Origin of the sequence: Paraburkholderia bryophila (assembly GCF_013409255.1) — a bacterium.
Taxonomy (GTDB): Bacteria; Pseudomonadota; Gammaproteobacteria; order Burkholderiales; family Burkholderiaceae; genus Paraburkholderia.
The window spans coordinates 1,724,950-1,840,292 of the sequence record NZ_JACCAS010000001.1; the positions used below are offsets into that span (position 1 = coordinate 1,724,950).

At 63.5% G+C, this 115,343-nt stretch carries 101 protein-coding genes and 2 tRNA genes (2 of these 103 only partly in view); 48 read left to right on the forward strand and 55 right to left on the reverse strand.

From position 1 onward, the window contains the following. From GGD40_RS07735 to GGD40_RS07755, 5 genes are all read left to right on the forward strand, one after another. Window positions 1–1,123, forward strand: partial view of an aminotransferase-like domain-containing protein gene (locus tag GGD40_RS07735; RefSeq protein WP_179706065.1) — the 3' portion only. Its footprint begins 74 nt before the window's first position; 1,123 of the gene's 1,197 nt are visible here — the last part of the coding sequence; the start codon falls outside the window, past its left edge; it ends in the stop codon at window positions 1,121–1,123. Between the two features lie 69 nt (window positions 1,124–1,192). Further along, window positions 1,193–1,657 carry a RidA family protein gene (locus tag GGD40_RS07740; protein WP_035552044.1) on the forward strand — a complete coding sequence of 155 codons (465 nt, stop codon included), beginning with the start codon at window positions 1,193–1,195 and terminating at the stop codon, window positions 1,655–1,657. A 151-nt stretch (window positions 1,658–1,808) separates the two neighbouring features. Next, the gene (locus tag GGD40_RS07745; RefSeq protein WP_179743278.1) at window positions 1,809–2,729 is read left to right on the forward strand and encodes a PhzF family phenazine biosynthesis protein; all 921 of its coding nucleotides are present in this window, start codon (window positions 1,809–1,811) and stop codon (window positions 2,727–2,729) included. Between the two features lie 485 nt (window positions 2,730–3,214). Further along, complete coding sequence (locus GGD40_RS07750; RefSeq protein WP_179743279.1) at window positions 3,215–5,581, forward strand: bifunctional diguanylate cyclase/phosphodiesterase; 2,367 nt, start codon at window positions 3,215–3,217, stop codon at window positions 5,579–5,581. 154 nt (window positions 5,582–5,735) lie between these two features. Further along, window positions 5,736–6,944 carry a chromate transporter gene (locus tag GGD40_RS07755; protein WP_179706069.1) on the forward strand — a complete coding sequence of 403 codons (1,209 nt, stop codon included), beginning with the start codon at window positions 5,736–5,738 and terminating at the stop codon, window positions 6,942–6,944. An 87-nt stretch (window positions 6,945–7,031) separates the two neighbouring features. Here the strand turns inward: GGD40_RS07755 and GGD40_RS07760 are convergent, their stop codons facing one another. From GGD40_RS07760 to GGD40_RS07780, 5 genes are all read right to left on the reverse strand, one after another. After that, window positions 7,032–7,490 (reverse strand): CopD family protein, encoded by a 459-nt coding sequence (locus tag GGD40_RS07760; RefSeq protein WP_179706071.1) that lies wholly within the window; start codon window positions 7,488–7,490, stop codon window positions 7,032–7,034. A gap of 173 nt (window positions 7,491–7,663) precedes the next feature. Then, the gene (parC, locus tag GGD40_RS07765; RefSeq protein ID WP_179743280.1) at window positions 7,664–9,988 is read right to left on the reverse strand and encodes a DNA topoisomerase IV subunit A; all 2,325 of its coding nucleotides are present in this window, start codon (window positions 9,986–9,988) and stop codon (window positions 7,664–7,666) included. A gap of 64 nt (window positions 9,989–10,052) precedes the next feature. Then, window positions 10,053–12,038 (reverse strand): DNA topoisomerase IV subunit B, encoded by a 1,986-nt coding sequence (gene parE / locus GGD40_RS07770; RefSeq protein ID WP_179706076.1) that lies wholly within the window; start codon window positions 12,036–12,038, stop codon window positions 10,053–10,055. A gap of 316 nt (window positions 12,039–12,354) precedes the next feature. Next, a complete protein-coding gene (locus GGD40_RS07775) occupies window positions 12,355–14,292 on the reverse strand; it encodes an ATP-binding cassette domain-containing protein (RefSeq protein WP_179743281.1) in 1,938 nt (645 codons plus the stop codon). 184 nt (window positions 14,293–14,476) lie between these two features. Then, on the reverse strand, window positions 14,477–14,878 hold the full coding sequence (locus tag GGD40_RS07780) for a DUF4399 domain-containing protein (RefSeq protein WP_179706080.1): 402 nt from the start codon (window positions 14,876–14,878) through the stop codon (window positions 14,477–14,479). Between the two features lie 330 nt (window positions 14,879–15,208). Here GGD40_RS07780 and GGD40_RS07785 point away from each other — a divergent pair, with 330 nt between their 5' ends. The 7 genes from GGD40_RS07785 to GGD40_RS07815 all read left to right on the forward strand — a co-directional run bounded on the left by GGD40_RS07785 (window position 15,209) and on the right by GGD40_RS07815 (window position 20,515). Continuing rightward, the gene (locus GGD40_RS07785; protein WP_035552069.1) at window positions 15,209–15,400 is read left to right on the forward strand and encodes a rubredoxin; all 192 of its coding nucleotides are present in this window, start codon (window positions 15,209–15,211) and stop codon (window positions 15,398–15,400) included. 312 nt (window positions 15,401–15,712) lie between these two features. Then, complete coding sequence (locus GGD40_RS07790; protein ID WP_179743282.1) at window positions 15,713–16,249, forward strand: PAAR domain-containing protein; 537 nt, start codon at window positions 15,713–15,715, stop codon at window positions 16,247–16,249. Beyond that, on the forward strand, window positions 16,246–16,959 hold the full coding sequence (locus GGD40_RS07795; RefSeq protein WP_179743283.1) for a VRR-NUC domain-containing protein: 714 nt from the start codon (window positions 16,246–16,248) through the stop codon (window positions 16,957–16,959). The genes GGD40_RS07790 and GGD40_RS07795 overlap by 4 nt, the downstream gene beginning before the upstream one ends. A 19-nt stretch (window positions 16,960–16,978) precedes the next feature. Continuing rightward, window positions 16,979–18,073 carry a type VI immunity family protein gene (locus GGD40_RS07800; RefSeq protein WP_179743284.1) on the forward strand — a complete coding sequence of 365 codons (1,095 nt, stop codon included), beginning with the start codon at window positions 16,979–16,981 and terminating at the stop codon, window positions 18,071–18,073. A 440-nt stretch (window positions 18,074–18,513) separates the two neighbouring features. Next, window positions 18,514–18,588 (forward strand) — tRNA-Arg (locus GGD40_RS07805). A 283-nt stretch (window positions 18,589–18,871) separates the two neighbouring features. Further along, complete coding sequence (locus tag GGD40_RS07810) at window positions 18,872–19,225, forward strand: YciI family protein (RefSeq protein ID WP_035552189.1); 354 nt, start codon at window positions 18,872–18,874, stop codon at window positions 19,223–19,225. Window positions 19,226–19,264: 39 nt separating this feature from the next. After that, window positions 19,265–20,515 (forward strand): RNA polymerase sigma factor, encoded by a 1,251-nt coding sequence (locus GGD40_RS07815; protein WP_179743285.1) that lies wholly within the window; start codon window positions 19,265–19,267, stop codon window positions 20,513–20,515. A gap of 108 nt (window positions 20,516–20,623) precedes the next feature. Here GGD40_RS07815 and modA read toward each other — a convergent pair whose 3' ends face one another. The 11 genes from modA to GGD40_RS07870 form a co-directional block, all read right to left on the reverse strand. Beyond that, the gene (gene modA, locus GGD40_RS07820; RefSeq protein ID WP_218900839.1) at window positions 20,624–21,466 is read right to left on the reverse strand and encodes a molybdate ABC transporter substrate-binding protein; all 843 of its coding nucleotides are present in this window, start codon (window positions 21,464–21,466) and stop codon (window positions 20,624–20,626) included. A 2-nt stretch (window positions 21,467–21,468) separates the two neighbouring features. Then, window positions 21,469–23,598: a TonB-dependent receptor gene (locus GGD40_RS07825; RefSeq protein ID WP_179743286.1), complete on the reverse strand. Its 2,130-nt coding sequence runs from the start codon at window positions 23,596–23,598 to the stop codon at window positions 21,469–21,471. Window positions 23,599–23,891: 293 nt separating this feature from the next. Further along, window positions 23,892–25,436 carry a sensor domain-containing diguanylate cyclase gene (locus tag GGD40_RS07830; RefSeq protein ID WP_179744899.1) on the reverse strand — a complete coding sequence of 515 codons (1,545 nt, stop codon included), beginning with the start codon at window positions 25,434–25,436 and terminating at the stop codon, window positions 23,892–23,894. A 199-nt stretch (window positions 25,437–25,635) separates the two neighbouring features. After that, window positions 25,636–26,601, reverse strand: a complete 966-nt coding sequence (locus tag GGD40_RS07835; protein WP_179743287.1) for an AraC family transcriptional regulator — start codon at window positions 26,599–26,601, stop codon at window positions 25,636–25,638. 67 nt (window positions 26,602–26,668) lie between these two features. Beyond that, complete coding sequence (locus GGD40_RS07840; RefSeq protein ID WP_179743288.1) at window positions 26,669–27,742, reverse strand: porin; 1,074 nt, start codon at window positions 27,740–27,742, stop codon at window positions 26,669–26,671. Window positions 27,743–27,873: 131 nt separating this feature from the next. Continuing rightward, window positions 27,874–28,200, reverse strand: coding sequence for a c-type cytochrome (locus tag GGD40_RS07845; RefSeq protein ID WP_179706100.1), 327 nt, complete (start codon window positions 28,198–28,200; stop codon window positions 27,874–27,876). A 59-nt stretch (window positions 28,201–28,259) separates the two neighbouring features. Then, complete coding sequence (locus GGD40_RS07850; protein ID WP_257030372.1) at window positions 28,260–30,485, reverse strand: xanthine dehydrogenase family protein molybdopterin-binding subunit; 2,226 nt, start codon at window positions 30,483–30,485, stop codon at window positions 28,260–28,262. After that, complete coding sequence (locus GGD40_RS07855) at window positions 30,466–30,909, reverse strand: (2Fe-2S)-binding protein (RefSeq protein ID WP_179743289.1); 444 nt, start codon at window positions 30,907–30,909, stop codon at window positions 30,466–30,468. The genes GGD40_RS07850 and GGD40_RS07855 overlap by 20 nt, the downstream gene beginning before the upstream one ends. 330 nt (window positions 30,910–31,239) lie before the next feature. Then, complete coding sequence (locus GGD40_RS07860; RefSeq protein WP_179743290.1) at window positions 31,240–31,947, reverse strand: glutathione S-transferase N-terminal domain-containing protein; 708 nt, start codon at window positions 31,945–31,947, stop codon at window positions 31,240–31,242. 296 nt (window positions 31,948–32,243) lie between these two features. Next, complete coding sequence (locus GGD40_RS07865; RefSeq protein WP_179706109.1) at window positions 32,244–32,465, reverse strand: hypothetical protein; 222 nt, start codon at window positions 32,463–32,465, stop codon at window positions 32,244–32,246. A gap of 198 nt (window positions 32,466–32,663) precedes the next feature. Beyond that, window positions 32,664–32,855 carry a CsbD family protein gene (locus GGD40_RS07870; protein WP_035552219.1) on the reverse strand — a complete coding sequence of 64 codons (192 nt, stop codon included), beginning with the start codon at window positions 32,853–32,855 and terminating at the stop codon, window positions 32,664–32,666. 174 nt (window positions 32,856–33,029) lie between these two features. Here GGD40_RS07870 and GGD40_RS07875 point away from each other — a divergent pair, with 174 nt between their 5' ends. The 5 genes from GGD40_RS07875 to GGD40_RS07895 all read left to right on the forward strand — a co-directional run bounded on the left by GGD40_RS07875 (window position 33,030) and on the right by GGD40_RS07895 (window position 37,704). Beyond that, the gene (locus GGD40_RS07875) at window positions 33,030–33,356 is read left to right on the forward strand and encodes a hypothetical protein (RefSeq protein WP_035552221.1); all 327 of its coding nucleotides are present in this window, start codon (window positions 33,030–33,032) and stop codon (window positions 33,354–33,356) included. A 304-nt stretch (window positions 33,357–33,660) separates the two neighbouring features. Continuing rightward, window positions 33,661–34,953 (forward strand): DNA (cytosine-5-)-methyltransferase, encoded by a 1,293-nt coding sequence (gene dcm, locus GGD40_RS07880; RefSeq protein WP_179706113.1) that lies wholly within the window; start codon window positions 33,661–33,663, stop codon window positions 34,951–34,953. A 51-nt stretch (window positions 34,954–35,004) separates the two neighbouring features. Next, complete coding sequence (locus GGD40_RS07885; RefSeq protein WP_179706115.1) at window positions 35,005–35,451, forward strand: very short patch repair endonuclease; 447 nt, start codon at window positions 35,005–35,007, stop codon at window positions 35,449–35,451. 172 nt (window positions 35,452–35,623) lie between these two features. Further along, window positions 35,624–36,127, forward strand: coding sequence for a YbhB/YbcL family Raf kinase inhibitor-like protein (locus GGD40_RS07890; protein ID WP_179743291.1), 504 nt, complete (start codon window positions 35,624–35,626; stop codon window positions 36,125–36,127). 137 nt (window positions 36,128–36,264) lie between these two features. After that, window positions 36,265–37,704, forward strand: a complete 1,440-nt coding sequence (locus tag GGD40_RS07895; protein ID WP_179743292.1) for an MFS transporter — start codon at window positions 36,265–36,267, stop codon at window positions 37,702–37,704. Window positions 37,705–37,856: 152 nt separating this feature from the next. Here GGD40_RS07895 and otsA read toward each other — a convergent pair whose 3' ends face one another. From otsA to GGD40_RS07925, 6 genes are all read right to left on the reverse strand, one after another. After that, window positions 37,857–39,290, reverse strand: a complete 1,434-nt coding sequence (otsA, locus tag GGD40_RS07900; protein WP_035552230.1) for an alpha,alpha-trehalose-phosphate synthase (UDP-forming) — start codon at window positions 39,288–39,290, stop codon at window positions 37,857–37,859. 227 nt (window positions 39,291–39,517) lie between these two features. Next, entirely contained in the window at window positions 39,518–39,763 is a 246-nt protein-coding gene (locus GGD40_RS07905; protein WP_179706121.1) for a hypothetical protein, read from the reverse strand. Window positions 39,764–39,915: 152 nt separating this feature from the next. Next, a complete protein-coding gene (locus GGD40_RS07910) occupies window positions 39,916–40,173 on the reverse strand; it encodes a hypothetical protein (protein ID WP_179743293.1) in 258 nt (85 codons plus the stop codon). Window positions 40,174–40,286: 113 nt separating this feature from the next. After that, window positions 40,287–41,687 carry a sigma-54-dependent transcriptional regulator gene (locus GGD40_RS07915; RefSeq protein ID WP_179743294.1) on the reverse strand — a complete coding sequence of 467 codons (1,401 nt, stop codon included), beginning with the start codon at window positions 41,685–41,687 and terminating at the stop codon, window positions 40,287–40,289. A 375-nt stretch (window positions 41,688–42,062) separates the two neighbouring features. Further along, entirely contained in the window at window positions 42,063–42,335 is a 273-nt protein-coding gene (locus GGD40_RS07920) for a hypothetical protein (protein ID WP_179706127.1), read from the reverse strand. A 46-nt stretch (window positions 42,336–42,381) separates the two neighbouring features. Beyond that, on the reverse strand, window positions 42,382–42,699 hold the full coding sequence (locus GGD40_RS07925) for a DUF883 family protein (RefSeq protein ID WP_179708806.1): 318 nt from the start codon (window positions 42,697–42,699) through the stop codon (window positions 42,382–42,384). Window positions 42,700–43,087: 388 nt separating this feature from the next. On the opposite strand from GGD40_RS07925, the gene GGD40_RS07930 reads away from it, so the two are divergent. From GGD40_RS07930 to GGD40_RS07940, 3 genes are all read left to right on the forward strand, one after another. After that, window positions 43,088–44,146, forward strand: coding sequence for a sigma-54 interaction domain-containing protein (locus tag GGD40_RS07930; protein ID WP_179706129.1), 1,059 nt, complete (start codon window positions 43,088–43,090; stop codon window positions 44,144–44,146). Between the two features lie 277 nt (window positions 44,147–44,423). Beyond that, on the forward strand, window positions 44,424–45,002 hold the full coding sequence (locus GGD40_RS07935) for a hypothetical protein (RefSeq protein ID WP_179706131.1): 579 nt from the start codon (window positions 44,424–44,426) through the stop codon (window positions 45,000–45,002). Then, entirely contained in the window at window positions 44,954–45,580 is a 627-nt protein-coding gene (locus GGD40_RS07940) for a hypothetical protein (protein WP_373565262.1), read from the forward strand. The genes GGD40_RS07935 and GGD40_RS07940 overlap by 49 nt, the downstream gene beginning before the upstream one ends. 186 nt (window positions 45,581–45,766) lie before the next feature. Here the strand turns inward: GGD40_RS07940 and GGD40_RS07945 are convergent, their stop codons facing one another. Continuing rightward, on the reverse strand, window positions 45,767–47,113 hold the full coding sequence (locus tag GGD40_RS07945; RefSeq protein ID WP_035552249.1) for an ABC transporter ATP-binding protein: 1,347 nt from the start codon (window positions 47,111–47,113) through the stop codon (window positions 45,767–45,769). Between the two features lie 19 nt (window positions 47,114–47,132). Then, window positions 47,133–48,884 carry an ABC transporter permease gene (locus GGD40_RS07950; protein ID WP_179743295.1) on the reverse strand — a complete coding sequence of 584 codons (1,752 nt, stop codon included), beginning with the start codon at window positions 48,882–48,884 and terminating at the stop codon, window positions 47,133–47,135. Between the two features lie 661 nt (window positions 48,885–49,545). Between GGD40_RS07950 and GGD40_RS07955 the strand changes: the two genes are divergently transcribed. Beyond that, window positions 49,546–51,237, forward strand: coding sequence for a sensor domain-containing diguanylate cyclase (locus tag GGD40_RS07955; RefSeq protein ID WP_179743296.1), 1,692 nt, complete (start codon window positions 49,546–49,548; stop codon window positions 51,235–51,237). Window positions 51,238–51,418: 181 nt separating this feature from the next. Next, window positions 51,419–51,685 carry a hypothetical protein gene (locus GGD40_RS07960; RefSeq protein ID WP_179743297.1) on the forward strand — a complete coding sequence of 89 codons (267 nt, stop codon included), beginning with the start codon at window positions 51,419–51,421 and terminating at the stop codon, window positions 51,683–51,685. A gap of 74 nt (window positions 51,686–51,759) precedes the next feature. Here the strand turns inward: GGD40_RS07960 and GGD40_RS07965 are convergent, their stop codons facing one another. Continuing rightward, window positions 51,760–53,076 carry an ATP-binding protein gene (locus GGD40_RS07965; RefSeq protein WP_179743298.1) on the reverse strand — a complete coding sequence of 439 codons (1,317 nt, stop codon included), beginning with the start codon at window positions 53,074–53,076 and terminating at the stop codon, window positions 51,760–51,762. Then, window positions 53,060–53,785, reverse strand: a complete 726-nt coding sequence (locus GGD40_RS07970) for a response regulator (RefSeq protein ID WP_179706142.1) — start codon at window positions 53,783–53,785, stop codon at window positions 53,060–53,062. The genes GGD40_RS07965 and GGD40_RS07970 overlap by 17 nt, the downstream gene beginning before the upstream one ends. A gap of 220 nt (window positions 53,786–54,005) precedes the next feature. Between GGD40_RS07970 and GGD40_RS07975 the strand changes: the two genes are divergently transcribed. After that, window positions 54,006–54,533 (forward strand): periplasmic heavy metal sensor, encoded by a 528-nt coding sequence (locus GGD40_RS07975; protein WP_179706144.1) that lies wholly within the window; start codon window positions 54,006–54,008, stop codon window positions 54,531–54,533. A 167-nt stretch (window positions 54,534–54,700) separates the two neighbouring features. Here GGD40_RS07975 and GGD40_RS07980 read toward each other — a convergent pair whose 3' ends face one another. Then, window positions 54,701–55,411 carry a pirin family protein gene (locus GGD40_RS07980; RefSeq protein WP_179743299.1) on the reverse strand — a complete coding sequence of 237 codons (711 nt, stop codon included), beginning with the start codon at window positions 55,409–55,411 and terminating at the stop codon, window positions 54,701–54,703. A 409-nt stretch (window positions 55,412–55,820) separates the two neighbouring features. Between GGD40_RS07980 and GGD40_RS07985 the strand changes: the two genes are divergently transcribed. From GGD40_RS07985 to GGD40_RS08005, 5 genes are all read left to right on the forward strand, one after another. Continuing rightward, window positions 55,821–56,597, forward strand: coding sequence for an ABC transporter substrate-binding protein (locus tag GGD40_RS07985; protein ID WP_179706148.1), 777 nt, complete (start codon window positions 55,821–55,823; stop codon window positions 56,595–56,597). Between the two features lie 253 nt (window positions 56,598–56,850). Then, window positions 56,851–57,540, forward strand: coding sequence for an ABC transporter permease (locus tag GGD40_RS07990; protein WP_179706150.1), 690 nt, complete (start codon window positions 56,851–56,853; stop codon window positions 57,538–57,540). Further along, a complete protein-coding gene (locus GGD40_RS07995) occupies window positions 57,537–58,250 on the forward strand; it encodes an ABC transporter permease (RefSeq protein ID WP_179706152.1) in 714 nt (237 codons plus the stop codon). The genes GGD40_RS07990 and GGD40_RS07995 overlap by 4 nt, the downstream gene beginning before the upstream one ends. Before the next feature lie 46 nt (window positions 58,251–58,296). Next, window positions 58,297–59,076 carry an ABC transporter ATP-binding protein gene (locus GGD40_RS08000; RefSeq protein WP_179706154.1) on the forward strand — a complete coding sequence of 260 codons (780 nt, stop codon included), beginning with the start codon at window positions 58,297–58,299 and terminating at the stop codon, window positions 59,074–59,076. Between the two features lie 588 nt (window positions 59,077–59,664). Then, window positions 59,665–60,774 carry a porin gene (locus tag GGD40_RS08005; RefSeq protein ID WP_179743300.1) on the forward strand — a complete coding sequence of 370 codons (1,110 nt, stop codon included), beginning with the start codon at window positions 59,665–59,667 and terminating at the stop codon, window positions 60,772–60,774. 207 nt (window positions 60,775–60,981) lie between these two features. On the opposite strand, the gene glnK is transcribed toward GGD40_RS08005, so the two are convergent. Together glnK and GGD40_RS08015 are read right to left on the reverse strand one after the other, a co-directional pair. Beyond that, window positions 60,982–61,320, reverse strand: a complete 339-nt coding sequence (glnK, locus tag GGD40_RS08010) for a P-II family nitrogen regulator (protein WP_179706158.1) — start codon at window positions 61,318–61,320, stop codon at window positions 60,982–60,984. Window positions 61,321–61,461: 141 nt separating this feature from the next. Then, complete coding sequence (locus tag GGD40_RS08015; protein WP_179743301.1) at window positions 61,462–63,162, reverse strand: NAD+ synthase; 1,701 nt, start codon at window positions 63,160–63,162, stop codon at window positions 61,462–61,464. 132 nt (window positions 63,163–63,294) lie between these two features. Between GGD40_RS08015 and GGD40_RS08020 the strand changes: the two genes are divergently transcribed. Together GGD40_RS08020 and GGD40_RS08025 are read left to right on the forward strand one after the other, a co-directional pair. Then, window positions 63,295–64,464, forward strand: a complete 1,170-nt coding sequence (locus tag GGD40_RS08020) for a GNAT family N-acetyltransferase (protein WP_179743302.1) — start codon at window positions 63,295–63,297, stop codon at window positions 64,462–64,464. Window positions 64,465–64,473: 9 nt separating this feature from the next. Continuing rightward, entirely contained in the window at window positions 64,474–64,797 is a 324-nt protein-coding gene (locus GGD40_RS08025; protein WP_179743303.1) for a GIY-YIG nuclease family protein, read from the forward strand. An 82-nt stretch (window positions 64,798–64,879) separates the two neighbouring features. Here the strand turns inward: GGD40_RS08025 and GGD40_RS08030 are convergent, their stop codons facing one another. Both GGD40_RS08030 and ppa read right to left on the reverse strand, forming a co-directional pair. Continuing rightward, on the reverse strand, window positions 64,880–66,994 hold the full coding sequence (locus GGD40_RS08030) for an FUSC family protein (RefSeq protein ID WP_179743304.1): 2,115 nt from the start codon (window positions 66,992–66,994) through the stop codon (window positions 64,880–64,882). Window positions 66,995–67,294: 300 nt separating this feature from the next. Next, complete coding sequence (gene ppa, locus GGD40_RS08035; protein WP_179743305.1) at window positions 67,295–67,822, reverse strand: inorganic diphosphatase; 528 nt, start codon at window positions 67,820–67,822, stop codon at window positions 67,295–67,297. A 288-nt stretch (window positions 67,823–68,110) separates the two neighbouring features. Between ppa and GGD40_RS08040 the strand changes: the two genes are divergently transcribed. The 3 genes from GGD40_RS08040 (at window position 68,111) to GGD40_RS08050 (ending at window position 71,888) form a co-directional block, all read left to right on the forward strand. Continuing rightward, window positions 68,111–69,550: an aldehyde dehydrogenase family protein gene (locus GGD40_RS08040; protein ID WP_179743306.1), complete on the forward strand. Its 1,440-nt coding sequence runs from the start codon at window positions 68,111–68,113 to the stop codon at window positions 69,548–69,550. A gap of 78 nt (window positions 69,551–69,628) precedes the next feature. Further along, a complete protein-coding gene (locus GGD40_RS08045; RefSeq protein WP_179743307.1) occupies window positions 69,629–70,387 on the forward strand; it encodes an SDR family oxidoreductase in 759 nt (252 codons plus the stop codon). A 181-nt stretch (window positions 70,388–70,568) separates the two neighbouring features. After that, entirely contained in the window at window positions 70,569–71,888 is a 1,320-nt protein-coding gene (locus tag GGD40_RS08050; RefSeq protein WP_179743308.1) for an MFS transporter, read from the forward strand. A gap of 196 nt (window positions 71,889–72,084) precedes the next feature. Here GGD40_RS08050 and GGD40_RS08055 read toward each other — a convergent pair whose 3' ends face one another. Genes GGD40_RS08055 through hemC form a run of 3 tightly spaced genes read right to left on the reverse strand, consistent with a single transcriptional unit; the run spans window position 72,085 to window position 76,375 of the window. After that, the gene (locus tag GGD40_RS08055) at window positions 72,085–73,275 is read right to left on the reverse strand and encodes a heme biosynthesis protein HemY (RefSeq protein ID WP_035552300.1); all 1,191 of its coding nucleotides are present in this window, start codon (window positions 73,273–73,275) and stop codon (window positions 72,085–72,087) included. A gap of 2 nt (window positions 73,276–73,277) precedes the next feature. Next, complete coding sequence (gene hemDX, locus GGD40_RS08060; RefSeq protein WP_179743309.1) at window positions 73,278–75,299, reverse strand: fused uroporphyrinogen-III synthase HemD/membrane protein HemX; 2,022 nt, start codon at window positions 75,297–75,299, stop codon at window positions 73,278–73,280. Further along, entirely contained in the window at window positions 75,299–76,375 is a 1,077-nt protein-coding gene (gene hemC / locus GGD40_RS08065) for a hydroxymethylbilane synthase (protein ID WP_257030374.1), read from the reverse strand. The genes hemDX and hemC overlap by 1 nt, the downstream gene beginning before the upstream one ends. A gap of 414 nt (window positions 76,376–76,789) precedes the next feature. On the opposite strand from hemC, the gene ppc reads away from it, so the two are divergent. Continuing rightward, on the forward strand, window positions 76,790–79,942 hold the full coding sequence (ppc, locus tag GGD40_RS08070) for a phosphoenolpyruvate carboxylase (protein WP_179743310.1): 3,153 nt from the start codon (window positions 76,790–76,792) through the stop codon (window positions 79,940–79,942). 134 nt (window positions 79,943–80,076) lie between these two features. On the opposite strand, the gene GGD40_RS08075 is transcribed toward ppc, so the two are convergent. Beyond that, window positions 80,077–80,829, reverse strand: coding sequence for a class I SAM-dependent methyltransferase (locus GGD40_RS08075; RefSeq protein WP_179706329.1), 753 nt, complete (start codon window positions 80,827–80,829; stop codon window positions 80,077–80,079). A gap of 191 nt (window positions 80,830–81,020) precedes the next feature. On the opposite strand from GGD40_RS08075, the gene GGD40_RS08080 reads away from it, so the two are divergent. Further along, the gene (locus GGD40_RS08080) at window positions 81,021–81,833 is read left to right on the forward strand and encodes a helix-turn-helix transcriptional regulator (RefSeq protein ID WP_035552313.1); all 813 of its coding nucleotides are present in this window, start codon (window positions 81,021–81,023) and stop codon (window positions 81,831–81,833) included. 225 nt (window positions 81,834–82,058) lie between these two features. Further along, entirely contained in the window at window positions 82,059–83,465 is a 1,407-nt protein-coding gene (gene argH, locus GGD40_RS08085) for an argininosuccinate lyase (protein ID WP_179743311.1), read from the forward strand. A gap of 290 nt (window positions 83,466–83,755) precedes the next feature. Here the strand turns inward: argH and GGD40_RS08090 are convergent, their stop codons facing one another. Next, window positions 83,756–84,061, reverse strand: a complete 306-nt coding sequence (locus GGD40_RS08090; RefSeq protein ID WP_179706333.1) for an NIPSNAP family protein — start codon at window positions 84,059–84,061, stop codon at window positions 83,756–83,758. Between the two features lie 338 nt (window positions 84,062–84,399). Between GGD40_RS08090 and GGD40_RS08095 the strand changes: the two genes are divergently transcribed. From GGD40_RS08095 to GGD40_RS08105, 3 genes are all read left to right on the forward strand, one after another. Beyond that, a complete protein-coding gene (locus GGD40_RS08095) occupies window positions 84,400–84,834 on the forward strand; it encodes an energy transducer TonB family protein (protein WP_179744902.1) in 435 nt (144 codons plus the stop codon). A gap of 265 nt (window positions 84,835–85,099) precedes the next feature. After that, complete coding sequence (locus GGD40_RS08100; RefSeq protein ID WP_179743312.1) at window positions 85,100–86,407, forward strand: MFS transporter; 1,308 nt, start codon at window positions 85,100–85,102, stop codon at window positions 86,405–86,407. A gap of 110 nt (window positions 86,408–86,517) precedes the next feature. Beyond that, complete coding sequence (locus tag GGD40_RS08105) at window positions 86,518–86,697, forward strand: hypothetical protein (protein ID WP_111930726.1); 180 nt, start codon at window positions 86,518–86,520, stop codon at window positions 86,695–86,697. Window positions 86,698–86,701: 4 nt separating this feature from the next. On the opposite strand, the gene GGD40_RS08110 is transcribed toward GGD40_RS08105, so the two are convergent. Both GGD40_RS08110 and waaC read right to left on the reverse strand, forming a co-directional pair. Beyond that, a complete protein-coding gene (locus tag GGD40_RS08110) occupies window positions 86,702–86,839 on the reverse strand; it encodes a hypothetical protein (protein ID WP_179706336.1) in 138 nt (45 codons plus the stop codon). A gap of 579 nt (window positions 86,840–87,418) precedes the next feature. Further along, window positions 87,419–88,423 carry a lipopolysaccharide heptosyltransferase I gene (gene waaC, locus GGD40_RS08115; protein ID WP_179744903.1) on the reverse strand — a complete coding sequence of 335 codons (1,005 nt, stop codon included), beginning with the start codon at window positions 88,421–88,423 and terminating at the stop codon, window positions 87,419–87,421. Window positions 88,424–88,649: 226 nt separating this feature from the next. Between waaC and GGD40_RS08120 the strand changes: the two genes are divergently transcribed. Next, complete coding sequence (locus tag GGD40_RS08120; protein ID WP_179743313.1) at window positions 88,650–90,113, forward strand: chloride channel protein; 1,464 nt, start codon at window positions 88,650–88,652, stop codon at window positions 90,111–90,113. 276 nt (window positions 90,114–90,389) lie between these two features. Here the strand turns inward: GGD40_RS08120 and GGD40_RS37335 are convergent, their stop codons facing one another. The 6 genes from GGD40_RS37335 to map form a co-directional block, all read right to left on the reverse strand. After that, window positions 90,390–90,701, reverse strand: coding sequence for a YXWGXW repeat-containing protein (locus tag GGD40_RS37335; protein ID WP_179706340.1), 312 nt, complete (start codon window positions 90,699–90,701; stop codon window positions 90,390–90,392). A gap of 295 nt (window positions 90,702–90,996) precedes the next feature. Further along, on the reverse strand, window positions 90,997–91,266 hold the full coding sequence (minE, locus tag GGD40_RS08130; RefSeq protein ID WP_035552338.1) for a cell division topological specificity factor MinE: 270 nt from the start codon (window positions 91,264–91,266) through the stop codon (window positions 90,997–90,999). Window positions 91,267–91,280: 14 nt separating this feature from the next. Next, on the reverse strand, window positions 91,281–92,096 hold the full coding sequence (gene minD, locus GGD40_RS08135; protein WP_035552341.1) for a septum site-determining protein MinD: 816 nt from the start codon (window positions 92,094–92,096) through the stop codon (window positions 91,281–91,283). 116 nt (window positions 92,097–92,212) lie between these two features. Then, window positions 92,213–93,052: a septum site-determining protein MinC gene (gene minC / locus GGD40_RS08140; protein WP_179743314.1), complete on the reverse strand. Its 840-nt coding sequence runs from the start codon at window positions 93,050–93,052 to the stop codon at window positions 92,213–92,215. A gap of 166 nt (window positions 93,053–93,218) precedes the next feature. After that, window positions 93,219–93,752: a GNAT family N-acetyltransferase gene (locus GGD40_RS08145; protein WP_179706344.1), complete on the reverse strand. Its 534-nt coding sequence runs from the start codon at window positions 93,750–93,752 to the stop codon at window positions 93,219–93,221. 197 nt (window positions 93,753–93,949) lie between these two features. Then, window positions 93,950–94,735, reverse strand: a complete 786-nt coding sequence (map, locus tag GGD40_RS08150) for a type I methionyl aminopeptidase (RefSeq protein ID WP_179743315.1) — start codon at window positions 94,733–94,735, stop codon at window positions 93,950–93,952. Between the two features lie 490 nt (window positions 94,736–95,225). Between map and GGD40_RS08155 the strand changes: the two genes are divergently transcribed. From GGD40_RS08155 to GGD40_RS08165, 3 genes are all read left to right on the forward strand, one after another. Further along, window positions 95,226–96,203 (forward strand): ferritin-like domain-containing protein, encoded by a 978-nt coding sequence (locus tag GGD40_RS08155; RefSeq protein ID WP_179743316.1) that lies wholly within the window; start codon window positions 95,226–95,228, stop codon window positions 96,201–96,203. 111 nt (window positions 96,204–96,314) lie between these two features. Then, the gene (locus GGD40_RS08160; RefSeq protein ID WP_179743317.1) at window positions 96,315–97,622 is read left to right on the forward strand and encodes an Nramp family divalent metal transporter; all 1,308 of its coding nucleotides are present in this window, start codon (window positions 96,315–96,317) and stop codon (window positions 97,620–97,622) included. A 112-nt stretch (window positions 97,623–97,734) separates the two neighbouring features. Next, the gene (locus tag GGD40_RS08165) at window positions 97,735–98,835 is read left to right on the forward strand and encodes an alpha/beta hydrolase (RefSeq protein WP_257030375.1); all 1,101 of its coding nucleotides are present in this window, start codon (window positions 97,735–97,737) and stop codon (window positions 98,833–98,835) included. 17 nt (window positions 98,836–98,852) lie between these two features. On the opposite strand, the gene GGD40_RS08170 is transcribed toward GGD40_RS08165, so the two are convergent. From GGD40_RS08170 to GGD40_RS08200, 7 genes are all read right to left on the reverse strand, one after another. Continuing rightward, on the reverse strand, window positions 98,853–99,374 hold the full coding sequence (locus GGD40_RS08170; protein WP_179743318.1) for a chalcone isomerase family protein: 522 nt from the start codon (window positions 99,372–99,374) through the stop codon (window positions 98,853–98,855). Between the two features lies 1 nt (window position 99,375). Next, window positions 99,376–100,587 carry an SAM-dependent methyltransferase gene (locus tag GGD40_RS08175; RefSeq protein WP_179743319.1) on the reverse strand — a complete coding sequence of 404 codons (1,212 nt, stop codon included), beginning with the start codon at window positions 100,585–100,587 and terminating at the stop codon, window positions 99,376–99,378. Between the two features lie 12 nt (window positions 100,588–100,599). Then, complete coding sequence (locus GGD40_RS08180; protein WP_179743320.1) at window positions 100,600–101,445, reverse strand: DUF1365 domain-containing protein; 846 nt, start codon at window positions 101,443–101,445, stop codon at window positions 100,600–100,602. Beyond that, window positions 101,442–102,743, reverse strand: a complete 1,302-nt coding sequence (locus GGD40_RS08185) for an NAD(P)/FAD-dependent oxidoreductase (RefSeq protein ID WP_179743321.1) — start codon at window positions 102,741–102,743, stop codon at window positions 101,442–101,444. The genes GGD40_RS08180 and GGD40_RS08185 overlap by 4 nt, the downstream gene beginning before the upstream one ends. A 247-nt stretch (window positions 102,744–102,990) precedes the next feature. After that, window positions 102,991–104,205, reverse strand: coding sequence for a transporter substrate-binding and LysM peptidoglycan-binding domain-containing protein (locus tag GGD40_RS08190; protein ID WP_179743322.1), 1,215 nt, complete (start codon window positions 104,203–104,205; stop codon window positions 102,991–102,993). Between the two features lie 48 nt (window positions 104,206–104,253). Next, window positions 104,254–105,012 (reverse strand): hypothetical protein, encoded by a 759-nt coding sequence (locus GGD40_RS08195; RefSeq protein ID WP_179706362.1) that lies wholly within the window; start codon window positions 105,010–105,012, stop codon window positions 104,254–104,256. Between the two features lie 354 nt (window positions 105,013–105,366). Further along, window positions 105,367–106,620 carry an NAD(P)/FAD-dependent oxidoreductase gene (locus tag GGD40_RS08200; protein ID WP_179706364.1) on the reverse strand — a complete coding sequence of 418 codons (1,254 nt, stop codon included), beginning with the start codon at window positions 106,618–106,620 and terminating at the stop codon, window positions 105,367–105,369. A gap of 550 nt (window positions 106,621–107,170) precedes the next feature. On the opposite strand from GGD40_RS08200, the gene GGD40_RS08205 reads away from it, so the two are divergent. From GGD40_RS08205 to GGD40_RS08220, 4 genes are all read left to right on the forward strand, one after another. Continuing rightward, entirely contained in the window at window positions 107,171–107,755 is a 585-nt protein-coding gene (locus GGD40_RS08205; protein ID WP_179743323.1) for a hypothetical protein, read from the forward strand. Between the two features lie 147 nt (window positions 107,756–107,902). Beyond that, the gene (locus GGD40_RS08210) at window positions 107,903–108,598 is read left to right on the forward strand and encodes a LuxR family transcriptional regulator (protein WP_179743324.1); all 696 of its coding nucleotides are present in this window, start codon (window positions 107,903–107,905) and stop codon (window positions 108,596–108,598) included. Next, window positions 108,559–109,854: an MFS transporter gene (locus GGD40_RS08215; protein ID WP_179743325.1), complete on the forward strand. Its 1,296-nt coding sequence runs from the start codon at window positions 108,559–108,561 to the stop codon at window positions 109,852–109,854. The genes GGD40_RS08210 and GGD40_RS08215 overlap by 40 nt, the downstream gene beginning before the upstream one ends. Window positions 109,855–109,915: 61 nt before the next feature. Continuing rightward, window positions 109,916–110,497 carry a thiamine phosphate synthase gene (locus GGD40_RS08220; RefSeq protein WP_373565264.1) on the forward strand — a complete coding sequence of 194 codons (582 nt, stop codon included), beginning with the start codon at window positions 109,916–109,918 and terminating at the stop codon, window positions 110,495–110,497. A gap of 99 nt (window positions 110,498–110,596) precedes the next feature. Here the strand turns inward: GGD40_RS08220 and GGD40_RS08225 are convergent. The 3 genes from GGD40_RS08225 to GGD40_RS08235 form a co-directional block, all read right to left on the reverse strand. After that, window positions 110,597–110,686 (reverse strand) — tRNA-Ser (locus tag GGD40_RS08225). A gap of 196 nt (window positions 110,687–110,882) precedes the next feature. Next, complete coding sequence (gene serS, locus GGD40_RS08230; RefSeq protein WP_179743327.1) at window positions 110,883–112,178, reverse strand: serine--tRNA ligase; 1,296 nt, start codon at window positions 112,176–112,178, stop codon at window positions 110,883–110,885. A gap of 111 nt (window positions 112,179–112,289) precedes the next feature. Further along, window positions 112,290–113,603, reverse strand: a complete 1,314-nt coding sequence (locus GGD40_RS08235) for a replication-associated recombination protein A (RefSeq protein WP_179743328.1) — start codon at window positions 113,601–113,603, stop codon at window positions 112,290–112,292. A 188-nt stretch (window positions 113,604–113,791) separates the two neighbouring features. Between GGD40_RS08235 and cytX the strand changes: the two genes are divergently transcribed. After that, a complete protein-coding gene (cytX, locus tag GGD40_RS08240; protein WP_179743329.1) occupies window positions 113,792–115,108 on the forward strand; it encodes a putative hydroxymethylpyrimidine transporter CytX in 1,317 nt (438 codons plus the stop codon). A gap of 105 nt (window positions 115,109–115,213) precedes the next feature. Here the strand turns inward: cytX and speB are convergent, their stop codons facing one another. Beyond that, window positions 115,214–115,343 carry the 3' portion of an agmatinase gene (speB, locus tag GGD40_RS08245; RefSeq protein ID WP_035552395.1) on the reverse strand. 860 nt of this gene lie beyond the right edge of the window, so 130 of the gene's 990 nt are visible here — the last part of the coding sequence; its start codon lies off the right edge, out of view; it ends in the stop codon at window positions 115,214–115,216.

Here is a 115,343-nt window from a genome sequence, read left to right on the forward strand (position 1 = left end):
TCGCGAGATTCTGAAAGTCACGGAACGGCCCGAAGTCATTTCGTTCGCGGGCGGCCTGCCCTCGCCGGCCACCTTCCCGGCTGAACGCATGCGCGAAGCATCGGACCGCATTCTGCGCGACTCGCCCGCCGCGGCGCTGCAGTACAGCGCGACCGAAGGCTATCTGCCGCTGCGCGAATGGGTTGCCAAGCGCTATTCGGTGAACGGTGCGCAGATCCGTCCCAGCCAGGTGCTGATCACCACCGGTTCGCAACAGGCGCTCGACCTGCTCGGCAAAGTGCTGATCTGTCCGGACAGCCCGGTGCTGGTCGAAACGCCCACGTACCTCGGCGCGCTGCAATCGTTCTCGATGTACGAGCCGCGCTACGTTCAAATGCCGACCGACGAGCAAGGCCTGATTCCCGAAGCCCTCACGCCCGAACTGACGGCCGGCGCGCGCCTGTTGTACGCGCAACCGAATTTCCAGAATCCGACCGGCCGACGTCTGCCGGTCGAGCGCCGCCGCGCGCTCGCCGAGTTCGCGAAGACCGCACCGTTCCCGGTGATCGAAGACGACCCGTACGGCGCGCTCGACTACGCCGGCGAGCCGTTGCCCACCATGCTCTCCATGGCGCCGGACCATATCGTCCACCTCGGTTCGTTCTCGAAGGTGCTGGCGCCGGGCCTGCGGGTCGGCTACATCATCGCGCCCGAAGAACTCATCTTCAAACTGGTGCAGGCCAAGCAGGCCACCGACTTGCACACGCCGAGCTTCACGCAGCGCATCGTGTACGAAGTGATCAAGGACGGCTTCCTCGACACGCACGTGCCGACCATTCGCGAGCTGTATCGCAATCAGTGCGAAGCCATGCTGGCCGCGCTCGAACGCTATATGCCCGAAGGCGTGAGCTGGAACCGTCCGGAAGGCGGCATGTTCGTGTGGGTCGATCTGCCCGCGCAGATCGACAGCATGAAACTGCTCGAAGAAGCCGTCGCGCAAAATGTCGCGTTCGTGCCGGGCGGACCGTTCTTCGCGAACGAGCCGCAACACAACACGCTGCGCCTGTCGTTCGTCACGGTGCCGCCGGCCAAGATCGACGAAGGCATGGCGCGTCTCGGCGCACTGATCCGCGCGAAGATTTAAACGCAGCCTGCTTGCGCGCATAGCGCCCAGCACGCATCCCCGAATTCCACCACTGACCAAGGACGCAACATGGCTCAAACCAATGTGTACGACAAGCTCAAGGAACTGGGTATCGAACTGCCGACCGCCGGTGCGCCGGCCGCCGCTTATGTGATGAGCGCGCAGAGCGGCAACACGGTGTACCTGTCGGGTCACATCGCGAAGAAAGACGGCAAGGTGTGGACCGGCAAGCTCGGCGCCAACCTCACGACGGAAGAAGGCAAGGCCGCGGCGCGTTCCATCGCTATCGACCTGCTCGCTACGCTGCACACGCACGTCGGCGATCTGAACCGCGTCACGCGTATCGTCAAGCTGATGAGCCTCGTCAACTCGACGCTCGAATTCACCGAACAGCATCTGGTCACCAACGGCGCGTCCGAACTGGTCGCCGACGTGTTCGGCGAGCGCGGCAAGCATGCGCGCTCGGCGTTCGGTGTCGCGCAGATTCCGCTCGGCGCGTGCGTCGAGATCGAGATGATTGCCGAAGTCGAGTAAGGCCGCGTAACGCTTTACCAATCAGAACGCGTCGCGAGGTGTCAGCACCTCGCGACGCGTTCTGCTTTTTGCGGCGAGGTGGCTCGTTGCGTCGGCACCGGATAGAATCCGCGAACCCGATTCAATCGCACGATTCGCCGGACCGCGCACGATGCTCGCCAACCCTGTTCGTTTCAAACAAGTCGACGTGTTCACGTCGGTGCCGTTCAAAGGCAATCCGCTTGCCGTGGTGTTCGATGCCGATACGCTCGATGCGGATCAGATGCAGGCAATCGCGCGCTGGACCAATCTGTCCGAAACCACCTTTCTGCTGAAGCCGACCGACCCGGCCGCCGACTATCGCGTGCGCATCTTCACGATCGAGGGCGAGTTGCCGTTCGCGGGTCACCCAACGCTCGGCACCGCGCATGCGCTGCTCGAAAGCGGCTATCAGCCGAAGCAGGCCGGCCGCCTCGTTCAGCAATGCGGCGTGGGTCTCGTCGAACTCAAGGCGTTGCCGGAAGCGGCTAGCGCAGACGGCACACCAAACACCGAACAACACGCGTGGGCTTTCGCCGCACCGCCCGCTCGCGTCACGCCGCTCGCCGCGGATCGCTATACCGAACTGTCTACGGCTTTGCGTAGCGACGCGATCGATTTCAGCGCCGTGCCCTGCGCGGTCGACAATGGTGCACCGTGGCTCGTGGTGCGCGTTAATTCGGCGCAAGACTGCCTCGCGCTCGACCCCGAAGCGGGCGCACTCGCCAAACTCGTGCAGTCGGTCGACGCCATTGGCCTCGCTGTCTACGGTCCGCATGAGGCCAACGGCCCGGCAACATTCGAAGTCCGCTGCCTGATGTCCGGCGATCGCTTCGGCACCGGTGAAGACCCGGTCACCGGCAGTGCCAATGCGGCGCTCGCCGGTTTGTTAAGCACGCAGCAGCGTCGCCCGGGCGAGCGCTACACGGCTCGTCAAGGCACCGCGATCGGTCGTGCAGGTCAGGTGTCGGTGCACTACGACGACGCACATGGCAAGACGTGGATCGGCGGCGCCTCGGTGACGATCGTCGACGGCACGTTCCGCTTGCCATGAACGGCACGCTCTTTGCCTTCACAACGCTGGCCAGCGTGTCCTTGTCCTCGCCACGCGATAACGGGCGCGATTTGCCGCACTCAGCCACGCCAAACCACAAAGCGCCGCAGACTTTGCCCAATTAATGCATTTTGCATTGCGAAAGGCCTGGCACACCTGAACGCCGCACCGCGACTCCCGATGAAACATTCGAAAACGACCACCGGGCCGCGGCCCCAGCACCGGCCGAAGCGGCCAGAAATTCAGCCGGGCTACGCCGTTTGCTGCGCCCGCGTATACCCGATGCGCGGCCCCTTCCTTAATGCAGTGGCATTAAGTAATATCGAAAGGTGCCTGATAACGTGCGGACGGTTGGGCACGACACCACGCTCCCTCCTCCTGCGCAGCAGTTCCGGCACCCTGGTCACGATGCAGCCAACCATGAAATCAGCGCAGTCGACGCTCGCTCGTTTGCAACCGGCCGGAACCCGCGCACGGACTCGCCGATGAGCAAGTCACGCTTCTCCGACCAGCGCGAAGCCCAACCCCGCCGCGACCCCGCCCAGTCGCGCCGTCGAGCCCTGCTCGCCATTCCGGCGCTCGGCGTGTTGGTGCTGATCCTGCTGTGGACCGTGATCTTCGCGCGTCTGTCGGTCGAGAAAGAAGCGACCAATCGCGAGGCCATGGCCTCTGCCGCGATACTCTCCGCGGCGCTGGAGCAGCACACGGTCAAGGCGATTCACCAGGTCGACCAGATCACCCGCTTCGTCAAATACGAGTTCGAGAAAACCCCGGGGCGTTTCGATCTCGCCAGCACGGTCGAAAAAGGCGTGGTGCAGAGCGAGACGCTGGTGCAGGTGTCGTTGATCGACGAACACGGCACGTTGATCGCCAATACTGCCGAACTCAATCCAAAACACATCGATCTGTCCGACCGCGAACACTTCAAGGTTCACGAACACGAGAACGACGACCAGTTGTATATCAGCAAGCCGGTGCTCGGCCGCGTGTCCGGCCACTGGACCTTGCAGATGACGCGGCGTCTGAATCATCCGGACGGCTCGTTTGCGGGCGTGGTGGTGGTGTCGGAAGATCCCAGCTACTTCACCAGCGACTTTTATAACAACGCAGCGATCGGCCGCGAAGGCGTGATCGCGGTGATCTCGGACAACGGCACCGTGCTCGCGCGGCGCACCGGCAGCGCCGACAGTGCCAACGGCACGTTCTCGGCGAGCGGCACCTACCCGACCTCGGAACACGTGTCGGGCACCTACATCGATTCGATCGACAACGTCACGCGCATCGTGTCGTACCGGCATATCGACGGCTATCCGCTCGGCGTGCTGGTGGGTCTGTCGCAAGCCGAGGAATTCGCCGACTACAACCACACGCGCAACGTCTATCTGCTGATGGCGGGCTTCATCTCGCTCGCCATGCTGAGTTTCTTCGCGGTGGCCACGGGCCTGATCGGCAAACTGCTCGGCCGCGAGCGCGAGATGACGCATCTGGTCGAATACGATCTGCTCACCGGCCTGCGCAATCGCTACGCGACGCTGCAGAGCCTGCGTCATGACGTCACGCAGCCGGCCAATCTCGGCCGCCTCGCGATTCTGTTTATCGACCTCGACAACTTCAAAACCGTCAACGACACGCTCGGCCACAACGCCGGCGACATCGTGCTGCAGATGACCGCGTCGCGCCTCGCCACCGCTGTCGGTGAGAGCGGCGCGTTGAGTCGCATCGGCGGCGACGAGTTCGTCGTCGTGCTCAAGGGCGACGACGTCGAGAAACAATCGGTGGCGCTCGCCGAAGCGGCGGCGGATGTGTTCGCCAAGCCGTTCGAAGTGCGCGGCAGTTCTTTCGTGCTGCATGCGAGTATCGGCATTGCGCTGTACTCGGTCGCGAACGAGAGCGAGATCGACCTGCTGAAAAAAGCCGACCTCGCGATGTACAGCGCCAAAGATGCCGGCAAGAACTGCTACCAGTTCTATTCGCCGCAACTGTCGCATCGCGCCGATCATTTGATGAAGTGGGAACAGCAGCTGCGCGTGGCGTTGACCGAAGGTCAACTGTTTCTCGCCTACCAGCCGAAGATCGACCTGACGCGCCGCTGCATCACCGGCTTCGAGGCGCTGGTGCGCTGGAACCATCCGCAGCATGGCTTGATTCCAGCGAACGAATTCATTCCGGTTGCCGAATCGACCGGCCTGATCGTGCCGATCGGCGACTTCGTGATCGAGACCGCCTGCCGGCAACTCGCGCTGTGGCAGCAACAGGGCTACGACACGCTGTCGCTCGCGGTGAACATCTCGGCGGTGCAGTTCTGGCGCGGCGATCTGTACGAAACCATCTCGCACGCCATCGAGGAAAGCGGCATCTCCGCGCGCCGCCTCGAACTCGAAATCACCGAAACGGCGATGATGGAATATCCCGAACTCGTCTCCGAGAAGATCTTCGCGTTGAAGCGTCTCGGTGTCCGCGTCGCGCTCGACGATTTCGGCACCGGCTATTCGTCGCTGTCCTATCTGAACCGGTTCTCGGTAGATACGCTGAAGGTGGACCGCTCGTTCATCCAGGCCATTCCCGGCGACCGCAGCGTCTGCGTAATGGTCACCGCGATCGTCAACCTCGCGCGCTCGCTTGGGCTCACCGTGGTGGTCGAAGGCACCGAGACCGAAGAGCAGATCGCGTGGCTCGCCGCGCTCGGCCATATCGAGGCGCAGGGCTTCCTGTTCTCGCGGCCCGTGCCGGTCGAGGCCATCCCCGCGCTGCTGGAACGCTTCGGCGTATGCGGCATGGCTGGCCGTCGCACCACGCATGAAGCGGACAGCGCCAACATCATCTCCAGCACGAGCGCCAGCACCAATCCCTGAGCCTGACGGAGCGCAACGGCCTCACCACGGCCGCGCAAAACCAGCTACATTCACGCAGTACCGCATCACAGCGCGATGCCCGCCACCGGCCGCGCCACCATATAACGATGATCCCGGAGGGTGGGCGCGCCGAGTGCCGGTCGCCCGCGGCGCCATGCAGACGATCACGAGCCAGGATGCCGCCCGACGAGGCGCACGAGAACCCCTATGGACGCTATTCCGGGTCGTATTCGGCCTGTCGGCGCTGTCATGGGGCGGCCTCGCGCTGATGGCGCAACTCGAAAACCACTACGTCGAACGCGAAGGGCGGCTGTCGCGCATCGCCTTCTCCGATCTGATCGCGCTTGCGTGGATGGTGCCCGGTCCCGTGGGCTGCAATGTCGCCGTGCAAGTGGGACACGCATTGCGCGGACGCGCCGGCGCATGGATCGCGGGCGTCGCCAGCGTGCTGCCCTTCTTCACGCTGATGACGCTGTTCGCGATCTTCTACCGCACACCGTTCGTACGCGCCGCCGCGTCGCAAACCTTGTTGAATCACTTCAGTGTCGTGCTGGCCACGTTGATCGCCGTCACCTGGTATAAGCAGGCGCGGGCGCTGCTGCGCGGCAAGCTCGAATGGCTCGCGGCGGTGCTCGGCTGCGTCGCGCTTTTCTATGCGCGCAGTCCCGCTGCTTATGTGGCGATGCTCGGTGCAGCCTTCGGCGCGGGCTGGGTGATCAGCCCGATTCGCAATACGCGGCTTGTCGTGTCGTTCGGACGCGGCGACCGGCGTCTGCTGATCGCGCTGTGCGTGCTGCTGGTGCTGTTCGCGGTGCCGTTGCCGACTCGCTATGAACTGGCGCTGCTGTGGCCGCGTCTGGCGGGCGCAGGGATGACCTTGTTCGGCGGCGGCTTCTCCGCTCTGCCGGTTTTGAAGACGCTGTTCGTCACCCCGGCGATCGGCGTATCGGACAATGATTTCACGTTGGCGTTTTCGTTGTCGCCGCTGTCGCCGGGTCCGCTGCTGAACGTGGTGCCGTTTTTCGGCTATCTGGTGGATGGCTGGCTGGGCGCGCTGATCGCCACGCTCGCGTTATTCGTGCCGTCGGGCTGCCTGGTCGTGCTGGCGCAGCGGCATCTGCATCAACTGAAGGCGAATCCGCGCTTCGAACACGGCATGCGGATGCTGCGCGCGGTGACCACCGCGTTTCTCGCAGTGGCGGTGCTGCGCATTGCCGGGCATGTGCCGTTCAAGCCGGCTTATCTGATTACCGTGCTGTTTTCCGGCATGTGCTTCGTGAAGCTGAAGGTGCCGGTCTACGTGGTGTATGGGACAGTGGCGGTGGTGTGCGGGTTGTGGCTGGCGTATGGGGCGCTGCCTTAGACCCGCTTGTCGTGTGACTCGTAGCGCCCTGGCTGCGCGGCAGCAATGCCACGCAGCGGTCCGGCTTCAGGCTTCAGGCCTGCAACATCAGAATCCGCGCGACAGCACGGCGACACCGATCGTCACCACGCCAAGCACGATATTGATCAGCACCAGCCGCCGGATCGTACCGACCGCTTGCGCGCCGTCCGGCCATTTCTGCGCCTGCACCGCACGCCGAATGCGCGGGAACACCGCGAACCGGATATGCCCGAAGATCAGCATCATCACGATGCCGAGACCGGCCATGGCATGCAACGGCCACATAGCGTGACCGCCGCCGAATTGCATCAGCAAGAATCCGCCGGTGATCAGAATCACCAGCACCGCCGCCGCGACCCAATTGAAGAAACGGCTAAACACGGATTCCCACAAGGGCAGGCGCAATTGCGGCGATAAATCGGCAATGGCCGGGCGCAGACAGAAATGCGCGAAGATCATCCCACCCACCCACACCGCGACTGCGAGCAGATGGAGAAAGAGTGCGAGTTCGATAGCTTTGTTCATGTTGTTTTCCTCTCCCGACGACGCCATGCCGCTTATGACGAATAATATTTGCGGCGGCTATTGAGCGCATTCGACCGCGCGCTGTGCGTGCAGTTCCTGACGCGTGAGGCTTTCCCCGCGGCGAGCGCCCCGCATGCTAGCAGAGGCTCGCCGTGCTCGACCGTCAAGCTTTGTTAAGCAGCCGACACTGGACGCATACCGTCGAGCTTCATCTTGCTCTCGGGCGTGCGTCCCTTGCGCGCCCGTTTGCCGACGTGCGGCGCGAGCGCGGCGGGGCCGAGCTTTTCTTCGTCGACGCGGCCACCGCGCCGCGTGCCGATCAGGATCACGCCCGCATGGTTGACGGACAGCGCCTGCACCAGCGTTTCGTTATCGTCGAGCCCCATCAGCGTGACGCCGCGGCCGCCACCCGACAGCGTCTTCATCTCGTCGAGACTGAACACCAGCAAACGCCCGCCCGACGACAAACACGCAATGTGCGTCGCATCCGGCAACATCGGCATCGGCACGAGCGGTGCGGCGCCGGCGTCGATCGTCATGAACGACTTGCCTGCCTTCACGCGGCTGACCATATCGCCGACCTTGGCGATAAAGCCGAAGCCGTTGCTCGATGCAAGCAGCAAGGCCTGATCCGCGGATGCCGCGTAGTAATGCATCAGATGGCTACCCGACTCGAGTTCGATCAGCGACGTGACCGGCACACCGTCGCCACGGCCGCCCGGCAGCAAGGCCACCGCGACTGAATAGACGCGGCCGTTGCTGCCCCACGCGACCAGCGTGTCCGGCGTGCGGCACTGGAACGCCGCGTAGAGGCCGTCGCCGGCCTTGAACGTGAAGCTCGCTGCATCGAGACCGTGTCCCTTCAGCGCTCGCACCCAGCCCTTCTGCGACACGACCAGCGTGACCGGTTCGTCGACCACCCGTGCTTCGAACGTGGCGCGTTTTTCCTGCTGGATCAGCGTGCGGCGCTCGTCGCCGTATTGCTTCGTGTCGCTCTCGATTTCCTTGATGAGCAGACGCTTCATGGCCGATTCGCTGCCGAGCAGCTCTTCGAGCTTGGCCTTTTCGTCGCGCAGTTCGGCCAGTTCCTTCTCGATCTTGATCTTCTCGAGTCGCGCCAACTGACGCAGCCGGATTTCGAGAATGTCTTCGGTCTGCCGGTCGGACAAGCCGAACGCGGCCATCAACGCGACCTTCGGTTCGTCCGCTTCGCGAATGATGCGGATGACTTCGTCGATATTCAGAAAGACGATCATCCGGCCTTCGAGAATATGAATCCGGTCGTTGACCTTCGACAGCCTATGACGCGTGCGACGCGTCACGGTCGCGAAGCGGAACGCGATCCACTCCTGCAGAATTTCGCGCACGCCCTTCTGACGCGGCCGGCCGTCGCCGCCCACCATCACCAGATTCAGCGACGCGTTCGATTCCAGGCTCGTATGCGCGAGCAGCGTGTTGACGAAATCGGTCTGGTCGATGCGGCTCGACTTCGGCTCGAACACGAGACGCACCGGCGCATCGCGGCCGGACTCGTCGCGCACCGCGTCGAGCAGCCCGAGCATGGTCTGCTTGGTCTGCAGTTGTTCGGGCGTGAGCGTCTTCTTGCCGAGCTTGATCTTCGGATTGGTCTGCTCTTCGATTTCCTCGAGCACCTTCTGCGCGGCCGTATTCGGCGGCAGTTCCGTGATCACCAGTTGCCACTGGCCGCGTGCGAGTTCTTCGATCTTCCAGCGCGCGCGTACCTTCAGACTGCCGCGGCCGGTTTCGTACGCCGCGGAGATTTCCGCTTCGCTCGAAATAATCTGGCCGCCGCCCGGGAAGTCCGGTCCCGGAATGTGTTGCATCAATTCGGCATGCGACAGGTTCGGGTTGCGGATCATCGCGACCGCGGCGCCTGCGACTTCGCGCAGGTTGTGCGACGGAATTTCCGTGGCCAGACCCACTGCGATGCCCGATGCGCCGTTGAGCAGCACGAACGGCAGACGCGCGGGCAGCAGCCTCGGCTCGTCGAACTCGCCGTCGTAGTTCTTCATGAAATCAACCGTGCCCTGGTCGATCTCGTCGAGCAGCAGCTTCGCGATCGGCGTCAGGCGCGCTTCGGTGTAGCGCATGGCCGCTGCGCCGTCGCCGTCGCGCGAACCGAAGTTGCCCTGGCCGTCGATCAGCGGGTAGCGCATCGAGAAGTCTTGCGCGAGACGCACCAGCGCGTCGTACGCCGACTGGTCGCCGTGCGGGTGGTACTTACCCAGCACGTCGCCGACCACGCGTGCGGACTTGACCGGCTTCGCGTTGTCGGACAGGCCCATGTCGTTCATCGCGAACAGGATGCGGCGCTGCACCGGCTTCTGGCCGTCGCACACGTCCGGCAGCGCGCGGCCCTTGACCACGCTCACCGCATACTCGAGGTACGCGCCTTCCGCGTAATTGCCGAGCGTCAGAAAGTCGCCCTCCGGGGGCGGCGGCGCGGTGAAAAGGTCGAGAGTGTTGTCGTCGTCCATCTAGATTCCGTATCCGTGTTTGGCTTGAAGTGAGTTCAGGGAGGTCGAGCGCGCTTCTACGCGCTCAGATGTCCGCTTCCACTTCGTTGCCCTTTTCTTCCAGCCAGCTACGGCGCGAAGCCGCTTCGCCCTTGCCCATCAGCATGGTCATGCGCGCTACCGTGGCGTCGTAGTCGAGTTCGCCGAGCGCGACCGGCGTCAGACGCCGCGTGTCGGGGTTCATCGTCGTATCCCACAACTGTTCCGCGCTCATTTCGCCGAGACCCTTGAAGCGGCTGATCGACCACTGCGTGTCGCGTACGCCGTCTTTACGGAGTTTGTCGAGGATCGCTTCGAGTTCGCCCGCGTCGAGCGCGTACAGCTTCTGCGCCGGCTTCTTGCCGCGCGCCGGTGCGTCGACCCGGAACAACGGCGGACGCGCGACGCACACATGCCCGCGCTCGATCAGTTGCGGGAAATGCTTGAAGAACAGCGTGAGCAGCAGCACCTGAATATGCGAACCGTCGACGTCAGCGTCCGACAGAATGCAAATCTTGCCGTAGCGCAGATTCGACAGATCGATCTTGTCGTCCGGGCTATGCGGATCGACGCCGATCGCCACCGAGATATCGTGCACTTCGTTATTGGCGAACAGCCGGTCGCGTTCGGTTTCCCACGTGTTCAGCACCTTGCCGCGCAACGGCAGGATCGCCTGATATTCCTTGTCGCGGCCCATCTTCGCCGAACCGCCCGCCGAGTCGCCCTCGACGAGGAACAGTTCGTTGCGGCCGATTTCCGTCGACTCGCAATCGGTCAGCTTGCCCGGCAACACCGCCACGCCCGAGCTCTTGCGCTTCTCGACCTTCTGGCCGGCACGCGTGCGCGCCTGCGCCTGCTTGATGACGAGGTCGGCGAGTTTCTTGCCGTGCTCGACGTGCTGATTCAGCCACAACTCCAGCGCCGGCCGCGTGAACGACGACACCAGCTTGACCGCGTCGCGGCTATTCAACCGTTCCTTGATCTGCCCTTGGAATTGCGGGTCGAGCACCTTGGCCGACAGCACGAACGAGACGCGCGCGAATACGTCTTCGGCGAGCAGCTTCACGCCCTTCGGCTGCAGATTGTGCATTTCGACGAAGCTCTTCACCGCCTGGAACAGACCGTCGCGCAAACCGGATTCGTGCGTGCCGCCCGCGGGCGTCGGAATCAGGTTCACGTACGACTCGCGCATCAGCGTGCCTTCTTCGCTCCACGCGACGACCCACGACGCGCCCTCGCCTTCCGCGAAGGTCTCTTCGCTCGTGCGCGAGTTGTCGACGAAACGCTCGCCCTCGAACAGCGGGATCAGCAGATCGCTGCCGTTCATGCCTTCGAGCAGATAGCCGCGCAGACCGTCTTCGTATTTCCAGGTTTGCTGTTCGCCGGTTTTCTCGTTGATCAGCGTGACTTCGACGCCCGGCAGCAGCACCGCTTTCGAGCGCAACAGACGTTGCAGTTCGCCGAGCGGCAGGTTCGGTGAGTCGAAGTATTTCGGATTGGCCCACGCGGTGACGCGCGTGCCGGACTTCTTGTCGCCCTTCACGGCGGAACGCACTTCGAGCTCTTTGGCGACGTCGCCATTGGCGAAGCTCAGATCGGCGACCTTGCCGTCGCGCCACACGGTGACGTCGAGGCGGTTGGACAGCGCATTGGTGACCGACACGCCGACGCCGTGCAGGCCGCCCGAGAACGTGTACGCGCCGCCGGCGGCTTTGTCGAACTTGCCGCCCGCGTGCAGGCGCGTGAAGACGATTTCGACGACCGGCACGCCTTCTTCCGGATGCAGGCCGAATGGAATGCCACGGCCGTCGTCTTCCACCGAGACCGAGTGGTCCGCGTGCAGCGTGACGGTGATTTGCCGGCCGTGGCCGCCGAGGGCCTCGTCCGACGCGTTGTCGATGACTTCCTGAATGATGTGCAGCGGATTTTCGGTGCGGGTGTACATCCCGGGCCGTTGCTTGACCGGCTCGAGGCCCTTCAACACCTTGATCGACGCTTCGCTATACGCGGCGTTTGGCTTTTTCGTAGACATGGTTGACTCGGGTGCGGCGGTTCATCGTTGCCCACAGTTCCTGTGGACAGGTCCGTGGACAATGCGTTGACTTTTCAAAAAAAGCGAAACGAAACAACGGGGTTAGGTATCGTGCCCGCCGTGCGGGCATGCCTATTCGCGAGGTATTTTACTGATTTCGAATCAGGCGGCAATTCACGACATGCCGGATTGGCCATCTGGACAAGGGGCGGTGTGGACGAAGACCCCGCCTTGATCTCGACGAGCGACGGCCAGCGGGCGCGCCGCGAAGCACAGCGCGCTGTCGCGCTGCGCTCACGGCCGCCGCTTGCGCGCATCACTTGCGGCGGTTTTCCAGTTCGTCCCAGCGTTCCAGCGCGACCAGCAGTTCTTCGTCGATCGCGGCATAGCGTTCAGTCAGGCGCGTGCCTTCCTGCGGGTCTTTGGCGAACACGGAGCCGTCTTCCAGTTGTGCGCCGATGGTCTTCTGCTCGGCTTCCAGCGCAGCGATCTTCGGCGGCAGCGCCTCCAGTTCGCGCTGTTCCTTGAAGGACAGCTTGGCCGCGCGCGGCGTTTTGAGGGCCGCCGCGTTGTCTTTGGCCGCTGCCGTGCCTTTACCTGCTTCCTTACCGGTTTCCTTCTGCGCGTCCTGCGCCATTTGCTGCGAGCGGTCGCGCTGAATCTGCCAGTCGGTAAAGCCGCCGACGTATTCGCGCCACTTGCCGCCGCCTTCCGCCGCGATCACCGAGGTCGCGACGTTATCCAGGAACGCGCGATCGTGGCTGACCAGCAGCACCGTGCCGTCGTATTCGGTGAGCAGTTCTTCGAGCAGTTCGAGCGTGGGAATGTCGAGGTCGTTGGTCGGTTCGTCGAGCACCAGCACGTTGGCCGGCCGCGCGAACAGACGCGCCAGCAGCAGACGGTTACGCTCGCCGCCCGACAGCGACTTGACCGGCGAACGCGCGCGTTCCGGCGCGAACAGGAAGTCGCCGAGATAGCTCATGACGTGCTTCTTCTGGCCGTTGACTTCGACCCATTCGCTGCCCGGGCTGATGGTGTCCGCGAGGCTCTTTTCCAGATCCAGTTGCGCGCGCATCTGGTCGAAATAGGCGACCTGCAGATTGGTGCCGACGCGCACCGTGCCTTCGTCCGGCGCCAGTTCGGCGAGGATCATCTTGAGCAGCGTGGTCTTGCCCGCGCCGTTCGGGCCGACAAAACCGATCTTGTCGCCGCGCATGACCGTGGCCGTGAAGTTGTCGACCACCGTGCGCGAACCGTAGCGCTTGGTCACGTCGGTCAATTCGGCGACGATCTTGCCGGACTTCTCGCCCTGGCCGACGTCGAGCCTGACGTTGCCCTGCACGTTGCGGCGTTCCGCGCGCTGATCACGCATCTCCACGAGCCGCGCGATCCGGCCGACGCTGCGCGTGCGGCGCGCCTCGACGCCTTTGCGGATCCATACTTCTTCCTGCGCGAGCAGCTTGTCGAACTTGGCCGCTTCGACCTGTTCGATTTCAAGTTGCTGCGCCTTGCGCGTCTGGTAAGCGGAGAAATTGCCCGGATACGACAGCAGACGCCCGCGATCCAGATCGACGATACGCGTGGCGACACGGTCGAGAAACGCGCGGTCGTGGGTAATGAAGAACAGGCCCGCGCGCAGCGAGACCAGCAGGTCTTCGAGCCAGCGAATGCCTTCGAAATCCAGGTGATTGGTCGGCTCGTCGAGCAGCAGCACGTCGGGCTGCACGACCAGCGCGCGCGCCAACGCCACGCGCTTTTGCATGCCGCCCGACAGCGAACCGACGCGCGCTTCGCCGTTCAGGCCGATCTGCTGCAACGTGGTGGCCACGCGGGTACTCCAGTTCCACGCGTCGACCGAGTCCAGCGACGATTGCAGCGTGTTCATGCGGTCCATCAGCGCATCGTGCTCCGCGCCTTCCGGCTCGTCGGCGAGCTGATTGGCGACCACGTCGTATTCGTCGAGCAGCGAACGGGCGTGCGCGAGGCCCGCGGCGACCGCCTCGAACACCGTGTCGTCCGTATCGAACTCGGGCTCCTGCGGCACGTAGACCGTGGTCAGATTCTGTTGACGCGTGACGAGGCCATCGTCAGGCTTGGTCAGATCCGCGACGATCTTCAGCAGCGACGACTTGCCCGCGCCGTTACGGCCGATCAGCCCAACGCGCTCGCCCGCTTCGAGAGAGAAATCCGCGTGATCGAGCAACGCGACGTGACCGAACGCGAGTTGCGCCCCGGTAATGGTGTAAAGCGACATGGAGAATTGGAGAAGACAGCGATGAGTCGGAACTGCCCATTGTACCGGGCGCGCGGGGCGGTGCCTGTATGGCGGAAGAGATAGGCTGTTTGGCGGGGTTGCGGAACGTGGAACCGCCGGGTGAGCGGCGTGAGCGGCCGGACAGGGCATGGGCGCCGAGCCGGCCGGCTCGTGCGGCGCGCGATTACTTCACGTGCACCGTGATGGTCTTGCTCAATTCCGGACCGTACGAACGATGCATGCCGTCGCCGAACTGCAGCGTCAGCGTGTGGTCGCCCGGCGGCAGCGTCAGATCGGTCTCGGTCTGGCCCTTGCCGAAGTGCAGCGACTTGTCGGTCGCAGGAATCACCTCGCCCTTGGGCAGCGGCTGACCGTCGATCAACAGATGATGATGGCCCGTGCCGTCAGTCATCGTGCCGGCCGGCGCGATCTTCATGCCGTCGACGGCGAACACTACGTGCACGGGATTGCTGACGGTCGCGCCGTCCGCCGGCTGCACGAACGACACGCTCGCCGCCTGCGCCACGCCCGACACGGCGAGCAATCCAGCCAGTGCCGCACCGGCCAACCATTTGTTTTTGAACATCGTTTTTCTCCTGTTGGAAACGAAAATGATGCGCGGGCCGGGTCGTCGAAAACGGCCTGACTGTGTGTGGCCGATCGTCGCAACGCGTGCCGGACGCCCGGCGCGGCTGTCCAAACGACAGGCTGCGGATCAGAGCATACACGCTGTGCGTGACGGGATTCGTGGGTCATTCGCCGGTCTGGTGCGGGTTGTCGTTGGCGCTTTGCGGCGCTGCAGCGTCGGTAGTTTTCGGTCGAATTGACAAATTCCGGTAGTATTGCGGCTCGCCGCCGTGCCTAAAAAAGGGGCAGACGGGCGGATCATTGCATTGAATAGAGAGAAGAGTACGTCGTGAGTGAAGTAATTGAAGTGACTGAATATAAGAGCTGGGTCTGCCTGATTTGCGGCTGGATCTACAACGAGGAAGAAGGTATTCCTGAAGAAGGCATCGAGCCAGGTACGCGCTTCGCCGCGATTCCGGAAGACTGGCGCTGCCCGCTTTGTGATGTGGGTAAGGCGGAGTTTGCGGTGGTGGAGTTTTGAGGTTTGCGTGAGTTTGCTCGTTGAGTGAGCTTTGAGTTTTGGCCTGGACACGCTGCGATAGTGGCGTGACGGCGCGGTGGTGCTGACGGTCCGGCAGGGGTTGCCCGCTGGGCCGTTTTGCGTTTTGGGGTGGGGTTTGGGCGGGCTGGCGTGGAAGGTGGACTCGCCCACTCCCTCATTGCCTGGGAAGGCCTTCGGTACGGAACATCACAAACTACAACAGTTCACCCTATCCACCTTGGCAGGATGATCATCCTCTGTTGGCCCATGCAACATTCCTCCGACAATTACTAGCAAAGAGGAATACGCGGAATGGGTTTTGCATTTATACGTGAGGGCGACACGACCTCGCACGGGGGGCGTGTACTCTCCTGCACGCCGAGTAACACGATGTATGGGAAGCCGCTCGCGCTTCTGGGCGACAAGGTGTCGTGCCCGAAATGTGGTGGCGTGTACCCGATCGTTTCGGCTAAGCAACTGGGCATGACCTTTGGCGGCCGCCCCGTTGCATCCGATGGCGACAAGACCGCTTGCGGAGCCGTACTCATCGCCACCCAATCCTCTGCCACAGCGACCCCGACCGGGGGTACCGGCGGATCTATCGGCAGCGGCAAAAGTGTTGTTTCACATGCCAACGATGGTCAACAGGATGGGCCGCACCGTGGTCGCTTTCAGGTGCTGGACGACATCACGAACCAACCCATCCCGAACCACCCCTACACGCTCACTTCCTCAACGGGACAGACGGTGCAGGGAACGACAGATACGAACGGCTACACCTCCTGGTTAGAAACTCATGAAGCATCGTCGCTGACTTTCGACCACGCCGGTTCGACGGTTGGCGCGTGACGGGCTATGCAAAAGGATCGGCGACCGGCTCCACTGCACCTAGCGAGGGACAAACCAACACGGCACGTTTGCGCCCAAACTCGATGGACCCGCAGGATCGCCAGGTGATCTGCTCCGCGATCTGCAAATGCAACGCGACGCCCAGCATCGGCGTCAAGGGTCAAACGCTGAAACAGCAATGTGTGAGCGGCCGGCTGAAAGCGATGGACACGCTGACTGACCATCAAAGCCCGTACAAGGCGGAGGTCAACTACGACATGAGCCAGGACCCGCCAGCGCCGATCATGGACGGTGGCATCGCCACGAAGTCGCACGACTACCTGCCAGGCTGGATCCAGAAGTATTGGCCTGGAGGGCTGGGCGGCTACACTCCCGGCGTGGGCAACATCCGGCGGCCCGACGTTGTGGTCGTCAAGGATCCCTCGCTGCCGCCGACTCAGGACAACCTGAAAAACGTGGTGGAGATCAAGTTCCCACCGGACACAGTTGATCTCAAACAGCAGGCTGCATACGAGGAAATCGCCGGTGAACCGAACAAGGTAGTCACCATGGGGCCGTCTGACTGTGGTTGCTCTGATGGGGATGAGCAGTCACAAAGCTCGACTTCCTCGTCGGCGGCAACTCAACTCGGCAAGCTGATCAGTCAAGGACTGAATAGCTACAGTCATGGTGGACTACCGCCCCCACCGATACCGCTGCCGCTGCCATGACCACAGAACGGACGAAACAATGAGTAACGAGCTTGAGCAATGGGCGCAGGATCCAACGAAGGCTGGAACCTTGCCTTACGCGGCCTTCGAGCCCAAGTATGCGCACGAAGGCGTCGGCGCTGCGGTGGTAGTTCGGGCCGCGCTGTATTTCAGGGGTGGCTACACGGCGGACAAACGGGAGTCGCTTTCGTGGGCGCTGGATGCCCACATCAAGTTGGCCAAACTAGCCTGTGGCGACGACCCAAACCCTCTTCGATGGCTGTGGTTCAACGGCAAGCCCGCGCTCCCGATCGCGAAGGCTCCCGCTCTGTCCGATCTCGCAACGCGCGTCGGCGATAACGAGGGATTCGACGCAATTTATGTGGGCGGCAAGACCGCACGCGAAGCGTCGTTCTACCAATTCAAGACGTTTTGCCTTGAACGGTTCCAGGCAGAACTTGGCACGCGAGGTCTGGACGTACTGGAATTCAGTCTGCCCGCCCCGTTTGTGCGCGCGAATCCGGAACCTTTCGTCAAGTTATTTGAGGAGAGCGCCGCTGTAGTCGACGCGGTTCATGGACACGCTGGTCTGGCGGTGAATCTATCCCCGACGGGGCGCAACGAAAACGAGAGCAGCGAGTATTTCATCGCGCAGCAGCTCGGCTCCGGCGTTGACGTTGGCGACCCAATCGCAATGAAAGTTCGGAAGCTCACCGATCGCATAAAGACCGTCGACTGGCTCACCTTGATCGACGACGGAATGCTGCATCGCGTGGGACACATCCCCGCGCTTCAATCGGAACTGCCCAAGGCCTGGTTCAGCCTGCAGCCGTGCAGCCAGGGTGCGCTGATCCGTGCGGGTGTTGTTCCGCAGGCTGGCGGCCCGCAAGAGGATGGGCAACCGGGCACACCGCCGCCAGCGTATGTTGTACTCAACGCAGCGCTGCGCAATGTCGTCGCGGAGAGCTTAGGCAGTCTGCAACGCGGCACCGTCAGCGGCGACGCGCCCGTGCACAACACAACGCCGAGCAGCGATGCGTGGCTTCGTCGTTTCGACGTGTCACCGGATGAGCTATTGCGCGCGAAGGCAGCCGTACTGGACACGACGAAGTTGCCGGGTTCAGGTGAAGCCTAAGGCATAGCAACCGCTGCAGACGACGCAGCGGCGACACGGGAATCACGCCGTATGGACGACGGCATCGGTTCGAAAAATCATGCGAATATTTTCTCGATCGCATCCGGTGCCGGGCGTCGCTCAAGCCTGCGCCGCACCTTTCGTTTTGAACGTTTTTGCTATACTCTGCCCTCGCTTATGTACTTGAGCACGCTGGCGACTGCCGACCAAGGGATAGAACCATGGTCTTTTCCGCTCAGAAGCTGTAGCAGTGCCAGATCGCCTTCGAGCGCTACAAGATCGACTCGTAGCAAAAGCGTAGCAAAGAGGGCGACAAGCCAAGATTCACAAGCTGTCACGGCGCTTCATTTAGGAAGAAGCAGAAATGCCGGAAACGCCACAGGGATAAGACCCAAGCCAATTTCAACAAGGCTCGCGTCATCCCGTTGCAAGTTATCCATCTCCCTGTAGTTCAATGGATAGAACAAGTGCCTCCTAAGCGCTAGATACAGGTTCGATTCCTGTCAGGGGGACCAACTAGCGTCCCAGCGTCACCCAAGTTTGCCTAAGAGAGCCCCGCATGCCTTGCGCTGCGGGGCTTTTTGTTGCCACTATTGCCAACATACAGTTGCCCAACCCAAGCAAGACGCTCCGGGTGGTACTGCTAGTCACATCACCGAACCCCCCCCAAAAAAACGCTCCCGCATCGACCCCACTATCAGAAAAACAGCAAAATGTCCAAATCCCGCAGGTTCAAGCGTCATTGTCCAGGCGGCGCAAATTGCCCGCCGACAACCCAACCCATGACGGAGATTCAAGATGCAATACATGTTGATGCTCTATGCGAATGAAGGCGGCTGGAACAGCCTGACGAAGACCGAGCAGGAACAGGGCGTGGCGGCCTACGCCGCATACACGGAGGCATTGAAAAAGGCAGGCGCACTCGTGGCCGGCGGCCGTCTGCAGCCAACCGCGACAGCAACAACCGTCCGTATCTCAGACGGCAAGTCGCAGGTGCTCGACGGACCCTACGTGGAGTCAAAAGAGCAACTGGGGGGCTACTACCTCATCGACGTGCCCAATCTCGATGCCGCCCTCTCGTGGGCATCACGCTGCCCGACCGCGAGTCACGGTGTGGTCGAGGTGCGGCCGCTTTGGCACGCTGCAGGCTGAGCCGAGCAATGACCCGCGTCTCAGGCAAGGCATGAACGCATGAACTTGCCCAACGACGCCATGAACGCGCGCGACACCGCAGACGCTGTCGCGCGCCGCAGCTTCGGCAAGCTCGTAGCCTTTCTCGCGGCACGTACGCGGGATGTGGCGGCAGCCGAAGATGCGCTATCGGAGGCATTCACCTCGGCGCTGGCCACGTGGCCGCACAACGGTTGTCCGTCGAACCCGGAAGCGTGGCTTCTCACCGTCGCGCGCCGCAAGATGATCGACCTCGCCAGGCGCCGCCGCACCGGCGAGGCGGCGGCCGTGCAATTGCTGCTCCTCGGACCGGAGTTCGACGACGGCGCGACGGACGCCGGCATCCCCGACGATCGTCTCCCACTGATGTTCGCCTGCACGCATCCGGCGATCGAAGCGGCCATCCGCGCACCGCTGATGCTGCAAGTGGTCCTCGGGCTCGACGCAAAGATGATCGCATCGGCGTTTCTCATGTCGCCGGCCGCCATGGGCAAGCGTCTCGTGCGAGCCAAAAACAAGATCCGCGAAGCCGGCATTGCGTTCAGCATCCCCGAGCGCGAGGAACTTGCCGGCCGGCTCGACGCTGTGCTCGACGCCATCTATGCCGCCTTTACGGAGGGCTGGACGGATCCGGGCGGCACCGATGTCGCGCGCCGCGACCTCACCGACGAAGCACTGTTTCTGGCCAGACTTGTGGCCGACCTGCTGCCGCGGGAACCGGAAACGCTAGGCCTGCTCGCCTGCATGCTGCATGCGCAGGCAAGGCGTCGCGCGCGACGCGGCGATGACGGCGAATACGTGCCGCTTGCCGAGCAGGACCCGGCGCTGTGGGACTGGCCGTTGATCGACGAGGCCGAAGCGCTGCTACGCCACGCAAGCGCGCTGGGTTCGATCGGGCGTTACCAGCTCGAAGGGGCGTTGCAGTCGGCGCATGTTCATCGGCGCCGTACCGGGCACGCCGACTGGGCCGCGGTGGTCCAGCTTTACGAGGCGCTCGCGCGGCTCACCGGCTCCCCGGTGGTCGCGATCAACCGGGCGCTCGCCGTCGCGGAGCTGCAGGGCGCGGACGCGGGCCTTATCGCGATGCAACAGGTAGCCGCCGACGCACGGCTCGCGCAATATCAACCGTACTGGGCGGCGCGCGCGGAACTGCTCGCGCGGACCGGCGCGCATCGCGAAGCGCGCGATGCCTACGACATGGCGATCGGCCTCGAACGCGATCCGGCGGTCCGCCGCTTCCTGCAGCGGCGCCAGGCCGGATTGGCCAACTGATCTGCTGTCGGCCGATGCGCCGCATACGTCCCGTTACCCCAAGGGCAACCGCGCTCAGTTCACTAACGTGATCGAACGTCCCGGCGACGAGCGCCGCATGCCTGTCCCCTACTGACGCGCAACAGGCGTGAACCCATACCGCGTCAACACGTCCTGCGCGGCGGGACTCATCAGATACAGCGCAAGCCGATACGCGGCATCGCGCGTGGCGGCGTTCTGCCGCGACTCAATAACGGTCATGCCATAGTCCGCTGCAATGGCCAGCTCAGCCGGCAGCTCGACCTGCGTCAGTGTCGTATCGGGCGTCGGTTCGTGCGAGCTGCAATAGCCGATGAAGACATCGATGCGTCGCGTCGTCATGAAGTATTTGACCGGATTCTGGCCGGCCGGCACCTGCGGCGCGACGGCACCGCCCACCAGTTGCTGCGCCTTCGCTTCGAGTGTTTGGGTCGCTCCCGGTCGAACGGTGCCGGCCTTCGCAAACAGCGCCCACGCGTAATCGCCGCCCGGATCCGACTTCGGCGTCGACGTGCCGATCTTGACGTTCGGATCGAGCAGCTTGTCGAGCAGGTTGCCGGTCGTCAGGCCAACGTCCGGGCGCGCCTCCACGCACAGCCGGTTTCTCGCGAAGACGACGGTGGGGGCCGCCTTGCCTTCCGCGCTGAGCTGTTGCGGATGCGCCATGTTTGCGGAAACGAAAATGTCCGCCTTGGCCGAGTGCTCGATCTTGTCGAGCAACATGCCGGCCGGCCCGCCGACGAGCTCGACCGGCTGACCGGTCTCGCTCGTGTATTGGCGCGTGATGGCGCCGAGCGCGCCACTCATGCTACCGGCCGTATAGATCGTGATGGCCGGCGCCGCGGGTGCCTGCTGCGCCGTGGCGAGGCCGGCGTTCATGGTCAGAACGGAGGGCAGCAGCGTCCGCAGCAGGATGGATTGCGATTTTTTCATGTTTAGAGGTCGATCTGGATTGACGCGCGAACGGTGCGCGGGGCGCCGAGTGTGGCGGTGCCGCTATCGCTGCCGGTGTAACCGCTCTGACCGGCCGGCGTGATGTTGGCCCAGTAGTGCCGGTTGGCGACGTTATCGACGCCGACCCGCAGCGTCACGGCTTTGGCGGCGATTTTCGTGCGATACCGCGCGCCGAGATTGAAGATCGTGTAACCGTCGGCGTAGTCGCTGTTCGAATAGTTGGCCGCGCGGCGACTCGCATAGTTCATGTCGACGTTGAAGCCGAGGCCGGCAACCGTGGGCACCGAGTAATCCACCAGGGCATCGAACACCACGCGCGACAGGCCGAGAATCTGCGTGCCATTGGTCGCTGCGACACCCGTGTTGTGCAAACGCGGATCCAGCAGCGAAAGTCCGGTGTAGATGTTGAGATCGCGGGTCACGGCGCCCGTCGCGGTCAGTTCGATCCCACGGTTGACCTGCTGGCCGCCTTCGGCGAAAACATTGTTCGATTCCACCAGCGCATACGGCCGTTCGATGCGATACAGCGCGGCGCCGAGCGTCGCGCCCGCAATGTCGACCTTGTAACCGAGCTCCCATTCCTTGCTTCGGTACGGCGCGAGGGAATTGCCCGCGTTGACCGTGCCCGACGGTGCGATATCGCCTTGCTGCAGGCTGTCCGCATACGTGAGGTAGGCGGTCATGTTCTCCTGCGGTTTGTACATCAGGCTAACCGTCGGACTGACGCCGTCGGCGGAATATTTGCTCGTGATCGTCCCTTTCGCGTTGTAGTTCTCGGCGTGGATCCAGCTTTGGCTGGCCGCGAGCAGCATCGACCAATGCTGGTTGAAACCGATCGTGTCGCCAACGTTGATCGATTGCTGGAACGTGCTGACGGAACGGTAGCGATTCGAGAAGTCAGGCAACGCCGGCTGGGCGAAACTCCCCGGATTGTTAAGGTTGCCGGTGCCGAGCGTGATGGCACCCGTTTGATAAGGCGTGTACCGATTCCAGTAAAAGCCCGTGGTGGAGACGAACACGTCGTGGGTCAGGCCGGCGAGCACGACATGGCCGTTCAACGCGATCGTATTGCTGATCACCTGGTCGAGACTGTACGTGGTCGTCGCCGTCGTTTCGGTGTAGGCGCCCTTGTTGTTGGTGAGCGTGAGCGTCGGCACGGTCGAAGCGCGGTCGTTCGTTTCGCGCTGCACGCCGGCGCTCAAGTGCCAGTCCGGATTGAAGTCGTGCTTCAGTGTGGCGCTCATCATGTTCGTGACGTTGTCGTCGCCGGCCCATGACTGGCCGTAGCCGACCGTCGCCGGGTTCGGCGCGGCGGGCAGCAACACGTTCTTCGCCAGGGCGAACGTCCCAGGGAAGCCGGTGTCCAGGTAATGGTAGGTGCTGAAGTTGGTTTCGAGCCGGGTGTCCGGCGTGAACCGGATATCGAAGGCCAGGCTCGCCAGGTCCCGGCGCAGACGGCTGCCCGAGACATAACCCTCGCCATTCTGGTTGAGCAGGTTGAGCCGGTAGCCGAAACGATCGTCGTTGCCGAAGTGCCCGCTTAGATCCGCGCGCTCGGTGAACAAAGCATTCGACTCGTAGCCGAACGTGAATTCGCGCAGCGGCTGGTCGGTCGGCCGCTTGAGCACGTAGTTGAACGTGCCGGCCGGGCTGGCCGGTCCGTAGAGCGCGCCGGCGAGGCCGCTCAGCACCTGGATACTGTCGAACTGCTCGATCGGGTAATCGGTCGTCGCGGCGATGTTCATGCCGTCGATACGCGTGTTCTGCACCACGCCGGCCTGCATGCCGCGTGTTTGAGGCCGGATATTCAGACCCTGCACCGAGGGGATGAAGCTGAACGCCTCCTGCACACTGCGCAGTTGCTGATTCTCAGCCAGCGACTTGGGGATGATGTTGATCGAATACGGCGTGTCGAGCAGATTTTTCTTGCCCAGCGGCCCGACGACCGCCTGATCGACCTGGTACGAAGGATAAGGAGTGGGCTTGATGCCGGTGATGACGATCGGGGTCAGTTGAGCGTCGGAATCCTGCGCATAGGCTGGGACGGTCGCGGCGACGCCTGCCGAGACGACGGCAAGCATGCGTAGGGTGCAGCGGGAGGGTGGTGTCATTGAAATTGCCGTTACGAAATATTGCGGTTCGCAATATTCCGCGAAATATAACGGGGTGCGCGAATTCTTGTAAGGGCTCAGGTGCAAATAGTTGAAATAGCATAAAAATTAAGCAAGCCGAGCCGCACGACGAGTTGCTGCTAGACGGTGCCGCCCGGAAGGAAGGTCAGCGCGCAGCGGAGAAGTACACGTGCGCGCGATGCAGCGGCGTGATGAGTCGCGTGCTGATGGGTAAGCCGGCGCGGCAGCTTTGGACGTTGATGAACGCGGGGCAGCATTGAGCCCGGCGGTGGTTAATCGCTCGCGGCTGAGCTTGAAATCCCCTTGGCGGCGAGTACCCGATTGCGTCCATTCATCTTTGCTTCATACAACGCCTTGTCCGCAACGAGGATCAGCTCCATAGGCTCACTCGCGCCCCTAGTCGGGACCCGAGCGGCTACCCCGGCGCTGATCGTGACAAAACCAGCGGGGCCGCCCGCATGTTCGATTTCCAGATCGCGAATAGCGCCGCAGATTTTGTCCGCGATCGCGGCGGCATGCGCCACGTCCGTGTTCGGCAGCAGCACCGCGATCTCGTCTCCGCCATAGCGGGCGGCAAGATCGCCAGGACGCCGGGCCGTCAGGTCCCGGATGACACGACTGATCGTTCGCAGACATTCATCGCCGGCTGCATGTCCGTAGATGTCGTTGTATTGCTTGAAGCAATCGACATCCATCATGATCAGTGCCAGCGCGCTCGCATGACGCGTGGCGCGGCTGAATTCGTTCTGCAGCGACACATCGAACTGGCGGCGGTTCGCCAGCCCCGTCAGGCCGTCCTGCATCGCGAGTCGTTCAAGAGTCTGATTCAGCTTTTCGAGGGAAGCGTGTGTCCTGGTCAGTTCCGCTTCGGCCTGGGTCCGCAGTTCGATCTGCCGGATCAGGTGCCAACCGAACAGTCCCACCACGAAGACAAGACACAGCACGCCAGCGGAATGCCAAAGCGTGTCGCGCCACCACTCATGCAAAATCTCGTCCTTGGATAAGGCTGCGGCCACAAAGACCGGATAATGCTGAAGAGCACGAAAACTGTTGAGCCGCGTGATGCCATCCTGCGCCGACCTGATGAAAGCCGTCCCGACGGGGCCTTGCGTCGTGTAGGAACTGTATAGCGCGGTTCCCTGCATGCTTTTGCCAATCAGTTTTGCATCGAACGGCCGGCGAATCAGCATCTCGCCGCTATTCAATACGAGGGCAACGGCTCCGGCGTTGCCGATCTGAAGACTGTCGTAGAACGTCTTGAAGAAATCAATATCGACGGTCGCCAGCACGACTCCGCCGAAACTACCGTCCGGCTTACTGATTCTTCTTGAAACGGGAATGACCCACTTGCCACTCGATCTACTGACGACCGGGACGCCAATGTGCGGTCCCGTATCAGTGGAATGTTGATGAAAGATAAAATATTCGCGATCGGCGTTATTGAATCGTTCAAGTGGGGTCGACGTGGAATTGACGATCCAGACGCCGTTTTCGTCATAGACGAACAGACCGGCGAGCTGGGGCAACTCCTGCCGGCGCGTCACCAGAATGTCGTGCAGTCGTCGAAGAGCGGCCGGGCTGGTCCCGTCGTGCTCCACGCGCTCGACGATGCCCAGCAACGCCGTGTCCGCTTCCTTGAAGGTGTCGTCCGCCTGCTGCGCCATGCCCCGCGAGAGATTCGAGGTAGCAACGTCCATTTCGCCCAATTGGACTGACCGCGCATTCCAGCTCCGCCAGCCATCGAGCGCGACAAGGGACAAACAGACAACCGCCACGAAAGCGATCGCCCGCCAGATGATGGATGGTCGATTCAGAATCAAACTAGTCTCCGCAGACAGCTTGTCAACAATTGGCGACGACGCAGGTCCTGAAGAAAAAATCACTCACGCTGCTGACGTATGCAGAGTATATCGACAACCCGGTGCATATCTTGACGGTCGAGGGTGCGAGCCCTCTGAGAAAAGCGATCGAGCGCGGTTTGGTTTCACGCTCAACCACCGACGCCGCATCGCACCCTCATCGACCACCACGCCGCTCCAGATCGAGTGGATCCGGCGCGGACATGACATACGCCCTGGGCGGCATCCCGGCCCAGCGCCGAAACGCGCGCGCAAAGGCCTTCTCGGACGTATAGCCGACACGCTCCGCCACCTCGATCAACCGACTGCGGCCACGCGTCAACTCGCCCGCCGCGAGATACATCCGGTAGGCCGTCAAATGCGCGATCGGCGTTTCGCCGACCAGCTCGAGAAAGCGCACGCTGAACCCCGAGCGCGACATACCGGCCGCCGTCGCGAGATTCGCCACCGTCCAAGCCTTCGCGGGCGTCCGATGGATCAGCGCCATCGCCTGACCGATCTGCGGATCGGCCATGCCGCGCAACCAGCCGGTATGCCCGCCGGTGCTGCTCGACAGGTGCGCGCGCAACAGATGAATGAACAGCACGTCGGCAAGACGCGCGGCGGCCATCGCCCAGCCGGGCTGCGCCTCCATCGATTCCTGAATGAAGCTGGTCAAGGTATTGGCAAGCCACGGCGCGATTGCGGCATCGCCGGAACGAATGTGAATCAGTGGCGGCAGCATGCCGAGAAAAGGATTGCGCATCGACTCGCGAAACACGACGATGCCCGTGTACAACTCGCTCAACGCGCCCTCGCCACCCGCCGAAAAAGCCAACGGCGTATCGAAGCGCGGCTCGATGCCCTGGCTCGCCATCAGTTCGTCGAACGGCACGGGCACTTCGTCGAGCGCCGAGCACATCACATGCTCGTGGCCGTGCGGCAGCAGCACGAAGTCGCCGGGTTCAACCCGCACGGGCTGCATCCCCTTGACGACGATATAGAACGGATTGCCCGAACAGGTGCGGAACGGCGCGCCGGCTACCGCGGGCTTGTTGAAGGCCCACGGCGCCGCCAGCGAGAATCTGCCGGTCACGACCGTATCAGCCCGCAAGTCGGACAGGACATCGCTCAGCAAATCCATCGGTTCGTCCCTCCCTTGCGGGCACCGCGTCGTCCGCATGCCGGCTGCACCCGCCGCTCGCCTCATGCTAGAAGCGCTGCTGGATGCCGACCATCACGCCGAGCTGATCGGCGCCGGTTTGCACGGTGCCGGCCGCAGCCACCGGCGCGGCGGCCTTCTGGCTGTTGAGCATATAACCGAGCGACGAATACACCGACGTGCGCTTCGACAGAAAGTAGGTCGCGCGCGCGATAAGCAGCGTCGAGTCGGATACGCTTCTAACGTTATATCGCACCATTTGCGTATCGAGTGAAAGCGCCGGTAGCGCGAAATAGTTCACCCCGACAAAAAACAGATCGGTCTGGCTGTGAACCGCCGCCGACGTGTTGCGCCGCTCCCAGCCGCCGCCGAGTTTCGCGGCGCCGTATTTGACGTAAGCGTCGACGATGGTCCGGGTATCGGTGTACGCGCTGTTCGTCAACGGCGCGGACGCACCGGTCCCGCCGCGCATCACGTCATACGAAGCCGCGATGCCGAAGTGCGCCGAATCGTAGGCGGCCAGCGCCGTGTACTGGCGGCAGGCAATGAAGTTGCCGGCCACCTGCCCCGCGCAATCGGTCGCGGACGGGCCCGCCGGTCCAGCGGCGTCGCGGCCGAAACTGTAGGTGCCGCCGAGCGTGAAGCCGCCGAATTTGCCGAGGTAGCCGATCGCATTGTCGCTACGCGCATTCGGCAAATAGGTGTCGAAGCTCGCCATCGAATGAATCGACGGGCCGATCACGTCCGCCTGCAGCAACGCGTAATACGACATGTTGATCTGGCGCCCCAGCGTCAGCGTGCCGTACGGGCTGCTGATGCCGACGTTCGCGGCACGGCCGAACAGACGGCCGCCGTAGTTCAGCGCGCCGGTGCCGGCGGCAAAACCGCTTTCCAACTGGAAGAACGCTTGCGTGCCGCCGCCCAGATCTTCAGCGCCGCGCAAGCCGAAGCGCGACGGCACTTCGCCGGTCAGCGCCGGCATGCCGACGACCGAGCCGCCGGTCGCCGCATGGTTGTAATACTGCACGCCGGTGTCGACGATTCCGTACAAGGTCACACTGCTCTGCGCATGAGCCAGACTCGCTACGCCGAGCAGACACGCTGCCGCAAGATAGTTTCTCATTTCCAAACCTCTTTTAAATTAGCCATCCGAATCATCAAGGCTGTTTGAACAGCTCTGGTACTGCCGATGATCCGTCGATTGAAACAGCCCGTTAGGCACGCCCGCGAGTTCGCGGGCGCGGCGCGGCGACCTCAGTGATCGGGCGCGCCCGCCAGCACCCAGTTGACGAGGAGCCGCGCGTCGGCGGCGTCGATCCGGTTGGGCGGCATCGGCACATTGCCCCACACGCCCGCGCTGCCCTGCTGCACATGCTTGACGAGCAACGCGGCGGCATTGCTCTGGCCGCTATAACGCGCGGCCACGTCGTGATAGGCGGGGCCGACGAGCTTCTTGTCCACCGCGTGACAACCGAGGCAGGCATGCTCGCCGGCCAGCGCCCGCGCGCGGGTGAAATCGGTGTCTGCGTGCGCGTGAACGGCAGCGCACGCGAATGCAACCAGCAAAGTGGTTCTTTTCATAAGGCCTTCTTCAACAAGTGGGGAAAACAGTCGACGGCAGCGCCCGGCTGCCTGGAAACTCAAACGTCGAAGCGCTGAGGCAGCGGCATCGAACGCAAGCGCTGTCCCATGGCGCGAAACAGCGCGGCGGCCACCGCCGGCGCAACCGGCGGCAACGCGACTTCGCCGCAACCTTGCGGCGCGCGATCGCTCGGCACGATCACGGTTTCCACCTTCGGCATCTCGGAGAGATTGAGCAGCGGATAGTCCGCGAAATTGCTTTGCACGACGGCGCCTTTCGCAAACGTGATTTCGCTCTTGAACGTGTTGGTGAGCGCGAAGCCGATGCCGCCTTCGATCGCTTCCTGAATCAGCATCGGATTGATCGGCCGGCCGCAGTCGACGGCGCACACCACACGCTCGACTTTCACCTGCCGGTGCACGAGACGCAGTTCGACGATCGTCGCGACATAGGTGGTAAATGCGCCGCCACGGCCGGTATAGAGGCAGAACGCCATACCGCGGTGCAAGCCGGGCGCGCTCTTGCCGAACCAGTCGGCTCGCGCCGCGGCATGGTCGAGTACCGCGACGCTCAGCGGGTCGTGCCGCAGCAGCGCGCGCCGGTAGCGCAGCGGATCGATTCCCGCTGTGTGCGCCAATTCGTCGATGAAACTCTCGAGAAAAAACACGCTCGACGTGCTGCCGACGCTGCGCATGAAACTGACCGGAATCGGCTGCGGCACGTGCAGCGAATCGACCAGCAGATTCGGCACGCCGTAGCAAAGATCGTAGATGCCGTCGAGCATGGTTTCATCCCAGCCGCCGGCTTTGTCGAAGAAGTCGGGTTTGATCGACTTGTACAGCGACTGGCCGACGACCCGCGCGTGCAGCGCCGTGGGCAAGCCATCCTTGCCCAGCACGGCGCGCATACGCGCCGACGCGCAAGGACGGTAGAAACCGTGTTGAATGTCGTCTTCGCGCGAACGGATCACCTTGACCGGACGCCCGACCGCTTTCGAGGCCACCGCCGCGTGCACGACGAAGTCGGGCACATACTTGCGGCCAAAACTGCCGCCGAGAAACGTGGTGTTGACGATCACTTTCGCCGCAGGCACTTTGAACATCGCGGCCATGGTCCAGCGCACCTTGTCCTGCCCCTGGATCGGCCCCCACACTTCGACCTCGCCGTCGCGCACGTGCACGGTCGCGTTGACCGGCTCCATGGTCGCGTGGACGAGATACGGCGTGTGATAGTCGGCTTGCACGACGACAGCCGAGCTCTGCCCGGCGTCCGCGAAGCGCGCTTGCGGATCGCCGAGACAGGTCGCGACGACCGTGTGCGCGGATTGCAGCGCGCCCTTGCGTTCGTCGAGAATCGTCGCGCTGTCGAACGGACCGCCCGCCGGCGTATCCCACTCCACCTGCGCGGCGTCGCATGCCAGCTTCGCCTGCCAATACGTATCGGCGACGACGATCAGCGCATCTTTCGCCAGCACCGTATCGACCACGCCCGGCATCTTTCGCACGGTGTCGGCATTGGTGACGCGCAGCGGTTTGCCGCCGAGCGTGGGCGCCATTTTGACGGCACCGGTCAGCATGCCGGGCACGTGAACGTCGAGTCCGAATTGTGCCGAGCCGTTGACCTTGGCGGGCGCATCGAGCTTGTGCAACGGCTGCCCGATCAGCGTATGCGCCGACGCGGGCTTGAGCCGGGGATGCGCAGGCAACGGGATCTTCACCGCCTCCGCCACCAGTTCGCCATAGCTCAACGCGCGGCCGCTCGGAATATGGATGACCTGACCGTTGGCGGCCGTGCATTGCGTGCCGCGCACCTTGAAGCGGCGCGCGCCGGCTTCGATGAACGCGGCCCGCGCCTGCGCGCCGGCAATCCGCAAGCGCTCGTAGAACATCGTCACCGACATCGAAGCGCCGACGAATTGCTGCGGCATCTCGTTGGCGGCATCGATCCGATAGGCGTCGCGGCCGGTCACGAAGGTCACCGTGACGTTGCGCCAGTCCGCATCCATTTCGTCGGCAAGCACTTGCGGCAAGCCGGTGTACACACCCTGCCCCACCTCCGCTTGCGACAGGCCGATCACCGTGTGGCCGCTCGCGTCGATACGCACCCAGTCGTTGATCTCATAACTGGGTGCGCCGCCTTCGCCGGCCCATGCGAGTTCGCTGAAGCTCAACGGCAGGACGAAACTGCCCGCGATCGCCAACCCGCTTTTCAGAAAAACGCGCCGGCTGGCCGAGGCCGCGACGCCCGGTGCGCCGCGCATCGCGTCAGTTCTCCGCGGCGACATGAATAGCCTCGCGGATGCGTTGATAGGTGGCGCAGCGGCACAGATTGGTGATCGCCTGATCGATCTGCGCGTCGGTCGGTTTGGGGGTTTGCGCGAGCAATGCGGCCGCGGCCATCACCATGCCGGATTGACAGTAGCCGCATTGCGGCACGTCCTTCGCGACCCAAGCGCGTTGCACGGGATGCGTGCCATCGGGCGACAGCGCCTCGATCGTGCGAATCGACTTACCCGCCACAGCGGAAACCGGCAGCACGCACGAGCGCACCGCGTCGCCTTCGAGATGCACCGTGCACGCGCCGCAAGCGCCGATCCCGCAGCCGTACTTCGTGCCGCACAGCATGGCGTGGTCTCGAATCACCCACAGCAGCGGCGTCTGCGCGTCGCCGTCGAAGGAAAACGGGCGGCCGTTGAGTTCAAATTGCATTGCGTGTCTCCCGGAATGCTGTCGTCTCGATACGAGCGCCGCGAATGCGGCGACATCGACGGGCAAATTCTCGATGCCGCAAAAATCAGCATCAATGACCGGGAAGCTATAAAAAGGCACCGATCGTCCAGCGCGCGAAAATAACGATGCGGCGGACGGACGAGGCTTGTGGAAAAGACCACGGATGAAACGTCGACGGCCAGGCGACGACGCGAGGTCAATTCGACAGGAGGGGAAGTTCGCGAGGGAGTAGAAAGTCCGCGCAGAACGCGCGAGACCGTGAGAGACCACGGCCGGACGCGCCTAACGCGCTCCGGCCGCCTAAAACCATTACGCAGGCCGCTTCGGAATATCCAGCCCCCGCACCACCGCCGGACGCGCGACAAACGCCGCCAGCACACGCTTCACATTCGCAAAGTCGTCGATGCCGACCAGATCGCCCGCTTCATAGAACCCAATCAGATTACGCACCCACGGGAAGGTGACGATATCGGCGATCGAATACGCGTCGCCGAGAATCCAGTCGCGTCCTTCGAGTTGCCGGTCCAGCACGCCGAGCAGCCGCTTCGATTCGGCGACGTAACGATCACGCGGACGCTTGTCCTCATACTCCTTGCCGGCGAACTTATGGAAGAAGCCGAGCTGCCCAAACATCGGCCCGATGCCGCCCATCTGGAACATCACCCACTGAATCGCTTCATAGCGACCGCCGATGTCCTCCGGAATCAACTTGCCGGCCTTGTCCGCGAGATAGATCAGAATCGCGCCGGATTCGAACAGCGCCAGCGGCCGGCCGCCGGGACCGTTCGGATCGATGATCGCCGGAATCTTGTTGTTCGGATTGAGCGACAGAAACTCGGGCGTCATCTGATCGTTCGTATCGAAGCGCACGAGATGCGGTTCATACGGCAAGCCGATCTCCTCGAGCATGATCGACACTTTGACGCCGTTGGGCGTCGGCAGCGAATAGAGCTGAATCCGATCCGGATGCTCGGCAGGCCATTTCTTCGTGATCGGAAAATCGGAGAGATCGGTCATGGGACGATGTAAGCCTTGTACGAGAGTTGAGCAACGCAGGAGAGCAAATCGAAGTCGCAAGTCAGTTCGAGTCAGTTCGAGTCAGTCCGAGCCTTGAAGACCGGCATCGAAATCTCAGCAACGCGAGACCGCGAGATTGCGCGACCGCCAAATATAAACCGACTCGGCGCAACGCGTGCGGAAGCGCTCAAGCGCTGCAGGTCTTCCGCGCAGCACCTATTGCTTAGCGTGATGGTCGGCGCAAAACCAGGCTTGTCACGCGAGCGGCAAAGCTCCGCTCGAGCGCGCGAGAAAGCTCACCACAAGTCCTTGGTCGCCGTGCCGGCGCGCAAGTTATAGCCTTCCCGCCACAACGCCGCGCCGACCGTCAGCAGCAACGTCTTCTGCTCACCGTCGAGTAGCTCCCATGCCGCGGCCAGCCACGAGGCGTAGCTCGCGCAGGTCTGCTCCAGATCGACCGGCGCTTTGCCTTCCAGGTACTGCCGTTCGAACGTCGAAAGCAATTTTTCGGGTGTCATGGGCGCGATCTCCGGGTTGGATCTCCCGAGTCTAATAGCGACACACCACACGCGACACACTCCCAAGCCTCACTGCGGGTTACTCCCAGGCGGAATCCGCCAGACGCCGCAAGCTGCGTACAGCCCGTCTGCAACCCGAAACGGAAAAGGCGCCGAAGCGCCTTTCCGATCCATCGACAATCAGCACAGCAAACCGGACTACGGCGCGTTGCGCTTTGCATTGTCCTTGGCGTCTTCCTTCGCATCGCCATAGGCCTTCTGCACCTTGCCCGCACCTTGTTGCAAGTCGCCCTTCAGTTCCTTGCCGGGGTTGTTCGTCGCCTTACCGACGGCTTCATTGACCTTCCCCTTGATCTGCTCGCCCACACCCTTCACCTGATCCTTGTTCATGATCGGCTCCTTTATCTCGAATGCCGGCGCGAGATTACGCCAGTATCCCTATCGAGCAACGGGTATGCCCGCCGCCGGGAACGCGCTTTTTCGGGCAACGCGCGACGCCCAAAAAATAATCGAAAAGGTCTAAAGATTCGCCCCAGCCTGCCGTAAAGCTGCGAAGGAGGTGCCATGGACCGCACATTCATCACGCTAACGGGTTCATCCCAGGCCGCGCTGGTCGACCGGGATATCGCGCACATTTCGCGCGCAATGCGGCTTTCTTTACACGGCGATCTCGGCGGTCCGATCCTGCCTCCCGCCTATTGGCGCCAGCGCTTGTACACGCTGCTCGACACCGGCTATCTCTCCCACGCGCAACTGTGCTCGGTGGACAGCCTGCTGCTCCAGCTCGATCAGTTCGCAGCCGAACCGCAACTGGCCTGGGACACGCTCACGCCAGCCGTCGCCGCTCTGTTCCCGCCGCCTTATCCCGTCGATAACAGCCGCCTCGTTTGAGGTTGAGCGCCGCCTCGTCTAAGTCTGAGCCCCGCTTGTATTTCAGCCCAGCCGGCCCTTCGCCCGCCGCCCCCTTCATCACGCCCGCCGATAAAAAAAGGCCGCGAACCGTGCCGCGGCCTCAACACGTCGCCACGCAGGGAGTTCGCGTCGCTTCGGTAGCGTACACGTCCAACCGTGACAGCCGCGTTTAGCCGATACGCATCGTCGACAGTCGAAATTTTCTGCCGCTCTGCGCCGAAAACAGGGAAAAAGGGACGACCTTAGGTCATAATGTCCGCAAAAATTCCCAGCAAGGACTTCCGTGACCCTCGCCGCACCGCTCGAACTGCTCCGACAGGCGCGCGCCCGCTTCACTCAACGCGAAATCGCCGCGCACGTCGGCAAAGACATCAAGACGGTGCGCCGCTGGGAAAAAGGCGCGACTCCGTGTCCTGCGATGCTGGAGCCGGCCTTGCGCGATCTGCTGCAAGGCAACGCGCGAGTCGACGGCGGTAACGCACGCAAAACCACCGGCGGTGCCCAGTTTCGCTTCGTCGATCTGTTTGCGGGTATCGGCGGCATTCGCATGGGTTTCGAAGCGCAAGGCGGCGAGTGCGTATTCACCAGCGAGTGGAACGACTTTTCCACCAAGACGTATCGCGAGAACTATCCGGACGGCGCCGAGCATGCGCTGATCGGCGACATCGTGTCGTTTCCGGCCGAAGACGTGCCGAGCCACGACGTGCTGCTCGGCGGCTTTCCCTGCCAGCCGTTTTCGATCGCCGGCGTCAGCAAGAAAAACGCCCTCGGGCGGCCGCACGGTTTCGAATGCACGACGCAAGGCACGCTCTTTTTCGACGTCGCGCGCATCATCGCGGCCAAGCGCCCCGCCGCGTTTCTGCTGGAGAACGTGAAGAACCTGCTGTCGCACGACAAAGGCCGCACGTTCGACGTGATCCTGCAAACCCTGCGCGACGAACTCGGCTACGAAGTGCATTACCGCGTGATCGACGGTCAGCATTTCACGCCGCAGCATCGGGAGCGGATCCTCATCGTCGGCTTTCGCGGCAAGACCTCGTTCTCGTGGGACGACCTGCGCCTGCCGGAACACGGCCCTCGGCTCGGCTCGATCCTGCATCGCACGGACGGCAGCGAACCGGTGCTGCCGTGGGACCACGACCGCTTCTTCGATCACGCCGCCAAACGCGTCCAGCCGAAGTACACGCTCACGTCGAACCTGTGGACCTACCTGCAGAACTACGCGGAAAAACACCGTGCGGCGGGTAATGGTTTCGGCTTCGGCATGGCGTATCCGGATAGCGTCACGCGTACGCTGTCGGCGCGCTATCACAAAGATGGCTCCGAGATCCTGGTCTATCAGGGCGAGTCGCTGCGGCCGCGCCGCCTCACTCCGCGCGAATGCGCACGGCTGATGGGCTTTCCCGACACCTTCCGAATCCCCGTCAGCGACACCCAGGCTTACCGGCAGTTCGGCAACAGCGTCGTCATGCCCGTCATGCGCGAAGTGGCGCGCATCATGCTGCCGCACGTGCAAACCCTGCTCGCCGAGGAGGCGCCCCGTGGTTCGAAGCAAGCCCTCTCGCTGTACGCCTGACCACTTGTTCGCGGCGCCCTGCGATGAAGACCGGCGCGGGCGCGTCTGAAGATGGTCGATATCGTCGATAGCGCGACCCGCAGCCGGATGATGTCCGGCATCCGCGGCCGCAATACGAAACCGGAAATCCTGATCCGCAGCCTGCTGCACCGGCAAGGCTTCCGCTTCCGTCTGGACGCGCGCGATCTGCCGGGACGTCCCGACATCGTGCTGCCGCGTTACCGCGCCGTGGTGCTGGTGCACGGCTGCTTCTGGCATGGCCACGACTGTCATCTTTTCAAATGGCCGCAAACCCGGCCGGAATTCTGGCGCGACAAGATCGGCCGCAATCGCAGCAACGACGACAAGGTGAGCGCGGCCTTGCTCGCCGACGGCTGGCGCGTCGCGGTGGTGTGGGAATGCGCATTGCGTGGCGCCAATCGCGATATCGCGGGCGTGCTGGAGCGGCTGGCGGCGTGGTTGAAGAGCGACGCGCCGAACTTTGAGGAACGCGGCTGAAAGCCGCTTGTAGTCTGGCGGACTGGAGCGAATCCCTGCGCTGCCGGTGATACACTCGATTGGCTAACCCGGGGACTCGTCGCACGTTGTTTCAGCGATTGCCGCAAGCGTCACGCGGCAACCAGAGCACCCACCCCGACTAGCGTAGAACCACTCACTAGGGAGACACATCATGGCTGATTTCCGTCTCTGGTCTGACGACTTCCCCACCAACGGCTTCATGCCGAAAGCTCACGAGTATCACGACAAAGCGTTCAGCGTGGACGGCGAAAACATCTCGCCCGTGTTGCACTGGGACGCACCGCCGGCCGACACCCAAAGCTTCGCGCTCACCGTTCACGATCCCGACGCGCCGACCGGCAGCGGCTTCTGGCATTGGGTCGTGGTGAACATTCCGGCCGACGCCCGCACGCTGCCGCGCGATGCCGGTAAAGCCGACGGCTCGCTGCTGCCGCAAGGCGCGCTGCAACTGCGCAACGACTACGGCACGGCCGGCTTCGGCGGCGCCGCGCCGCCGCGGGGCGACAGGGCGCATCGCTACATCTTCCGTCTGCACGCGCTGAAGGTGCCGCATCTGCCGATCGACGCGGAAACCACCAACGCCGTCGCGCGCTTCATGACGCATCTGAACGAACTCGACTCGACCACGCACACCGGTCTGTACGAACTGAAGTAACGCGACGAACGCGCGGCCGGCGTGCGCTTTGCGGCGCCGGTCGCGTACGTAGCGAATCGACACCGGCGTGTCCGGCACAGGCGGGCAACGCGGGTGGTCAGTCGCGTGCTCTGTCTCATCCCCCATTCGAACAATCGATGCACGCACAACCATCGCGCGAAGACGGCGCTCCGCCAGACGCAACGCCCGCTCCCACCCGACCGCTCTCCGACAGCACCGAACAAGGCCTGCCGATTCCGCAGCGCTACTGGGCGATGCTGGTGATCGCGCTCGCCCTGACACTGGCGGTGCTCGACAGCGCAATCGCCAACGTCGCGCTGCCGACGATCGCGCGCACGCTGCACGCCAGCGCGGCCAGCTCGATCTGGGTGGTCAACGCGTATCAGTTGGCCATCACCATTTCGCTGTTGCCGCTCGCGTCGCTCGGCGACCGGATCGGCTACCGGCGCATCTATCTGGGCGGGCTGATCCTGTTCACGATGGCGTCGTTCGGTTGCGCGTTGTCGACTTCGCTGAACACCCTCGCGCTCGCGCGCGTGGTCCAGGGTTTCGGCGCGGCCGGCGTGATGAGCGTGAATACCGCGCTGGTGCGCATGATCTATCCGCCCGCGCAACTCGGCCGCGGCGTCGCGATCAACGCGATGGTGGTCGCGGTGTCGTCCGCCATCGGACCGACCATCGCGTCCGGTGTGCTCGCCGTCGCGTCGTGGCCGTGGCTGTTCGCGATCAACGTGCCGATCGGCATCGCGGCGATCGTCGGCGGCTTCAAGGCGCTGCCGATGAACCCCGGCCACGAATCGCCCTACGACTACCTGAGCGCGGTGATGAACGCGTTCGTGTTCGGCCTGCTGATCTTCGCCGTCGACGGACTCGGCCACGGCGAACAACTCGGCTACGTGCTGCTCGAAGCGGTCGGCGCAGTGGTGATCGGCTACTTCTTCGTGCGTCGTCAATTGACGCAGTCGGCGCCGTTGTTGCCGATCGATCTATTGAAAATTCCCGTGTTCGCGCTGTCGATCGGCACGTCAGTCTGTTCGTTCTGCGCGCAGATGCTGGCCTTCGTGTCGCTGCCGTTTCTGCTGCAGGAGACCTTGGGTTTGTCGCAGGTGGAAACCGGTCTGCTGATGACGCCGTGGCCGGCGGTGATCATCATCGCCGCGCCGATTGCCGGCGTGCTGTCGGACAAGGTGTCGTCGGGCTGGCTGGGCGGCGTGGGGCTCGCCGCGATGACCGTCGGCCTGCTGCTGCTCGCCACGCTCGGCGCACATCCGGACGCCATGCAGATCGCGTGGCGCATGGCCTTGTGCGGCGCGGGCTTCGGCATTTTTCAGTCGCCGAACAATCGCACCATGTTGTCGGCCGCGCCGCGCGAGCGCAGCGGCGGCGCGAGCGGCATGCTGGGCACCGCGCGCCTGACCGGGCAGACGCTCGGCGCGGCGCTGGTCGCGTTGATCTTCGGCATTGCGCCGCAGAATGGGCCGACTGTCGCGCTGTATGTGGCCGCGGGTTTTTCGGCGGTCGCCGCCGTCGTGAGTACGTTGCGGGTCAGACAGCGGATGAGCGCGCAACCGGCGTGAGGTTCTTATCGGCGGGTTGAAGCCCGCTCGCAGTCGGCTCGCTAATGCCAATGCAGGAAGGGCGCGAATCGCAACATGCGATCCGCGCCCTTCCTGTTTTCGCCCGTCAATCTTTATCAGACGTGATCAGCCTGCGTGCCGTCATCCACCGGTCACGACGACGACGATGCCGTCACGTCAGCGAGCTTTACCGCTTTGGCCGTCACCGAAGAAGCGGTCGCGACATTGCGCAGATCGCCGAGGAACGTATCGCGCCACACGGAGAGATTGTTCTCGCGCATCGGCGCCATCATGTCGGCGTGACGCGCCTGGCGTTCGGCGAGCGGCATCGACAATGCGCGCTCCAAAGCCTCGGCCATTTGCGACAGATCGAACGGATTGACCACCAGCGCACCCGGCAACTGTTCCGCCGCCCCGGCGAATTGCGACAGCACCAGCACGCCCGGATCGGCCGGATCCTGCGACGCGACGTATTCCTTGGCGACGAGGTTCATCCCGTCGCGCAGCGGCGTCACATACCCCACCTGCGATTGCCGGAACAGCGCCATCAGCAGATTGCGTTCGTACTTGCGGTTCAGGTATTGGATCGGCGTCCAGTCGAGCTGCGCGAAGCGACCGTTGATGCGGCCGGCCTCGCCTTCCAGCGTCTGACGAATCCGCTGATAGGTGGCCACATCCGCGCGGGTCGGCGGCGCGATCTGCACCAGCGACACCCGGCCGTGCCAACCCGGCGCATTCAGCAGGAGACGCTCGAACGCCTGGAAGCGCTCCACCAGCCCCTTCGAATAATCGAGCCGGTCGACGCTCATGATCAGCTTGCGACCCCGCATGCCGTCGCGCAGGCTGCGCACCGGCTTGCGATCGGTGAACTGTTCGGCGGCCTTGGCGATCGCATCCGGATAGATACCGATCGGATACGCGCCCACTTTCAGGAAGCGGTTGTACGCGTGCACCATGCCGTCTTCGCTCGACGTGCCATGCTGACCGCGCTCAATGAAATCGACGAACGACTGACGATCCGCTTCCGTCTGGAAGCCGACCACGTCGTAGCTGCACATGGCCTTGACCAGTTCCTCGTGCGGCGGAATCGTGCGCAGCACCTCCGGCACCGGAAACGGAATATGCAGGAAAAAACCGATCGGATTCTTCACGCCCAGCTCGCGCAGACACCGCGCGAACGGCAGCAGGTGATAGTCGTGCACCCAGATGATGTCGTCGGGCTTGAGCAACTCCTTGAGTTGCTTCGCGAGCGTCGCGTTCACGCGCTGATAGCCCGCGTATTCCTGCCGGTCGTAGCGCGACAGGTCATTGCGATAGTGGAACGTCGGCCACAGCGTCGCGTTGGAAAAGCCGCGGTAGTACTGGTCATAGTCGCGCTTGGTCAGACCCACGGTCGCGTACGTCACATTGCCTTGCTTCTCGATCACGGGAGCGGACGGCTCCGCCACCGTCTCGCCGCTCCAGCCGAACCAGACTCCGCCGGTTTCCTTCAACGCGTCCAGCACGCCGATCGCCAGGCCACCCGCTGCGGGCCGGCCTTCCTGGGTCGGTGCAACACGATTCGATACCACGATCAGTCTGCTCATTGGTTAATGCTCCACCTGGTTCAGTTGCTTCGTTGTAGTCGGATATGTGCCAAAAAGGTGCATGCAAGTCGCGTGCCTTTTTATGAGATGTTGGAAATAAAAATGTATGCAAATGTGACGAACGAGCAGAAACGCGCAACGCCAGCGCGCCGCGAAGAAATTTTTTCTGCTTTGTATGAGGAAACAGGAAGCGCTGCTGTCGGCCGCCGACGCGGCCCGAACCCGCCCTACGCATCCTGCTCCGAGCCGAGATCGCGCTGATACTCCAGCCCTTCCTGACGCACGCCGCCCTGGTTGTGCTCGCCGTCCGGCGGGGCGTCGGGCGCGACGCGGTTCTGCGCGGCCGGATCGTGCGACGGCGGCGAATCGGCCGAACCATCGGCCAGATTATCGGGCGGACCGCTCTTGCTGGCGCCCGGCCGGGCATCGCGCTTCGTATGGCGCGCTGAGCGTCGCAGTGCTGGATGTCTCATGTTCGATGCCTCCAGGGGAAGCCCGCCGCCGGATAAGCGGCATCAATACAGTCTAGGGGTCACGACGGCAAATTGCCGGTAAAAGATTCGTCGGCTTTGTAACAAGTACATAAAATCACCGCGCCGAACTGTGGCGCAGCGCACCAAGCGTGTCAGAGTTGCATGCGCCGCGAATCGGACGGCGGCCGCGTACTGGCTTGTGGCGTTTGCGTGGGTTGAGGCGGCGGGTCGCCAATCGGCGGGCCAACCGGTTCGATGGGTTCGATGGCAGGCGGCGCCGGACTCGGAACCGTGTCGGGCTCGCCGGGCGTGGGCGGAGGAATCGGCGGCGCCGACGGCGGTTCGATCGGCTCGGGACGGTGAGCGTGCTTCGGCAGGGGAAGCGCGGGAGCGGCGGTGGTGTCCGGCATAGTGGTTATCCTCGTTTGCGTTCCGTTCGAATGGATCGCAGCAAGGCGTGTGCCGTCGTGGTGCCGTCAGCGGCGCACTCCCGTAGGCTGATGAATGAGCGTGGCGTCCGCGCTTAAGCGCCCGCGCCGCCCAGCGCGCGCGATTCATCGGCGGCGTCGCCGTCGTCCCGCGCATCATTGCCGTACTCCACCAGACGGTTGTACAGCGTCTTCAAGCTGATGCCGAGAATCTCGGCGGCACGCGTCTTCACCCCGCCACATTGCTCGAGCGTAGCCAGAATCAGTTGACGATCCGCTTCGGCGAGCGACGTCCCAAACGGAATCGTGATCGCCGTGCCGGCCGCGGGCTTCGACAGCGTGATCTGCAGCGGCACCGTCGCGGTACTGTCCGAATCCGTGCCCGACATGATGTGCGCGCGCTGCACGTAATTCTTCAACTCACGCACATTGCCCGGCCACGGATACGACATCAGCATTTCCTTCACGGCGGCGGGGAAATGCTTCTTCGTGGCATGGCGCTCGTTGAGTTCGTCGAGGAACGCCTGCGCGAGCAACTCGACGTCTTTGCCGCGATCGCGCAATGGCGGCAGGCTGATCGGAAACACGTTCAGCCGGTGATACAGGTCGAGCCGCAGCTTGCCTTCCAGCACGGCCTGCTCCGGATCGCGGTTGGTGGCCGCGATCAGCCGCACGTCGGTTTCGATTTCCTTGGTCGTGCCGACCCGCATGAACATGCCGGTTTCGAGCACGCGCAGCAGCTTCACCTGCAACTCGATCGGCATCTCGGTGATTTCGTCGAGGAACAGCGTGCCGCCGTTCGCGCGCTCGAAATAGCCCTTGTGCTGACGGTCCGCGCCGGTGAACGAGCCGCGTTCGTGGCCGAACATTTCCGACTCGATCAGATTCGGCGAGATCGCGCCGCAGTTGACCGCGAGGAACGCGTGTTTGCGGCGCAAGCTCAGTTGGTGCAGCGTCTGCGCGGCGACTTCCTTGCCGGTGCCCGATTCGCCCACCAGCATGACCGAGGCCGCCGTCGGCGCGACCCGGCCGATCTGGTCGTAGACCTCCTGCATGGCCGGCGAATTGCCGAGCATCAGGCCGAACCGGCCCATGCGGCGCAGCTCGCCTCGCAAGGTGCCGATTTCCGCTTTCAGGTCGCCGGCGCGCGGCAGGCGCGACAAAATCGCCTTCACGCGCTGCATGTTGATCGGCTTGACCAGATAGTCGGTGGCGCCCATTTTCAGCGCGTTCACCGCCGACTCGACCGTCGCGTGACCGGTAATCACGATCACTTCCACGCCGGAGCGCGGGTCCAGATCTTCGAACAGATCGACCCCGAGGCCGTCGGGCAGCTTCAAGTCCGTAAAGACGACGTCCGGCATCTGCCGGACCAGTTGAATGCGCGCTTCGCGCAAATCGCCCGCGGTGGCGGTGGTCAGACCGTCTTCCCCGATGATGGCGGAAAGCGCCTCGCGGGTACTCGCGTCGTCGTCGACAATCAGTACATGTGGCATCGCGTCTCGAAAGGCTGCAAGCGTGAGTGGAGAAACATGCTGGGACGCATGTCCAAAAGCGGCTCGGCGGCGCTGCGCCCGGCAGCGACGCAGAGTGCTGCGACGTAAGCACACGCTAACTTCGCACACTCTGCCAAACCGGCAACTTGATTCAATACTGCAACAATTGGCGGCAAAAGTACGGAAAAGCCGCTGTCATTGTTGTTGATTTACCCATTATAAAGCTTTATCGAGACAGTTTAGCAAGGCGCACCTTGCACCTCCAGGTTGCACCATCGGGCAAAACGGTGCGCCTCGTCATCTCGCTGGCAAGCACGCTAAGCCCGTCTTCGCCGCTATCGATCTCGCCCTGTCCCTGCCCCGGCGGCGCGCGGCCTAACTACGCGGAAACGGCCAGGCGGCGTCGTGACCGTTCGGATGCGCCGCGCCGTTGGTGCCATGCGCACCATGCGTGTCCGGATTGGCCGCCGCCACCGTGGCGGCCGGCGCAACCGGCGCCGCGACAGCGCCGCCCTCGCCTTCCCAGCGGCTCAACTCACGCGCCGCCGGCCCCTGCGCGGCGCGGTTGCGCTGCTGCACGTAGCGAACCGCGAGAAAGCCGCCGAGCGCCATCAGCGCGCCGAAGATACCGATCTTGGGTCGTCCCATCGTGAACTCCTTATGGTCTTAAAGCGAACAGATAGCGTGCCGCGCCTTAGCGTGCCGCCAGCACGCCCAGCACGAAGCCTACGCCTGCGGCAATGCCAATCGAGCGCCACGGGTTATGCCGCACGTAGCGTTCGGTTTTGACGGTCGCCGTGCGATAACGCCGCTGGGCGTTCTGCTGCGCGTCGCCGAGCGCGGACTGCAGCGTCTCGACATGGGTGCCGAGTTTGTCGCGCAGCGCATCGACGCCCTCGCCCGGTACATTGGCGGCAAGCCGCAGCATCTCTTCCGAGTCCTTCAGCAGCACCCGCAGATCGTCGACAATCTTCTGCCCGCCGAGTGCAAGCTGTTGCGTGGTGTCAGTCATCATTCACTCCTGGTCTGAGTTCGGCGTTGGCGTGGTGTTTCCCGCTGTTTCCCGCTGCTTCCCGCTGATTCCCGCGCCTGTGCGGGCTGGCGAACGGCCAGCGCCACGCTCGCCCTGCTTCAATGGATGGTGCAAAAGCACACGCGTGTCGGGTACTAAGCGCAAACGCCGTGCCCGGTAACTTTGCCTGTACACGATGCATGCGAATCCGCGTCAGGCACTTTCGACCGAGCGTGCGCAAAGTGTTTTCGGCGACCGTCACATCGTTTGCCGGAAGCGGCGTCGAAGTGGTTAAATCGACCTTTGTGAGATATTGGCCGTCGCGGCCGATCTCGTTTCAGGCCTGCGCGCCGCAACAACGCAACTCTTTGCACAGGACTCCCCGTTTATGGCGTCAATCGATCTGGACTCGCCCGTCTCCGCCGGCGGCAATACTTCGGCACAGGCGAAGCAGCGCGTCGCGGACGGCATCGCGGGACTCAAATCGTACGGGCTGTTATACGGCTCGTCGCCGGTCATGCTCGATCTGTACGAGCAGATCGAACGCGTGGCCGGCACCGACGCGACCGCGCTGATCATCGGCGAATCCGGCACCGGCAAGGAGCTGATCGCCCGCACGATTCACGATCAAAGCAGCCGCAAGGACATGCCCTTTGTCGCCGTGAACTGCGGCGCGATTCCCGACGAGCTCATCGAAGCCGAACTGTTCGGTCATGAAAAAGGCAGCTTCACCGGTGCGGTGCAGGGCCGCGTCGGCTATTTCGAACACGCGAACGGCGGCACGCTGTTCCTCGACGAAATTACCGAAATGGCGCCGGTGCGCCAGGTCAAACTGCTGCGCGCACTCGAGACCGGCACGTTCTTCCGCGTCGGCGGCAACGACCTGATCAGCGGCAACGTGCGCGTGATCGCCGCGACCAATCGCGATCCGGCCGTGGCCGTGAAAGAGAACGGGCTGCGCGAAGATCTGATGTACCGCCTCGCGGTTTTCCCGTTGCGCGCGCCGCCGTTGCGCGAGCGCGAGAGCGATCGCGAACTGCTCGCCCAGCACTTTCTCGCGCTGCTCAACCAGCAGGAGTCGGCCAGCAAAAGCTTCAGCAAACGCTCGCTCGAAACACTGCGCACCTGGTCGTGGCCGGGCAATGTGCGCGAGCTGAAAAACGCGGTGTATCGCGCGTTCATTCTCGCGGAGAAGACGGTCGAATTGCCGCATCCGCATCTCGCGTCGCGCGTGAAAAAACCGGTGACGCAGGGCGATGCGATGAGCGTGTGGATCGGTACACCGCTCGCGGACGCGCAAAAACAGATCATTCTCGGCACGCTCAAATATTGCGGCGGCGACAAACGACGTGCGGCGAAAGCGCTCGGCGTGAGTCTCAAAACGCTGTACAACCGCTTGAGCGCCTACGGCGACGAAGGCGGCGCGGACGACGAAGTCGAGCAGTAGAAAATTCCGCCACGCGGCTTCCCGGCACACTGACAAGCACGTCGATAATCCCTTCGCACCGCCAATCAAACGGGTAACTGTCAATCAGAAACCCGTTTGAATCGCACCACTTTTTGCAATTGCTTGCACTTTCCCACTGCCAATTACAAATGGCATCCTGCAAAATGCGGCAGCACGTAGTGCCGCGTAGTTGTCGCATTGGGATGACGTGCCGCTCGCTCACCCGGCGCTATTCACGCGTGAAACGAAAGGCACTTGCAGGAGCAGAGACAGGGAAATGCAAAAAAGTATGGTGTGGGCCGAATGGGTAAAACAGACGGCCGGGCGTGGACGTTCCAATGCAACCGCGGTCGTTGCGCTGGCCGTAGCGATCTCGTCGGCGTTGAGCGGCTGTAGTTCGCTGTACTCGGAAGGCGCCGTGGCCGGCGCCGGTATTGGGGGCGCCGCGCTCGCGGCCAAAGTCACCAGCAATGCGGCGGTCGCCACCGGCATCGGTCTCGGCGCGGTCGCCGCGGCCAGAGCCGGCGTGCAGTATTCGGAGCGCGTGGTCCACACGAATACGCAGGACGGCATCGCCAAAATCGCCGGACCGCTCGACGTCGGCGCGGTCGCGCCGTGGAGCGTGACCCACTCGTTCCCGATCGAAGACGACGAACACGGCCGCGTGACCGTCAGCCGAGCGATCAGCGCGGGCGCGCTCGACTGCAAGGAAATCGTCTTCTCGGTCGACACTGCCGCCACCAAGAATGTGCCGGCCAGCAGCGCGTTTTATGTCGCGTCGATCTGTCGCGACGGCGACAACTGGAAATGGGCGTCGGCCGAGCCGGCTACCGAACGCTGGGGTGCGCTGCAATGACGGCGGGCTCGTCTGCGGCTTCTTCAGCCGCCGCCGGGGGCACACGTCGCCCGTTGCGCGCCGTGCTCTCAGGTCACCCATTGCGGCTCGTGCTGGCCGGCGCAGTGTGCGTCGGCGCGGCGCTGTTGACGAGCGGCTGCTCGTCGGTCGGCGCGGCGAGCGGCGCGGCCGCCGGGGTCGCGTCGGGTCTGGTGACGTCGAACCCCGCGATCGGTATCGGCGTCGGCATCGCGGTGCAAGCCGCCACCGACGAAGCCGTCGGCCGCTATATGCGCAACATGCACGAAGACCAGCAGAACCTGATCGCCGCGCTCGCGGGGGCGATGCCGGTCGGCGAAACACGGCCGTGGGCGATCAAACACACGCTGCCCATCGAGAACGGCCACGGCCAGGTGCGCGTGACGCGCGCATTCGGCTCGGCGCTCGCGCTGTGCAAGGAGTTCGTGTTCTCGGTGCAGGACGGCGAGGGTGCCAAAGCGCACGAGGACTGGTATACGGCCAGCGCGTGTCAGCAGGATAAGGGCTGGAAGTGGGCGTCGGCGGAACCGGCGGTCGAGCGTTGGGGCAATCTGCAATAAGCCTTCGGGCTACGCAGTCGGCGCTACGCATTCAGCGGCAAGCCGTCGGCAACAAACGCGCGGCACCAGGCGCTTGGCGCCAGGCACGCCGCATCAAGCACACGGCAATAAAAAAACGGCAGGGTCTCCCCTGCCGTTTTTGCTTGCTGCGTCCTGGCGATTCGAACTGCGCCGCCTTAGCCGCGCTTAAGACTCCACGTCTTCCAGACTGAAGATTTCGGTCTGGTCGTTATACGAGAAGATCTCGCCATAACGGCCCCAGTTGATGACTGCGTCGAGCGTCTCTTCCGCCGCGCTGTCCGACAGAAAATCCTCCAGCTCCTGCTCGAAGCGCACCCGCGGCGCGCGATGCCCCGGCCGTTCGTTCAACACCTTCTTGATCCGCGCGGCGAGCGGCACGTGCCGCAACAGATGCTCGGCGAACATCATCTTCCGTTCCTGTGTACCGAACTCGGAGAACACCCGTGCCGGCGGCGTCAGGAAAATGTCGCCTTCGCGCACGTCGGCGAAACCGAGGTGTTGCAGCACTTCGGCCACCGGGAACAGATCGTCGACCTCCAGATGCAGTGAACGGGCGATTTCCGGCATGTCGGCGCGGCCGTGGTACGGCGCGGCAGCCAGCGTTTCGATCAAACCGGCCATCAGGTTGGTCGAAACGTGCGGCAGCCAGCTATGCAACTCGAGGCCCTTCTTGGTCTTTTCGTCGGTCTGACGCGCGGTCATCTTCGCGTAGATCTCGTCGACGAGGCGGCGGAACGCCGGATCCAGGCGGTTGCGCGGGTGCTTGAACGGCACCTTGATCTCGGCGATCACGCGGCCCGGATTCGACGACAGCACCAGAATCCGATCGCACATGAACACCGCTTCTTCGATGTTGTGCGTGACGATCAGCACCGCCTTGATCGGCATGCGGCCTTGCGTCCACAGATCGAGCAGGTCGGTACGCAGCGTTTCGGCGGTCAGCACGTCGAGCGCGGAGAAAGGCTCGTCCATCAGCAGCAGCGTGGGGTCGACCACCAGCGCGCGGGCAAAGCCGACGCGCTGACGCATGCCGCCCGACAACTCGCGCGGATAAGCGTTTTCGAAGCCGTCCAGACCGATCAGATCGATCGCGGCCAGCGCGCGGGTGCGCCGCTCGCTCGCGCCGACGCCTTGCGCCTCGAGACCCGCTTCCACGTTCTGCAGCACGGTCAGCCACGGGAACAGCGCGAAGGTCTGAAACACCATCGCAATGCCGCGCGCGGGACCGCTGAGCGGCTTGCCCAGATACGTGACTTCGCCGTCGGTCGGTTCGATCAAACCGGCGATGATGCGCAACAGCGTCGACTTGCCCGAGCCCGAACGGCCCAGCAACCCGACGATCTCGCCTTCGCGCAGCGACAGATTCGCGTCGTCGAGGACGAGCAGCTCGCCCTGCGACTTGTTGAACCCGCGGCACACGTCCTTGACGCGCAGGATCTCTTCGCCGAGGCGCGGCGGCATCGGCGGAGTCTGGATCGGCGCGGCGGTCATAGCAGCTTTAGGATTTTGCATCGCGTTTAGCCTTTATTACTTAATCGAGCCGGAGCTTGGCTTCGGCATAGGCGTACATCGGACGCCACAGCAGGCGGTTGAACAGAGTCACGAACAGGGACATCACGGCGATGCCCATAATGATCTTCGGATAGTCGCCGGCCGCCGTGGTTTGCGCGATGTAGGCGCCCAGGCCGTGCGCGGCGACCTTGGTGTCGCCCCACTGCACGAATTCCGCGACGATACTCGCATTCCACGCGCCGCCCGACGCGGTGATCGCACCGGTCACGTAGTACGGGAAGATGCCCGGCAGCATGATCTGACGCCACCATTGCCAGCCGCGAATCTGGAAGTTCTTGGCGGCTTCGCGGTAATCGTTCGGGTACGAACTGGCGCCGGCAATCACGTTGAACAGGATATACCACTGCGTGCCGAGCACGATCAGCGGCGACAGCCAGATGTCCGGGTTCAGGTGAAAGCGCACGATCACGATCACGAACACCGGGAACAGCAGGTTGGCCGGGAACGCGGCGAGGAACTGCGCAAGCGGCTGGATCTTCTCAGCCAGCGCCGGACGCAGTCCGATCAGAATCCCAATCGGCACCCAGATCACCGAGGCGATCGCGATCAGCAGAATCACCCGCAACAGCGTGATGAGCCCGAGGATAAACACGTGGCCGACCTCGTCGAGCGAGACGCCGGTACGCACGTAAGTGAACACGCGATACACCACGTACACCGTGGCGACCAGCACCAGCGCGGCCCAGAGCATGTCGCCGAAACGCGAACTCTTCTGGCTGCGCGGAATCGCGAAGCTCGGCGCACGGAACGCCGGCAGGCTGAAATTCACCCGCGCGGCTTTCGCGAACATCCAGCCGAGCGGCACCAGCAGACGGTGAATCAGATGCGTGCGGCGGATCAGGTCAAGCAGCCACGACTCCGGCGCGTCGCCCGAGCTGGTGTTTTCCATGCGGAACTTGTCGGCCCACGCGACCAGCGGACGGAACAGGAACTGGTCGTACGCGAGAATCACGACCGTCATGGCGAGAATCACCCAGCCGATCGCGTGCAGGTTTTTGTCGGAGATCGCCTGTGCGAGAAACGCGCCGATACCCGGCAGCGTGATCGTGTTATTGCCGACGGTGATCGCTTCCGAAGCGACCACGAAGAACCAGCCGCCCGACATCGACATCATCATGTTCCAGATGAGGCCGGGCATCGAGAACGGCACTTCGAGCTTCCAGAAGCGTTGCCACGAGGTCAGATGGAAGCCGCGCGACACTTCGTCCAGATCGCGCGGCACCGTGCGCAGCGACTGATAGAAGCTGAACGTCATGTTCCACGCCTGGCTCGTGAAGATCGCGAAGATCGCCGCCAGTTCGGCGCCGAGCACGCGGCCTGGAAACAGCGCGAGAAAGAAGGTGACCGTAAACGAAATGTAGCCCAGCACCGGCACCGACTGCAGGATGTCGAGAATCGGCACCAGCACCAGACCGGCGCGCCGGCTCTTGGCCGCCAGCGTGCCGTACACGAGCGTGAACAGCAGCGACGCGACCATCGCTGCGAGCATGCGCAACGTGGTGCGCATGGCATATTCAGGCAGGTTCGACGGGTCGAGCGAGATAGCCTGGGTCTTGAGCGTCGATATCGGCGCCAGCGTTTCGTGGAAACCGATCGCCGCCATCGCGATGATGCAGATGATCAGCGGAAACGCGACGAAGTCCCAGCGGTTGGGCAACACCCGCCATGCGGACGCATTGGCGGTGCGCTTCAGGTTGAAGCTGAAATCCATCAGAGACCCTCCCCGTTGATGAAAGCGAAACGTGCGAAGGAGGCCGAGGCAGGCGCGCGACGGTCTGAAGATCGGTCCGGAAAGCGGAAATCAGGCATGGCAAAAACGCGTGGGCGCGGTAAATCGTTAGCGTTGGAGACACGTGGGCCGGTGACGGCCGTGTCCGTGGACGAGCCGTCCCGGACCGCAACCATCGAGCCGGACTCCTGTCGCCGCAGGCGCCGCCCGAAGGCTGGCGGGCTTTCCTTGTTTTGGACGGCACGACACTACACCATCCTATGTTTCAGGCACAACCTTTCGCGCTAAATAGCAATATCTCGCTGCGAACGTCTGATTCAAGCCTGGCCGGGTTTCAAGTCGGGCTTAATCCAGTCGTCAGCTTCGCGTGCGGAAAACCCGCACGACCATCAAGAAACGGGCTGGACTGCCGTTATCAACCTGATCGCCGCGACACACCGTTTGCATTCCCGCAATAACGGTGGCGTCAGGCCCCATGACGGTTAAAATCAGGAGACGACGCACCGGCCGGAGCTCTGTCCGGCCACCACGCCGGGACACGGCAGCGGCGCATCGCAAGCCGCTTCCACGGAAGCCGAACAGCGCCAGCGCGCTGCCACGAACGAGCTAGTTGCATGTCACAGCCAGACGGATCAGAGGGTCGATGAACAGGACAACCTTGCGCCAGGCAACCGGACCGATCAGCTTCGCGCTGATCGTACTGGTTTGCTGGTTCGTGGCCGGCATGGTCGCGGACCGGATGGTACAGCAAGAGCTGGACGCGGCCCTGCACGCGCAGCGGCAGATGTCCACGTCGATCGTCGACAACATGGCGGAAGTGATTGCCAGCGACCTTGCGATGTCGCGGGCCATTCCCGCCACCATGGCCGAAATGGACGTCGTCCAGCACGCGCTGGTGCAATCCCAGAATTATGCCGCGAACGGCGCAGCGGCGGAACCCGCCCTGCACGCCGCACTGTTAAAAGACGCACGCATGAGCGCCGTGAGCGAGTTCCTGCACGACGCGCAAGGCTTCTCCGGGCTCGACCAGATCTGGCTCGTCAACGCCAACGGCATCTGCGTCGCCTCGAGCAACTCCATCAGCAATCCGCAGGCGGCGCAGCAGTCGTTCGTCGGGATCGACATGCGCGAGCGCGGCTATCTGGCCAACGCACTGCTTGGGGCTTTTGCCGAAGCCTATGGCGTCGGCCGGGCGAGCGGCGAGCCGGGCATCTTCATCGCCGCGCCGGTTTATGCCGATGGCCTGCTGGTCGGCGTGGTGGTCGCCAAGGTCGGGATCGCGCGGCTGCGCCACTGGGTCGCGCATGCCGGCACCTTCGTCGCCGATGAAAACGGCGTCATCATCATGGCGCACAACAGCGCGCTCGAAGGCCACGCGCTGCCGAATTCGCACGTCATGCAGATGAGCGACGCCGACCGCAGGATCGTCTACCGCCGCGAGGCATTCACCGATATCAGCATTCAGGTCGACGGCCAGGTGCGCGACCAGGCGCCGTGGGTGCCCGCGTCGATCGCCGGGCAGTTGTTCGGTATGAGCGAGCGGCCGGTGCCGTCCCTGTATCAGGCCCGCACCGGATTGAATTCGGGGCTCTCGGCGCATCTGGTCGATCCGCTGGCGGCCTGGCCCGAACTGTTGCGCAATCACAAGCGCGATCACTTACTGGTGTTCCTGACGCTGGCCGGCACAGTCGCGCTGGCTTGGGTGATCACCGTGTCGTATGTGCGCGAGCGGCGCCACCATCGCGCCACGCGCGACCTCGCCGAGCAGTTGCAGTCGGCCAATACGCTGCTGTCGGCCGAGGCGCGCCACGACGCGCTGACCGGGGCGCTGTCGCGGCGCTACTTCCTCGACCTGCTGCGCCACGAGATCGAGCGCGCGCATGCCAACAACGAGCCGCTGTGCATGGCGATCGCCGACCTCGATCACTTCAAGCAGATCAACGACCGCTTCGGCCACGCCGCCGGCGACCGCGCGCTCGAACATTTCGTCGACACCTGCCGCGCCGAACTACGCGGCTCCGATGCGATCGGCCGGCTGGGTGGCGAAGAGTTCGGCCTGCTGCTGCCGGCTACCGATCTGGCCGGCGGCCGTGAAGTGGTCGAGCGTTTGCGGTTGCGGCTAAAGGCCATACCTTCGCCGAAGTTGCCGGCTTCGGTGGGTTTGAGCGTGAGCATCGGCATTACCGAACTGTCGCCCGACGACCTGCCCGAGCGGATCATGAGCCGCGCGGACACCGCGCTCTACGCGGCCAAATCGGGCGGCCGCGATCGTACCGAAGCGTTGCCGCCCGACGACACCGCGCCGCCCACGCGTACCGTGGCCAACGTCTGGTGAGCATGGCGCCACGCTTGCCACCGTGGCTTCGCTGCACACGCTGCCGGCACGCGTAGCGAAGCGCGCCTCGATGCAGCGCCACTGACGCAACGCAAGTCCCTCGCTCGTGGCTCCCGTAATGAAGCAGGTATGATCGACCCTGATATCTAGGTTGCCGCTACCGCTTTAACGGGAGATTCGCATGAAGGGAAATTTGGTCATCGTCTGTCGGGATCAGGATGCGCACGCATTCGATCATCTGCTGGCTGAATACGGCGCGTTCCAGACGCGCCTGTCGTCGACCGCGTGGTATCTGAAGCTGGAGGTTGCGCCGGAACTGATTCAGGAGGAGATCCTGGCGCGGCTCGGCAAATACACCACGCACTATATTTTCGAAGCCGAAACGGTGACGTGGAATACGGTGGACAGCGACGCGGCCAATGCGCTGAACACGCTGTTCTCGGACTAGCGTGCTGGCTTGGCGTATTGAACTTGAGAACCAGAGAAGTGAGCGGCCGCGAATGAGCGGCCGCACGCAGCAAATTACCAGACGCTTTCCGAGATCGCCGCGATTCGCGGCACCGCCTCAAACGGGAAGCTCATCAACACGCGCAAACCACGGCCGCCGTGGTTGCCGAGCTCCCACTCCCCGCCTGCCCGCCGCACCAGCCGCTCGACGATCGCGAGCCCCAGCCCGCTATGACCGTTGCCGCCGCGTGCCGGATCGAGCCGCACGAACGGCCGGCTGGCATTGATCAGATCTTGCGCGGCGATACCGCCGCCGCTGTCGCTGACCGTCAGCGTATAGCCCTGCGCGGTGCGCGCGGTGGCGACGACGATCGGCGGCGCGCCATACGCGTGTGCGTTATCGAGCAGGTTCGACAGAATCCGGTCGAGCGTGGCGGCCGGCAGCAGGAACGCCGACCCCGCATGCAACTCGGTCTGCACGGCGGGCGTACCGCCGGCCACCGCGCGATAGCTGCGCACCACCCGCTCGCATTGCGCGTCGACTTCGACGGCTTCGCTGCGATCGGCGCCGTCGTGTGCGAACACCAGGAATTGCTCGACGATATGCGTCATCGAATCGACGTCGCGGACCACGCCGTCGCGCATCTTCACTTCTTCCATCATTTCGGCGCGCAGTCGCAGACGCGCCAGCGGCGTCTTGAGGTCGTGCGCGACGCCGGCCAGCATCACCGCGCGATCGTTTTCCGTACGCGCCACTTCCTGCACCATCTGATTGAAACCGTGAGTCAGTTGCCGCAACTCCCGCGGACCACGCTCCGGCACCGGCGGCACGGGCAAGCCGCGGCCGAAACGCGCCACGGCCTGAGCCAGCGAACGCAACGGACGTTGCAGTGCCCACGCGGCGAACAGCGCCGCCATCACGGCAAACGAGAAAATGATGGCGAGCCACAGCATGGTGCGGTCGAGCGAGCGCGGCGGACGCAACGGCTGCACCGGCACGACGATCCAGTTGGCGTCCGACGCGCCGCGCACCCACAGCGCGGGCGGCCGGCCCGGCTCGCCGACGCGCACCTGGGTGCCGGGCGGCATGCGGTCGCGCGCATCTTCGATAAAGCGTTCGAGCGGCGCCGGCAAGTTGGTTCGCTCCGCCGGCACGTCCGGGCTAGACGGGTCGACCAGCTTGACGCGGGACGGCAACGGCTGGTCCGGCGAATGCTCGACGTGCTGACGCACCGCGTCGACGAGGAACGTGGCTTCTTCCACCGCGTAGCGCGTTTGCAATTGGCTGCGCTCCAGGCGCATCAGCGCGAACCACGCGAAATGCGACAGGAGCAGAACCGCGACGACTAGCAGCGCCAGCCGTCCGAAGAGCGAATCAATGGGCCGGCGCATGCTGTTCGCCATCCGGCACGAACACGTAACCACGGCCGCGCACCGTTTGAATGAAGCGCGGCGTGGACGGATCGGTTTCGAGAATGCGACGCAGACGCCACACCTGCACGTCGATGCCACGGTCGGTGCCGTCGTATTCCGGACCGTGCAGCAGTTCGAGCAGGCGTTCGCGTGTCAGCGTGCGCATGGGGTGATTGACAAAAATCTTCAGCAGCGCGAATTCGCTGCCGGACAGCGTGAGCGGCTTGTCTTCCAGATTCAGCGTGCGCGACTGGAAGTCGAGCGTGAAGCGGCCGAAGTTGAACGGTTCGCGCTGTTCCGGCGCAGCCGCCGACGGCAACGTGCGCCGCCGCCGCAGCACGGCCTGCACGCGCGCCAGCAACTCGCGCGGGTTGAACGGCTTGCCGAGGTAGTCGTCGGCGCCGAGTTCCAGACCGACGATCCGGTCGACGTCGTCCGCACGCGCGGTGAGCATGATCACGGGAATGTCGTCGCCCGACGCGCGCAGCTTGCGCAGCGCCGTCAAACCGTCGACGCCCGGCATCATCAGATCGAGCACGATCAGGTCCGGACGCTCGCGTTCGAGCCTGCGCTCGAGCGAGCCCGCGTCGTGCAGCACCGAGACTTCGATGCCCTGACGGGCCAGATAGTCGCGCAGCAGATCACGCAATTCGACGTCGTCGTCGACAACCAGTATTTGAGTAGCCATGGGATGGAGTTTAACGCGCAGCTGAAAGGGTTTTCGTTTCCGGACGGCCTTCAAGGGTTACCGGTTGTTACGGTGAAAGCCACCCGTAATGACCCGTAATAGCCGAATCAAGCCACGTAACACAGCGCGCGACGCAGTTCTCTACGCTGTGTCTTACCGAATGCAGGCCGTCCACGTTTATCGGTTGCATCGTCGGCTATTCCATTACAAGGAGCCTTACATGTCCACCAAAAAGATGTCGCGCGTTCTCGCCGTTGCCGCCACTGCTCTCGCCATCGGCGCGGGCGCGGCCTATGCCGCCCAACCCGCCGGTCACGGCGGCCCCGGCGGCTGGCACGGCGGTTTCATGAAGCAACTCACGCAGTTGCACGACCAGTTGAAGCTCAACGCGGATCAGGAAAAGCAGTGGCAAGCCGCACTCAACACGATGAAGCAGAACCATGAGGCAATGCGCGCCAACCACGAGCAGATCAAGGATCAGTTCAAGGCCGCGCAGCAACAGCCGATCCTGGATCTGAACGCAATGTCCGCCGCGCATCAGCAGGTCGAGCAGAAAGACGCGCAACTGCGTCAGCAAACCTCCGACGCGTGGCTGTCGTTCTACAACGGCCTGAACGATCAGCAGAAGACCACCGTCAGCACGGCGCTGAAGCAGCGTTTTGCCAAGATGGAAGCGCGTCACGACAAGATGCGCGAGCGTTGGGAACATCACAAGGGCGCAGCGTCGGCGCCGGCTGCGAATCAGTAATGAGCCGCAGTGTAGGCGGAAGGTGGCGGCTGCGGCTGCCTTCCGGATGCAAAAACGCCACGGAAATTTTCCCGTGGCGTTTTTGTTTGGTGGGGCGCGCCGCCCTTCGGTTCAGGCGCGACGGCGTTCAAGCGCCCAACGAAGCAGACGCTCGAGCGCCAGACTCATCACCCGTTCAGCGGCCCGAGATCGAACAGCAGCACTTCAGCGTCTTCGCCCTTCTCCAGCGTCACCGTGTCGACCTCGCTGAGCTTGGCCGCGTCGCCCGCATGGAGCGCTTCGCCGTTCACCGTCAGCGCGCCGCGCGCTACATGCACATACGCGAGACGCCCCGCCGGCAACGTCAGCGTAGCGTGTTCCGCACCGTCGATCAGCGCCGCGTAGATCGAGGCGTCCGCGTGGATCGTCACCGAGCCGTCGCGGCCGTCGGGTGACGCGACGACGCGCAGACGGCCGCGCTTGTCGGCATCGACGAAACGTTTTTCCTCGTAGCTGGGGACGTCGCCCGTGCGTTGCGGAATCACCCAGATCTGCAACAGATGCGCCTCGTCCTCCGGCGACGCGTTGTACTCGCTGTGCTGCACGCCCGTGCCGGCGCTCATGCGCTGCACGTCGCCCGGACGGATGGTCGAGCCGTTGCCCATGCTGTCGCGGTGCGCCAGCGCGCCGTCCAGCACATACGTGACGATTTCCATATCGCGATGGCTATGCGTGCCGAAGCCCTGGCCACCGGCGATGCGGTCTTCGTTGATGACCCGCAACGGCCCGAAATGCACGTGTTGCGAATCGCGATAGTCGGCGAAAGAGAAGCTGTGATATGAGTCGAGCCAGCCGTGGTTGGCGTGGCCGCGTTCTTCGGAACGGCGGATCTCGATCATGGAAGGACTCCCGGTGAGTAATTGGCGATGCTCTCAATGTAGGGGCGCACGGCGCGCTACACAATCGGCACGGCCGCACCGGATCGTTCCACAAATCCATGCAATCGAAGCCCGCGGGGGCATGCGCCGCACTGGCGCCGCGTCCCTGTTCGGGTAAAATACCGCCCTTTTCAAGCCACGTGGGCGCCGAAGGCACGCCGGCCGGGCCTGACAGCCGGGTCGCAAGAACACGCCAACCCGCGCCACGCCGCAGCGGCTCTGCCGCCCCGTCTGAAAACGCAGCCCGCGAAGCGATCTCCGATCCCGCGCGGCGCGACAATTTTGACCGCCTAGAATAGCGACGGCCGGCCACGAGCCGGCGTTCGTCGAGATCGAAGCACCACGACGATCAGTTTGATCCAGGAGAAACATGAAGAAGTTCGCACTGTGCGTGGCGCTTGCGGTCATGGCCACCAGCGCGATGGCGAAGGAATGGAAGACCGTGCGCATCGGGGTCGACGCCAGCTATCCACCGTTCGAATCGGTGGCGCCGAGCGGCCAGGTCGTCGGCTTCGACGCCGATCTGACGCATGCGCTGTGCGCACGGATGAACGTCAAGTGCGTGTGGATCCAGCAAGATCTCGACGGCATCATTCCGGCGTTGAAGGGCAAGAAATACGATGCGATCGTGTCGTCGCTGACCGTCACGGACAAGCGTCGCGAGCAGATCGACTTCTCCGACAAGCTGTTCGACGCGCCGGCCCGGATGATCGCCAAAGCCGGCTCGCCGCTGCTGCCGACGCCCGAATCGCTGAAGGGCAAACGCATCGGCGTCGAACAGGGTTCGACTCAGGAAGCGTACGCCAAAGCGTGGTGGGAACCCAAAGGCGTGACCGTGGTGCCCTATCAGAACCAGGATCAGGTTTACGCCGACCTCGCGTCGGGCCGCCTCGACGCAACGCTGCAAGACGAAATCCAGGCCGACGCGGGCTTCCTCAAGACGCCGCGCGGCAAAGGCTTTGGCTGGGCCGGCCCGGACGTGAAGGACCCGAAGACGATCGGCGAAGGCACGGCCATCGGCCTGCGCAAGGAAGATACCGATCTGAAGGCGATGTTCAACAAGGCACTGGCGCAGGTTCACCAGGACGGCACGTTCAGGAAGCTGGAGAAGCAGTACTTCGACGTCGATATTTATCCTGGGCGCTGAGCTGGGCGCTTCGTAATACAGTCGGCAGTCGTCAAGCAGTAGAAGTCGCGTCACCCGCAGTAGCTTCACAGGCAGTGTCACCACGAGAGTCGAAAAGCGCGCTGCACGTCCGGCAACGGCCATGCAGTCATGATTTGCACAGCGGTGCGCTGTGCGCCGCCGGTCGCGGCGAGCCTCGGGCTCGCGGCAAACGCGGTGCGGAGCTGGCCGCGTCTTTCACGGTGTGTCACAGGCACATCGTCGAGGACCCCCTATGTACCTTCAAGGCTACGGCCCGCTGCTTCTTAACGGCACCTGGCAAACCGTCAAACTGGCGGTGTTGTCGCTGGCGTTCGCTTTTGTGCTGGGCCTGCTCGGCGCGGCGGCGAAACTGTCCAAGAACCGTTTCTCTCAGGGCGCTGGCACCGTCTACACGACGCTCGTGCGCGGCGTGCCCGATCTGGTGCTGATGCTGCTGCTGTTCTATAGCATCCAGATCTGGCTGAACAACCTGACCGACCTGCTCGGCTGGGATCAGATCGATATCGATCCGTTCGTGGCCGGCGTCGCGGTGCTCGGCTTCATTTACGGCGCGTACTTCACCGAAACCTTCCGCGGCGCGTTTCTCGCGGTGCCGCGCGGCCAGCTCGAAGCGGGCGCGGCCTACGGCATGACCGGCTGGCAGGTGTTCACGCGCGTCATGTTCCCGCAGATGATGCGTTTCGCGCTGCCCGGCATCGGCAATAACTGGCAGGTGATGGTCAAGGCCACGGCGCTGGTGTCGATCATCGGTCTCGCCGACGTCGTCAAGGCGTCGCAGGACGCCGGCAAGGGCACGCTGCGGTTCTTCTTCTTCACCCTGCTCGCAGGGGCGATCTATCTCGTCATCACCACAGTGTCCAACTTCGTGCTGATGTACCTCGAAAAGCGTTACTCGACCGGCGTACGAAAGGCGGATCTATGATCGAGATCATTCAGGAATACTGGCGCAACTATCTCTATACCGACGGCTACCGCCTCACCGGCGTGGCGATCACGTTGTGGCTGCTGGTGGTGTCGATCGGGCTCGGTTTCTGCCTGTCGATTCCGCTCGCGGTAGCGCGCGTGTCGAAGAAGAAATGGCTGCGCGGCATGGTTTGGCTCTATACGTACGTGTTCCGCGGCACACCGTTGTACGTGCAACTACTGCTCTGCTACACCGGCTTGTATAGCCTCGAGATCGTGCGGAGTCACGAACTCACCAACGCGTTCTTCCGCGACGGCATGCATTGCACGCTGCTCGCCTTCACGCTGAACACCTGCGCGTACACCACCGAGATTTTCGCCGGCGCGATCAAGGCGACGCCGTACGGCGAGATCGAAGCGGCGCGCGCGTACGGCATGTCGTCGTTCACGCTGTACCGGCGCGTGATTCTGCCGTCGGCGCTGCGCCGCGCGCTGCCGTACTACAGCAACGAAGTGATCCTGATGCTGCACGCCACCACCGTCGCCTTCACCGCGACCGTGCCGGACATCCTCAAGATCGCGCGCGACGTGAACTCCGCGACCTATCAGTCGTTCAACGCGTTCGGCCTCGCCGCCCTGCTCTATCTGTGCATTTCTTTCGCGCTCGTGTGGCTGTTCCGCCGCGCCGAGCGCCGCTGGCTCGCGTACCTGCGGCCGCAAGGCAAGTAACCCGGGGCACCGCGCCCTCAGCCAGCCAGCACGCTCAAGGATCCTGATGAACACCAAGAAGCAGAAGCTCTTCGTCGACGAGCTTCACAAACAGTACGGCGACAACGAAGTCCTCAAGGGCGTGTCGCTGAAGGCCAATGCCGGCGACGTGATCAGCGTGATCGGTTCGTCCGGTTCGGGCAAGAGCACGATGCTCCGCTGCATCAACTTTCTCGAACAACCGAACTCGGGCCGCATCTTCGTCGACGGCGAAGAAGTACGCACGAAGCTCGACAAGAACGGCGCGCTGCGCGTGTCCGACCCGAAGCAGTTGCAGCGCGTGCGGACCCGTCTGTCGATGGTGTTCCAGCACTTCAACCTGTGGTCGCACATGAACGTGCTCGAGAACATCGTCGAAGCGCCGATCAACGTGCTGGGCCTGAAGCGCAAGGAAGCCGAAGAACGCGCCCGCGAGTATCTGGAGAAAGTGGGCCTCGCGCCGCGTCTCGAGAAACAGTACCCGTCGCATCTGTCGGGCGGCCAGCAGCAGCGCGTGGCGATCGCGCGGGCATTGGCCATGCAGCCCGACGTGATGCTGTTCGACGAACCGACCTCCGCGCTCGATCCCGAACTGGTCGGCGAAGTACTCAAGGTCATGCAGACGCTCGCCGAGGAAGGCCGCACGATGATCGTCGTGACGCACGAAATGGCGTTCGCCCGCAACGTCTCGAATCACGTGATGTTCCTGCACCAGGGACGCGTGGAAGAAGAAGGCCATCCGGACGAGGTGTTCAAAAACACCCGCAGCGAACGCCTCAAACAGTTCCTGTCCGGCAGCCTCAAATAAACACCGTCGAATAGCCCATCATTTGGGCTGTAGTCAAAGTAGCATTACAGGGCGCTTACGAGCGCCCTTTTTGCTTCGCTGAACTGCGTATTCGGGCCATTTTGGCCGCGAAAACTTGCCCTCTGCCTGTCCTCCGCCCCATCTTTCCGCCCTACTCTGCTGCTTTTCAAGCGTCAATAGTGGCAATCCTTAACGTTGCTGCCGCCGATCCGTGATTCCCTTATCACGCAAGGGTTTCCACCTTTTTCGAAGCTGTTGCAAACGGTCATTGCGCACATTCTTATTGCAATTTGGAGACATCGGTCAGGGCAGGTACTAATTTCTTCTCCCAGTGAAGTGTATTTTTGATAAATTAGTAACCAAAGTAGCAAAACAAAGTTGATTAAAAGTAGTTTCACTTCAAAGCACAGAGGAGAACCGGTCGGCGAGGGATCGGCATGACGACCAGATAGCCCCAGGCTACACGTCACGGCAGGAGACCCAATCCACCCGCCAATCTCCCTGGTACCGATTTCTGTTCGGCGCATTTGCGTCCGAACACCATTCGCAGTACTGGGTTTCACTATTTGACAGGGTATGGAGGAGAAGATGAAGAAAGCTTTGCTCGCCGCGGCGCTGATGTCGGCCGGTGTTATTGCGCACGCCCAAAGCAGCGTTACGCTGTACGGCCGCCTGGATGCAGGTCTGGAGTACATGAGCGGCCTGTCGAACGGCAATGGCGGATCGACGAACCGTTTCAAGGCAGAAAGCGGCGACTGGGGTACCAGCCTGTGGGGTATGAAGGGCGTTGAGGACATCGGTGGCGGCAACAAGGTGCTGTTCCAGTTGGAAGGCTCCTTCAACACCATGAACGGCACGGGCCCTGGCGGTGGCGGTCTCTTCAATCGTTGGGCAACGGTCGGCCTGTCGAACGACGCGTACGGTACCTTCACGATGGGCCGTATGCTGTACATCTCCAACGGCGTGTGGGACTTCGACCCGTTCGGTCAATCGAACTGGTCGTCGGCGTCGCTGGTGCGTGGCCGCAACTGGCCGCAATCGAGCAACAACTTCGCATACCAGTCGCCGAAGATCGCTGGCTTTGACTTCTACGGTCAATACGCACTGTCGAACGCCACGAGCTGGAACGGTAACAACACGACGGCCCAAGGTCGCGAAGCCGGTGCACAGGTCACGTACACGTCCTCGCTGTTCCAGTTGCGCGGCATGTACGACGAAATCCGCAACCCGGCCAACGGCGGTCTCGCCGACCCGTTCAACTTCTCGCGTGAATACACGGGCGCAGCCAACGTTTTCCTCGGCCAGTTCAAGGTTCAGGCCGCGTTCCAGGCAGTGCGCACGGCGGGTGCCAACGGCACCGCGTACGGCACGCCGACCACCCTCAATCACGAATGGGGTGGCGTGACGTGGCAAGCTACGCCGGCCGCTGCGCTTATCGGTGCGGTCTATCACGTGAACGCCAACAACGGCGGTGGCAACGCAACGATCTACACGGTGGGCGGTTCGTACAACCTGTCCAAGCGGACGCTGCTGGACATCCAGGTCGCGACCGTGCGTAACAGCAAGACCGCCAACTTCGGTCTCGAAGCGAACGCGGCAGGTGCTGGCGGCGCGACGACGGGTGGTGGCTTCAACGACAACCCGCTGCCGGGTCACCAACAGTCGGGCGTGTACGCAGGTATTCAACACTCGTTCTAAGCGAACGATAGCCCCGGGGGACTTTCTCCGGGGCAGAGTCAGACAGTCTTCAAGAGAATCTTTTTCACGCTGCTGCGAGAGGCGCGTATCGGTGCGATGTCCGAAAGGGTATCGCACCGTTTTTTATTTCTGCGCGCGATTTTGCCTCAGCCCCGGCGCACCGGTGCGGTGCATTCGTGGACTAAAGTTGCGAAGCCGAACGCGCGTTCAAACCGCCGCTTCGTTTTCTTCGCCGGTGCGAATCCGGATCACACGCTCCACGTCCGCCACGAAAATCTTGCCGTCGCCGATCTTGCCGGTGCGCGCCGCGCCGATGATCGCGTCGATCACCTGGTCGCACTGATTGTCCGCCACCACCACTTCGATCTTCACCTTCGGCAGAAAGTCGACCACGTACTCTGCACCACGATAGAGCTCGGTATGGCCTTTCTGGCGACCGAAGCCTTTGACCTCGCTCACGGTCAGACCCGTGAGGCCGACTTCAGCGAGCGCCTCGCGCACTTCGTCGAGTTTGAACGGTTTGATGACTGCGGTGATGCGCTTCATGGCGAACCTCGTCTCGTGATGGGAAGAGTGGAAGGGAATGGGATGATTTTTATTCTACGCCGCGCCGGATGCGTTGCGGCAATCCGGCGCGTGCTTCGGGTTTAGCTTAAAGACAAGCGTGCCGCGAGGGTTCGCTACCGCTCACTCCACCGGTTCGGTGTAGCGCGACGTGATCGGATAACGCCAGTCGCGGCCGAACGCACGATGCGTGACGCGAATGCCGATCGGCGCCTGGCGACGCTTGTACTCGTTGATCTTGATCAGACGCGTGACGCGTTTCACGTCGTCGACCGCGTAACCCGCGGCGATGATTTCGGCGAGCGAGCGGTCCTCTTCCATGTACATGCGCATGATCGCGTCGAGCACGTCGTACTCGGGCAAGCTGTCCTGGTCGGTCTGGTTGTCGCGCAGTTCCGCCGAGGGCGCGCGCGTCAGAATCCGCTCGGGAATCACGTCGCGCTTCGTGAACGTGGTGGCCTGGTTGCGGTAGTGGCACAGCTTGTAGACCAGCGTCTTGGCAATGTCTTTGATCACCGCGAAGCCGCCGGCCATATCGCCGTACAACGTGCAGTAGCCGACCGCCATCTCGCTCTTGTTGCCGGTGGTCAGCACGATCGAACCGAACTTGTTCGACAGCGCCATCAGCAGCGTGCCGCGAATGCGGGCCTGAATGTTCTCTTCGGTGGCGTCTTCGGCGCGGCCGGCGAACTCCTCGGCGAGCGAGCCGCGGAACGCGTCGAACATCGGCGCGATCGCGATTTCGTCGTAGCGCACGCCGACGCGGCGCGCCATCTCGGCGGCGTCGGTCGTCGAGATGTCCGCCGTGTAGCGCGACGGCATCATCACCGCGCGCACCCGGTCGGCGCCGAGCGCGTCGCACGCCACCGCCAGCACGAGCGCCGAATCCACGCCGCCCGACAAGCCGATCAACGCGCCCGGGAAACCGTTCTTGTTGATGTAGTCGCGCACGCCCATGACGAGCGCGGCATACACCTGCGCTTCGAGCGACAGCTCCGGCGCGACCGCCGTGATCAGCGGCCGGCCGCCTTCGAATTCGACGATCGCGGTCGCCTCTTCGAACTGCGGCATCTTGGCCACCAGCGCGCCGTCTGCGTCGAGCACGAACGAACCGCCGTCGAACACCAGTTCGTCCTGTGCGCCGACCATGTTCACGTAGACCATCGGCAAACCGGTTTCGCGAATCCGCGCGCGCAGAATGTCGAAGCGCACCGCTTCCTTGTTCAGGTGATACGGCGAGCCGTTCGGAATCAGCAGCACTTGCGCGCCCGCCGCTTTCGCCATTTGCGCCGCCGACGCATGCCATGCGTCTTCGCAGATCACCACGCCGTACTTCACGCCGTCCAGGTCGAACACGAACGGTTGCGGGTCGGACGCGAAGTAGCGCTTCTCGTCGAACACCTCGGTATTGGGCAGATCCTGCTTGCGATAGGTGCCGACCACGTCGCCGCCGACGATCAGCGAGGCCGCGTTGAACGTGTCGACCGGCGGCACGCCGCGCTCGATCGGCGCGTTTGCATTACCATGGCCGTGCGCTGCGCTGTGGGCAACCTCGCGCAGCGGATGGCCGACCAGCACATGCAAGCCGGCGAACGGCTTCAACTGCGTGGCGAGATCGGCCAGCGCCTCGGCGCTGGCGGTGTAGAACGCGGGACGCAGCAGCAGGTCTTCGGGCGGATAGCCCGATAGCGCGAGTTCAGGCGCGATCAGCAGCTTCGCACCATCGTTGTGCGCGGCGCGCGCGGCAGCGACAATCTTCGCGACGTTGCCGGCGAAGTCGCCGACAGTGACATTGATTTGAGCAAGAGCGATTCGGGTCTTCATGGCAGGATCGACAGGCAAGCCGGACGGCTTGCGAGTACCGCGGCTGGTCAGCTCGACGGCAACGGACAAATCGGATAAACGAACGGCGTAGTGCATTGGCACCGCGCGGTTCATTGGGAACAGTCACACAGATTGAACCAGGAACGCTTTGATTATCGCACGGGCATTCTGGCGTCGCCCTCCGAGGTAGACGCCGCTGAATGGAACGCGCTACTCGCGCAACAATCGCAACCCACGCCGTTTCTGCGGCACGAGTTTCTGAGCGCGCTGCACGCGACTCGCTGCGCGGTCGCCGATACCGGCTGGTCGCCGCAATTCGTCACGCTCACCGATCCGCGCACGGACAAGCTCGCGGCCGCCGCGCCGGTGTACCTGAAGGGACACTCGTACGGCGAGTACGTGTTCGACTGGGCGTGGGCCGACGCGTACAAACGCAACGGCTTGCCGTATTACCCGAAGCTGCTGTGCGCGGTGCCGTTCACGCCGGTGCAGGGCAACCGCCTGTTGTCGGCGGACCCGCACGCGTTGCGGCATCTCGCGGCCACCTTGATGGCGTTCGCCGAGCAGGCCGACGTGTCGTCGCTGCACGTGCTGTTTCCGACTGAAGCGGAAGGCGCCGCGCTGACCGACATGGGCATGATGCAGCGCGAAGGCGTGCAGTTTCATTGGCTGAACGACGGCTATCGCGACTTCGAGGATTTCCTGTCGACGCTCGAACAGAAGAAGCGCAAGAACATTCGCGCCGAGCGTCGCAAGGTGCAGGAAGCCGGCGTGACGATGCGGCGAATTCGCGGCGAGGACATTCAGGACGCGGACTGGCGCTTCTTCAGCAAGTGTTATCGGCAGACGTATCGCGAGCATTTTTCGAGTCCGTATCTGAACCTCGATTTCTTCCGCACGATCGGCGCGTCGATGCCCGAGAACCTGCTGCTCGTGATCGCCGAATACGAAGGCAAGCCGATCGCGAGTTCGCTCGTGGTGTATCAGCGCGACGCCAAAACCGGCGGCACGCTGTACGGCCGCTACTGGGGCGCGCTCGAACATGTGCCGTGCCTGCACTTCGAGACGGCGTACTACCAGCCGCTGGAGTTCTGCATCGAAGAGAAGCTGGGCGCGTTCGAAGGCGGCGCCCAGGGCGAGCACAAGATGGCGCGCGGCTTTCTGCCCACGGTCACACGCTCGGCGCACTGGCTCGCGCATCCGGCCTTTGCCGATGCCGTCGGTCAGTTTCTCGACAACGAAAAGAACAGCATCCACGCCTACGTGGATGAGCTGCGCGAACACAATCCGTTCAAAGGCTGAAGCGCATTTATGGCGTGGTTTCTTTATCTGCTCGAATGTTCGGACGGCAGCGTCTACACCGGCATTGCCACCGACGTCCAGGCGCGTTTCGACAAACACGTGAGCGGCATGGGCGCGCGTTATACGCGTTCGCGCAAGCCGGTGCAGGTGCTGGCGTCGTTCGAGCTGGCGGATCGGTCGAGCGCGTCGCGCGCCGAGTATTGGGTCAAGCGGCTGACGCCGCCGGAGAAGCGGGCACTGGCGGCGGGGGTGCGCACGCTTGACTCGGTAGTGCCCGTAGTGCCGGTGGTCGAGACCGTGGAAGAAAGCGAGCCGGAGGACGGCGCGTCCTGAACGTTTGCGCCGCGCGTTCGCTTCACGCTGCTTATGGCCTCGTCACCGGCCAGATCCGAACCGCCCCATCGGCTCGCATGCCCTACCCCCGCGCTTCCCGCATCCGCTCCGTCAGCAGTCTTTGCATCAACGCAAGTTGTCCCACCGCGTCCGCTTCCAGCGACGTCAACCCGTCGCGCGCCGGCAGTTCATGGCGAACCGGTCGCAACGTCCGGTTCAACGCGGCGTCGATCTCCTCGCTCACGCTGTCCACCCACACGCCGAGTTCGTCGTGCGTATCCGCCGTATCGCGCCGGTTCGTGCTGAGCCGAAGTTGCGTCGCGGTCCCGGCCATTCTGCGCAACAGGCTGAGCACGGTCAGCGTGACCGTATCGACCATCGAATCTTCTAGCTTCTCCAGCCGAATCCGGCCGACGGCCTCCTCCGCGTTATTGCTGGAGAGGCCGGCGGCCCGGCGCAAGCGCTCCATGTCCTTATCGCTCTGTCCGACCGATGCCAGCGCGGCCCGCAGATACGCGAGATTGGCGCGCACCGCGTCGTTCAGATACGCACGGTAGTCGGCTTTTTCGCGGGTCGGCCACAGATAGAACGTGGCCAGCAGCGCCAGCACGCAGCCGAGCACGTTGTTGCCGAGCCGCGTGAGCGCGTACGCGAATTCGCTGGCGCCGGGCGTCGCGAAGTCGGCGACCAGCACGAAGGTCGGCGTCAGGAACAGCACGAACAGGCTGTAGCTGACCGGACGCAACGCCATGGTCGCCATCACCAGCGGAAACACCGCGAGCGAAATGCCGAGCGGCGAATGAATCGCGTAACCGATTCCCGCCGCCAGCACGCCGCCGACGATGCTGCCCGCCACGCGCTCGATACTGCGCGGCCAGGTCGCCGCGATCGACGGTTGCAGAATCAGCAGCGTCGCCATGGTGGCCCAGTAGCCGAACGGCAACCCGAGCGCGCGGATCACGAGAAAGCCCGTGGTGGTCGTCACGCCGACGCGCGCTGCATGCCGCAAGCCGACCGATTCGATCGACAGATTCGCTTTGAGCGTCGCCATGATTCGCGTCGACAGCCTGAGCGCGCTGGCCTGCCAGGTTTCGGGCTCGGCGAAGGCCGGCGCGAAATCGACCAGTTCGAAGCCGGACTTCAGCTTCACCGGTTCCAGCAACGCGGTTTCGAGCCGCCCGGCCAGACGTCGCAAGCGTAGCTGCAAACGGGCGAGGTGCGCCCATTGCGCGTCGCCGGCGGCCGTGCCGGTGCCGCGCAGCACGTTGCCGATCGCCGTCAGCAGTCTGGCCGCGCGGCGCACGCGCCAGGCGTCGTCCGGCACCCGTTCGCACGCGCCCGACACGGCGATCAGATAGGCGAACAAGGCTTCGCCGTCGGTCAGCAACGCGAGCAGCGTGTCGTAGGTGTCGCGCCCGCCCGTTCTCGAGGCCGGCACCTTCGCGAGGATCTTGCGCGAGCGTTCGAGTGCGGCGCGCGCATCGGCGCGGAATTTCGCCGCATGCGTGGCCCATTCGCTCGGCGGCGCATGGCGTTCGAGAAGACGCGCGCTATCCAGCGCGATGTCCGCCAGCCGCAGATAAACGGTGCGCAGCGACGCGCGGCTCGCGCCGAACGGATGAATCCGCCAGACGGTCAGGCTCAACCCCACCGCGAACAGGCAGCCGATCAGATAAACGCCGAGAAACGCGAGGCCGGCGCGCCGATCGTGCATCGGCCGGTCGACCATCACGACGCAGGCGGTCGCGGCCAGAATCGTCACTTGCGAAGCAGCCGCGCCCCAGATCCGGCCGAACGCGCCGAGACTCGTGAACAGCAGCAGCGCGATGGCCGCGCACAGCGTGCCCGCGCTCGAGGCGAGCGCGGTGAGGCCGCCGCACAGCGTGGACAGCAGCGCGAAGCCCATCATCGAAGCGAAGCGCGCGCGATTGGAGCCGCCCGCGTCGGCGAGGCAGGTCCAGAACGCGCCGATCGCGGCCCATGCGAACGCCGGTTCATGCAGCAGATTGCCGAGCGCGAGCATCGCGGTCGACGCACAGGCCGCCCTCAAGCCCTCCGAAAGACTGGCCTCGCTCGTCGCGAACGACACCATCCATACCGGCCGCTTGCGGTAGATCGCGGTGCCGATAGCGTAAAGCCCGCTCGACCAGCGTTGCGGCCATGAGGATGACGACGGGTTGGACTTGCGATTCAGCATCCGGACGGTGTGCTCCTAAAAACGCGCATTGATCTGGCTAACGACGAACTAACGACGAACGCCGGCAGCGAACCCCGGCAAGCGGCAAATAATACGGGTTTACACCTAACTATAAAAATGGCTTCGGTTCATCCTGGCGATGCACGCAGGCTATGCGCCCGCAGTCTCCAGAACCGTATGCGATCGGCTTGAAAAGCCCATGAAAAAACCGCGCGGCCCTGACGGGCTCGCGCGGTTTTTTTAAGCTCGGTGCCGTCGACCAGCCACAACGGACCGATCGACCGGCTGGCAACAGGCGATTTACTTCTTGTAGTTCGCCACGCCTTCCGTGATTTCCTTGTGCGCGGCGTCGATGCCCGCCCAGCCTTCGACCTTCACCCACTTGCCCTTCTCGAGCGCCTTGTATTGCTCGAAGAAATGCTTGATCTGGTCTTTCAGGTACGCCGGAACGTCGTCGATCGACTTCAGGTCGGCAGTCATCGGGCAGATCTTGTCGTGCGCGACGGCAACCAGCTTTGCGTCCACGCCCGATTCGTCGGTCATTTGCAGCATACCGAGCGCGCGCGCGCGAATCACCGAGCCGGCCAGCAGCGGGAACGGCGTGATCACCAGCACGTCGACCGGGTCGCCGTCGCCCGACAGGGTTTGCGGAATGAAGCCGTAGTTGGCCGGATAGCGCATGCCGGTGCTGATGAAACGGTCGACGACCAGCAGGCCCAAATCCTTATCGGCCTCGTACTTCACCGGATCGCTTTGCGCCGGGATTTCGATGATGACGTTGAAATCTTGCGGAAGGTCTTTGCCCGCGGGGACGTGATTGAAGCTCATGAGCGCTCTCTGATCAGGATGGAATTCGGAACACGGCGCGCAGTGCATGCGCCCGGACGGTGTGAAGCGTGACGACTCGGATCGCCGCTGTTGCCTCGACATCGCCGCGGGCCGTGGCGATGCGGCCGGACAGTGCGGCATACGCCATTATAGCCAATCGGCCGATGGCGCCTCGGCGAGGATCGGCGCGATAATCATCCGGCGTCGTTCGATTGTGCCTCTCGTTTGTGAACAGCACGTAACCGCTACGCACTTGCGTGGCGCCGCGTGTCACCTCAAGGAGTCTGCATGGAAGAAGCCCGACACTTCATCGGCGGCGAGTGGCGCGCCGCTTCAGGCGGCGAGACGATCGCCGTGCTCGATCCGTCGGACGGCCAGCCGTTCACCCAGTTGGCACGCGGCACCGCAGCGGATATCGAGGCCGCCGTGCAGGCCGCCCGCCGCGCGTTCGAAGGCGCATGGGGCGCGGCGAGCGCCGCCGAACGCGGCCGCGTGCTGTACCGGCTGTCCATGCTGGTCGCGGCGCGTCAGGAAGAACTGGCGCAACTCGAAGCGCGCGACACCGGCAAGCCGCTCAAGCAGGCGCGCGCCGATTCGGCCGCCCTCGCCCGCTATTTCGAGTTCTATGCCGGCGCGGCCGACAAGCTGCACGGTGAAACGCTGCCCTATCAAGCCGGCTACACGGTGCTGACGATCCGCGAGCCGCACGGCGTGACCGGTCATATCGTGCCGTGGAATTACCCCATGCAGATTTTCGGCCGCAGTGTCGGCGCGGCGCTCGCCACCGGCAATGCGTGCGTCGTCAAACCGGCCGAAGATGCTTGTCTGTCCGTGCTGCGCGTCGCCGAACTGGCGGCCGAGGCGGGCTTGCCGGCCGGCGCGTTGAATATCGTCACCGGTTATGGGCACGAAGCCGGCGCGGCGCTCGCCCGTCATCCCGGCATCGATCACATTTCGTTCACCGGGTCGCCGGAAACCGGCAAGCTGGTCGCCCACATGGCCGCGGACAATCACGTGCCGGTCACGCTCGAACTCGGCGGCAAGTCGCCGCAAATCGTCTTCGCCGACGCCGATCTCGACGCGGCGCTGCCCGTGCTGGTGTCGGCGATCGTGCAGAACGCCGGGCAAACCTGCTCGGCGGGCAGCCGCGTGCTGATCGACCGCGCCATTTACGAGCCTTTGCTGGACCGGCTGAGCAGCGCGTTCCATGGGTTGCGGGTCGGCCCTTCGCAGGCCGACCTCGACTGCGGGCCGCTGATCAACGCGAAACAGCAGCAGCGCGTGTGGGACTTTCTGTCGGACGCGCAGCACGACGGCATTGCCATGGCGGCGCAAGGCGAAGTGATCGCCGAGGCGCCGGAAAGCGGCTTTTACCAGGCGCCCACGCTGTTGCGCGACGTGCCCGCGAGCCACCGCCTCGCGCGCGACGAAGTATTCGGTCCGGTGCTCGCCGCGATGTCCTTCCACGACGAAGACGAAGCGCTGGCGCTCGCCAACGGCACGCAATACGGCCTCGTGGCCGGCATCTGGACACGCGACGGCGCGCGACAAATGCGTCTCGCGCGGCGCTTGCGCTCCGGCCAGGTGTTCATCAACAACTACGGCGCGGGCGGCGGCGTGGAATTGCCGTTCGGCGGCGTCAAGCATTCGGGGCACGGCCGCGAGAAGGGCTTCGAAGCGCTGTACGGTTTCACGGTGTTGAAGACCATCGCGATCCGGCACGGGTAGCGGCCGGCGGTCGGCGGTTGGTCCGCGTTCCAGGCAAGCGGCGAATTGATTGCAGTCACAACCAACAACGGAGACATCATGCGGTTGACAGGTAAAACGGCCATCGTCACGGGTGGCGGCTCGGGTTTCGGCGAAGGCATTGCGAAGACCTACGCGCGCGAAGGCGCCAACGTCGTGGTCAACGATCTGAACGGCGCGGCCGCGGAGCGCGTGGCGAGCGAAATCGCGCTGGCCGGCGGCAAGGCCATCGCGGTGGCGGGCAACGTCGCGCAGCGCGACGACTGGCAGAAGCTGCGCGAGGCCGCGCTCGAAGACTTCGGCAGCGTGCAGATCGTGGTCAACAACGCCGGCACGACGCATCGCAACAAACCCGTGATGGAAGTCACCGAAGCCGAATTCGACCGTGTCTATGCGGTGAACGTCAAAAGCATCTACTGGAGCGTGCAGGAATTTGTGCCGTATTTCCGCGAGCAAGGCGGCGGCAGTTTCATCAATATCGCGTCGACCGCCGGCGTGCGGCCCCGGCCGGGTCTCGTCTGGTACAACGGCAGCAAGGGCGCGGTGATCATCGCGAGCAAGTCGCTCGCCGTCGAGCTGGGTCCGGACCGGATTCGCGTGAACTGCATCAATCCGGTGATCGGCGAAACGGCGCTGCTGTCGGAGTTCATGGGCGTTGAAGATACGCCGGCCAATCGGCAGCGCTTTCTCGCGGGCATTCCGCTCGGGCGCTTTTCGACCCCGCAGGACATTGCCAACGCCGCGCTGTATCTGGCTTCGGACGAAGCCGAGTTCATCACCGGCGTGTGCCTCGAAGTGGACGGCGGCCGCTGCGTGTAGCGGCGGCGGCCTCACGCGGGCTGCCAGCCGCGGGCTTGCGGCGTGTCGCACGGCTTCGGTGCGCGCCGCCCTCGCCCGCCTCAGTGTTTTCCCCCGGTATCGATTCGTCATCCAAAGCACCTGGCGCGACTAGAATCCATCGCAGGCGGTACTTCAATTCCACAAGAAAAGAGGAGACACCATGGCAAGTCCTGCAGATCCGCTCCACCACCCCGGCGCGGGCGCGCCCCCTTCCACGTTCGAGGAGGCCACCTACCGCAAGGTCACGTGGCGGCTCGCGCCGCTGCTGATGCTCTGCTACGTGGTCGCGTATCTAGACCGCGTCAACGTAGGCTTCGCGAAGCTGCAAATGACCAGCGACCTCGGCCTGAGCGACGCCGTGTACGGCTTCGGCGCGGGGATTTTCTTTCTCGGCTATTTCATCTTCGAAATTCCCAGCAACGTGATCCTGCACAAGGTCGGCGCGCGCGTGTGGATCGCGCGGATCATGGTGTCGTGGGGCATCATTTCGATGCTGACCATGTTCGTCACCACGCCGGCCATGTTCTACGCGATGCGCTTCCTGCTCGGTCTCGCCGAAGCGGGCTTCTTCCCCGGCATCATCCTGTACCTCACCTACTGGTATCCGTCGCACCGGCGCGGCCGCATGACCACCTGGTTCATGACGGCGATCGCGCTGTCGGGCGTGATCGGCGGTCCGGTGTCGGGCTACATCCTGAAGAACTTCAACGGCACGAACGGCTGGCATGGCTGGCAGTGGCTGTTTCTGCTGGAAGGCGTGCCGTCGGTGATCGTCGGGATTCTGGTGTTCGCGAAGCTGGACGACCGGATCTCGAAAGCCAAATGGCTGACGCGTGAAGAACAGCAACTGCTCGAAGGCCAGGTCTCCGCCGAAGAAGCAACCAAGCACGATATGCCGATCCGTCAGGTGCTCACGAGCGGCCGCGTGCTGATGCTGAGCCTGGTTTATTTCTCGTTCGTGATGGGGCTTTACGGCGTGAGCTTCTGGCTGCCGACCATCATCAAGGCGACCGGCGTCACCGACTCGTTCATGATCGGTCTGCTGTCGGCGATTCCATTCGCGGCGGCGGTGGTGGCGATGGTGTTCGTGGCACGCAGCGCGGACCGAACCCGCGAGCGGCGCTGGCATATCGCGGTGCCGGCCTTCGCGGGCGCGCTCGGGCTGGTGCTGTCGGTCGTATGGGCGCACAACACGGTGCTCGCCATGGCCGCGCTGACCCTCGCGACCATGGGCATTCTGACCACGCTGCCGCTGTTCTGGAGTCTGCCTACGGCGATCCTCGCCGGCACGGGCGCGGCGGCCGGCATCGCGATGATCAATTCGATCGGCAATCTGGCGGGCTTTCTGAGCCCGTACGCGGTGGGCTGGCTCAAGCAGGCGACCGCCGCGAACGACTCCGGCATGTACATGCTGGCCGCGTTCATGGTGCTGGGCGGTTTGCTCGCAATCAGCGTGCCGGCCAGGATGGTGAACAAGTGAAGCCGGTCGTCGCGTAACGTCGGGCGTTGGGCGGCAAGCGCTGTGCTGCGCTCGCTGCCTGCGTGACAGGTAAAGCACTTGGCGTTTCGACGCATCAACGAAAAAGAAAAACCCCCGGCGTTCTGCAACGCCGGGGGTTTTTCTTCGTCTGCCTGCGCTGCCTGCTGCCTGACTCAGCCAGCGCTCAAGGCAACTCTCACACCACGTTCATGGCCAGCGAGCTCTCGCGATAATGCTGGCTCGCCTTATCCGAATCGCCAAGCTGTTCGTGCAAACGCGCCAACGCGCGATGCGAGCGAATCTTCAGCGTCTCGTTGTCGGCCAGCTTCAACGCGCGCTCGAGGAACGATTGCGCCTTGCCCCACAGTTGCTGATGCAGGCACAAACGGCCCAGCGCGAACATCAGGTCGGCATCTTCCGGACGATCCTTCTGCCAGGCTTCGGCCTTCTGGATCAGCGGCAATGCGTCGCCCGCGGTGGTGTCCGGATAACGGCGCAACAGACGCGCGTCCCAGTTCTGCGCCAGCGCTTCCTCGACGATCTTGCGCGCGTCCTGCGGACGGTTCAACGCCACCAGCAGTTCGGCGGCGAGATCGGCGAGACGCGGCGAATGACGCTCGGTGGCCGACAGCGAGGTCCACAGTTCAAGCAGCGCGTCGGCGTTATGCCGGCGATCGCGCAGCAGGTTTTCCGCCGCGAGTTGCCGCAAGCGCACCGCCACGGCCGGATGAATCGCCTCGCGCTTTTCCAGCGTCTTGACGAGCTTGAGCACTTCGGCCCAGTTCTTCAATTGCTGTTGCGCGCGCAACATGATCTGCTGCGCGTGAATACGCCGCGCGCCCTGCGATTGCATCTCGGTCAACGCGGTCAACGCGCCGTCGGCGTCGCGGCCGTCGGCGCGCATGTCGGCGGTGGCCATCAAACGGGCGTCGAGCCAGTCGGCTTCGTCGATCTGCGCGAGCCATTCGTCGCGCCGACCGTATTCGTGCATGCGGTGCGCCGCGGTGGCCGCGATCAAACCGGCCGCGCCCTTGTTGTCGCCATTGGCGAGCGCATCTTTCGCGGCCTTCTCAGCGCGCGAGAAACGCCCGGCATACAGATTGCCGATCGCATCGCGCAACGCCGCATGCGCCTTGGCGACGCGCGAACGCGCGCGGTAAGCCGACACGCGCTGCGGCATACGCCAGATATTGCGGACGATGCGCAGCAGCGCGTACAGCAGGATGAACAGCACCACCAGCCCGACCACGAACAGATTCAACGAAATGTCGACGCGGTACGGCGGATAGATCAACAGCACCTGCCCCATATCGAAGCGCCCGACCACCGCCAGCACCACCGCGACGGCGAACAGCAACGCAAGCCATAGAAGTCCCCGGATCGCCATGATTAACCTCGGTTCCGGTATTGATTGACGGCTTGCAGGCTCGTGTTCAGATTCGGCAGTTCGACCGCGGCGGAGCCCGCGTCCACCTGCTTGACCAGATCTTCCACGGTCTGCGTCTTCTTCGACGCGTTGTCGAAGTAGCGCGTGAGCGACGACTGCGCCGCCTGCAGATCCGATTTCAGCGTGGTCTGGTTGCGCGACAGCAGCGCGAGACGCGCCGACAGCAGGCGCAGCTTCACGTTCTCACGCACGAAGTAGCCCTGGTCGGGCGTGACCAGCATCGCGTCGGCATTGTCGATACGACGCACCTGCACGAGGCTCGTCAACTGCTGACCGATGCCCGTGGACACTTCGCGCCACCACACTTTCCAGCGCGGCTCGCCGGTGGCCGCCGCCACCTTCGCCGTGTCGGCCCAGGTCGCGGCCTTCGGCGTGGCGTGCGCGATCGGCGCCTCGCCCGACAGCGGCAGGCTGTCGATCTGGTCGATCGCGTTGTCGAGCTTGATGGCGAGACCCGTCAGGTCCGTGGACGGCGCGGCCTTCAGCTTGTCGATGTCTTGCGCGATCGCCTTGCGCACCGTGACGGCCTGCGGGCTGTCCGATGCGGCCAGACGCGTGTCCGCGCTTTGCAGCGCGAACAGCGCGAGCTGCGTGTTGCCGGTGAGCTGCAACTGCTGGCTCGCGGCCGACAGCATCTGCGCGACTTCGGCGAAGGTCCAGTCGTCGCGATTGCGGGCGAGATCCGTGTATTGCTGCTGCAACGCCTGCTGCGCGGTTTGCGCGTCGGCGAGCTTGCCTTCGAGCTGCGCCACCTGCGCGTCCGATTGATGCACCGTGGCCAGCGCCTGTTCGGTCTTGACGCGCAACTCGCTGGTCTGCGCGTCGTTGGCCTGCTGGCGTTGCGCGAGTTGCTGCTCGGCGCGCTCCACCTTGCGGTTGAGCGCATAGCCGCCCACGCCCGCGCCGCAGGCAAGGATCACGACGACAAACCACAGCAGCGGTCCGCTCGCGCTGCGGCGCTTTTGCGCTTCGTAGGGCGTGAAGGGGGGATTCGGCGGCAACCCGGTGGTTGCGGCCGGCTGGGGTGAAGCGTTCGTGGAAGCGGTCGTTTCAGTCATGCGTGATTGTGCCGGTGAATGAGCCGGGTTGGACGGTGCCGGTTGAACGATGGTCGGAACGGCGGCAAGCAGAGCGCGGGCAATCCGGTCGTCGCCCGCGCCGGACACCGTCATGCTATCAAAACCCAATGCCCGCGCGGTCTGCGCAATACGGGGATGCGGCGTGACGAGCGTAGCGTGTTTGAGCGCGGCGATTTCGCCGGTCGTCAGATGGTCCTGCGCGAGTTCGTGCAGATTGCGCACGCCTTCGGAACTGGTCAGCAGCCACGCGTGCGGCAGGCCGGCGAGCAATTCATGCACGCGCGCCCAGCCGCCGATCGACGGTTCGGGCACCAGACGCCGGTAAGCCGCGACCGTCTCGACCTCGGCGCCGGCTTCGCGCAGACGCTCGGCAAGCCATTCGCGGCCACCGTCGCCGCGCACGATCAGCACGCGTTTGCCCTCGAAGCCGGTGGCGCCGAGCGCGGTTTCGAGGGCCGCGAACAGCCCTTCGGAATCGAAGCGCGCGGCTTCCTCGTCGTTACCGGACGGCGGGCTGATCACGGTGTACGCCGGCGTCGCGACGCCATGGCGCGCGAGCGCCTGCACGCTGCCCGGCCCGACGACGCCGATCGGCAACGCGTGCGGCCAGATCGTGTCGCTGTGCGCGAACGCCTGGTCGATTGCGTTCGGTGAGACGAACACGACCAGCGCGTAGCGTTCGAGCGAAGCGAGCGCCGCGCGCAGCGGCGCGGCGTCGATGACCGGTGCAATGTCGATCAGCGGGAAGTCGAGCGTGGCGATGCCGGCCTCGGCGAGCCGCGCGATCAGCTCGCTCGACTGACCGGCCGGTCGTGTAATCACGACCGTGAACGCCGTCTTGCCGGCGGCGGCGGACGAGGTGTTGCCGGAGGAGTCTGCTGTCATCACTCGCCGGTCACCGCGCCGGGGGTTGTGTGGGGATTGGCGTCGGGACTTGCGTCGCTCGGCGCGCGGTTCGCGGCGTCGCTGGCAGCGCTGTTCGCAACGCCTGCAGCGGGACCGCTGGCCGTGCTGAGCGCACGCACGATCTCCATCGCGCCTTGCTCTTCGAGCTCGTCGGCGACCTGCTGACCAAGCGCGATTGCGCATTCGACGGTCGGCGCGGGCGCCGATGCCTGCGCGCTCAACACGCGCCGGCCGTCGGGCGTTGCGACGATACCGCGCAGATGCAACGCGCCGTCATGCCACGTGGCATACGCGGCGAGCGGCACTTCGCAACTGCCGCCGAGCGCGCGCGAGACCATGCGCTCCGCTTCGACGGCTGCGGCCGTGTGTTCGTGATGCAACGGCGCGAGCCACGCCGCGAGGTCCGCGCGATCGGCGCGAATCTCGATGCCGAGCGCGCCTTGGCCCGCCGCGGGCAAGCTGTCTTCCGGATCGAGCAGCGCACGGATGCGCTCAGCGAGACCCAGCCGCTTCAGCCCGGCGGCCGCCAGAATGATCGCTGCGTAGTCGCCACGGTCGAGCTTGCCCAAGCGCGTATCCAGATTGCCGCGCAGCGGCCGCACTTCGAGATGCGGATAACGGATGCGCAACATCGCCTCACGGCGCAGGCTGGACGTGCCGACCACCGCGCCGGCCGGCAACGCGGCCAGCGACTCGTACTGATTCGAGACCAGCGCGTCGCGCGGATCTTCGCGTTCCATGATGGTCGACAACGCAAAGCCCTCGGGCAAGGTCATCGGCACGTCTTTGAGCGAATGCACGGCAAGGTCGGCGCGACCGTCGGCCAGGGCGGCCTCCAGTTCCTTGACGAACAAACCCTTACCACCCACCTTCGACAAAGTGCGATCGAGAATTTGATCGCCACGTGTCGTCATTCCGAGGATTTTTACGTCACAAGATGGATATAATTTGTGCAGCGCACATCGCACATGCTCCGCCTGCCACATGGCAAGGCGGCTTTCTCGCGACGCAATCACAAGCGTGTGGGGTGGCGTAGAAAACGTCTCGGTGTTCATTAGCTTGCTGATCGAATGTCGGGATGTAATAACAATCAATGTTAGCACGCGCCCTTATGTCTCAAGGCACGGCCAGCCGCCGTGCGGGCGCGGTATCGATGGAGGAGACAGGCTTCGCGCAGCGCACGCCTGCCCCATCCCAGCCTGTTCACGCACGGTCGTTCGCGCACCGCTGCCCGGCATGCGGGATGATGCAATGCGGCGCAAGCTGCACGCGTGGCCGACCCGGCCGGCGTGCATCGCATGCCGGCGCACGGTCACCCTCACCGGCGTTTCGGCGGTTCAGCGTGCTGGTTCCACAGCCGTTCTCCATCGGCACCTGTCGTTAGTGCTGTTCACATTGCAGTCCGTAGCGCAGTTCCGCAGTAGCGGTTCATCACTCAATAGACCCCGGCTTCCCTGAGGAAACCCATCGTGACGTCTTCCGGATCGGCGCGCCCTGCCCGCCGCAACGCTGCATCGCCCACCACCAACGCGGCCGACACCGCCGCGGCGCCTACCGCTTCCGCCGGCTCCGCCGCGAGCGCCACGCAGTCGACAGCGGCCAAACGCGCCGGCAAGACCGCCCGCGCCGCGCAGCCGGCCCATGCCGCCAAGGCCAGCAAATCCGCTAAAACGTCCACGCCCGCCAAGGCGGTCAAGCCCGTGAAAACCGTCAAGGCGGATAAGGCCACCTCGGCCGCGGCCGGTGTGACTGCGCCGCAGTTGCAAGCCGTGTCGAAAGACACCAAGGTGGCCGCGCCGAAAACCAACGGCCGCACGCGCGAAGACAAGGACCACCCGCTGTTCCAGGACATCCGCTATCTGGGACGCCTGCTCGGCGACGTGCTGCGCGAGCAGGAAGGCGACGCGGTGTTCGACGTCGTCGAAACGATCCGTCAGACGGCGGTGCGCTTTCGCCGCGAGGACGACAGCGCGGCCGCGCAAACGCTCGACAAGAAATTGCGCTCGCTGAGCCCGGAGCAAACGGTCAGCGTGGTGCGCGCGTTCAGCTACTTCTCGCATCTGGCCAATATCGCCGAAGACCGCCACCGCAACCGCCGCCACCGGATTCACGCGTTGGCCGGCTCGACCTCGCAGCCGGGCACGATCGCCCATGCGCTCGATCGGCTCGTCGCCGCCGGCGCGGCCGCGACGCCGGTGCTGCAGCAGTTCTTCAACGAAGCGCTGATCGTGCCGGTGCTGACCGCGCACCCCACCGAGGTGCAGCGCAAGAGCATTCTCGACGCGCAGCACGACGTCGCCCGTCTGCTTGCCGAGCGCGACCAGCAACTGACCGATCGCGAGCGCGTGCATAACGAAGCGATGCTGCGCGCACGCGTCACGTCGCTGTGGCAAACGCGCATGCTGCGCGACACGCGTCTGTCCGTCGCCGACGAAATCGAGAACGCGCTGTCGTTCTATCGCGCCACCTTCCTCGAAGAAATCCCGGCGCTGTACGCCGATATCGAAGAAGCGCTCGCCGAACACGGCCTCGACGCGCGTCTGCCGCCGTTCTTCCAGATGGGTAGCTGGATCGGCGGCGACCGCGACGGCAATCCGAACGTCACGGCCGAAACGCTGGAAAACGCGATCACCCGCCAGGCCGCGGTGATCTTCGAACACTACATGGAGCAGGTGCACAAGCTCGGCGCGGAGTTGTCGGTGTCGAACCTGCTGGCCGGCGCGAGCGAACCGCTCAAGGCGCTCGCCGCCGCGTCGCCCGACCAGTCGCCGCACCGCACCGACGAGCCGTATCGCCGCGCGCTGATCGGCATGTACACGCGGCTCGCCGCCAGCGCGCGCGTGCGTCTGGGCGAAGGCAGCGTGCCGGTGCGCAGCGCCGGCCGCGGCGCGGCGCCCGTGCGTGCGATCCCGTATGACGACTCCGCCGACTTCGTGCGCGACCTGCACGTGCTGATCGATTCGCTCGCCGAACATCACGGCGCGCCGCTGGCCGCGCCGCGTCTGTCGCCGCTCGCGCGCGCCGCTGAAGTGTTCGGCTTCCACCTCGCGAGCATCGACCTGCGTCAAAGCTCGGACATTCACGAAGCGGTGATCGCCGAATTGCTCAAGCGCGCGGGCGTCGTGGAAGACTACGCGGCGCTGTCCGAAGCGGACAAGCTCACGGTGCTGCTCGCCGAACTGGCGCAGCCGCGTCCGTTGCGTCTGCCGTATGCCGAGTATTCCGATCTGGTGAAGAGCGAACTCGGTGTGCTCGAAGAAGCGCGTGTGACGCGTGAAAAATTCGGCGCGCGCGCGGTGCGCAACTACATCATTTCGCACACGGAAACGGTCAGCGATCTGGTCGAAGTGATGTTGCTGCAAAAGGAAACCGGCCTGCTGCACGGCCGCCTGGGCGACGCCAACGATCCGGCGCGCGCGGGCCTGATGGTGATTCCGCTGTTCGAGACGATCCCCGACTTGCGCAACGCGCCGCACATCATGCGCGACCTGATTTCGCTGCCGGGCGTCGACGCGCTGATCGAACATCAGGGCAACGAGCAGGAAGTCATGCTCGGCTATTCGGACAGCAATAAAGACGGCGGTTTCCTCACATCGAACTGGGAGCTGTATCGCGCCGAACTCGCGCTGGTGTCGCTGTTCAACCAGCGCGGCGTGACGCTGCGGCTGTTCCATGGCCGCGGCGGCACCGTCGGCCGTGGGGGCGGTCCGACCTATCAGGCGATTCTGTCGCAGCCGCCGGGCACCGTCGACGGTCAGATCCGTTTGACCGAACAAGGTGAAGTGATTGCCAGCAAGTTCGGCAATCCGGAAATCGGCCGGCGCAATCTGGAAACGGTCGTGGCCGCGACGCTCGAAGCGTCGTTGCTGCCGCACGGCAATACGCCCGCGCAGTTGCCCGAGTTCGAAGAGACGATGCAGCAGTTGTCGGACGCGGCCATGGCGTCGTATCGCGCGCTGGTCTATGAAACGCCGGGCTTCAAGGAGTACTTCTTCGAGTCGACGCCGATCGCCGAGATCGCCGAACTGAACATCGGCAGCCGGCCGGCTTCGCGCAAACTGCAAGATCCGAAGCAACGCAAGATCGAAGATCTGCGCGCGATTCCGTGGGGCTTTTCGTGGGGCCAATGCCGTTTGCTGCTGACCGGCTGGTACGGTTTCGGCAGCGCGGTGGCCGCGCATCTGGATAGCGCGCCGAGCGACGCCGAACGCGCGCGCCGTCTCACGTTGCTGAAGAAAATGCACAAGAGCTGGCCGTTCTTCTCGAACCTGCTGTCGAACATGGACATGGTGCTGGCGAAGACCGACCTCGCGGTCGCTTCGCGTTATGCGGCGCTGGTGTCGGACAAAAAGCTGCGCAAGCACGTGTTCGAGCGGATCGTCGCGGAGTGGGAACGCACGTCGAAGGTGTTGTCGGAAATCACCGGCAAGAGCGAGCGGCTCGCCGAAAATCCGCTGCTCGCGCGTTCGATCAAGAACCGCTTCCCGTATCTCGATCCGCTGAACCACTTGCAGGTGGAGTTGCTCAAGCGTCACCGCGCGGGCGACACCAACGCGCGCGTGCGCCGCGGGATTCACCTGAGCATCAACGGGATTGCGGCGGGGCTGCGCAATACGGGTTAAGCACACGGCTTGAGAGTACGAAAGCGGCGTGGTCGGCCGCTTGAACGACAACGCCGGGCACGGAGTTTTTTCCGTGCCCGGCGTTGTCATTTTCAGCTGGGGATTTTTGCTTCGCGCGTTCCTTCGCGCGTTCTTCAGTGCGCTTCGACCATCAGCGCATCGAGCTTGAACGAGCCATCTTCCTGCACGCCGAAATAGGCGCGCACCTCGTCCGGTGAATACGTCCACAGCGAACGGATCGCCACGACTCGCGGTTCGGGCGTGCGCATGCGCGCCACCCACGAACTGAATTCGATATCGATGCGCCAGCGCTCGCGAATCGACGCCTGGAATCCCGCCGCTTCGAAAAACGCGACCCACTCGTCGGCGCGGTAATCGCGGATATGCGAACCGTCGCGCAACACCTCGACCGCCTGCAAGTGCGTATCGAGCAACGGATGATCGGTGCCGGCGATATCGATAAACAACACCTTGCCGCCCGGCTTCAACACACGCCGCACTTCCGTGAGCGCGAGCGGCACGTCGTGCCAGTGGTGCGCGCTCATCCGGCTGATCACCCAGTCGAAGCTGTGGTCGGCGAACGGCAGCTTTTCCGCCGCGCCCTGCTGCGTGCGAATGTTCGCGAGGCCGCGCTCTTTCGCCGCGCCTTCGACCGTCGCGAGCATTTGCGGCGCGATATCGTACGCGACCACCTCTTTCGCATGCTTCGCGACCGCGAAGCTCGCGTGGCCCGCGCCGCATCCCATGTCGAGCACCGTCGCGTCCGGCGTCGCGGCGATCGACGTCGCCAGCGTCTGCAGATCGGCACCGGTGGCATGGGTCTGACTCGTCAAATACGCGGCGGCGGTCGAGCCGAAGGCGTCGGCGACCTGATCGTGATGCTTCATGGGGAGGCTCCGGTTATCGGTTATTGGGTGAAACCCAGCTGATACGGGAAGGCGTTGCTGCGTTCCTGCCGCTACAATAGGGCCCGCCGTGTACCAGTACAAGTTAAGCAATTATTCTGGTATCAAAAGCACCCCCAAAAAGATCACCCGAACAATCCCCTCTACGCCTCTCTACGCGCCGCCCGCTCAGAATGACCACGCCGCCCACCGCCGACCACCCGCCGCCGCTCGAAGCCACCCCCGCCCGTGCGCTCGGCGACTTCATCCGCGCTCACCGCGAGCGCCTGTCGCCGCAAGCGGTCGGCCTGCCGCCCGGTCCGCGCCGCCGCACGCCCGGCTTGCGGCGCGAGGAAGTCGCGCAACTGTGCGGCGTGAGCCCGACCTGGTACACGTGGATCGAGCAAGGGCGGCCGGTGTCGGCTTCCGCCGAGGCGCTCGCGCGGATCGCGGTCGCGTTGCAGCTGTCGCGCGCCGAGCGGGCCTATCTGTTCGAGCTGGCCGCCCAGCGCGATCCGGCCGAGCCCGACCCGGCCGCCGCCGAGGCGCCCGCCACGCTGCTCGAAACCGTGCGGCTGGTCAACGCGCCGGCGTATGTGCTCGACCGTCAGTGGACCGCGCTGGCGTGGAACGAGCGCGCCGCCGACCTGTTCGTCGGCTGGCTGGATGGCGCGCACGATCGCAATCTGCTGCGCTACACCTTCACCGAACCCGCCGCGAGCGAGCTGATCGTCGATTGGGAAACGCGCGCGCGGCGGCTCGCCGCCGAGTTTCGCGCCGACTCGATCCGGCATCTGAACGACGCGCCCACGCGCGCGCTGATCGACTCGCTCAGCGCCGCCAGCGACGCGTTCACGCGCTTCTGGGCGTCGCAGGACGTCGGCGGCCGCGAGGGCGGGCGGCGCGAATTCAACCATCCGCGCGACGGCCGCATCGTCTATGACCAGATCACGTTCAAACCCGCGCATCGTGAGGATCTGAAGCTGGTGGTGCTGGTGCGCGAGTAGCCGCGCAGGCGCTCGACACGCCGCTCAGCGTGCGTGTCCCGACTCGTTCGCCGGGATGGCCGCGCGTTCGCGGCCCACCGCCCTGTCTTCCGCCCGCCCGGCCGGTGTTAAAATCCCTGTCTTTCCGCGCTTCGGCGGCATCTCGCACGCACCGTGCCATTGCGCCGCCAGCCTCTTCACCGCTCGTTCAACTGCTGCCTAACCGCCGCTTAACTGCCCAACACCATGACGTCCCAACTGCACAAAAAAGGCGAAGCCTGGTCGGCTCGCTTCTCGGAGCCGATGTCGGAACTCGTCAAACGCTATACGTCGTCGGTCTTCTTCGACAAGCGTCTGGCGCTCGTCGATATCGAGGGATCGCTCGCGCACGCCTCGATGCTGGCCGCGCAGAAGATCATCGCCGACGACGACCTCGCCGCGATTCAACGCGGCATGGCGCAGATCAAGGGTGAAATCGAGCGCGGCGAATTCGAGTGGCAACTCGACCTGGAAGACGTCCACCTGAATATCGAAGCGCGTCTGACCGCGCTGATCGGCGACGCCGGCAAGCGCCTGCACACCGGCCGCTCGCGTAACGACCAGGTCGCGACCGACATCCGTCTGTGGCTGCGCGGCGAGATCGACCGGATCGGCGGCTTGCTGACGGAACTGCGCGTGGCGCTCGTCGACATGGCGGAGAAAAACGCGTCGACCATCATGCCGGGCTTCACGCACCTGCAGGTCGCGCAGCCGGTCACGTTCGGGCATCACCTGCTCGCCTACGTCGAAATGTTCTCGCGCGACGCCGAACGCATGATCGATTGCCGCAAGCGCGTGAATCGCCTGCCGCTGGGCGCCGCCGCGTTGGCCGGCACCAGCTATCCGATCGACCGTCACGCGGTGGCGAAAACGCTGGGCTTCGACGGCATCTGCGCGAACTCGCTCGACGCCGTTTCCGACCGCGACTTCGCGATCGAATTCACGGCCGCGTCGGCCCTCGTCATGACGCACGTGTCGCGCTTCTCCGAAGAGTTGGTGCTGTGGATGAGCCCGCGCGTCGGCTTTATCGATCTGGCCGACCGCTTCTGCACCGGTTCGTCGATCATGCCGCAGAAGAAGAACCCGGACGTACCCGAACTCGCGCGCGGCAAGACCGGCCGAGTGAACGGCCACCTGATCGCACTGCTGACGCTGATGAAAGGCCAGCCGCTCGCGTACAACAAAGACAATCAGGAAGACAAGGAACCGCTGTTCGACACCGTCGACACGGTCGCCGACACGCTGCGCATCTTCGCTGAAATGGTCGCGGGTATTTCGGTGAAGCCGCAAGCCATGCGCGCGGCTGCGTTGCAAGGCTTCTCCACTGCCACCGATCTGGCCGACTATCTGGTCAAACGCGGCCTGCCGTTCCGCGACGCGCACGAAGCGGTCGCGCTGGCGGTGCGTGTCTGCGCGGATCGCGGCTGCGATCTGGCGGATCTATCGCTCGAGGAAATGCGCGCGGAACTGCCGAACGTCGCGCATCTGATCGGCGACGACGTGTTCTCGTATCTGACGCTGGAAGGCTCGGTGGCGAGCCGCAATCATCCGGGCGGCACGGCGCCGGAACAGGTGCTCGCGGCTGTGAAGGCGGCGCGGGCAGCGTTGCAGTAAGCGGCACTGCGGCATGTGATGAGCGCGCTTGCCGCGTGCTCGTCGCTAACGCGATAGAAAGCGAATCCATCAACCGGGTTCGCTTTTTTTTCGTCCTGAATGCGGTCCATGAATGCGCCGCACCAAAAAAATAGCCCGCACGAAGCGGGCTAAATGAAAGACTTCCACCGATGCCTCTCAAGAGAGGCCAGCAGAGTGTAGGCGCGTTTTCGCCACAAACAAATCTGCTCATATTTCAAGCTATTACACCGTGCGGAGTGGCCAGCGCCAGCAAGCCAAATGGCCCGAACTCAGGCGAAAACCGGACGGAAAAAGCTGCGCTCATAACTCACGATGCAACGCGTTTCCTGCGCATACGCGAATGCGGCCTGGCAGTCGGCATCGTCCATCGACTGAATACGGTAAGCCTCGTAAGCCGCCAGTGATTCGAATGTAAACATCGCGAGCGCGACGTTGCTCGCGCCTTCGGACGGCAAAAAATAGCCGTGATGCTGGCCGCCGAATTTCTCGACCAGCGGAATCCACAGCTTGCCGTAATGCTCGAATTCTTTCAGCTTGTACGGGTCGATGATGTAGCGCAGATAGCAGGTGACCATGATTGCCGGTTTCCGTGTCGGAATGGGTGAATGGGTGAATGGGTGAATGGGTGAAGGGCGGCACCCATGATAGGTCAGTTCGCGGCACCGGCGTTTCGACGGCACGCAGGGACAACGCTCATTGAATCATGGCGGTTTTTGACTACCATCCAACTACACCCTGCCTCATTGCTGCCGCGACTATGCTCATCCGCACACGTCACGTTCGCCGCTTCACCGGAAGTTTTATCGGGCGCGTCAGCGGACACTTCAGCGCACGCTTCGTCTCACGCGTCGGCGTCTTGTCGCGAGTCGCGCGCGGTGTGGCGTCGGCATGGGCCACGGCCCTCGTCACGCTGATGGCGCTCACCATCACCGCCTGCACGTTCACACCGCCAAGCCGCCCGGCCCTCACGATACCGCCTGCCGCCATCAACAGCGCGACACTCGATCAGTATCGCGACGCCGTCGCGCGACGCATCATCGAACGCAATCCGTCCTATGTGTTGCGCGGCACGCCGCAAGCCATGCTGCGTTCGCTGGTGGTGGTGTCGTTCACGGTGGATCGCAACGGCCGCGTGCTGCAGTCGTCGGTGTATCGCACCAATGGCGACGACGAAGCCGAAAGCACCGCGCTCGCCACCTTGCGACGCGCTTCGCCGCTACCGCAACCGCCCGGCAAATTGCTCGACGGACGCGGCCAGCTAGAGATGTTCGAAGACTGGCTCTTCAACGACGACGGCAAATTCCAGTTGCGCGAACTGGCCTCGCCGCAAGCGCAAACCATCGACTGACTGCGCGTTGCTGCGCAGAGCGCCAGCGCAAGTCCCTGGTTATTCCCCTGGTATCGCCGCATTCCCGCACGAACACGGCCAGCCGCCGTTGTAAGCTGTTGCTTCGTCGCCCCTGCCGCACGTGGCCGCCCCCGAGCCCACGGCAGACACCGACGCCGAAGCAAGCCCCAAGCGCACGTACCCAAACAGAGATGCCGCCCACGCACGCGCCGCCGCTTCGAGACTCACGGCGCCGTTCGGCATCCACGACAAAAGGAGACCTTGCATGTCCACTTCGCCGATTTCCGCGGCCCAGCCCAATGCGGCCGGGCAAAACAGCAGCACGCGGATCATCTTCGCAAGCTTTATCGGCACCGCGATCGAGTTCTACGATTTCTATGTCTATGCGACCGCCGCCGCGCTCGTAATCGGACCAGTGTTTTTCCCGCACGGCTCGGCGACCGCTCAGGCGTTGTCGGCCTTCGTCACGTTCGGCATTGCGTTCGTCGCGCGGCCGATCGGCTCGTTCCTGTTCGGCCATTTCGGCGACCGGATCGGCCGTAAATCGACGCTGGTGGCTTCGTTACTGGTGATGGGTGCGTCGACCACGCTGATCGGCTTCGTGCCCGGCTACGACTCGATCGGCAGCCTCGCGCCGATCCTGTTGTGCGTGCTGCGCTTCGGCCAGGGCATCGGTCTTGGCGGCGAATGGGGCGGCGCCGCGCTGCTCGCCACCGAAAACGCGCCGCCCGGCAAACGCGGCTGGTTCGGCATGTTCCCGCAACTCGGGCCGTCGGTCGGTTTTCTGGCGTCCAACGGCCTGTTCTTCGCGCTGGCTTTGTCGTTGAGCGACGAGCAGTTCCGTAGCTGGGGCTGGCGCGTGCCGTTCCTCGTCAGCGCGGTGCTGGTTGCGCTCGGTTTGTACGTGCGTTTGAAAATCGCCGAAACGCCGGCCTTCAAGGCCGCGATCGAACGCAAGGAACGCGTCAAGGTGCCGATCGCGACGCTGCTGTCGCAACACGGGCTGCCGACGCTGCTCGGCGCGCTCGCCATGGTGGTCTGCTACACGCTGTTCTACAACGCGACGACGTTTTCGCTGTCGTACGGCGTCTCGGTGCTGCATATTCCGCGGCCCACGTTCCTCGGCATGCTGTGCATCGCCGTCGTCTTCATGGCGCTCGCTACGCCGCTGTCGGCCTGGGCCGCGGACCGCTATGGCCGCAAGCCGGTGCTGATCGTCGGCATCGTCGCGGCGATCCTGTCGGGCTTCACGATGGCGCCGCTGCTCGGCAGCGGACAGACGCCGCTGGTGCTGCTGTTCCTCGTGATCGAGCTGTTCCTGATGGGCGTGACCTTCGCGCCGATGGGCGCGCTGCTGCCCGAGCTGTTTCCGACCAACGTGCGCTATACCGGTGCAGGCGTGTCGTATAACCTCGGCGGGATTCTCGGCGCGTCGGTGGCGCCTTACATCGCCTCGGTGCTGGCGGCGCACGGCGGCCTGCCGTGGGTCGGCGCGTATGTGTCGATCGCCGCGGCGGTCAGCCTGATCGGCGTGCTGTGCATGCGCGAAACGCGCGACACCCAACTGATGTGACGCGAAGCGGCGCAAGGCGGGGGACTTCTGAGTAAATTCCCTGCCTTGCGCGTCTTTTTGACTTGCCTATACTCGACTTCAATAACCCTAGGGCAAGCAGGGAGGCTCGGATGAACATTCATCTCCACAACGCAGATGTCGTGATGATCATTGCGCTGGCGCTACTGTGCTCGCTACTGCTGGCGTTGCGCTTCCGCCCCGCCACCTGGAAAGGCATCGTGATCGAAGCGCTGGCCGCGAACGCGGCCGCCATCACGGCGGTCATCGCGTTCGAAATGCTGCTGGCATGACCGCTTAGCGATAGTAGCCGCCGTGGTGGTAGTAGCCGTAACCGCCGCCGTAGTAGTAGCCGGGGGCCGGCGCGACGATGCAGCCGCCGAGGGCCGTTGCGAGCAGCGTGCCTGCGATCAGGGTCAGGATTAAGCGTTTCATATTGTTCTCCATCGAGTCAGATTCATTCGAGCCGAAACCCCGAATGACTTGATTGGACACGATGGCGCCTCGCGCGGGCGTTGCCATTTGTAAAGGAAGATCACGCGGGTGTTACAGGTTTGGGTCGGGCGATTCGCGTTATCCGACGCGGCGCCGCGTGACATTCACATCAGAGGAAAACACCGCCTATACTGGGTTGACCATCGATGTCCGGCGCATGCCTTGCTGGCTGCGGTTACGCGGCACGGCACCCGGAGCGTGGACATTGCACCGACCCATTTACGCACCGTCGCACACGGTCAGGCAGGCGAATCGAAGCGTCACGACTCAAGCCGTAGACGATTAGGTGCTCAACGAATAGCGACAGTTTTAACAGACGTGTAATGCGCGCGCACAGCCGCAAACCGACTTCAACGCGCTTTACGTGTTCTTCGCGATGATTCCTCTCCGCCCGTTGTTCCCCGACGCGGGCGTTTTTTGGAGGCGTTACGTGGCAGCGTCCGTTTGCTCGGGCGGACTGTGCGTCGCGCCTCTTTTCTTTTTCAGCAAACGATTGCGCTGCGACGCAAGAAAAAACGCTCAGGCGGCCGAGTCGTGATGATGCAGGGCCACGTCGTGCGACTCGGTGTGGACGTAGTCGATCGCTTCAAGCGCGTCGCCGATGGACGGCATGGCGCCGCCGTCGCCGATCGAGATCGAGCGGAACGGCGCATGGATACCGCAATGCGATGGCGAAGTCGCCACGAAGATCATCACGGTGCGCTTGAGCAACGCGTGCGCCAGATGGACGAAGCCGGTATCGGTGCCCACCACCAGCGCGCAGGCGTCGATCATTTGCGCGATTTCAGTCACGCTCATTTTCGGCAGCACGGTCGAACCCGGCACCTGCGCGGCGATCTGCTCCGCCTCGGCGCGCTCGCCTTCCGAACCCCACGGCAACACCACCTTGAAACCACGCTGCGCCAATTCGCGGCCCACCGCGGCCCAATGGCTGAGCGGCCATTTTTTGTCGTCTTTCGAGGTGGCGTGAAAGAACGCCGCGACCGGCGCGGTCTCGCCGCCGAACGGATGTTTGGCCGGCTCGGGCAAACGCAGGTTGTAGATGGGCGGGCCTTCCACGACATAACCCAGCGCCTCGCTCGTGCTCACGCGCATGCCGTGCCACGCATCGCACTGCGGACGCGGGCCGAAGCGCCCGGTGTACGCGAACGCGGCGCCGCGCTCGCCCAGATCCTGGTTCTGATAGCCGATACGCCGTGCCGAACGCGCCAGAAAGGCGATGATCGCGCTCTTGTAAACACCGTGAATGTCGACGACATAGTCGTAGCGGTACGCCCGCAACTCGGCGATCGACGTGGCGATCGCCTTGAAATCGGCCCAGCGGCGGGCTTTCTTGAAGCGTCGCAACGGCGCGGACAGCACGCGGTCCACGCTCTCGCTCCAGTGCACCACCTCGGAGAAGGATTCGTCCGATGCCCAGTCCACCTGAACGCCGGGGAACGCGCGCTTGATATCGGCGACCACGGGCAACGCCTGTACGATATCGCCGAGTGAAGTGACCTTAACGATAAGGACTCGCTTCAGCATCATTGAGGACCTATTAGTTGTTCGAACGTCAAACTATTTTAGCCGACGAATGGATTAATCTTGAACGAAGCCGACAGCACGCGAACATGTCATCAATACAATGCATTACATCGTCAACCTTACGATAGACCGTTTGCGTACTTTTCAAAATACTTTCGCGCAGTTTTGATGCGGCAACGACCCTTATAATTCACCTTTTGCGCCAGCACACGGCTCACACCTCATGTCTCGGGCTTACCCTCTTCTTTCTTCCGGAATCGTGCGTCGCGCGAGACGCCTGTGGCGGCAATACGGCATTTTTTGGCTCGGCGCGATCGCCGTCGGCCTGGTCGCCGTGCTCTATGCCCGCCTGATCGATTGGGGCTACGGCGAATTTCGGACGATGCAGCAACAGCACGTGTGGGCGCCGCTGATCGTGACGCCCGCGGTCGCCGCCCTGGCGGTCTGGCTCACGCGCAAATTCTTCCGCGGCGCCGAAGGCAGCGGGATTCCGCAAGTCATCGCCACGCTGCATTCGAAACCCGGTGAGTACGGCGCGCGCCTGCTGTCGTTCCGGATTCTGTTCGGCAAGATTGCCGTGTCGTTTCTGGCGATTCTCGGCGGCTTCACGATTGGCCGCGAAGGGCCTACCGTGCAGGTGGGCGCCGCGCTGATGTTCAATCTGCGGCGGCTCTATCCCCGTTCGAACGCGCTGATCGAGCGGCAACTGGTGCTGGCCGGCGCGGCCGCGGGTCTGTCGGCGGCGTTCAACACGCCGCTCGCCGGGATCGTCTTCGCGATCGAAGAACTCACGCGCAGCTTCGAAGCCCGCGCGAGCGGCGTGCTGATTACCGCGATCATCATCGCCGGTGTGATCGCGCTCGGCTTGAACGGCAACTACACCTATTTCGGCACCATCCAGATCGGCGCGCATTTCCCCGATCTGCTGGCGCTCGCGGTGCTGCTGACCGCGATCGTCACCGGCATCGCGGGCGGCGTGTTCGGCTGGCTGCTGCTGAACACCGCGCGCTGGATTCCGGCGCCGCTGCGTCAATTGCACGGCGAGCGGCCGGTCGCCTTCGCCGCGCTGTGCGGTTTCGCGATCGCGGTGGTCGGCCTGATCTCGGGCGGCACGACCTTCGGCAGCGGCTATGCGGAAGCGCGTGGACTGCTGGACGGACATGAGCATCTGTCGGTGTTCTATCCGTTTCTGAAAATGATCTCGATGGTCGGCTCGTATTTGCCGGGCATACCGGGCGGCATCTTCGCGCCTTCGCTGTCGATCGGTGCAGGCTTCGGCAATCTGCTGCACATGGTGTTCGGCTCGATGCAATTGCCCATGCTGATCGCGCTGGCGATGGTCGGCTATCTGGCCGCCGTCACGCAGTCGCCGATCACGTCGTTCGTGATCGTCATGGAAATGATCGACGGTCACGCGCTGGTGATCTCGCTGATGGCGACCGCGCTGATCGCGAGCCGCGTCGCGCGTCTGTTCGCGCCGCCGTTGTATGAGTCGCTGGCGGAGCGCTATATGAAGCCGCTGCCGCAACCGGCGCCCGCGCCCGTGCCGGAAGTCCCCGAGGTCGAGGTGCCGGAGCCGGTGGTCGTCGACGAAGCCGACCGCGCGGCTGAACATCACGCTCAGGACAGCGCCCAGGACGACACTAAAGACAACACCGGAAACAGCACCGACACGCCGCGTCAGTAAACCACGACGCCCGGCGCGTGCACCACCAAAGGCCGCGCCGGTACGACGACACAACCCGCCAGCACCACCGCCAGCATGGCGATCAGAAGCAGATTCTTTTTCATCACTCGAGTCCTGAAAGTCTAGGGAAGCGAAACGCAGGCGCGCGCATCCGCGCGACGCGCATGTGCGGCGCCTGCGTGCTCTTTGTGTTCAATCGGGGAGAGGCGGCGCGAGCGGCTCGATGAACTCAATGGGCTTGAGCCGCGCCGCGCCAGTCATGCTGAAGGGGAGTGATTAAGCCCAGTGGCCCGCTACCCAGTGATAATGCGGACCGAATGCATCCCAGTGGCCCGGCACCCAATGAAAGCCGACGCGCTCGGCTTGCCAGTGACCTGCGGCCCACACATAGCGGCCATGGTCCCAACGCCAGTGACCGTGATCCCACACATAGCCGACGCGCGCATTCGGCACGACTTCGTAACGCACGGGCGGCGGTGCGTTCGGCGCGATCACCACGACTTCTTCGGCCGAGGCCGATCCCAGAGCGGCAACGCCGGCGGCGATCAGAACGGTGTTGGCGAGCAGCACACGAAAGGTCTTGTTCATTTTTTCCCTCTGTAGTTGGACACCGAATACGGCGTTATCCGTTTAATGCGCGAGGGGTCGAACTGGCTGACGGCGGCCGTGTAACGGTGCACACGGAAGTGCTACGGATTATTTCGCGGAGTGGAAAAGCAGCGAGGCAAGCGCGGGGTGAACGGCGAGGAATGAGAAGAAGCGAGGAATGAAAAGCGTGAAGTAAAACCGCGCGCGGCAAAGCCGGCGTTCGCGCGCCGCGTCACATGATGCTTATGCAACACGGACGCGGCGCGTCAACTAAAGCGAAGAACCACCCGACCGGTTACGCCGCGGGCGCTCCGGCTTGCGGTATCTCGATCTTGACCTCGAGCACTTCGAGGTCGTCCTGGCGCTCGAGGCTCACGCGAATATCGTCATCGGAGATTTTCACGTACTTCGAAATCACGGCCACCAGTTCGCGTTGCAACGCAGGCAGGTAATCGGCGGGCGCGTGGCCGCCGGCGCGCTCGTGCGCGATGATCAACTGCAGGCGTTCCTTCGCTACCGACGCGGACTTCTTCTTCTCGCCCAGCAAAAACGAAAGAATCGACATGACGTGCGCTCCCCTTACTTGGTGCCGAAGAGGCGCTGCAGCAGCCCGGGCTTCTGGTAATCGGTAAAGCGAAGCGACTTCTGCTCGCCGAGGAAACGCGACACGACGTCTTTATAGGCTTCGGCCACATCGGTACCGTCGAGATGCACGGCCGGCAGACCCTGGTTCGATGCGTGCAGCACCGCTTCCGACTCGGGGATCACGCCGATCAGATCGATACGCAGAATTTCCTGGATATCGGTCAGCGACAGCATTTCGCCTTCGCTGACGCGCTTCGGGTTGTAGCGGGTGATCAGCAGGTGTTCCTTGATCGGATCCTTGCCTTCGATCGCGCGCTTGGTCTTCGACGACAGAATGCCGAGAATGCGGTCCGAGTCGCGTACCGACGACACTTCCGGGTTCGTCACGATCAGCGCTTCGTCGGCGAAGTGCATGGCGAGGAGCGCACCCGATTCGATACCGGCCGGCGAATCGCAGACGATGTATTCGAAGTCCATCGCGATCAGGTCGTTGATGATCTTCTCGACGCCTTCCAGCGTCAGCGCGTCTTTGTCACGCGTTTGCGAGGCCGGCAGGATGAACAGGTTCTCGCACTTCTTGTCTTTGATCAGCGCCTGATTCAGATTGGCTTCGCCCTGGATCACGTTGATCAGGTCGTACACCACACGGCGCTCACAGCCCATGATGAGGTCGAGGTTGCGCAGGCCGACGTCGAAGTCGATCACGGCGGTTTTGCTGCCCCGCAATGCGAGGGCCGATGCAAAACTCGCGCTCGTGGTCGTCTTGCCCACGCCGCCCTTGCCCGAAGTCACCACAATGATTTTTGCCATTACCCTTACCTTGTGTTCGTCAAATTCGTCAATTATGTGCGGCCCTATTTGCCCTACCGTGCCGTGCTGCGCCGCGTGCCGTTGATTCGCTCAGGGCAACGCGCGCGTCGCGCCGGTTACGTGAGCCGCAGCGGTTCGATCATCAATTTCTCTTCTTCGAGCCAGATCTGCACCGGCTTGCCGTGCACGTCGGCCGGCAGCGGGTTCTCGGTCGTACGATAGATGCCCGCGATCGAGATGAGTTCCGGCTCGAGACACGTGCAGAAAATGCGCGCGTCGTGATTGCCCTGCACGCCGGCCAAGGCCCGGCCGCGCAGCGGCGCGTAAATATGGATATTGCCTTCCGCGATCACTTCCGCGCCGTAGCTCACGAGGCCGAGCACGACCAGATCGCCCTTCGCGTAGATCCGCTGACCGGAGCGCAAAGGCTTGTCGACCACCATGGTTTGCGACGACGTGGCGAGACGCACCGGCTCGGCGGCAGGCGCGGGTTCGACCGCGGCGGCGCTGGCCGGCGTGCCGTCGAGCGGCAGCAGGCTGGCCTGAGCGTTGCCGTTGCCGGCGGTCGGCGCAGCGGTGCCCGAGGCAGCAACTGCAGCGTTCGCGGCCTCTTCCTCGGCGGATTTAGCGGTGCTGCCACGGCGGTCGCGCGCTTCCAGCAACGGCAGCGCCGACTCGGCGGCCCACGTCTGATGCGGATTGGCGACCACGCCGACCGGCCGCATCCGCACGCTGGCGAGCAACTGCGCGATGTCGGCGAGCGGCACCCGTTCCGTGTCGGCGAGGCGGCGCACGTCGATCGCGACGACGTCGTTGGCAAAGAATTCGGGGGTCGCCTCGAAGCGCCGGGTCAGCTCGGCACGCATCGCTTCGAGGTCGGTTGTCTTGACCACGAACAGGAGCGTATCGACAGAGCCGCTGCGGAGTTCGAAAAAGGGTGATTTCTTGGGCGACATAGCGTTCGGCAAAAAATTTTGCGTATTTTACAGGCGTCCACGCGCGCGGCCAGTTTTTTTGCCGTGACAACGGGGAGCAACCGATGACAGTGCCGAAGACACCGCCACGAACGCTGCACAGACGCGGAGGGGAATCGAGCGGCAGGCTGCTGCGCCGCTCGCGAGATCACTGCTGAAATACCTGGGACGTGGTCGGCACGTGCCGCACCAGCAGACTTTCGGCTTGTTCCGGCGCGCGTTGAACGCGCCGGTGTTCGCCGGTCGGACCGAAGCCGAGCGCTTCGTAAAAGCGCATGGCGTTGCGGTTGGCGTCGGCGACCCACGCGTAGATTTCCGTGGCGCTTTCGTTCGCGAGCCAACTGCCGGCGGTGTCGACCAGCAGTTCGCCGCCACGCAGATGACGCACGGCCGGCGCCACCCACAGTTCGCAGACGAACGCGCGGCGTGCGGCGCTGTCGTCGAAATGCGCTTCGATCAGCCCGGCGGGATGGCCCTCGGTGTAGAGAATAAAAGTGGCGACGGTAAACGACACCGCACGCTCGGTGGCGGTGGCGTCGAAACTGGCGGCGTCGGCCGACAACGCGTCCTCTAACGTAGCGCCGAAGGCATACGGCGCCTCCCGCAGCGACGCGGTACGGAGTTCGCGAAAAACGGCGCCCTGATCAGCGGCGATACGGCGAACGGTCAATGACGGACTCATGCAGACGAAAACCCCTTGAAACCCTAAGGCGTAGCTTTAACCGAACCGGCGCGCGAGTCAAATCATTATTGACCGGATTTGACCCACACGCGAGGTTTGATACGAGACGTGCGTATATCGAGCGTGCAATTCACGCGCCCGGCATGCGCAGCGCACGTGTTGATCGATGCCGCGCTCAACCCACGTTCAGGTTGCGCTCAAGGCGCTTCGTAACTGCCGGTGCCATCCGGCCAGGGGGTGAGGAGCTCGTAGCCGTCGTCGGTGACGGCGATCATGTGCTCCCACTGCGCGGACAGCGAGCGGTCTTTGGTCACCACGGTCCAGCCGTCGCGCAACACCGTGGTGCCGGCGCGGCCCGCGTTGATCATGGGTTCGATCGTGAAGACCATGCCGGGCTTCAGGCGTACGCCCTGCCCCGGCTGGCCGTAGTGCAGCACCTGCGGGTCTTCGTGATACACCTTGCCGATGCCATGCCCGCAGTAGTCGCGCACGATCGAGAAGCCGTCGCGCTGCGCCACTTTCTGGATCGCATGGCCGACGTCGCCGAGCGTGGCGCCCGGCTTCACTTCGCGGATGCCGGCGAGCATCGCTTCATAGGTCGTGTCGATCAACTGGCGGCCTACCGTGCTCGGCTGACCGACGCAATACATGCGGCTGGTGTCGCCGAAATAACCGTCTTTGATGATCGCGACGTCGATGTTGACGATGTCGCCGTCTTTCAGCACTTCGCTGCGATTCGGGATGCCGTGGCACACCACCTGGTTGACCGAGGTGCACACCGTCTTCGGAAAACCCAGATAGCCGACATTCGCCGGAATCGACTTTTGCGTATTGACAATGTAGTCGTTGCACAGCGCGTCGAGCTCGTCGGTGGAGACGCCGGCCTTGACGTGCTCGCCTATCATCGCCAGCACGTCGGCCGCGAGGCGGCCGGAAATGCGCAACTTGGCGATGTCGTCGGGAGTCTTGTAGGTAATGGCCATGAATTCAGTCGATGGGGTTCGATGGTTCAAAGGACGCCGCGCAACCACACGCCCGCGCGTCCCGCTCTGCATGACCGGCGTGGCCGCCCTGCCGCCTGAAACGGCATGGCGAACCGGCCGACGCCGGCGATCGATCGGCCAATTGTACAGAGGATCGCGCGCCTGCCTCCACGAACCGGGTCGAACTTGCCAGTCGGACGCTTTCGCGCCGGGTGCCACGCACCGCAAAAAATCCATCGGCCAGTACGCAGCGCGCGATGCTGCAAACGCACAAGGAAATCTTTTGTGAGGTTTGCATCTACTCGCAGTTTCGTTCCGTAAAGGCGGTTGAGGACTCGCTTCTTCTGCTGCATCGATTAGTTCTTCTCAGAAGAACAGAGGCCTCTTTGCGTCCGCGTTTTTGCGTTTTGCAACGCGTGAGCAGCAGTCGAGCGCGTGGTTGCATCGCCAGTCCGCGGCATAGGCAGCGAACCCATTGAGGAGCATGGCCATGTCGGAGTCCAGCAGCAAATCAGCAGAGCTTATCGATACATTCGACCGCCGGGTCGAACGGCGTCTGCAACGCAGACAGTTTTTCCGCAACGCCGGCGGCCTGGGTCTGGGCCTGGTCGGCGGCACGCTGATCAGCGCGTGCGGCGGCGGTTCGGGTTCGAGCGTGTCGGCTCAGAGCGCGCCGACCGATCCGGAGATTTTGAACTTCGCGCTGAACCTGGAGTACCTCGAATCGCAGTTCTATACGTACGCGACGACAGGCGCCGGGTTGGCGGCCAGCATGACGGCCGGCGTCGGCACGCTGGGCACCGTGATCCCCGGCCAGCAGGTGCCGTTCCAGGATCCGGTGGTGCAGGCGTACGCCAACGAGATAGCCAACGACGAACGCGAGCACGTCGCGTTCCTGCGCAGCGCGTTGGGTTCGGCGGCAGTGGCGATGCCGTCGATCGATATCGGCGGCACCGATCCGAACGGCGCGTTCTCGAACGCGGCGCGCGCGGCGGGTCTGGTCGGCGCGGGCGTCGCGTTCAATCCGTATGCGAACGACAACAACTTCCTGCTCGGCGCGTTCATCTTCGAAGACGTGGGTGTGACTGCGTATAAAGGCGCTTCGCCGCTGATCACCAACAAGACCTTCCTGGAAGCCGCCGCCGGCATTCTGGCGGCCGAGGCGTATCACGCGGGGCTGGTCCGCACGGTGCTGTACTCGAAAGGGATCAACACGACGAGCCTCGTCTCGGCCGCCAATGCGATCTCCGCCGCGCGCGACAGCCTCGACGGCAACGGCCACGACGATCAGGGAATCACCGGCGCAACCGCCGGCACCTCCAACATCGTGCCGCTCGACAGCAACGGGCTCGCGTTCAGCCGCAACTACAGCAACGTGCTCAACATCGTCTATCTGACGAGTTCGGTCGCGACCAAGGGCGGCTTCTTCCCGAACGGCGTGAACGGCGTGCTCAACATGAGCGCCTGACGCAAGCCGTTTGCTGCACCGGAAACGGGTCGTCGCGATGACGATCGCGCTCACCCGTTGGCCGGCCTTCTCCGTATTGCCTTGAACGCTTGACGACGGACAGGAGCAGTCATGAACGAAGCGACAGGTCAGGCCGCCGTGCCGCACACCCTCACCGAGCAAGCGTGTTTCGACGTTCGCGAAACGCTCGCAGGACGGCGGCGCGGCCTGCGCGCGATGCTGCCGTTCGCCGGACCGGCGGTGGTGGCCTCGATCGCCTACATGGACCCGGGCAACTTCGCGACCAACATTCAGGCGGGCGCCGGCTACGGCTATACGCTGCTGTGGGTGGTGGCGGTGGCGAACATCGTCGCGATGCTGTTCCAGTCGTTGTCCGCCAAACTGGGGCTCGTGACCGGCAACAATCTCGCCGAGTTATGCCGCGCGGCTTTACCGCGCCGCTACGTGCTCGCGATGTGGGGCATCAGCGAAATCGCGGCCATGGCGACCGATCTCGCCGAGTTCGTCGGCGGCGCGATCGGCGTGTCGTTGCTCACGCATCTGCCGATGATCCCAAGCATGCTGATCACCGCCGCCGTCACCTACGCGCTGCTGCAGTTCGAAAAGCGCGGCTTTCGTCCGCTCGAACTGGCAATCGCCGCGCTCGTCGGTGTGATCGGACTGTCGTATCTCGCCGAATTGCTGATCGCGCCGGTGCACTGGGCGTCGGTCGTCAAGCATACGTTCACGCCGGCCATGCCCGATAGCAATGCGTTGACGATCTCGGTCGGCATCATCGGCGCAACCGTGATGCCGCACGTGCTGTTCCTGCATTCGGGACTCACGCAGAATCGCGTGACGCCGCGCAATGAAAACGAGCGCGGCAAACTGCTGCGGTTCTCGAATATCGAAGTGGTGGTGGCGCTCGGCGTCGCGGGGCTCATCAACATGGCGATGGTGATCATGGCGTCGAGCGCGTTTCATGCGGGTCACGCGGATATCGCCAGCATCGAAACCGCGTGGCGCACGCTCACGCCGCTGCTTGGCGGCGCCGCGGCAGGATTGTTTCTTGCGGCGTTGATCGCGTCGGGCGTGTCGAGTTCGGTCGTCGGCACGATGGCCGGGCAGATGATCATGCAGGGGTTTGTCGGCTTTCACATTCCCGTGTGGGCGCGGCGTTTGATCACGATGGCGCCGGCATTCGCCGTCGTGGCGTGGGGCGTCGACGCGACGCGCGCGCTGGTGTTGAGCCAGGTCGTGCTCAGTATCGCGCTGCCGGTGCCGATGATCGCGCTGGTGTGGTTCACGTCGCGTGGCGACTTGATGGGCCGCTACCGGAACCGTCGCTCGACGACGATCGCCGCCGTGGTCGGCACGATCGCGGTGCTGGCGCTGAATCTGGTGCTGTTGCTGCAGGTGGCGGGGATTTCGCTGTGGTGAGGTGGTGAGGGTCGCTTAGGCGTTGCGGGTCTGAGGCGATCTGCCGCTGCATCCACTTGGCGGAAAGGCACGTACATTGTTCGAACGAATCATCTCGAACGGATCGACTGTCATGCCTCGACGCCTGCTCACCCTGACCGCCGCGCTGGCGCTCGCCGCCCTGGGCGGTTGCAGCGCCACCGGCGTGCTCAACGCCGCCGTCTCGCCAAAGAGTTTCCACGCCGACGACGATATCGCCTACGGCGCCAATCCGCGTCAGAAACTCGACGTCTACACGCCCACCGCCTCCGCGCCGCAACCCGGCGCGCACGGCCGTCCGATCGTCGTGTTCTTCTATGGCGGCAGTTGGCAAAGCGGCTCGCGCAGCAGCTATCTGTTCGTCGGCGCGGCGCTTGCCGCGCGCGGTTTCGTCGCCGTGCTGCCCGACTACCGGACATGGCCGGAAACGGCCTTCCCCGGTTTCGTCGACGACGCCGCCAGCGCCGTGCGCTGGGCCCGCGATCACGCGGCCGAATTCGGCGGAGACCCGTCGCGCATCTTCCTGATGGGACATTCGGCCGGCGCGCACATCGTGATGCTGCTCGCCACCGACGGCCGCTATCTCGCCGCGCAGCAGATGAGCAAAAGCGACCTCAGCGGCGTGATCGGCCTGGCAGGTCCGTACGATTTCCTACCGCTGCACGACGCCACGCTCGAAGATATTTTCCCGCGTGCGTTGCGCGCCGCGAGTCAGCCGATCAACTTCGTGCAGGGCGACGAACCGCCGATGTTCCTCGCGGCCGGCGAGCGCGACACAACCGTCGACCCGGGCAACACGGACCGGTTAGCGGCAAAGCTGCGGCTGTCGGGGGATAAAGAGGTCGAGGTGAAGCACTATCCGCGCGTCGGCCACGCGATGCTGGTGGGGGCCATTGCCGGACCGTTGCGGGGGTTTGCGCCGGTGCTCGACGATAGTGTGGCGTTTATCAACAGCCAGGCGACGATCGCGGTGCGGCGGGAAAGCGCGGCGCAGGCGACTGATGTGGCGTCACAGTCGGCGCCGGCGCCGTTGCCGGTTGCGCGCCGATCCGGGTCCGGCAACGTGATTCAAATGCGTCGCTGGACGAAGGCTGAGGCGGTGCCGTGCGAGGCGGCTTCAACGTCGGCGTCAACGTCAACGTCGATCGTCGAGGCGCCTTGCCCGAGACATGGGACACCGGGTCACGGCGACTAAGCGGGCGACTGAACGGCTCACTCCCCGAGCCCCAGCAAATGCTTGCGCAAGGTCGGCGCACGCGTCGACGGATCGAGCCAGATGCCGAAGAACGCACGCGCAAACGCAGGATCGTCGAACTCGCCCGTCATGCGATCGCCCGCATAAAAGCGCACGCCCTTATCCGGCAGATTGACCGCGCTCAACTGATCGCCGGGCGCGACGTCGACGAACGCCTGCAGCATGTCCGCGCGCCAGCGCGCTAGCGTCTCGGCGGGAATCGGCGCATCGGCCAGACGTTTGATCTCGCCGATACCCGTCTCCGCCAGCCGCTCACGCTTGATTCCGCGCGTATAGACAATGTGCAACGCAAAGCGCTCGTCGTAATCGACCGGCGTGCGTTCGCTCCACAATTGCGCGCGATACAGCCGGAAGCCGAACACGGTGAAATCCCCTTCGCCGACGAGTTTCGCCGACTGCACGTCGCCGCGCCAATCGGCGCAGGCGGCGCCGGCCCACAGCACCAGCAGCAGCAGCAGCAGAGCGGCGAGCTTGCGCATGTCAGTCCGCCCGGGCGAGCACGAACTGCATCACGTCGGTGCGCCCTTCGTCGAAACCGGCTTCGCAATACGCCAGATACAGCCGCCAGGTCCGCACGAAAATCTCGTCGAAGCCCTGCGTCCGGATCGTATCGAGTTGCGCTTCGAACTCACTGCGCCAGCGGCGCAAGGTCTCGGCATAATCGCGGCCGAATGCCAGCGACGTCGACGCCACCAGCTTGCCGCGCCGTGCCGCGTCGATGAAACGCTGCGGGCTCGGCAGCATGCCGCCCGGAAAAATGAATTCGCGGATGAAGTCGCTGGTCGCGCGATACGCGGCGAAATGCGAGTCGTCGATCGTGATGGTTTGCACCACCGCGCGCGCGCCGGGCAGCAGACGCTCACGCAGAATGCTGAAGTACGTCGGCCAGAATTTCTCGCCGACCGCCTCGAACATTTCGATCGATACGATGCCGTCGTATTGCCCGGTCAGCGTCCGGTAGTCACGCAGTTCGAGCTGCACATGATCGTCGAGACCGGCCTCGCTCACGCGCGTCCGGCCGAATTCGAGCTGCGCCGGCGAGATCGTCACGCCATGCACCTGAATGCCCTGGCGCGCCGCATGCATCGCGAAACCGCCCCAGCCGCAGCCAATTTCCAGCACCCGCATGCCCGCGCGCAACCCGAGTGTATCGATGATGCGTTGATACTTCGCGTGCTGCGCGTCTTCGAGCGATTGATGGAAATCGCCGTCGAACACCGCGCTCGAATACGTGAAGGTCGGATCGAGCCACTGCGCGTAAAACGCGTTGCCGATGTCGTAATGCGCGTGAATATTGCGCCGGCTGCCCGAGCGCGTATTCGGCCGCAGCTTGTGGCGCAACCCATACCAGAGTTGCGCGAGCCAGCCGCCGTACACCGTGCGTTGCAGCGCGCGTTCGTTGCGGATCGCGACCCGCAGCAGCGCGGCGAGATCCGGCGTATCGACCCAGAACGAACGCCACGCGTCGGCGAAACCGATGTCGCCCTTGCGCAGAATCGCGCCGCACGCGCGCCAGTCACGCAACTCCAGACGCGCGCCCGGCGCCGCGTGCGGATCGCCGAACACATGCGGCTGACCGTCGGGCGTGATCAGTTCCAGATGCCCGACCTGAATCCGCTCGAGCAAGGACAGAAACAGACGGGCTGACGCGGGGGCGGATTGTTGCCCGCTCAGGGTTCTGGAAAGCGCCATGGCGGAATCTCCTCAATCGGACGAAATGGAACGCGCAGCGGTGGACGGTTGGCCCGCTGCGGCGTGGTCGGTGGATGCGTCGGCATTGCGCCCCGGCGCGGGATGTTTGCCGTAGAACGGCGCTTTCTTCAGCACGAGGCGCACGGCCTGCCAATGAATTCTGGCGACGACGCCGAGCGTCAACAGCGGCTGGCGCAGCAACGCGCCGAACGCGCTGGCGCGTGTCAGCGGTTGCAGATGGCCACCCAGCGCGGTGCGGATTAGCAGACCGTCGGCGTCGCGGTAGTCGATCGCGACCGCCGCGTAATGCCGCGTCTCCCTGACGCGAAACGTGTAGCCACCTTCCACACGGCAAAACGGCGACACGTGCAGCACTTTTCTGCACATGAGTTGCGTCTCCGCGGTGATCGGCGCGTTGCCTTCGGCGCTCAACAGATAGCTGTGACGCGCGCCGAAGGTGTTGCGCACTTCGGCCAGCAGCGCGCGCAGATTCCCGTCGCGGTCGTGACAGAACCAGAAGCTCACCGGATTAAACGCGTAGCCGAACACGCGCGGAAACGCTTGCAACCAGATCTTGCCGTCCGCTTCGTCGATGCCCGCCGCCGATAGTTGCGCGCGCATCCACACGGCAAGATCGCTGCCGTCGCGCGGACCGTGGTCGCGCGTATGCAGACCAAGCGGCCGCCAACGGTCGATGCCGAACCAGCCGCTAGAAAGCGACGCCAGCCGGTCCAGGTCGCAGCGCACGTAGAACACCGGATACGTGAAGCGATGCGGCCGTGGCCGCAGACGCTCGTGCATCACCTGCCCCGTCAGGAGCCAGGCGGCCGGATCGACGCTGGCGCGGTCGGGACTCATAGCTTCGCCCATGCCGGTGAAGCGTCGAAATCGGCGGCCACGCGCAGCGCCGATTTCAGGCCGTCCTCGTGAAAACCGTAGCCCGTCCATGCGCCCGCGAACCACGTGCGGCGCTTGCCTTGCAACTGCGGCAGACGGTGCTGCGCATCGATCGCGGCCAGATCGAACAGCGGATGGTCGTAGACGAAGCGGCGCAATTCGGTGCCCGGCGCGGGCTGCGTCACCGGATTCAGCGTGACGACCAGCGGTGTCTTGAACGGCAGCGGCTGCAACTGGTTCACCAGATAACTGACGCACACCGGATGCGTGCCGTCGACCCGGCGGCTGCCCAGGTAATTCCATGCCGACCACACGCGTTGCCGGCGCGGCAGCAGACTCGTATCGGTATGCAGCACGGCAACGTTCGGCTGATAGCGCACCGCGCTCAACACGCCGCGCTCGTCCTGATCGGCGTCTTCCAGCAGACGCAGCGTGGTCGGCGCGTGGGTGGCGAGCACCACGGCGTCGAAGCGCTGCGCGCTGTCGTCGGTAAAAATGTCGACGCCGTGCGCGTCACGCCGCACGCCGCGCACGGCGGTGTCGATGCGCACGTCGGTGAGCGTGTCGACGATGCGGCGCACATATTCACGCCCGCCGCCGACCACCGTCCGCCACTGCGGACGCCGGTTCACCTGCAGCAACGCGTGGTTCAGGCAGAAGCGCAGGAACGTGGTGGCTGGGAACGCGAGAATGTCGGAGGTCGCGCTCGACCAGATCGCGGCGGCCATCGGCAGCAGATAGTGGCGCTGGAACGCGCCGCCGTAGCCGCCGGCCGTCAGCAGGTCGCCCATCGACGCGCGCGTTTGCGTCGCGAGTTCGAGGTTCTGCTGGGCGCTGCCGTTAAAACGCATGATGTCGCGCAGCATGCCGATGAACGTCGGTGAGAACAGGTTGCGGCGTTGTGCGAACACGGTGTTCAGATTGGTGCCGGCCCATTCGAGGCGGCCTTCGTCGAGCGAGACCGAGAAGGTCATTTCGCTCGGGTGCGACTGCACGCCCAGTTCGGCGAACAGCGCGATCAGATTCGGGTAGGTGCGGTCGTTGAACACCAGGAAGCCGGTGTCGACGGGATGCGTGTGGCCTTCGAGCGTGACGTCGACGGTATTGGTGTGACCGCCAATGTAGCCGGCCGATTCGAACAGCGTGACCTGATGGTTGCGCGCCAGCAGATAAGCACTGGCGAGGCCCGAGATGCCGCCGCCGATAACCGCGACCCGCGAGCCGCGCGGTAGTGGGGTGGTCGGTGCGGGGTGGGTCATGGGCGCGTCTCCTGATCGGGGGGCGCGCAGTCGGTGAATAGGATGTGGCGGGGGTTGCGCGTCCTTGAGGGGATTTACGCAACGCGGACCGGAATGGATGCAGGGGTGGCGGAATTAGGGGGCTGATTCTGTGATGTGAAATGGGCGCAGCGGGATGATCCGCATGCGCCCATTTCATGGCTTGGCTTGTTAGTCTCGCGCCAGGCGGCGCGAGACGGGTGGCGAGACGACGCTCCGCCGATGCGTTTTAGTGCAGCGGGATGATCAGATGCTGGCCGATCAGGATCAGATTGGGGTTCGGCAGGTTGTTGCGCTTCTGCACGTCCACATAGCGGGCGCCGCTGCCCAACTGGCTGAGCGCGATGGCGTTCAGCGTGTCGCCCGACCGCACCACGTAGGTCTTCTCGCCGCCGCTTGCCGCCGTGGTCAGCACCTGGTCGCTGATGAAATATTTGCGCAGCAGGTCGAGATACGCCGGCGACTGCTTGACCTTGGCGATGGCCGAGTTCAGGTAGATCAGCAGCGCGCCGTCTTCCTTGCGCACGCCGACCTTGTACGAGAGGTTCGAGCCGTCGAGCTTGGTGACCGCGAACTTCAGGTCGGTGCCCTTGATCTCCGCGACGCCGAACGGATAGTCGTACACGATCGCATCGACCTGGTGGCCGTCGAGGAAGTGCGCCATCCACGAGCGCTGTCCTTCGATGCTCGCGTCCGACAACTCGACGATCTTGCTATCCGGAAAGGCTTTCTGCACGAACGCCTTCACGTCGGGGTCGCCTTGCAGCACGCCGACCGTCTTGCCCGCCAGATCCGCCGCGGAGCGCACCGGCGAACCCTGCGCGACGATCAGCGAATAGCCGAAGTCCTCGACGTACGGAATCGAATACACGACGCCGCTCGGCGTGTTGTCGGGGAAGGTCAGACCGTCCATCGCGACATCGACGACCGCGTTGCCCTGCTGGTCGGTTTTCGTGAGCTGGTCGGGGACTGCCGGGTAGGTGTCCACGCCGTGATGCGTGTCGACCGTGATGGTCGGATGATCGCCCGAGGTGAACTCTTTCTGCGCGAACAGCAGCTTGGCGAAGTCGACGTTGAAGCCTTGCGGCTTGCCGTTGTCTTCCGAGTAGAACGGCCGCGACGGATTTTCGACGCTGACACGCACGACGCCGTTGCTCAGGATCGATTTCAGCGTGTCCTTGTTGGGCACGAAGCCGTCTGGATTGTTGGCGACGGGCGGCGTCGCGGCCGTGGTGGTGCCGCTGTTGCTGTTGCCGTTGCCGTTGCTGCCGGTATTGCCGTTGCTGCCGCCGTTGCCGTTATTGCCGGTGTCGATGCCGTTCACCGTGGCGGCATCTTTGTTACCGCCCTGCCCGTAGTTGAGGTTTTTCAGGCCGCCTTCGTGGATGTACCAACCAGCCGCCAGCAAAATCAGGAAAAGAACCGAACCCAGAATTTTCTTCATTTTTGGTCGAGTCGAGTTATCGGAGGGTGCGCGGAGGGTGCACCGGGATTAGTGCGGTGCGGTCGGCGAGCCGATTTGCGGGGCGGGTGGCGTAAGCGTGCCCATTTCGGTGGCGGCCTTTGCTTGCTGCACTTCGGCGCTTTCCATCAGCGACGTTTCCATTTCGGAAAACGCTTTATTGACCGAGTTCATGACCGAATCGAGCGCGGCGTCGGTTTTGATTTGCGCGAAGGTGTCGCTGGTCTGCATGCCGGCGATCTTGTTCATGCGTTGCGCGGACTGCGACATATCCCACAGCGCCTTGGCGCGGTCGATCGCGTCGGCGAAACGCTTGAGTTCGTCCTGTACCTGTTTATAGCGGCCCTCGCGAAATGCGAGCAGCTTTTTCATGGTCGCCAGCTGGTTTTCGAAACGCGCGGCGTCTTCCGGATATTGCTTTTTGAATTGCGCGGTTTTGTCTTCGAAGTTTTTTACTTCGGTGCGGAAATCGGTGATGCTTTTCTTGAAGCGCTCGGCGCCTTCCTGTTTTTCGGCCAGTTCGTTGTAGAGCGTTTCGATCGGATTGGATTTCGCTTCGTTCACGAACATCTTGACCTTCTGGTTCGCGAACTTCATGGCGAGCACGGGACCGAAGTTGATCGCGGCGAGACCGATGACCGCGGCGAGAATCAGGCCGACGAGGCCTTTGACCAGCAGGATGGCGAGCGGCGCACCGATGGCGATGCACAACCCGATAATCGACCACTTGATGAGCTTGTACTTCGTGCTGCTTTTGGTCGCGTCAACGACCGTATTGCCGACTGACATGTGAATCCCCTTTTGAAGCCTGTTTTACAAAACTGCGTTTGCAAAAAAACTTACGGGACGTCTTTGTGGCTTGTGCGGCTTTATTACTTTGCCGTTGCGGGCTGGGTTTTTGGACTCCAGCGGGCAAACGCGGTATGACTTTACAACCACTCAGGCGACGGGGGAAGTGGGGGTGGTTTTGGCGTGCGATTGGAAAGGGTTGGCAGGAAATTAAACGCTCGTTGATTCTGACGAAGTCAAGTCGCGAATATTTCACAATGCTTTCATTGAGGTTGTGGGGCGTGACGTCATCTTCTGATACGTCACGCCCATGCCGAAACCCTTCTGCGTTCGCGCGGCCGCGCGGCGCTTCGCTCACGCTGGAGCTTTTGCCGGCGCGGCGAGCCATTCGCGGCCCTTCAGCAAGCCGTTCCAGTACAACCACGGCAGAAAGCCGGACTTCAGATGCCAGGCGAGCGCGCGCGGCACCGTTGGGTCGAGCGGGAAGGTGGGCAGCAGTTTGCCGCCGTAGCCGAATTCCGCCAGCACGACCTTGCCTCTCTCGACCGTCAGCGGACACGCGCCGTATCCGTCGTAGAGCGCAGGCAATGGTTTAGCGTCGATCGACGCCAGCAGATTTTCGGCGACGACCACGATCTGTTTGCGAACCGCCGCGGCCGTTTTGGCGTTGGGCGCGGAACACGCATCGCCGAGGGCGAACACCTCCGGATAGCGCGGATGCATCAGCGTCGCGTGATCGACTTCGCACCAGCCGGCTTTGTCGGCGAGCACGCTGTTGCTGACCACGGGCGGCGGAAGCTGCGGCGGGACCACGTGAAGCATGTCGAACGGCTTCTCGACACGAACGACGCCGCCGGCCGCGTCCTTCACGGCGAACGTTGCGATCTTGCGAGCGCCGTCGACGCTGATCAGATTCGAGCCGAACGCCAGCGACGCCTGATAGCGCTCCACGTATTTCATCAACGACGGCACGAATGCCGCCACGCCGAACAGCACGTCGCCGGCCAGATTGAATTCGACCTCGACCTTGTCGAGCACGTGCTGTTTGCGCCAGTAATCGCACGACAGATACAGCGCTTTTTGCGGCGCACCCGCGCATTTGATCGGCATGCCCGGTTGCGTGAACAGCGCCTTGCCGCCCTTCAGTTCACGGACCAGTTGCCAGGTGTACGGCGCGAGATCGAACCGGTAGTTCGACGTCACGCCGTTTTTGCCCAGCGTCTCCTCCAGCCCTTCGATTTTTTCCCACGCGAGCCGCAAGCCGGGACACACGATCAACCGCTGGTAAGCGAGCGCGCGCCCGTTGTCGAGCCGAACGAGATGCTGTTCGGGGTCGATGGCGTTGGCGCTCGCTCGTATCCAATGCGCGCGCTCGGGCATGACGGACGACATGGGCCGCACGGTGTCGCCGATATTGAACGCGCCGCCGCCGACCAGCGTCCACGCCGGCTGATAGAAATGGCGTTCCGCCGGCTCGACGATCGCGATGCGCAATCCGGGACGGCGGCGCAGCAAGCTCGCCGTCACGCCGATACCCGCGGCGCCACCGCCGATCACAACGATGTCAAACGTTTCCGGGCTGTCTGAAGCTGCTGCAGTCGTACTCATCGCGATACCTTTGCTTCCGGAGAGTTGGGTTTTGCCGGTCGACGCTTTGCAACGGTAGTCGGTGCCGTCGTCAGGCAGATAGGGGTCGCCTCGAACCGTTATGCGTTAAGCGTTAAGCGCTATTCAATGAATTTATATCTCGACTCACATTCTAGCGCATTGAACACGCGATAACGATTCCGTCCGCCCTTCAAGATTTTAGATATAGCCATGGCGCATTTTTTATTTTATTTACCGATATAAGGTGATACTCCTTCACAGGCGCCGTCTATTTTTCACATTAAAAAATAGAGCCATTTATTATCAGAATGCATTTCGCATTAAGATACATTCAAAATACTACAATAAGCCATTTTTTCAATAACTTATGCCATATACGTGCCGGTTACGTAGTTTCTACGGATACGCCGGCGTCCTTTTAACGCGACAATTATCAAGACGTCTCGCATTGCTTTCGGATCAGTACGAAACGGACGAACTGCAGCCAAACGAGGGAGCGCGCGCGGACTTTATATGCCCCACACATTCATCTGCGCAACACGAGCAACACATGAAAAAGAATCTTAAATTCCGCATCGGCGCCACCTGGCTGTGTATCGAGAATCGCGATGAATCCGCGCCGGAGTATCCGGATTCGGTATCGGTCGTCTTGCGGCAAAGTCAATTGAACGGCCAGCCTGGCCGGCGTATCGAGATGACCCCGCGCGTGCAGCGAAACGCCATCCTCGCACTGGGTCTGCGCCTGCTCGATCTGGCGGGTCGCATGACGCCGGAAACAACGTCATCGGATAGTCAATCGACGCCCGGCAACGAACCATCGCCGAGCTTGCTCGACGAGTTCGATGCGACGGAGGTTGAACTCGTCGAAAGCCTGCCGCACGAGGAGCCCGTCGAGTTCGCGCGCGACGTATCGCAGAGCGCGAAGCGCCTGCGTAAGCGCATGCCGATCCTGCGCGCCGCACAAAGCGTGCTGGAGCAGTGCAACGATGAGACTGCCACCCGTCTTTACCTGACGCTCGTTGCGGCGGACATGGACGGCAGCTTGCCGTCAGTACGTGTGCCCATCGTTGCCGAGTCGAGTTGGTCGCCCTGTTTCGAACAATGTGTGAGAACACCGGACACGACGGAACACTGAAAATCATCAAAGCGATACGGATTTAATCCATAAGGCATCTTTAGTTGATTGCGGATACCAAGACCATGTAATCTGCAATCCATCCGCCCGATTGAGCAAGATTCGGAGCACCTATGATTCACCATGGTTTTTTGCGTAAGACCGATCATGAAATCCGATAGCGCAATTATCAGCTTCATAGAGAATTTTCCGGTCTCCGCCAGCCTGAAGGAAGCGGACACCGGCAAATACATTATTAATAATAGATACAATTCCCGGCAATTCGGCGTTGAGAATCCGGCGGAGCTTGTGGGTCTGACGATCAATGACCTGAAATTCTGTCAACCGGAATGGGGCGCGCAATACGCAGCCGCAATTCAGAAGCTTGATTTTCGCGCACGCGAAAAGAAAACGCACGTACTCGGCAGGCATCAATTTCTCGACGACAGCGGCGAAGCCCAACTCGAGGAAATGGTCAAATTCCCGGTGCTGGGTTCCCGAAAGAATATTCTGGGCATCGTCACCTATCGGAATGACATTACGCCCACGCTGCCGCCCAACAGCCTCTATCAGCTCTACCTGAATTTCTACGACGTCACGAGTGCGATCAAGCGTGTGCTGGCGTGTCTCGAGATCGTTCAATACTTCGTCACGCTACCTACCGATGCCCAGTTCCGGGTTTTCCTCTTGAAGACTGAGCGGCTCGCCAACAAGGAAATCGCCAAGTTTCTCGGCACGTCGGACCGGACAGTGGAAACCCATCTGGACGCCCTGCGCAACAAGGTAGTCGACGGCAATCTGCCCCACGTCCTGTCCCTCGTCAAATGGCATACCCCCTACGCTTCCGATTCAACCCCCTGCTGAGAATTGCGCTCACCGCCAATCTGTTCGAGTGGTACGAATTCTCGCTGACGGCTTTCATGGCGCTTGAAATCGGCCGGCTTTTCTTTCCCGCCGCCAATGACAAGACGGCTCTCATGCTGAGTTTCTCGGTGTTCGCGAGCAGTTACCTGGCACGGCCTTTCGGTAGCGTCTTTTTCGGCGTACTGGGTAATCGGTTCGGCACGGGGACGGCCCTCAGATTAAGCATGATCGGCATGGCAATTCCGGCGTCGCTGATCGCTTTTTTGCCGACCTATCAGACGGCGGGCTATCTCGCGACGGGGCTGCTCATCGCCCTGAAAATACTGCAAGGTTTCGCGGCCGGCGGTGAGTTGCCGTTGAGCGGTTATTTTGTGTCGCTCAACGTGGTGGATAAAAATCGCGGGCTCTACTGCGCCGTGGTCGTGGCGAGCGGCTTCGTCGGTATGTTGCTGGCGTCGGGGATCGTTCTAGCTCTGCCCTATTGCAGCGCAATGCTGCAACGCTTACCGGCGGCGGCTCGCGGCGGGTATCTCACCGAGGTATGGCGCTGGCCGTTTCTGCTGTGCATTCCGCTCTCGCTGTGGATTTATTCGCTCAGGTCTTCGATTTCGACGAAGCCGGGTAATCAAGAACATCGTGCATGGCATGCGCGGCCCATATTGCCGTTGATACAAGCCATTGTTCTGGTTGCGTTCATGGAGGCGCATCTTTATACGGCGTTTGTCTGGCTGCCGGGTTATCTGCGCACCTATCTCGGCGTGTCGAGCTTCGACGCTCATTCGACCAACGTGATTACGCTGGTGATTTTTTCGCTGTCGATGGTCGCAGCGGGTTATGCCACGCGCTGGATAGAGGCATCGAGGCTCGCCCTCATCGGTATCGTGTCTCTGGTCTGCAGCAGTTATCCGCTGTTTGCGTTTCTGCAGCGCGGTGATTTCCTGACGCTGCTGCTGGTGCAGGCGGCATTTGCCGTCATGGCGGGTTGTCTGGTCGGCGTTATTTTTGTCGTGCTGCCCGACCTGTTCAAAGACAACTGGCGCAGTTTTGGTATGGTGACCACCTATTCGCTCGCTACCGCGGTGTTCGGTGGAACAGCGCCTGTTGTGGGCGCTTATCTGATCAAGGTGACGCATCTGCTAACCGCCCCCGCGCTCTATATCACCGCGATGGGAGTGCTGGCCGCGCCGGTTGCGTACAGCATTTGCATGAAGCAACGGAACTTGATTCAGGCCGCCGTTGATCCGGCTGAGGCCTAACGACGACGTGCGTCGTCATCGATTGTTTAACGCTTTTCGCTGAGCTTTAATGAGTCATCTAATGCAGTTACCGCAGACGTTTCTGGTCACGCCTGAGCCATTGGCTGGCAGACCTTTTGGCGACTTTATCGCGTGCCTGGAACGCAGTCTCGATGCGGGCGTCCGCCTGGTGCAGTTGCGCGCCAAGACACTGACTGCGCCGCAGTATGCCGAGTTGGCCGAACAGGCATTGGCGTGCTGCCGGCGCTACGATGCGCGCCTGCTGTTGAACGCGTCGGCCGATGTGGCGCTGGCCTTGCACGCCGATGGTGTTCACCTCACCAGTACTCGGCTGATGGCCTGTACCAGCAGGCCGCCGCCTTCTGGACTGCTGGTTTCGGCTGCGTGCCACGACGAGCGTCAGGTGCTGCATGCGAACCGGATAGGCGCCGATTTACTGACCATCTCGCCCGTCATGCCGACGGCAACTCATACCACCGCCACACCGTTGGGCTGGCCGCGTTTTCGTGAGCTTGTGGCGCTGACCACGGTCCCGGTTTATGCGTTGGGCGGGATGAGTGTTGATAGCCTGGATGAAGCTCGCAAGTCGGGGGCCCAAGGCATTGCGGCGATACGTTCGCTTTGGGTTAGCGCTGGTGAATAAGGGGAGAGTCTTCAGGCAATTCGACTCGAAGCGAGATTTTGAGCCGCCAAACAAAAAACCCCGCAAGTCATAGACTTTACGGGGTTTTCTGAAGAATCTTGGCGGAAAGGGTGAGATTCGAACTCACGGTACCCCTAAAGGTACACTGGATTTCGAGTCCAGCGCATTCGACCACTCTGCCACCTTTCCGGGTCTTCCAACTCATCAGCGGTAAGGCTGGTTCGTCAGATCCAAGCGGGTCGTTGCTTGGGAGAGAAAGATTATAGAACAGCTTAATACGATTTCCAAGCCCCTCGTCAAAAAAACTTCAAAGAGACCGGGTCAAGCGATCCGCGGCAGCGACAAGGCTAGCGACATCAACCCGCCGCTGCCTTACCAACAACCATCAAGCCGCCGCCACTTCCAACCGTTCTGTTCCACCGAGGTACGGACGCAACGCCGCCGGCACCGTCACCGAGCCATCGGCATTCTGGAAGTTCTCCAGCACGGCGACGAGCGTACGCCCCACCGCCAGCCCCGAACCGTTCAGCGTATGCACCAGCTCCGGCTTGCCTTGCGCATTGCGGAAACGCGCCTGCATCCGGCGAGCCTGGAACGACTCGGTATTCGAGCAGCTCGAAATCTCGCGATACGTGTTCTGCGCCGGCACCCACACTTCGAGGTCGTAAGTCTTCGCGGCCGAGAAGCCCATGTCGCCCGTACACAGCGTGATCACGCGATACGGCAACTCCAGCTTCTGCAGAATCGCTTCCGCATGACCGACCATCTGTTCCAGCGCCTCATACGACGCATCCGGCGCGACGATCTGCACCATCTCGACCTTGTCGAACTGATGCTGGCGGATCAGGCCACGCGTGTCGCGGCCGTACGAGCCCGCTTCCGAGCGGAAGCACGGCGAATGCGCGGTCAGCTTGATCGGCAGCGCGTCGGCTTCGAGGATGCTATCGCGCACCGTGTTGGTCAGCGAAATCTCCGACGTGGAAATCAGATACTGCGTGACGGTATTCTCTTCACCGCCCTTCTCGACACGGAACATGTCGTCGGCGAATTTCGGCAACTGGCCGGTGCCGTACAGAATTTCCGGATTCACGATGTACGGCGTGTAAACCTCCGTATAACCGTGCTGCTCCGTATGCGTGTCGATCATAAACTGCGCCAGCGCGCGATGCAGCCGCGCAATCTGGCCGCGTAGCATCGTGAAACGCGCGCCCGACAGCTTCGCGCCGGTCTCGAAGTCGAGGCCGAGCGGCGTGCCGACGTCGACGTGATCCTTCACCTCGAAATCGAACTGGCGCGGCGTGCCCCAGCGGCGCACTTCCACATTGCCGGCTTCGTCGGCGCCGTGCGGCACGCTTTCGTGCGCGAGGTTCGGCACGCCGAGCAGCAGGTCCGACAGGCCCTTCTGAATCTCTTCGAGGCGGGCCGCCGACGCCTTCATCTCGTCGCCGATACCGCCCACGTCGGCCATCAGCGCCGAGGTGTCTTCGCCCTTGCCTTTCATCGCGCCGATCTGCTTCGACAGGCTGTTACGGCGCGCCTGCATCTCTTCGGTACGGGTCTGGGTATCGCGGCGTTCCGCTTCGAGCGCGGTGAAAGCCGCCGCGTCGAGGGTATAGCCGCGGTCGGCGAGGCGCTTGGCGACGCCGTCGAGGTCTTTGCGCAGCAGCTGAATGTCGAGCATGGGATGGGGCGGGTGTTCGTTATATGAAGCTGGGATTTTAACGCACCGGCGCGGGCGGCCGGTGCGTTAGATGATGCGCGCGTGCGGAATGCCGGCACCGGGCGAATCCGCTCAGTCCTTCTTCGGCTTGTTCTCGCTGCGCCACTGCGCATCCAGTTCGGCCAGACGCGCCATCTTGTCGCCGATCTTGCCTTCCAGACCGCGCGGCGTCGGCTCGTACCAATGCGGATCGCGCATATTGTCCGGCAGATAGGTCTCGCCGGCCGCATACGCATCGGGCTCGTCGTGCGCGTAGCGGTATTCGTGACCGTAACCGAGCTCCTTCATCAGCTTGGTCGGCGCATTGCGCAGATGCACCGGCACGCCGCGCGACTGATCCTTGCCGACGATCCGCCGCGCTTCGTTGTACGCGTTGTACCCGGCGTTCGACTTCGGCGCGACCGCCAGATAAATGATCGCCTGAGCCAGCGCCAGTTCGCCTTCGGGCGTGCCGAGGCGCTCGTAGGTTTCGGCGGCGTCGAGCGCGATGCGGGCCGCGCGCGGGTCGGCGAGACCGATGTCCTCCCACGCCATCCGCACGATGCGGCGTGCGAGGTAACGCGGGTCCGCGCCGCCGTCGAGCATGCGGCAGAACCAGTACAGCGCGCCGTCCGGGCTGCTGCCGCGCACCGATTTATGCAGCGCGCTGATCTGGTCGTAGAACGCGTCGCCGCCCTTGTCGAAGCGGCGCAGATTCTCGGCGAGCGCGCTGCCCAGCAACGCGCCATCGATCTCGGTGGTTTTCTGCTGCGCGGCCGCGCGGGCGACGATTTCGAGGTTGTTCAGCAGCTTGCGGCCGTCGCCGTCGGCGGAACCGATCAACGCGTCGCGCGCTTCGTCGGTGAACGTGAGGCCGCCGAGTTCCTGCTGTGCACGGTCGAGCAACTCGCGCTGCTCGTCGTCGGTGAGACTCTTCAGCACGTAGACGGCGGCTCGCGAGAGCAATGCGCTGTTCACTTCGAACGACGGATTCTCCGTCGTCGCACCGACGAACACGAACAGCCCCGACTCGACGTGCGGTAAAAACGCGTCCTGCTGGCTCTTGTTGAAGCGATGCACTTCGTCGACGAACACCAGCGTCTGGTGCCCGTTCGCGCGATGAATCTGCGCGGTCTCGACGGCCTCGCGGATATCCTTCACGCCCGACAGCACCGCCGACAACGCGATGAACTCGGCATGAAATGCGTCGGCCATGAGCCGCGCGAGCGTAGTTTTACCGACGCCGGGCGGGCCCCAGAGGATCATCGAATGGGCTTCGCCGGATTCGAACGCGACCCGCAGCGGCTTGTTCGGGCCGAGCAGATGCTTCTGGCCGATCACTTCGTCGATATTGCGGGGCCGCAGGCGTTCGGCGAGCGGAACATTGGCGCGGGGTTCTTCAAACATGACGTTTTGGGGATAATCTCGGCTTTTCCGGACGCGGTCCGTATGAAGGCGGCGGGTGGCCGGATGAGTCAGGCCGGCACTTCAGCGTGCGAAAGTGCGGGCAAGGTCCTGCATTATGACAGTGACGACAGCCGCAACATCAGAATCGGCAACACCAGAATCAGCATCACCAACAGGGACAAGACCAGATGGCACAAGATCCACTCGCCGGCGACGCCGGTTCCACCTACGCACCGCTCCTGCCGGTGCCCGACGCGCGTCGCGCATTCCGCACCGGCGACGCATTCGCGCTCTGGTTCTCGCTCGGCATCGGCCTGCTGGTCGCGCAAGCAGGCGCGCTGCTGGTGCCCGGCTTATCGCTGCCGCATGCGTTGCTGGCCATCGTGATCGGCAGCGTGATCGGCGTGGTGCTGCTGGCGCTCGCCGGCGTGATCGGCACCGACACCGGCCTCGCGGCGATGTCGTCATTGCGGCCGACGCTCGGCGTGCGCGGCGCATCGGTGCCGGCCGTGTTGAACGCGGTGCAACTGGTCGGCTGGGGCTCGTTCGAAGTGATCGTAATGCGCGATTCCGCCGACGCGCTCGCCAAACAGTCGTTCGGCTTCTCGATGCCGCTGATCTGGACCGTGGTCTTCGGCTTGCTGGCGACGCTGCTGGCGATCAGCGGCCCGCTCTCGTTCGTGCGTAAATTCCTGCGCACGTGGGGCATCTGGCTGCTGCTCGCGGGCGCGGCGTGGCTCACGTATAACCTGCTGGCCAAACACGATCTGGCCGCGCTGATGCGTCGTCCGGGCACGGGCGAAATGTCGTTCGGCGGCGCAATCGATCTGGTGGTGGCGATGCCGCTGTCGTGGCTGCCGCTGATCGCCGATTACACGCGCTTCGGCCGCAAACCCAGCGAGACATTCCGCGGCACGCTGCTCGGCTACGGCATTGCGAACCTGTGGTTCTACGCGCTCGGCGCGATTTACGGCCTCGCGGCCGGCGGCGGCGATGCCTTGCTGACCGGCGCGCTGGCCCAGGCCGGTGGCGGCCTCGCGCTGCTGCTGATCCTGATCGACGAAGTCGACAACGCGTTCGCCGACATTCACTCCGCCGCGGTCTCGACCGGCACCTTCTGGACGCGCGGCAGTGTGCCGATGCTGTCGGCCGCGTTCGGCGCACTCTGCACGCTGGTCGCGCTGCTGGTGCCGATGGCAAAGTATCAGAACTTCCTGCTGCTGATCGGCTCGGTGTTCGCGCCGCTGTTCGGCGTGGTGCTGGTAGATCACTTCATCGTCCGCAAACGCCGGATCGAAGCCGCGGTGCTCGCCGATCTGCAAGGCCGTTACGGCTTCTCCGGCGGCTGGCATCTGAGCGCGTTTGCCGCGTGGGCGATCGGTATCGTGTCGTATCAGGTGATTAATCAATGGCTGCCGAATCTCGGCGCAACATTGCCCGCGCTGGCGATCGGCGCGGTGTGTTACTTCGTGCTGGTGTCGGCGCGCAAGACCGCGTATGCGTGAGGGTTGATGTCACGCGGTAGCGTCGTCTGAATATGCGAAAAGGCCTGCAAATGCAGGCCTTTTCTACTTTCGCGGTGCGCGGTACGACGCGCGGCTTATCGCGTCTTATCGCGTGGAAGCCCGATACTCGACGCCCGGCAGCACACACAGCAATTCGAACGCCAGATTCGCGCCCAGCAGCGCGGTGGTGCCGAACGGATCGTACGGCGGCGCGACTTCCACCAGATCGCAGCCG

Bases quoted from the DNA above. Each gene is read 5' to 3' on its own strand.
- minE (WP_035552338.1), bottom strand. From the start codon at position 91,266: ATGTCGATTCTTTCGTTTTTGCTGGGCGAGAAGAAGAAGTCCGCGTCG.
- GGD40_RS08190 (WP_179743322.1), bottom strand. From the start codon at position 104,205: ATGAAGAAAATTCTGGGTTCGGTTCTTTTCCTGATTTTGCTGGCGGCT.
- GGD40_RS07850 (WP_257030372.1), bottom strand. From the start codon at position 30,485: ATGTCGCCGCGGAGAACTGACGCGATGCGCGGCGCACCGGGCGTCGCG.
- parE (WP_179706076.1), bottom strand. From the start codon at position 12,038: ATGTCTACGAAAAAGCCAAACGCCGCGTATAGCGAAGCGTCGATCAAG.
- GGD40_RS07825 (WP_179743286.1), bottom strand. From the start codon at position 23,598: ATGACACCACCCTCCCGCTGCACCCTACGCATGCTTGCCGTCGTCTCG.
- GGD40_RS07755 (WP_179706069.1), top strand. From the start codon at position 5,736: ATGCAGACGATCACGAGCCAGGATGCCGCCCGACGAGGCGCACGAGAA.
- GGD40_RS08165 (WP_257030375.1), top strand. From the start codon at position 97,735: ATGCCTCGACGCCTGCTCACCCTGACCGCCGCGCTGGCGCTCGCCGCC.
- GGD40_RS08000 (WP_179706154.1), top strand. From the start codon at position 58,297: ATGAACACCAAGAAGCAGAAGCTCTTCGTCGACGAGCTTCACAAACAG.
- GGD40_RS08210 (WP_179743324.1), top strand. From the start codon at position 107,903: ATGAAATCCGATAGCGCAATTATCAGCTTCATAGAGAATTTTCCGGTC.
- GGD40_RS08155 (WP_179743316.1), top strand. From the start codon at position 95,226: ATGTCGGAGTCCAGCAGCAAATCAGCAGAGCTTATCGATACATTCGAC.
- GGD40_RS08175 (WP_179743319.1), bottom strand. From the start codon at position 100,587: ATGGCGCTTTCCAGAACCCTGAGCGGGCAACAATCCGCCCCCGCGTCA.
- GGD40_RS08045 (WP_179743307.1), top strand. From the start codon at position 69,629: ATGCGGTTGACAGGTAAAACGGCCATCGTCACGGGTGGCGGCTCGGGT.
- GGD40_RS07885 (WP_179706115.1), top strand. From the start codon at position 35,005: ATGGTCGATATCGTCGATAGCGCGACCCGCAGCCGGATGATGTCCGGC.
- GGD40_RS07780 (WP_179706080.1), bottom strand. From the start codon at position 14,878: ATGTTCAAAAACAAATGGTTGGCCGGTGCGGCACTGGCTGGATTGCTC.
- GGD40_RS07940 (WP_373565262.1), top strand. From the start codon at position 44,954: ATGGGCGTCGGCCGAGCCGGCTACCGAACGCTGGGGTGCGCTGCAATG.
- GGD40_RS07955 (WP_179743296.1), top strand. From the start codon at position 49,546: ATGAACAGGACAACCTTGCGCCAGGCAACCGGACCGATCAGCTTCGCG.
- GGD40_RS07840 (WP_179743288.1), bottom strand. From the start codon at position 27,742: ATGAGAAACTATCTTGCGGCAGCGTGTCTGCTCGGCGTAGCGAGTCTG.
- GGD40_RS07775 (WP_179743281.1), bottom strand. From the start codon at position 14,292: ATGTCGCTTTACACCATTACCGGGGCGCAACTCGCGTTCGGTCACGTC.
- GGD40_RS08055 (WP_035552300.1), bottom strand. From the start codon at position 73,275: ATGGCGATCCGGGGACTTCTATGGCTTGCGTTGCTGTTCGCCGTCGCG.
- GGD40_RS08030 (WP_179743304.1), bottom strand. From the start codon at position 66,994: ATGCTGAATCGCAAGTCCAACCCGTCGTCATCCTCATGGCCGCAACGC.
- minC (WP_179743314.1), bottom strand. From the start codon at position 93,052: ATGTCGCCCAAGAAATCACCCTTTTTCGAACTCCGCAGCGGCTCTGTC.
- GGD40_RS08215 (WP_179743325.1), top strand. From the start codon at position 108,559: ATGGCATACCCCCTACGCTTCCGATTCAACCCCCTGCTGAGAATTGCG.
- GGD40_RS08080 (WP_035552313.1), top strand. From the start codon at position 81,021: ATGACCACGCCGCCCACCGCCGACCACCCGCCGCCGCTCGAAGCCACC.
- GGD40_RS07995 (WP_179706152.1), top strand. From the start codon at position 57,537: ATGATCGAGATCATTCAGGAATACTGGCGCAACTATCTCTATACCGAC.
- GGD40_RS07905 (WP_179706121.1), bottom strand. From the start codon at position 39,763: ATGAGACATCCAGCACTGCGACGCTCAGCGCGCCATACGAAGCGCGAT.
- GGD40_RS07895 (WP_179743292.1), top strand. From the start codon at position 36,265: ATGCACGCACAACCATCGCGCGAAGACGGCGCTCCGCCAGACGCAACG.
- GGD40_RS08050 (WP_179743308.1), top strand. From the start codon at position 70,569: ATGGCAAGTCCTGCAGATCCGCTCCACCACCCCGGCGCGGGCGCGCCC.
- GGD40_RS08040 (WP_179743306.1), top strand. From the start codon at position 68,111: ATGGAAGAAGCCCGACACTTCATCGGCGGCGAGTGGCGCGCCGCTTCA.
- GGD40_RS07980 (WP_179743299.1), bottom strand. From the start codon at position 55,411: ATGATCGAGATCCGCCGTTCCGAAGAACGCGGCCACGCCAACCACGGC.
- GGD40_RS07970 (WP_179706142.1), bottom strand. From the start codon at position 53,785: ATGGCTACTCAAATACTGGTTGTCGACGACGACGTCGAATTGCGTGAT.
- GGD40_RS07750 (WP_179743279.1), top strand. From the start codon at position 3,215: ATGAGCAAGTCACGCTTCTCCGACCAGCGCGAAGCCCAACCCCGCCGC.
- GGD40_RS07810 (WP_035552189.1), top strand. From the start codon at position 18,872: ATGCAATACATGTTGATGCTCTATGCGAATGAAGGCGGCTGGAACAGC.
- cytX (WP_179743329.1), top strand. From the start codon at position 113,792: ATGGCACAAGATCCACTCGCCGGCGACGCCGGTTCCACCTACGCACCG.
- glnK (WP_179706158.1), bottom strand. From the start codon at position 61,320: ATGAAGCGCATCACCGCAGTCATCAAACCGTTCAAACTCGACGAAGTG.
- GGD40_RS08100 (WP_179743312.1), top strand. From the start codon at position 85,100: ATGTCCACTTCGCCGATTTCCGCGGCCCAGCCCAATGCGGCCGGGCAA.
- GGD40_RS08145 (WP_179706344.1), bottom strand. From the start codon at position 93,752: ATGAGTCCGTCATTGACCGTTCGCCGTATCGCCGCTGATCAGGGCGCC.
- GGD40_RS07975 (WP_179706144.1), top strand. From the start codon at position 54,006: ATGTCCACCAAAAAGATGTCGCGCGTTCTCGCCGTTGCCGCCACTGCT.
- hemDX (WP_179743309.1), bottom strand. From the start codon at position 75,299: ATGACAGCAGACTCCTCCGGCAACACCTCGTCCGCCGCCGCCGGCAAG.
- GGD40_RS07760 (WP_179706071.1), bottom strand. From the start codon at position 7,490: ATGAACAAAGCTATCGAACTCGCACTCTTTCTCCATCTGCTCGCAGTC.
- GGD40_RS07855 (WP_179743289.1), bottom strand. From the start codon at position 30,909: ATGCAATTTGAACTCAACGGCCGCCCGTTTTCCTTCGACGGCGACGCG.
- GGD40_RS08180 (WP_179743320.1), bottom strand. From the start codon at position 101,445: ATGAGTCCCGACCGCGCCAGCGTCGATCCGGCCGCCTGGCTCCTGACG.
- GGD40_RS07930 (WP_179706129.1), top strand. From the start codon at position 43,088: ATGGCGTCAATCGATCTGGACTCGCCCGTCTCCGCCGGCGGCAATACT.
- GGD40_RS08075 (WP_179706329.1), bottom strand. From the start codon at position 80,829: ATGAAGCATCACGATCAGGTCGCCGACGCCTTCGGCTCGACCGCCGCC.
- GGD40_RS08110 (WP_179706336.1), bottom strand. From the start codon at position 86,839: ATGAAACGCTTAATCCTGACCCTGATCGCAGGCACGCTGCTCGCAACG.
- minD (WP_035552341.1), bottom strand. From the start codon at position 92,096: ATGGCAAAAATCATTGTGGTGACTTCGGGCAAGGGCGGCGTGGGCAAG.
- GGD40_RS08015 (WP_179743301.1), bottom strand. From the start codon at position 63,162: ATGAAGACCCGAATCGCTCTTGCTCAAATCAATGTCACTGTCGGCGAC.
- GGD40_RS08090 (WP_179706333.1), bottom strand. From the start codon at position 84,061: ATGGTCACCTGCTATCTGCGCTACATCATCGACCCGTACAAGCTGAAA.
- GGD40_RS08235 (WP_179743328.1), bottom strand. From the start codon at position 113,603: ATGTTTGAAGAACCCCGCGCCAATGTTCCGCTCGCCGAACGCCTGCGG.
- GGD40_RS08160 (WP_179743317.1), top strand. From the start codon at position 96,315: ATGAACGAAGCGACAGGTCAGGCCGCCGTGCCGCACACCCTCACCGAG.
- GGD40_RS07790 (WP_179743282.1), top strand. From the start codon at position 15,713: ATGGGTTTTGCATTTATACGTGAGGGCGACACGACCTCGCACGGGGGG.
- GGD40_RS07990 (WP_179706150.1), top strand. From the start codon at position 56,851: ATGTACCTTCAAGGCTACGGCCCGCTGCTTCTTAACGGCACCTGGCAA.
- GGD40_RS07890 (WP_179743291.1), top strand. From the start codon at position 35,624: ATGGCTGATTTCCGTCTCTGGTCTGACGACTTCCCCACCAACGGCTTC.
- GGD40_RS07920 (WP_179706127.1), bottom strand. From the start codon at position 42,335: ATGGGACGACCCAAGATCGGTATCTTCGGCGCGCTGATGGCGCTCGGC.
- GGD40_RS07915 (WP_179743294.1), bottom strand. From the start codon at position 41,687: ATGCCACATGTACTGATTGTCGACGACGACGCGAGTACCCGCGAGGCG.
- GGD40_RS07945 (WP_035552249.1), bottom strand. From the start codon at position 47,113: ATGCAAAATCCTAAAGCTGCTATGACCGCCGCGCCGATCCAGACTCCG.
- GGD40_RS07860 (WP_179743290.1), bottom strand. From the start codon at position 31,947: ATGACCGATCTCTCCGATTTTCCGATCACGAAGAAATGGCCTGCCGAG.
- GGD40_RS07865 (WP_179706109.1), bottom strand. From the start codon at position 32,465: ATGACACCCGAAAAATTGCTTTCGACGTTCGAACGGCAGTACCTGGAA.
- parC (WP_179743280.1), bottom strand. From the start codon at position 9,988: ATGGACGACGACAACACTCTCGACCTTTTCACCGCGCCGCCGCCCCCG.
- map (WP_179743315.1), bottom strand. From the start codon at position 94,735: ATGGCCATTACCTACAAGACTCCCGACGACATCGCCAAGTTGCGCATT.
- GGD40_RS07950 (WP_179743295.1), bottom strand. From the start codon at position 48,884: ATGGATTTCAGCTTCAACCTGAAGCGCACCGCCAATGCGTCCGCATGG.
- GGD40_RS07875 (WP_035552221.1), top strand. From the start codon at position 33,030: ATGGACCGCACATTCATCACGCTAACGGGTTCATCCCAGGCCGCGCTG.
- GGD40_RS08195 (WP_179706362.1), bottom strand. From the start codon at position 105,012: ATGTCAGTCGGCAATACGGTCGTTGACGCGACCAAAAGCAGCACGAAG.
- GGD40_RS07815 (WP_179743285.1), top strand. From the start codon at position 19,265: ATGAACTTGCCCAACGACGCCATGAACGCGCGCGACACCGCAGACGCT.
- ppa (WP_179743305.1), bottom strand. From the start codon at position 67,822: ATGAGCTTCAATCACGTCCCCGCGGGCAAAGACCTTCCGCAAGATTTC.
- GGD40_RS08095 (WP_179744902.1), top strand. From the start codon at position 84,400: ATGGCGCTCACCATCACCGCCTGCACGTTCACACCGCCAAGCCGCCCG.
- GGD40_RS08025 (WP_179743303.1), top strand. From the start codon at position 64,474: ATGGCGTGGTTTCTTTATCTGCTCGAATGTTCGGACGGCAGCGTCTAC.
- otsA (WP_035552230.1), bottom strand. From the start codon at position 39,290: ATGAGCAGACTGATCGTGGTATCGAATCGTGTTGCACCGACCCAGGAA.
- GGD40_RS07965 (WP_179743298.1), bottom strand. From the start codon at position 53,076: ATGCGCCGGCCCATTGATTCGCTCTTCGGACGGCTGGCGCTGCTAGTC.
- GGD40_RS07935 (WP_179706131.1), top strand. From the start codon at position 44,424: ATGCAAAAAAGTATGGTGTGGGCCGAATGGGTAAAACAGACGGCCGGG.
- GGD40_RS08170 (WP_179743318.1), bottom strand. From the start codon at position 99,374: ATGCGCAAGCTCGCCGCTCTGCTGCTGCTGCTGCTGGTGCTGTGGGCC.
- modA (WP_218900839.1), bottom strand. From the start codon at position 21,466: ATGAAAAAATCGCAATCCATCCTGCTGCGGACGCTGCTGCCCTCCGTT.
- GGD40_RS07800 (WP_179743284.1), top strand. From the start codon at position 16,979: ATGAGTAACGAGCTTGAGCAATGGGCGCAGGATCCAACGAAGGCTGGA.
- GGD40_RS07740 (WP_035552044.1), top strand. From the start codon at position 1,193: ATGGCTCAAACCAATGTGTACGACAAGCTCAAGGAACTGGGTATCGAA.
- GGD40_RS07960 (WP_179743297.1), top strand. From the start codon at position 51,419: ATGAAGGGAAATTTGGTCATCGTCTGTCGGGATCAGGATGCGCACGCA.
- GGD40_RS08200 (WP_179706364.1), bottom strand. From the start codon at position 106,620: ATGAGTACGACTGCAGCAGCTTCAGACAGCCCGGAAACGTTTGACATC.
- GGD40_RS07870 (WP_035552219.1), bottom strand. From the start codon at position 32,855: ATGAACAAGGATCAGGTGAAGGGTGTGGGCGAGCAGATCAAGGGGAAG.
- GGD40_RS08205 (WP_179743323.1), top strand. From the start codon at position 107,171: ATGAAAAAGAATCTTAAATTCCGCATCGGCGCCACCTGGCTGTGTATC.
- GGD40_RS08005 (WP_179743300.1), top strand. From the start codon at position 59,665: ATGAAGAAAGCTTTGCTCGCCGCGGCGCTGATGTCGGCCGGTGTTATT.
- serS (WP_179743327.1), bottom strand. From the start codon at position 112,178: ATGCTCGACATTCAGCTGCTGCGCAAAGACCTCGACGGCGTCGCCAAG.
- GGD40_RS07910 (WP_179743293.1), bottom strand. From the start codon at position 40,173: ATGCCGGACACCACCGCCGCTCCCGCGCTTCCCCTGCCGAAGCACGCT.
- GGD40_RS07835 (WP_179743287.1), bottom strand. From the start codon at position 26,601: ATGGATTTGCTGAGCGATGTCCTGTCCGACTTGCGGGCTGATACGGTC.
- GGD40_RS08220 (WP_373565264.1), top strand. From the start codon at position 109,916: ATGCAGTTACCGCAGACGTTTCTGGTCACGCCTGAGCCATTGGCTGGC.
- GGD40_RS07925 (WP_179708806.1), bottom strand. From the start codon at position 42,699: ATGACTGACACCACGCAACAGCTTGCACTCGGCGGGCAGAAGATTGTC.
- GGD40_RS08120 (WP_179743313.1), top strand. From the start codon at position 88,650: ATGTCTCGGGCTTACCCTCTTCTTTCTTCCGGAATCGTGCGTCGCGCG.
- GGD40_RS08105 (WP_111930726.1), top strand. From the start codon at position 86,518: ATGAACATTCATCTCCACAACGCAGATGTCGTGATGATCATTGCGCTG.
- hemC (WP_257030374.1), bottom strand. From the start codon at position 76,375: ATGAACACCGAGACGTTTTCTACGCCACCCCACACGCTTGTGATTGCG.
- GGD40_RS07745 (WP_179743278.1), top strand. From the start codon at position 1,809: ATGCTCGCCAACCCTGTTCGTTTCAAACAAGTCGACGTGTTCACGTCG.
- argH (WP_179743311.1), top strand. From the start codon at position 82,059: ATGACGTCCCAACTGCACAAAAAAGGCGAAGCCTGGTCGGCTCGCTTC.
- GGD40_RS37335 (WP_179706340.1), bottom strand. From the start codon at position 90,701: ATGAACAAGACCTTTCGTGTGCTGCTCGCCAACACCGTTCTGATCGCC.
- GGD40_RS07985 (WP_179706148.1), top strand. From the start codon at position 55,821: ATGAAGAAGTTCGCACTGTGCGTGGCGCTTGCGGTCATGGCCACCAGC.
- GGD40_RS08185 (WP_179743321.1), bottom strand. From the start codon at position 102,743: ATGACCCACCCCGCACCGACCACCCCACTACCGCGCGGCTCGCGGGTC.
- GGD40_RS07845 (WP_179706100.1), bottom strand. From the start codon at position 28,200: ATGAAAAGAACCACTTTGCTGGTTGCATTCGCGTGCGCTGCCGTTCAC.